General features: G+C 67.5%; 109 protein-coding genes and 1 pseudogene (2 of these 110 running past the window's edge). 63 read left to right on the top strand and 47 right to left on the bottom strand.

The features are described from left to right. The 3 genes in view from ACIQF0_RS01855 to ACIQF0_RS01845 are tightly spaced (at most 9 nt apart) and all read left to right on the top strand, a layout consistent with a single transcriptional unit that may run on beyond the window. A protein-coding gene (locus tag ACIQF0_RS01855; protein ID WP_401023465.1) for a hypothetical protein crosses the window boundary here: on the top strand, positions 1-164 show its 3' portion. Its footprint begins 103 nt before the window's first position; the window shows 164 of its 267 coding nt (coding positions 104-267); its start codon lies beyond the left edge, outside the window; it ends in the stop codon at positions 162-164. A 9-nt stretch (positions 165-173) separates the two neighbouring features. Next, positions 174-419, top strand: coding sequence for a hypothetical protein (locus ACIQF0_RS01850; protein WP_401023463.1), 246 nt, complete (start codon positions 174-176; stop codon positions 417-419). Beyond that, positions 416-1,495, top strand: a complete 1,080-nt coding sequence (locus ACIQF0_RS01845) for a hypothetical protein (protein ID WP_401023461.1) — start codon at positions 416-418, stop codon at positions 1,493-1,495. Before ACIQF0_RS01850 ends, ACIQF0_RS01845 begins: the two co-directional genes overlap by 4 nt. A 353-nt stretch (positions 1,496-1,848) precedes the next feature. On the opposite strand, the gene ACIQF0_RS01840 is transcribed toward ACIQF0_RS01845, so the two are convergent. The 17 genes and pseudogenes from ACIQF0_RS01840 to ACIQF0_RS01760 all read right to left on the bottom strand — a co-directional run bounded on the left by ACIQF0_RS01840 (position 1,849) and on the right by ACIQF0_RS01760 (position 45,517). After that, on the bottom strand, positions 1,849-2,217 hold the full coding sequence (locus ACIQF0_RS01840; RefSeq protein ID WP_401023460.1) for a DUF6355 family natural product biosynthesis protein: 369 nt from the start codon (positions 2,215-2,217) through the stop codon (positions 1,849-1,851). 273 nt (positions 2,218-2,490) lie between these two features. Further along, the gene (locus ACIQF0_RS01835; RefSeq protein WP_401023458.1) at positions 2,491-3,033 is read right to left on the bottom strand and encodes a helix-turn-helix domain-containing protein; all 543 of its coding nucleotides are present in this window, start codon (positions 3,031-3,033) and stop codon (positions 2,491-2,493) included. A gap of 92 nt (positions 3,034-3,125) precedes the next feature. Further along, on the bottom strand, positions 3,126-4,298 hold the full coding sequence (locus tag ACIQF0_RS01830; protein WP_401023457.1) for a hypothetical protein: 1,173 nt from the start codon (positions 4,296-4,298) through the stop codon (positions 3,126-3,128). 125 nt (positions 4,299-4,423) lie between these two features. After that, positions 4,424-5,491: an NlpC/P60 family protein gene (locus ACIQF0_RS01825; RefSeq protein ID WP_401023455.1), complete on the bottom strand. Its 1,068-nt coding sequence runs from the start codon at positions 5,489-5,491 to the stop codon at positions 4,424-4,426. Next, positions 5,488-6,042, bottom strand: coding sequence for a hypothetical protein (locus tag ACIQF0_RS01820; protein WP_401023453.1), 555 nt, complete (start codon positions 6,040-6,042; stop codon positions 5,488-5,490). Before ACIQF0_RS01820 ends, ACIQF0_RS01825 begins: the two co-directional genes overlap by 4 nt. Positions 6,043-6,113: 71 nt before the next feature. After that, on the bottom strand, positions 6,114-6,518 hold the full coding sequence (locus ACIQF0_RS01815) for a DUF6292 family protein (RefSeq protein WP_401023452.1): 405 nt from the start codon (positions 6,516-6,518) through the stop codon (positions 6,114-6,116). A gap of 54 nt (positions 6,519-6,572) precedes the next feature. Beyond that, a complete protein-coding gene (locus ACIQF0_RS01810) occupies positions 6,573-33,833 on the bottom strand; it encodes a UvrD-helicase domain-containing protein (RefSeq protein ID WP_401027649.1) in 27,261 nt (9,086 codons plus the stop codon). Positions 33,834-34,565: 732 nt separating this feature from the next. Then, positions 34,566-35,369: pseudogene (locus ACIQF0_RS01805) on the bottom strand (hypothetical protein); the annotation flags it as partial. Further along, complete coding sequence (locus tag ACIQF0_RS01800) at positions 35,366-36,088, bottom strand: DUF4913 domain-containing protein (RefSeq protein ID WP_401023450.1); 723 nt, start codon at positions 36,086-36,088, stop codon at positions 35,366-35,368. The gene ACIQF0_RS01800 and the pseudogene ACIQF0_RS01805, both read right to left, overlap by 4 nt. Then, positions 36,085-37,914 carry a TraM recognition domain-containing protein gene (locus ACIQF0_RS01795; RefSeq protein ID WP_401023448.1) on the bottom strand — a complete coding sequence of 610 codons (1,830 nt, stop codon included), beginning with the start codon at positions 37,912-37,914 and terminating at the stop codon, positions 36,085-36,087. The genes ACIQF0_RS01800 and ACIQF0_RS01795 overlap by 4 nt, the downstream gene beginning before the upstream one ends. 41 nt (positions 37,915-37,955) lie before the next feature. Then, entirely contained in the window at positions 37,956-39,500 is a 1,545-nt protein-coding gene (locus ACIQF0_RS01790) for a hypothetical protein (protein ID WP_401023447.1), read from the bottom strand. 76 nt (positions 39,501-39,576) lie between these two features. Further along, the gene (locus ACIQF0_RS01785) at positions 39,577-40,671 is read right to left on the bottom strand and encodes a hypothetical protein (protein ID WP_401023445.1); all 1,095 of its coding nucleotides are present in this window, start codon (positions 40,669-40,671) and stop codon (positions 39,577-39,579) included. An 82-nt stretch (positions 40,672-40,753) separates the two neighbouring features. Continuing rightward, positions 40,754-42,247, bottom strand: coding sequence for an SCO6880 family protein (locus tag ACIQF0_RS01780; protein WP_401023444.1), 1,494 nt, complete (start codon positions 42,245-42,247; stop codon positions 40,754-40,756). After that, complete coding sequence (locus tag ACIQF0_RS01775) at positions 42,247-43,617, bottom strand: hypothetical protein (RefSeq protein WP_401023442.1); 1,371 nt, start codon at positions 43,615-43,617, stop codon at positions 42,247-42,249. Before ACIQF0_RS01775 ends, ACIQF0_RS01780 begins: the two co-directional genes overlap by 1 nt. After that, on the bottom strand, positions 43,614-44,243 hold the full coding sequence (locus ACIQF0_RS01770; protein WP_401023440.1) for a hypothetical protein: 630 nt from the start codon (positions 44,241-44,243) through the stop codon (positions 43,614-43,616). The genes ACIQF0_RS01775 and ACIQF0_RS01770 overlap by 4 nt, the downstream gene beginning before the upstream one ends. 59 nt (positions 44,244-44,302) lie before the next feature. Then, positions 44,303-44,629 carry a hypothetical protein gene (locus ACIQF0_RS01765; protein WP_401023439.1) on the bottom strand — a complete coding sequence of 109 codons (327 nt, stop codon included), beginning with the start codon at positions 44,627-44,629 and terminating at the stop codon, positions 44,303-44,305. A gap of 39 nt (positions 44,630-44,668) precedes the next feature. Beyond that, positions 44,669-45,517 carry a hypothetical protein gene (locus ACIQF0_RS01760; protein WP_401023437.1) on the bottom strand — a complete coding sequence of 283 codons (849 nt, stop codon included), beginning with the start codon at positions 45,515-45,517 and terminating at the stop codon, positions 44,669-44,671. 635 nt (positions 45,518-46,152) lie between these two features. Between ACIQF0_RS01760 and ACIQF0_RS01755 the strand changes: the two genes are divergently transcribed. Continuing rightward, a complete protein-coding gene (locus ACIQF0_RS01755; protein ID WP_401023435.1) occupies positions 46,153-48,645 on the top strand; it encodes an ATP-binding protein in 2,493 nt (830 codons plus the stop codon). Here the strand turns inward: ACIQF0_RS01755 and ACIQF0_RS01750 are convergent. The 3 genes from ACIQF0_RS01750 to ACIQF0_RS01740 form a co-directional block, all read right to left on the bottom strand. Continuing rightward, on the bottom strand, positions 48,605-49,804 hold the full coding sequence (locus tag ACIQF0_RS01750) for a cytochrome P450 (protein WP_401023433.1): 1,200 nt from the start codon (positions 49,802-49,804) through the stop codon (positions 48,605-48,607). The two genes, ACIQF0_RS01755 and ACIQF0_RS01750, sit on opposite strands and share 41 nt — an antisense overlap. A 535-nt stretch (positions 49,805-50,339) precedes the next feature. Next, positions 50,340-51,830, bottom strand: a complete 1,491-nt coding sequence (locus ACIQF0_RS01745; RefSeq protein WP_401023431.1) for a diguanylate cyclase — start codon at positions 51,828-51,830, stop codon at positions 50,340-50,342. A 176-nt stretch (positions 51,831-52,006) separates the two neighbouring features. Next, complete coding sequence (locus ACIQF0_RS01740) at positions 52,007-53,224, bottom strand: MFS transporter (RefSeq protein ID WP_401023429.1); 1,218 nt, start codon at positions 53,222-53,224, stop codon at positions 52,007-52,009. Between the two features lie 317 nt (positions 53,225-53,541). Between ACIQF0_RS01740 and ACIQF0_RS01735 the strand changes: the two genes are divergently transcribed. From ACIQF0_RS01735 to ACIQF0_RS01720, 4 genes are all read left to right on the top strand, one after another. Beyond that, positions 53,542-54,315 carry a hypothetical protein gene (locus ACIQF0_RS01735; protein WP_401023428.1) on the top strand — a complete coding sequence of 258 codons (774 nt, stop codon included), beginning with the start codon at positions 53,542-53,544 and terminating at the stop codon, positions 54,313-54,315. 65 nt (positions 54,316-54,380) lie between these two features. After that, entirely contained in the window at positions 54,381-54,821 is a 441-nt protein-coding gene (locus ACIQF0_RS01730; RefSeq protein ID WP_401023426.1) for a hypothetical protein, read from the top strand. A gap of 83 nt (positions 54,822-54,904) precedes the next feature. Continuing rightward, positions 54,905-56,134 carry a DUF6545 domain-containing protein gene (locus tag ACIQF0_RS01725; RefSeq protein ID WP_401027646.1) on the top strand — a complete coding sequence of 410 codons (1,230 nt, stop codon included), beginning with the start codon at positions 54,905-54,907 and terminating at the stop codon, positions 56,132-56,134. Between the two features lie 26 nt (positions 56,135-56,160). Further along, on the top strand, positions 56,161-57,123 hold the full coding sequence (locus tag ACIQF0_RS01720) for an NAD-dependent epimerase/dehydratase family protein (protein ID WP_401023424.1): 963 nt from the start codon (positions 56,161-56,163) through the stop codon (positions 57,121-57,123). Positions 57,124-57,626: 503 nt separating this feature from the next. Here ACIQF0_RS01720 and ACIQF0_RS01715 read toward each other — a convergent pair. Together ACIQF0_RS01715 and ACIQF0_RS01710 are read right to left on the bottom strand one after the other, a co-directional pair. Beyond that, a complete protein-coding gene (locus ACIQF0_RS01715; protein WP_401023423.1) occupies positions 57,627-58,244 on the bottom strand; it encodes an HD family hydrolase in 618 nt (205 codons plus the stop codon). Further along, positions 58,241-59,341, bottom strand: coding sequence for a hypothetical protein (locus tag ACIQF0_RS01710; RefSeq protein WP_401023421.1), 1,101 nt, complete (start codon positions 59,339-59,341; stop codon positions 58,241-58,243). Before ACIQF0_RS01710 ends, ACIQF0_RS01715 begins: the two co-directional genes overlap by 4 nt. Positions 59,342-59,455: 114 nt before the next feature. Here ACIQF0_RS01710 and ACIQF0_RS01705 point away from each other — a divergent pair, with 114 nt between their 5' ends. From ACIQF0_RS01705 to ACIQF0_RS01665, 9 genes are all read left to right on the top strand, one after another. Beyond that, a complete protein-coding gene (locus ACIQF0_RS01705; RefSeq protein WP_401023419.1) occupies positions 59,456-59,578 on the top strand; it encodes a hypothetical protein in 123 nt (40 codons plus the stop codon). An 83-nt stretch (positions 59,579-59,661) separates the two neighbouring features. Beyond that, complete coding sequence (locus ACIQF0_RS01700; RefSeq protein ID WP_401023417.1) at positions 59,662-60,339, top strand: 6-pyruvoyl trahydropterin synthase family protein; 678 nt, start codon at positions 59,662-59,664, stop codon at positions 60,337-60,339. Continuing rightward, positions 60,336-61,037, top strand: coding sequence for a 7-carboxy-7-deazaguanine synthase QueE (locus tag ACIQF0_RS01695; protein ID WP_401023415.1), 702 nt, complete (start codon positions 60,336-60,338; stop codon positions 61,035-61,037). Before ACIQF0_RS01700 ends, ACIQF0_RS01695 begins: the two co-directional genes overlap by 4 nt. A 251-nt stretch (positions 61,038-61,288) precedes the next feature. Then, complete coding sequence (gene folE / locus ACIQF0_RS01690; RefSeq protein ID WP_401023413.1) at positions 61,289-61,891, top strand: GTP cyclohydrolase I; 603 nt, start codon at positions 61,289-61,291, stop codon at positions 61,889-61,891. Next, a complete protein-coding gene (locus tag ACIQF0_RS01685; RefSeq protein ID WP_401023411.1) occupies positions 61,891-62,706 on the top strand; it encodes a hypothetical protein in 816 nt (271 codons plus the stop codon). The genes folE and ACIQF0_RS01685 overlap by 1 nt, the downstream gene beginning before the upstream one ends. Continuing rightward, complete coding sequence (locus ACIQF0_RS01680) at positions 62,706-63,770, top strand: hypothetical protein (protein ID WP_401023409.1); 1,065 nt, start codon at positions 62,706-62,708, stop codon at positions 63,768-63,770. The genes ACIQF0_RS01685 and ACIQF0_RS01680 overlap by 1 nt, the downstream gene beginning before the upstream one ends. Before the next feature lie 25 nt (positions 63,771-63,795). Continuing rightward, a complete protein-coding gene (locus tag ACIQF0_RS01675; protein ID WP_401023407.1) occupies positions 63,796-64,491 on the top strand; it encodes a dTMP kinase in 696 nt (231 codons plus the stop codon). A gap of 144 nt (positions 64,492-64,635) precedes the next feature. Further along, positions 64,636-65,433 carry a DUF2797 domain-containing protein gene (locus ACIQF0_RS01670; RefSeq protein ID WP_401023405.1) on the top strand — a complete coding sequence of 266 codons (798 nt, stop codon included), beginning with the start codon at positions 64,636-64,638 and terminating at the stop codon, positions 65,431-65,433. A gap of 78 nt (positions 65,434-65,511) precedes the next feature. After that, complete coding sequence (locus ACIQF0_RS01665; RefSeq protein WP_401023403.1) at positions 65,512-66,342, top strand: class I SAM-dependent methyltransferase; 831 nt, start codon at positions 65,512-65,514, stop codon at positions 66,340-66,342. A 49-nt stretch (positions 66,343-66,391) separates the two neighbouring features. On the opposite strand, the gene ACIQF0_RS01660 is transcribed toward ACIQF0_RS01665, so the two are convergent. The 5 genes from ACIQF0_RS01660 to ACIQF0_RS01640 form a co-directional block, all read right to left on the bottom strand. Next, entirely contained in the window at positions 66,392-66,907 is a 516-nt protein-coding gene (locus ACIQF0_RS01660) for an NUDIX hydrolase (protein ID WP_401023401.1), read from the bottom strand. 61 nt (positions 66,908-66,968) lie between these two features. Then, a complete protein-coding gene (locus tag ACIQF0_RS01655; RefSeq protein ID WP_401023399.1) occupies positions 66,969-67,733 on the bottom strand; it encodes a hypothetical protein in 765 nt (254 codons plus the stop codon). 440 nt (positions 67,734-68,173) lie between these two features. After that, a complete protein-coding gene (locus tag ACIQF0_RS01650) occupies positions 68,174-68,551 on the bottom strand; it encodes a hypothetical protein (protein ID WP_401023397.1) in 378 nt (125 codons plus the stop codon). A 287-nt stretch (positions 68,552-68,838) separates the two neighbouring features. Beyond that, positions 68,839-69,153, bottom strand: coding sequence for a hypothetical protein (locus tag ACIQF0_RS01645; protein ID WP_401023395.1), 315 nt, complete (start codon positions 69,151-69,153; stop codon positions 68,839-68,841). Next, the gene (locus tag ACIQF0_RS01640) at positions 69,150-69,455 is read right to left on the bottom strand and encodes a hypothetical protein (RefSeq protein WP_401023393.1); all 306 of its coding nucleotides are present in this window, start codon (positions 69,453-69,455) and stop codon (positions 69,150-69,152) included. Before ACIQF0_RS01640 ends, ACIQF0_RS01645 begins: the two co-directional genes overlap by 4 nt. A gap of 494 nt (positions 69,456-69,949) precedes the next feature. Between ACIQF0_RS01640 and ACIQF0_RS01635 the strand changes: the two genes are divergently transcribed. The 5 genes from ACIQF0_RS01635 (at position 69,950) to ACIQF0_RS01615 (ending at position 73,526) form a co-directional block, all read left to right on the top strand. Then, entirely contained in the window at positions 69,950-71,506 is a 1,557-nt protein-coding gene (locus ACIQF0_RS01635) for a hypothetical protein (protein ID WP_401023391.1), read from the top strand. Between the two features lie 134 nt (positions 71,507-71,640). Continuing rightward, positions 71,641-71,787: a hypothetical protein gene (locus tag ACIQF0_RS01630; protein WP_401023389.1), complete on the top strand. Its 147-nt coding sequence runs from the start codon at positions 71,641-71,643 to the stop codon at positions 71,785-71,787. 357 nt (positions 71,788-72,144) lie between these two features. Then, entirely contained in the window at positions 72,145-72,423 is a 279-nt protein-coding gene (locus tag ACIQF0_RS01625; protein WP_401023387.1) for a hypothetical protein, read from the top strand. A gap of 76 nt (positions 72,424-72,499) precedes the next feature. Then, positions 72,500-73,111, top strand: a complete 612-nt coding sequence (locus ACIQF0_RS01620; RefSeq protein ID WP_401023385.1) for a hypothetical protein — start codon at positions 72,500-72,502, stop codon at positions 73,109-73,111. A 13-nt stretch (positions 73,112-73,124) separates the two neighbouring features. After that, positions 73,125-73,526, top strand: coding sequence for a hypothetical protein (locus tag ACIQF0_RS01615; protein WP_401023383.1), 402 nt, complete (start codon positions 73,125-73,127; stop codon positions 73,524-73,526). A gap of 31 nt (positions 73,527-73,557) precedes the next feature. On the opposite strand, the gene ACIQF0_RS01610 is transcribed toward ACIQF0_RS01615, so the two are convergent. The 6 genes from ACIQF0_RS01610 to ACIQF0_RS01585 all read right to left on the bottom strand — a co-directional run bounded on the left by ACIQF0_RS01610 (position 73,558) and on the right by ACIQF0_RS01585 (position 81,455). After that, positions 73,558-73,773, bottom strand: coding sequence for a hypothetical protein (locus tag ACIQF0_RS01610; protein ID WP_401023382.1), 216 nt, complete (start codon positions 73,771-73,773; stop codon positions 73,558-73,560). Between the two features lie 873 nt (positions 73,774-74,646). Further along, positions 74,647-77,946, bottom strand: coding sequence for an error-prone DNA polymerase (locus ACIQF0_RS01605; RefSeq protein WP_401023381.1), 3,300 nt, complete (start codon positions 77,944-77,946; stop codon positions 74,647-74,649). A 159-nt stretch (positions 77,947-78,105) separates the two neighbouring features. After that, positions 78,106-79,371 (bottom strand): helix-turn-helix domain-containing protein, encoded by a 1,266-nt coding sequence (locus ACIQF0_RS01600; RefSeq protein WP_401023380.1) that lies wholly within the window; start codon positions 79,369-79,371, stop codon positions 78,106-78,108. Between the two features lie 247 nt (positions 79,372-79,618). Further along, positions 79,619-80,866: a hypothetical protein gene (locus ACIQF0_RS01595; protein ID WP_401023379.1), complete on the bottom strand. Its 1,248-nt coding sequence runs from the start codon at positions 80,864-80,866 to the stop codon at positions 79,619-79,621. Between the two features lie 71 nt (positions 80,867-80,937). Next, positions 80,938-81,210: a hypothetical protein gene (locus ACIQF0_RS01590; RefSeq protein WP_401027643.1), complete on the bottom strand. Its 273-nt coding sequence runs from the start codon at positions 81,208-81,210 to the stop codon at positions 80,938-80,940. Positions 81,211-81,215: 5 nt separating this feature from the next. After that, complete coding sequence (locus tag ACIQF0_RS01585) at positions 81,216-81,455, bottom strand: hypothetical protein (protein ID WP_401023378.1); 240 nt, start codon at positions 81,453-81,455, stop codon at positions 81,216-81,218. A 270-nt stretch (positions 81,456-81,725) separates the two neighbouring features. Between ACIQF0_RS01585 and ligD the strand changes: the two genes are divergently transcribed. Then, complete coding sequence (gene ligD / locus ACIQF0_RS01580) at positions 81,726-82,739, top strand: non-homologous end-joining DNA ligase (RefSeq protein ID WP_401023377.1); 1,014 nt, start codon at positions 81,726-81,728, stop codon at positions 82,737-82,739. 383 nt (positions 82,740-83,122) lie between these two features. Here ligD and ACIQF0_RS01575 read toward each other — a convergent pair whose 3' ends face one another. The 9 genes from ACIQF0_RS01575 to ACIQF0_RS01535 form a co-directional block, all read right to left on the bottom strand. Then, entirely contained in the window at positions 83,123-83,773 is a 651-nt protein-coding gene (locus tag ACIQF0_RS01575; RefSeq protein WP_401023376.1) for a hypothetical protein, read from the bottom strand. Between the two features lie 58 nt (positions 83,774-83,831). Beyond that, complete coding sequence (locus ACIQF0_RS01570; RefSeq protein ID WP_401023375.1) at positions 83,832-84,572, bottom strand: hypothetical protein; 741 nt, start codon at positions 84,570-84,572, stop codon at positions 83,832-83,834. Next, the gene (locus ACIQF0_RS01565) at positions 84,569-85,285 is read right to left on the bottom strand and encodes a YitT family protein (RefSeq protein WP_401023374.1); all 717 of its coding nucleotides are present in this window, start codon (positions 85,283-85,285) and stop codon (positions 84,569-84,571) included. Before ACIQF0_RS01565 ends, ACIQF0_RS01570 begins: the two co-directional genes overlap by 4 nt. 252 nt (positions 85,286-85,537) lie before the next feature. Further along, positions 85,538-86,251, bottom strand: a complete 714-nt coding sequence (locus ACIQF0_RS01560) for a hypothetical protein (RefSeq protein WP_401023373.1) — start codon at positions 86,249-86,251, stop codon at positions 85,538-85,540. A gap of 53 nt (positions 86,252-86,304) precedes the next feature. Beyond that, positions 86,305-87,117, bottom strand: a complete 813-nt coding sequence (locus ACIQF0_RS01555; protein WP_401023372.1) for a L,D-transpeptidase — start codon at positions 87,115-87,117, stop codon at positions 86,305-86,307. A gap of 223 nt (positions 87,118-87,340) precedes the next feature. Next, positions 87,341-89,296: a protease pro-enzyme activation domain-containing protein gene (locus ACIQF0_RS01550; RefSeq protein WP_401023371.1), complete on the bottom strand. Its 1,956-nt coding sequence runs from the start codon at positions 89,294-89,296 to the stop codon at positions 87,341-87,343. 415 nt (positions 89,297-89,711) lie between these two features. Then, positions 89,712-89,876: a hypothetical protein gene (locus ACIQF0_RS01545; RefSeq protein WP_401023370.1), complete on the bottom strand. Its 165-nt coding sequence runs from the start codon at positions 89,874-89,876 to the stop codon at positions 89,712-89,714. A 168-nt stretch (positions 89,877-90,044) separates the two neighbouring features. Next, entirely contained in the window at positions 90,045-90,692 is a 648-nt protein-coding gene (locus tag ACIQF0_RS01540) for a hypothetical protein (RefSeq protein WP_401023369.1), read from the bottom strand. A gap of 500 nt (positions 90,693-91,192) precedes the next feature. Then, positions 91,193-91,423: a DNA-binding protein gene (locus ACIQF0_RS01535; protein WP_401023368.1), complete on the bottom strand. Its 231-nt coding sequence runs from the start codon at positions 91,421-91,423 to the stop codon at positions 91,193-91,195. A gap of 106 nt (positions 91,424-91,529) precedes the next feature. On the opposite strand from ACIQF0_RS01535, the gene ACIQF0_RS01530 reads away from it, so the two are divergent. The 3 genes from ACIQF0_RS01530 to ACIQF0_RS01520 all read left to right on the top strand — a co-directional run bounded on the left by ACIQF0_RS01530 (position 91,530) and on the right by ACIQF0_RS01520 (position 94,220). Further along, the gene (locus ACIQF0_RS01530) at positions 91,530-92,222 is read left to right on the top strand and encodes a hypothetical protein (RefSeq protein ID WP_401023367.1); all 693 of its coding nucleotides are present in this window, start codon (positions 91,530-91,532) and stop codon (positions 92,220-92,222) included. A gap of 2 nt (positions 92,223-92,224) precedes the next feature. Further along, complete coding sequence (locus ACIQF0_RS01525) at positions 92,225-93,499, top strand: tyrosine-type recombinase/integrase (RefSeq protein WP_401023366.1); 1,275 nt, start codon at positions 92,225-92,227, stop codon at positions 93,497-93,499. A 577-nt stretch (positions 93,500-94,076) separates the two neighbouring features. Next, complete coding sequence (locus ACIQF0_RS01520; protein ID WP_401023365.1) at positions 94,077-94,220, top strand: hypothetical protein; 144 nt, start codon at positions 94,077-94,079, stop codon at positions 94,218-94,220. Between the two features lie 87 nt (positions 94,221-94,307). Here the strand turns inward: ACIQF0_RS01520 and ACIQF0_RS01515 are convergent, their stop codons facing one another. Genes ACIQF0_RS01515 through ACIQF0_RS01495 form a run of 5 tightly spaced genes read right to left on the bottom strand, consistent with a single transcriptional unit; the run spans position 94,308 to position 96,428 of the window. Further along, entirely contained in the window at positions 94,308-94,688 is a 381-nt protein-coding gene (locus tag ACIQF0_RS01515) for a hypothetical protein (protein ID WP_401023364.1), read from the bottom strand. Then, the gene (locus tag ACIQF0_RS01510) at positions 94,685-94,846 is read right to left on the bottom strand and encodes a hypothetical protein (RefSeq protein ID WP_401023363.1); all 162 of its coding nucleotides are present in this window, start codon (positions 94,844-94,846) and stop codon (positions 94,685-94,687) included. Before ACIQF0_RS01510 ends, ACIQF0_RS01515 begins: the two co-directional genes overlap by 4 nt. A gap of 3 nt (positions 94,847-94,849) precedes the next feature. Next, complete coding sequence (locus ACIQF0_RS01505) at positions 94,850-95,788, bottom strand: hypothetical protein (RefSeq protein WP_401023362.1); 939 nt, start codon at positions 95,786-95,788, stop codon at positions 94,850-94,852. An 18-nt stretch (positions 95,789-95,806) separates the two neighbouring features. Further along, positions 95,807-96,070 (bottom strand): hypothetical protein, encoded by a 264-nt coding sequence (locus ACIQF0_RS01500; RefSeq protein WP_401023361.1) that lies wholly within the window; start codon positions 96,068-96,070, stop codon positions 95,807-95,809. Between the two features lie 13 nt (positions 96,071-96,083). After that, positions 96,084-96,428 (bottom strand): DUF6011 domain-containing protein, encoded by a 345-nt coding sequence (locus tag ACIQF0_RS01495; RefSeq protein ID WP_401023360.1) that lies wholly within the window; start codon positions 96,426-96,428, stop codon positions 96,084-96,086. 110 nt (positions 96,429-96,538) lie between these two features. On the opposite strand from ACIQF0_RS01495, the gene ACIQF0_RS01490 reads away from it, so the two are divergent. The 37 genes from ACIQF0_RS01490 to ACIQF0_RS01310 all read left to right on the top strand — a co-directional run. Next, on the top strand, positions 96,539-96,784 hold the full coding sequence (locus tag ACIQF0_RS01490; protein ID WP_401023359.1) for a hypothetical protein: 246 nt from the start codon (positions 96,539-96,541) through the stop codon (positions 96,782-96,784). 2 nt (positions 96,785-96,786) lie between these two features. Next, positions 96,787-97,284, top strand: coding sequence for a hypothetical protein (locus ACIQF0_RS01485; RefSeq protein ID WP_401023358.1), 498 nt, complete (start codon positions 96,787-96,789; stop codon positions 97,282-97,284). After that, positions 97,277-97,657 carry a hypothetical protein gene (locus tag ACIQF0_RS01480; RefSeq protein ID WP_401023357.1) on the top strand — a complete coding sequence of 127 codons (381 nt, stop codon included), beginning with the start codon at positions 97,277-97,279 and terminating at the stop codon, positions 97,655-97,657. The genes ACIQF0_RS01485 and ACIQF0_RS01480 overlap by 8 nt, the downstream gene beginning before the upstream one ends. Beyond that, positions 97,654-98,025, top strand: coding sequence for a DUF4262 domain-containing protein (locus ACIQF0_RS01475; protein ID WP_401023356.1), 372 nt, complete (start codon positions 97,654-97,656; stop codon positions 98,023-98,025). The genes ACIQF0_RS01480 and ACIQF0_RS01475 overlap by 4 nt, the downstream gene beginning before the upstream one ends. Beyond that, positions 98,022-99,827: a DNA polymerase beta superfamily protein gene (locus ACIQF0_RS01470; protein ID WP_401023355.1), complete on the top strand. Its 1,806-nt coding sequence runs from the start codon at positions 98,022-98,024 to the stop codon at positions 99,825-99,827. The genes ACIQF0_RS01475 and ACIQF0_RS01470 overlap by 4 nt, the downstream gene beginning before the upstream one ends. After that, entirely contained in the window at positions 99,824-100,027 is a 204-nt protein-coding gene (locus tag ACIQF0_RS01465) for a hypothetical protein (protein WP_401023354.1), read from the top strand. The genes ACIQF0_RS01470 and ACIQF0_RS01465 overlap by 4 nt, the downstream gene beginning before the upstream one ends. Continuing rightward, on the top strand, positions 100,014-100,301 hold the full coding sequence (locus ACIQF0_RS01460; protein WP_401023353.1) for a hypothetical protein: 288 nt from the start codon (positions 100,014-100,016) through the stop codon (positions 100,299-100,301). Before ACIQF0_RS01465 ends, ACIQF0_RS01460 begins: the two co-directional genes overlap by 14 nt. After that, positions 100,294-100,716, top strand: coding sequence for a DUF6221 family protein (locus tag ACIQF0_RS01455; protein ID WP_401023352.1), 423 nt, complete (start codon positions 100,294-100,296; stop codon positions 100,714-100,716). The genes ACIQF0_RS01460 and ACIQF0_RS01455 overlap by 8 nt, the downstream gene beginning before the upstream one ends. Next, positions 100,713-100,907 (top strand): hypothetical protein, encoded by a 195-nt coding sequence (locus tag ACIQF0_RS01450; RefSeq protein WP_401023351.1) that lies wholly within the window; start codon positions 100,713-100,715, stop codon positions 100,905-100,907. Before ACIQF0_RS01455 ends, ACIQF0_RS01450 begins: the two co-directional genes overlap by 4 nt. Then, complete coding sequence (locus ACIQF0_RS01445; RefSeq protein ID WP_401023350.1) at positions 100,907-101,311, top strand: DUF6221 family protein; 405 nt, start codon at positions 100,907-100,909, stop codon at positions 101,309-101,311. The genes ACIQF0_RS01450 and ACIQF0_RS01445 overlap by 1 nt, the downstream gene beginning before the upstream one ends. Further along, positions 101,304-101,642, top strand: coding sequence for a hypothetical protein (locus ACIQF0_RS01440; RefSeq protein ID WP_401023349.1), 339 nt, complete (start codon positions 101,304-101,306; stop codon positions 101,640-101,642). Before ACIQF0_RS01445 ends, ACIQF0_RS01440 begins: the two co-directional genes overlap by 8 nt. Before the next feature lie 79 nt (positions 101,643-101,721). Beyond that, entirely contained in the window at positions 101,722-102,078 is a 357-nt protein-coding gene (locus tag ACIQF0_RS01435; protein ID WP_401023348.1) for a hypothetical protein, read from the top strand. 85 nt (positions 102,079-102,163) lie between these two features. Continuing rightward, positions 102,164-102,811: a DUF6221 family protein gene (locus ACIQF0_RS01430; protein ID WP_401023347.1), complete on the top strand. Its 648-nt coding sequence runs from the start codon at positions 102,164-102,166 to the stop codon at positions 102,809-102,811. Further along, positions 102,811-103,050, top strand: a complete 240-nt coding sequence (locus tag ACIQF0_RS01425; RefSeq protein ID WP_401023346.1) for a hypothetical protein — start codon at positions 102,811-102,813, stop codon at positions 103,048-103,050. Before ACIQF0_RS01430 ends, ACIQF0_RS01425 begins: the two co-directional genes overlap by 1 nt. Further along, positions 103,047-103,379 carry a hypothetical protein gene (locus tag ACIQF0_RS01420; protein WP_401023345.1) on the top strand — a complete coding sequence of 111 codons (333 nt, stop codon included), beginning with the start codon at positions 103,047-103,049 and terminating at the stop codon, positions 103,377-103,379. The genes ACIQF0_RS01425 and ACIQF0_RS01420 overlap by 4 nt, the downstream gene beginning before the upstream one ends. Beyond that, positions 103,376-103,864, top strand: a complete 489-nt coding sequence (locus tag ACIQF0_RS01415) for an NUDIX hydrolase (RefSeq protein WP_401023344.1) — start codon at positions 103,376-103,378, stop codon at positions 103,862-103,864. Before ACIQF0_RS01420 ends, ACIQF0_RS01415 begins: the two co-directional genes overlap by 4 nt. 341 nt (positions 103,865-104,205) lie before the next feature. Continuing rightward, the gene (locus ACIQF0_RS01410; RefSeq protein ID WP_401023343.1) at positions 104,206-105,798 is read left to right on the top strand and encodes a TROVE domain-containing protein; all 1,593 of its coding nucleotides are present in this window, start codon (positions 104,206-104,208) and stop codon (positions 105,796-105,798) included. 266 nt (positions 105,799-106,064) lie between these two features. Further along, positions 106,065-106,364, top strand: coding sequence for a hypothetical protein (locus tag ACIQF0_RS01405; protein WP_401023342.1), 300 nt, complete (start codon positions 106,065-106,067; stop codon positions 106,362-106,364). 53 nt (positions 106,365-106,417) lie between these two features. Then, positions 106,418-106,618 (top strand): hypothetical protein, encoded by a 201-nt coding sequence (locus ACIQF0_RS01400; protein WP_401023341.1) that lies wholly within the window; start codon positions 106,418-106,420, stop codon positions 106,616-106,618. Next, positions 106,615-106,854 (top strand): hypothetical protein, encoded by a 240-nt coding sequence (locus ACIQF0_RS01395; RefSeq protein ID WP_401023340.1) that lies wholly within the window; start codon positions 106,615-106,617, stop codon positions 106,852-106,854. The genes ACIQF0_RS01400 and ACIQF0_RS01395 overlap by 4 nt, the downstream gene beginning before the upstream one ends. 246 nt (positions 106,855-107,100) lie before the next feature. Continuing rightward, entirely contained in the window at positions 107,101-107,442 is a 342-nt protein-coding gene (locus ACIQF0_RS01390; protein WP_401023339.1) for a hypothetical protein, read from the top strand. Continuing rightward, the gene (locus ACIQF0_RS01385) at positions 107,439-107,936 is read left to right on the top strand and encodes a hypothetical protein (RefSeq protein WP_401023338.1); all 498 of its coding nucleotides are present in this window, start codon (positions 107,439-107,441) and stop codon (positions 107,934-107,936) included. Before ACIQF0_RS01390 ends, ACIQF0_RS01385 begins: the two co-directional genes overlap by 4 nt. Position 107,937: 1 nt before the next feature. Next, positions 107,938-108,588 (top strand): DUF5565 family protein, encoded by a 651-nt coding sequence (locus tag ACIQF0_RS01380; protein ID WP_401023337.1) that lies wholly within the window; start codon positions 107,938-107,940, stop codon positions 108,586-108,588. Then, entirely contained in the window at positions 108,585-108,917 is a 333-nt protein-coding gene (locus tag ACIQF0_RS01375; RefSeq protein WP_401023336.1) for a hypothetical protein, read from the top strand. The genes ACIQF0_RS01380 and ACIQF0_RS01375 overlap by 4 nt, the downstream gene beginning before the upstream one ends. Then, positions 108,914-109,477, top strand: a complete 564-nt coding sequence (locus ACIQF0_RS01370; RefSeq protein ID WP_401023335.1) for a hypothetical protein — start codon at positions 108,914-108,916, stop codon at positions 109,475-109,477. The genes ACIQF0_RS01375 and ACIQF0_RS01370 overlap by 4 nt, the downstream gene beginning before the upstream one ends. Further along, a complete protein-coding gene (locus ACIQF0_RS01365; protein WP_401023334.1) occupies positions 109,474-109,896 on the top strand; it encodes a hypothetical protein in 423 nt (140 codons plus the stop codon). The genes ACIQF0_RS01370 and ACIQF0_RS01365 overlap by 4 nt, the downstream gene beginning before the upstream one ends. Beyond that, on the top strand, positions 109,893-110,441 hold the full coding sequence (locus tag ACIQF0_RS01360; RefSeq protein WP_401023333.1) for a hypothetical protein: 549 nt from the start codon (positions 109,893-109,895) through the stop codon (positions 110,439-110,441). The genes ACIQF0_RS01365 and ACIQF0_RS01360 overlap by 4 nt, the downstream gene beginning before the upstream one ends. An 86-nt stretch (positions 110,442-110,527) precedes the next feature. Continuing rightward, positions 110,528-111,160, top strand: coding sequence for a hypothetical protein (locus ACIQF0_RS01355; RefSeq protein WP_401023332.1), 633 nt, complete (start codon positions 110,528-110,530; stop codon positions 111,158-111,160). Continuing rightward, positions 111,154-111,483 carry a hypothetical protein gene (locus tag ACIQF0_RS01350; protein WP_401023331.1) on the top strand — a complete coding sequence of 110 codons (330 nt, stop codon included), beginning with the start codon at positions 111,154-111,156 and terminating at the stop codon, positions 111,481-111,483. The genes ACIQF0_RS01355 and ACIQF0_RS01350 overlap by 7 nt, the downstream gene beginning before the upstream one ends. Next, positions 111,480-111,899, top strand: coding sequence for a hypothetical protein (locus tag ACIQF0_RS01345; protein WP_401023330.1), 420 nt, complete (start codon positions 111,480-111,482; stop codon positions 111,897-111,899). The genes ACIQF0_RS01350 and ACIQF0_RS01345 overlap by 4 nt, the downstream gene beginning before the upstream one ends. Further along, positions 111,899-112,336 (top strand): hypothetical protein, encoded by a 438-nt coding sequence (locus tag ACIQF0_RS01340; RefSeq protein WP_401023329.1) that lies wholly within the window; start codon positions 111,899-111,901, stop codon positions 112,334-112,336. The genes ACIQF0_RS01345 and ACIQF0_RS01340 overlap by 1 nt, the downstream gene beginning before the upstream one ends. Beyond that, positions 112,333-113,367: a hypothetical protein gene (locus ACIQF0_RS01335; RefSeq protein WP_401023328.1), complete on the top strand. Its 1,035-nt coding sequence runs from the start codon at positions 112,333-112,335 to the stop codon at positions 113,365-113,367. The genes ACIQF0_RS01340 and ACIQF0_RS01335 overlap by 4 nt, the downstream gene beginning before the upstream one ends. Further along, the gene (locus ACIQF0_RS01330; protein WP_401023327.1) at positions 113,361-113,840 is read left to right on the top strand and encodes a hypothetical protein; all 480 of its coding nucleotides are present in this window, start codon (positions 113,361-113,363) and stop codon (positions 113,838-113,840) included. Before ACIQF0_RS01335 ends, ACIQF0_RS01330 begins: the two co-directional genes overlap by 7 nt. Positions 113,841-113,946: 106 nt before the next feature. Next, positions 113,947-114,267 (top strand): hypothetical protein, encoded by a 321-nt coding sequence (locus tag ACIQF0_RS01325; protein WP_401023326.1) that lies wholly within the window; start codon positions 113,947-113,949, stop codon positions 114,265-114,267. Continuing rightward, the gene (locus ACIQF0_RS01320) at positions 114,264-114,464 is read left to right on the top strand and encodes a hypothetical protein (protein WP_401023325.1); all 201 of its coding nucleotides are present in this window, start codon (positions 114,264-114,266) and stop codon (positions 114,462-114,464) included. The genes ACIQF0_RS01325 and ACIQF0_RS01320 overlap by 4 nt, the downstream gene beginning before the upstream one ends. Next, positions 114,461-114,709 carry a hypothetical protein gene (locus ACIQF0_RS01315; RefSeq protein ID WP_401023324.1) on the top strand — a complete coding sequence of 83 codons (249 nt, stop codon included), beginning with the start codon at positions 114,461-114,463 and terminating at the stop codon, positions 114,707-114,709. Before ACIQF0_RS01320 ends, ACIQF0_RS01315 begins: the two co-directional genes overlap by 4 nt. Positions 114,710-114,811: 102 nt before the next feature. Further along, positions 114,812-115,343 carry the 5' portion of a hypothetical protein gene (locus ACIQF0_RS01310; RefSeq protein ID WP_401023323.1) on the top strand. It continues 128 nt past the right edge of the window, so only the first 532 of its 660 coding nucleotides appear in the window; its start codon is at positions 114,812-114,814; the stop codon falls past the right edge of the window.

Here is a 115,343-nt window from a genome sequence, read left to right as displayed (position 1 = left end):
TCGACGGCACATGGTTCACGGTCAGCGAGGGAGAGGACGACTTTCAGGAGGCGTCTGCGGAGCTCGCCGCTGAGCTGACAACGGGACTGACCGCAGCCACGTCGTTCGACGCGCTCTTTGCTGCAGGCGACCTGGGCTCGGACCTGCCCACCCACCAGGCATGAGGAGGCACGATGGTCAGCAACGTTGAGATGATGAGCCGAGCGCAAATGACCGCGCTGGTAGACGAGGGACGCGGACAACGGCACCGTGTCGCCGAGGCGGTCCTGATTGAGGGCCGGTGGTGGGCTGTTCGCGTTGACGACGACGTGTACCGGCCGGTGTCGCAAGAGACCGGGGCCGAGCTGGACAGCATGCAGACGCTCATGATCGCGTCCGAGGAGAAGGTGGCGCGTGCACGGTCGGCGTTGTCGCCATGACCGGGCCCGTGATCGTCGCGAGTGCGGCGTGGTACGCCGAGCGGGCCATGCTAGGCGCCGTAATCAGACAACCGGAGCTGGTTACCGGCACGACCCCGTTGACGGTCGAGGAGTTCGGATCCCCTGAGCACGCGGCGGTGTGGGCTGCGGTGCTCGGCGTGCAGCGTGAGTCCGGGCAGGTTCGTGACCCTGCTGACGTCGCGCTGGCGCCGGCCGTTCCCGCGCGGGTTCTGCAGAACGCCACGGTCGTGGCCGAGGCCGTGGAGTCCAGGCGATTCAGTGAGACAGACGTCGTGCACCCGCGCCGGTTGATGCACGAGGTGCTCGCGGCCGCGCCGTCGAACATCTTCGATGTCGCGTCGTACGAGGTGGTCGTGCGCGAGGCAGCCGGTCGGCGTCGCCTCGACGGGCTAGGGCTGCGGCCGGCTGCTCCCAGCGACGGCATCACCGGCGATCTCGGCGCTGCGGGCATGACGTCGCAGGAGTTGGCGGACCGCAAGCGGGTCCTGAGCAACGTCTACCGGGAGGCACGTGAAGAGAGCCGCAGTCACGCCGGCCCAGGTTCCACTCCAGCGTCCAACCTGGCCGATCCGACCACGCCGCTTCCAAAACGGCTCGTCGACCGTCAGGAGGATGTGCTGATCCGTGCGATGCTGGCCGACCCCGCCGCGCGGGAGAGGAACCTCCTGGAGCTGTTCCAGCCTGAGGACTTTGGCTTGGCGAGGCACGGATCGGCTTGGCGTGCCATGCAGATCGCGTTCGAGCGTCACGGACAGCTCAGGCCGATTACCGTCGCCTGGGAGTCAGAGAAGCTCTCCACTCTCACCGCGTTGAGCGTCATGGAACTGACCGCCATGACCCGCGAACGTCCTACTGATCTCGCACTGGCTGTCGTTGTCGTCGCCCGTGCGGCGTGGACGCGATACAACGACATCCCTGGCCGCGCCCGTGCTGGTGACGACACAGCGCCGCACGCTCGCGCCGATCGGGTGCCGCACAACGTCGTCGGCCCGGTAGACCCAAGGAGACGAGCCGCGACCGAACATGGGTCCGCCGCGGCGGTCAGCCGCAGCTGACGACACACAGGTCCTGCTCCGATCCGGGAAGACCTCCGCAATCTCACACTCCGCAAGGGTGAAGACGCCGGTCCGGTGGGGCACACGGCGGTGCCTTAAGAGGAGCGCCCTGACCGGCGTCGCCGCGGAAGGCGCCGTACACAAGAAGCCGGGCGCGCGAAATTCGGATTCCACGTGAATTGAGAGGAACCCGACTTGCGCGCATTAGGCGACGGCCCACACTTCGACCGGCAGGTTTCGGAAGCGTGGGCCGCTGCGCCGTGAATTCACGTGAACATCCGGCAGAGTGGGTACTGACGGCCTAATTGCGCGAGATCCTCCCTTCTAGTCGGGTCATGAATGCCGGTGGCGAGTCAGCAGTAGCCGACCGCGCACGCATACGTGACCTTGCCTCGACCCTGCAGGTCCCAGTGGTCGGTCAGGTTCGTGACTCCGCCCATGACGCGGATCTCCTTGTAGCTGGCGAAGGGCCAGTACGAGAAACGCACCTTGATCCGACCGTCGTACGAGCTGCAGTGGTTGTAGTAGGCCTTCTCGTTCGTGTCCCAGCCCGAGAAGTAGAAGCCGCAGCTCGCGGTGCTGTAGCTGCTGCCTGAGCCGGGCCCCTGCTCCGCGTCAGTGCGCCCGTGGACCTGCGCGGACGCGGTCGACGCGAGTCCTGTCGCGAGAGTGGCGGCGACAGCGAGCGTGGCCGCACCGCGAGCAAGGAATGAGTTCTTCACGATTTCCCCCCGATTGCATCACTGACATCGCGGGTGGCGCGTGACTGTTGGTGATTCGCGCCGGATTCCCCGCGTGCTGACCTCAAGAAAAGTCGAGGGTCTTCGTCGTGGTCAAGACGTGGGGGAAAGTATCCGAATTACCACCTCGACGGGAGTCCGCCGGGTATCACTGTTGCGTACTGCGTTGACGTGAATACATCTTGTTACAACACCGGTTAGCGTCAGAAAGGCGGTTTGTCATTTATCCGCGCGGCGATCCGTCCCTCAGTCTCTTCACGCGGCCGCCGCGCGTTGCGTGCGATGAGCGTGGCGGGACGCGGCGAAGGCGGCCTGCACAAGTCGAGGTCGCACACGTAGGGCGAGGGCGAGCCTGGTTCGGATCGGCACGGGAAGAGCACCGGTGCGTTCGAACGTGGCGATCGACCCGGCGCCGATGCCGAGGTTGGCGGCGAGCAGTTCTCCTGTCTCCTCCTGCGCTCCCAGCGCGCCGGCTTCCCACCATTCGAGCCGCTGTGGAGTGATCCGCAGCCGCTGGGCGAGTTCTGCGCGGGTGAGCGCACGCAACTCGCGCAGGTTCGTCAGCGTCGGGGGTGCGGTCAGCGGGTGCTGCAGTTGCGCGGGAGTCACGCGCAAGACCTCGGCGACGCTGCGCAGAACGCGCGCGGTGATCGGCGTTACTCCGCGCTCCAACCGGGATACCGCGTCGTTGGCGGCATGTATCTGCTCTCCGAGTTCGGCTTGGGTGAGGCCGGCGCGCTGCCGGTGGTGGATCATCGCCTTGCGATCGAAGTTCGGGACCTCTCGGCGGGCAGGCATGAACGTGTTCCCCCTGGGTGGTGATGTGCTCGCGCAGACGGCCGCCTCGAACGTCCAGGGACGCTGGACAGACCGGCGCGCTGACGGGTTCTTCAGCCGCGCGGGCGACTTGAGCTGGGCGAGATGCTCGGGTCCGCGTCGACACGCGGACCCACGAGAGTCAGCTTCGCCCGGCCCGGTTGGGCGGCAGGTGGGGGCGCTTGGCTGACGGCGGCCACGACGGCGCGCACGAGTCCCGCATGTACCGGCGGCAGGGTGCGCACGACCTCCGGGTCCTGCGCGTGCAGCTTGGCGATTCGCCGGGATATCTCGTTGCGGGCGTTCTTCTCGGCCTCGGGGAGTTTGCCCCGTGGCGCGGTGGGATGGATTAGCCGGTTGAGGAACCGCTCTGCCGCGCGATGCAAGGGGCTCGGCGGATAGGTGGGGCCGTCGCCGCTTGAGCGTTGCTGGTCGTGCCACGAGGCGTCGGGCACGAGGTCCTTCAGAACGTGGGCCCGGCCGCTGTCGAGCAGGGCGATCGCGGACGGGGTCTCGGCCTGGATCCTGGCGATGCGGGCGGCGGCGCGCGAGGTGTCGCTGATCCCGCGCCCGTCCATCTGGCTGTGGTCGAACTGAGGCAGGGCGGTGCGAACCGCGAACTCGTCGATCAGCACTGCGAGCCTGTCGGCTGCTTCCTGCGTTCGTTGCCGCTCGGCGGCGGACTCGTCGTGAGCTCGCAGGGTCGGGACCACCAGCCCTTCGGTGGCTGCAAGGCCGCGCGCGACCTCTCGCATGTCCTCTGCGAGCGCCGAGACGTCCTGCAGTGGCAGCGTCGCGGTGGAGATCGAGCCTTCCATGTCGAGAGCCCGCAGGTCGCTGTGTCCGTTCGTCCGTGCGATCGCGACGGCTTCGTCATACCGCGTTGCCTGGACAGCCAGGTGCTCACACAGCCCCGCGACGTAGTGCTGCTGGTCGAGTCCTTCCTCGAAGCCTGGCGTCGGCCCCTGCCGCATGGCGCGCTCGTACGCATCCAGGGCGCCGCTGACGTCGAGCGGTCGTAGTGAGGAGGGCGCCAATCGAGCGTCGACGAGGCGCTGGGTGAGCAGTTCGGCGTGGTCCTCGCCGGCGTTGCGGTAGTGGTGATCGATCAGCGAGTCACGGGCGTCGCGGGCCAGCGTGCCGAGCATGCTCTCCACGCGCTGAGCCAGGGGCTCGGGCGGCGGCGGCTGGATCACCGGAAGCCCGGCGAACGGCACGACGGTGGATTCACCAGTGGGTGTGGTCATGAGGACTTCCTGTTCTGATCGGACGTAGTCCGGTTGGAATCAGGAAGCGGGGGCTGATCCTTTGCTCCTGCAAGGCGTTGCGCTGCACAGGAACGGTACTGCGATGGGCTGGCTTCCCAGCGGGTTCAGACTTTAGGTTGTTTCGGGTCGCGCGGTCCACCGAACACGCGGGTGGCGACCCATCGGCCTCCTTTCGCCTGCAGAGAGATCTGGCGGATCAGCTGGCCCGACTGGGGTGCCTCGATCATCTGCTGGTCGCCGATGTAGAGGGCGACGTGGTCTTTCTCGCCGTCCTCGTTCCAGTCCCAGAACAGAAGGTCGCCGGGCTGTAACTGGTCGGCGCGGACGGTCTGCGCGCGGGTGCTGTTGTACTGGTCGTCGGCCACGCGCGGAAGCTCGATCTGCCGCGAGGTGCCGACGTAGAACGCGTACCGCACGAGCGACGAGCAGTCGAAGCCGACGACGTGGGTGTCTGGGGGCGCGCCCAGGGTGGGCTTCTCAAGCCCGCCGCCACCCCAGGAGTACATGGTCTTGTTCACGTGCGTGGCGGCCGCTGCGATGACGTCCTTGGCCTCTCCCGAGCCGCGGAGCACCTGCGCGTACTTGGTGACCGCGAGTTGGCGGATCTCGCGGACGTAGTCCTGGGTTTCTGCGATCGGAGGGATTCCGCCACTGTCGAGAACCCGCCCTGGGCCCGCGTTGTAGCTGGCCAGCGCCAAGCTGATCGCATCGCCGTTTAGGCCCGGTCGCTTCTCCACGAACGACACCAGGTAGTCCATGTAGGCCGTTTGCGATGCGATGGCGTCCGCGCCGTTGCGAGTGTCGGCACGGCCGTCACCGTCACCGTCGCGGCCCCACTCTGTCCACGTCGTCGGGATGAACTGCGCGGGCCCGTCCGCGCCTGAGTCGTCGTTGTGCGCGTCGAGCCGCCATTCGCTCTCGACCTCGAGTTGTGCGGCCAGAATCGGTGCGGGCAGCTTGGGGTACTTCGCGGCGGCGGCCTGCAACGGCCCGCACGCCCACGCCGGAACCCCCGAACAGGTCAGGGAGATCCCGCTCCAGTCCAGGCCTCCCCTAGACGCCGTTGCGGTCGTCGAGTTCTCCTGCGCGCCGATCATCAGCGTCATAAGAACCACCACGATCATCCCGAGGGGCAGCAGTAGAGCCGCGAACCCGAGCCTGCCGGCGTTCACGGCGACTCCGCGCCGGATTCGGAGTCCGCGAGGCGCACGTCGGTGACACGCCAACCCGAGTCCTCACGCCCCAACGCGCAATAGATGACCACTGTGGACAGCGCCTGGCTCCAGCCCGCGTCCCCGACCGCAACCCGTGTCGCCACCGCACCGGCGCCGGCACTGCCCTCGCGCGGTGCCGGTGGGTCGTCGCGCACCGGCACCGTGGTGACCTCGACACGGCCGCGGCGTGCCGCCACCATGTTCCACGTCGTGGTGCTGCGCCCCTCTGCGCTGAGGCGCGACGCGAGCTCGGGCGTGCCGAACCGCTTAGCCGCCCGTTGGCGAGCCTGGCCCGGTCCTTGGTCGCGTGTCGTGTCGAAGGCCAGCGAGGCCGCCGCGAAGTCCGAGCAGACCTGCTGAATCTCCGGCGGAACCGCCGTTGGTGTCCCCGCGGGCACGGGTGCCTGCGCGTCCGGTGCCGTGCCGCTGGGATCGCGCGAGCATCCCGTGAGCGCACAGGCGGCGAATGTGACGAGCAGCGCAAAGCGGGTGAAGTCTGGTACAGCCATGATCGTCCCCCTCGATCATCAGGTGATTCTTGGTGGCGTGCGGTCGTCCCCCGACGTGCCGCACGCGGCGTTCACCTCACGGACACGGTGTAGGCGAGCAAGTCCTTGTCCAAGTTCGTGCGGTCGAGAGCACCGGCTTCACGAGTCGGCTCGACCCCCGGATGCCGCAGCGCGACGACCAGCCACGTGGCGACCTGCCGCGGTGGCGGAACGAGCGCGAGTCCGAAGTAGGTGGGGACGCGGGGTTGCTCGCCCTCGTAGCACACCTGCCAGGACCACCCCTGCCGCTCCGTCCACATCAGCCGTACCCATTCCGCCTCGGACTCGGTGCCTGCGGGCGCCGGTTCGGTGATGGTCATCTGGCCACGCCGAAGTGGCACCGACTCGACCACGACGTCAGCGACGGCAACGTCCAATCCGTGGAGTTCGGTCACGACCGCCTGCACGTACCGGGCGTGAGTCGACGCCTCGGGCATATCACGATCTTGGCTTGTCATACGGATTCTTCCTCTCGTGCGGTCAGCCCAAAGTCACCGGACACCACGGCTCGCGTACAGCGCTACCACATCCGTGACCGGGTCCCAGCCTGTGACGCTCTGGGGGCCACTCGTGCGACGTGACCAGCGCTCAGTCAACCTGGCTGGTCGGCGTGGGCGCGGCACGCTGGCGGCGGAGCCCTTGGACGCCTCACTGAGAACGCCTTGGTCGAGGACCGCTGGCTTCGTTGCCGTGCCGTGCCGTAGTGGGAGTATGGCGTCGTGAACCGGGGCAAGAAGTTCCGGCTCGCTGGGCGCGCCTGAAGTGTTTCGTTGCGGCTGCGGGAGTGCCGGTGGACGGCCGGGATCGCCGTAGGTCCTGAGCAGGTCGTCGTAGATCGGGTTGAGCGACGGCCTCGCCGTCGGCCGCGCCGGGACGGTGGGCTGCATCTCCAACTCCTTCAGGGCCTGGGTCAGCTCCGCCACGCGTTCTGCGGGAGGACTGGCTGCAGATATCTGGATAGTCGACGAGTGCAGGTCCACAGTGGACACTTTGCCGGTGTGTACCGCGTACCCCAGCTGTGCCGCTTCGTTGACTAGATCTATCCATTGCGCGACGGTCTGGTGCAGGTCCCTCGCACCGCTGTCACTGATGGCGCCTGTACGGGATGTGTCGCGTGAGAAGAGATCCGCGGGTTCTCGCGGAGGTAGCTGCACGCCGGGAGCGACTGGCTGATCCGCCGCAACGGCACGCGGTTCGTCACTGGCAGGGGCGTCGGTGCCGGGTGCCAAGGCAGCGCTGTCACCGCTGGATGGCCGGGTTTCGGCCTCCTGGGAAGAGGCAGGAGGGACTGAGACAACAGTGCCGTTGACGACGGCTTCTCCCAGTTCCCCGACCCAAAACTCCCACGGGTCAGGGTCCTCGTCATCGGCCGCCAGGTGATCACCGCTGTCGCCTGCGCTTTCGGGCGCTTCCTCCGCATCGTGGTCACCTTCCGCCTGGGGTTCTCCGCCTGACGCCTCGGGCTCGGGGTCAGCGGTGCGATCAGCCGCGCCGGTCGTGACGAGATCAGGTGCCGCCGGCGGATCGGGCATCGTGAGCGAGAGCGACGTGCCGGGATCTGCCGTGTCTAGCGGGAGCCCATCGACTGCCGCAGAGGTGAGGTCTTCTCCGTCAGCGAGGGCTGCTCGCCAGTCGTAGTCATCATCGGCACCCAGAGATGCCGGCGGCGCGGTGATGGTCTCGTGCTCGCCGAGTGCGTCGTCGGCGAACTCATGCAGCTCCGAGTCGGCGTCGTGCACGGCGATCGTGTGCGTGTCCTCAGGCTGCTCAAGGGCAGGCATGTTGCCGTGATAGTGCTCGCCCTGCTTGGCCTGCTCGGGCGCAACCTCGGCTGGTTCTCGCAGCGACCGTGGTGGCGGCAGAAACTCCTGCTGTGACTGCTCCCCGATCGGTTCGGGGCGCGGGTCGGCCGCTTCAGGAGCCTGGCCAGGTGGAGCGAGGATTGCCGCGAGCTGCTCGAACAGCATGGCCGTGGCCGTCTGGTCGTCAACCGCGAACGGGACTGTGATCACCTTCAGCTCTGGGTCGTAACGCGGGACCTGCGCGGACCTGGCCTTGACGACAGACAAGTTGTGCTGCTGTGCCCGTTCCTCGAGTTGCTTCCAGGACATACCCACGCGTAGGAGCGCGGGAGCGTTAGCCACTGGCGAGGCCTGTCCGGGCACGCTGGCAGTGGACGCGAGGTCGGACTGGGGTCCTGGACTCTCTGCCTGCGCACCCGCCCTGTCGGTCTGCGCCGTGTCGGTCTGCTTGCTGACTGTAGCGATCTGCTGCGCGTCGCTCTGCGCCTCGGCGGCCTCGATCGGGTCCGCCGACCGATCGGTGGACGCGGGGTCGTGGGTGATGCCGCTGAACGATCGCAACGAGCCTGGTGGCACGACGCGGGGTACGCGCGACTGGTCATCGCGCTCGATCTTCCAGAGCAGCTCGCGGGTGGGATCCGTCCCCCGCACCTCACCACCGAGGTCGACGTGGCTGATCATGTCGGCACGCGCCGTGATCCGCACCGCGTTGTCCGTGTCGGTGTGCGGATCAAGGATTAGGTCCCCAACACGGAGTTCCCGCCAGGGCACTTCGTGCGTCGCCGGATCGGGGAGAAGCGCGAGCAGCTCGTGGACCGCGGTGATTGTTGACCCGTAGGTACGAGCATCACGGCCGCCGGCCTCGTCGAACAACGACGCTGTTGCGCGTCGCGCTAGGGCACGGGTCGCCGAGCCCGGCCGTGTGGAGCCGAGCACGTCCAGTGCGTTGTCGACCACGGCCCGCTGCACCAGACGGATGATTCGCTCGAGGCCTTGCTCGACTTGGTCCCGCAGCTCGGCCTCGTCGAGCGCGCGATAGCCGATCTCGGCTTCTCGCAGCAGGGTCAGGGCTCTGTCGGTGTCGAGGATCAGCTCGCGCAGTGGATCGGACAAACCCGCCGCGACCCAGCTGCCGAAGTCCTCGTTGGTCAAGGTCCCGTCACGATGCGGGGGGCCACTGGTCGTGCGGATCGTCACGCTGCGGGGGCTCCACTCGAACCACATCCCCGAGCCGTCGTGGACGCTCTTCACGCCAGCTCCCCACCAGTCCGGGTGGTATGCCTGCCCGGACACGACGGCCCGAACCATGCGGGTGAACTCCCAATCGGCCATCCGCAGCACTACGGCCGCGACGTCGCCGTTGGTCAGCGGATCGCCCTTCGGACGCTGCTTTGGTGTGGTCTCGGCGGCGATGATGCGGAGCTTGGGTTCGAGCTTGTACAGCTCTACCGAGGCCGCCGAGAATGCGTGCTCCGCGGCAGCGAAACCGACTCCATGGGTCAGGACCACCGCCGGGAGCTTGATGCCCTCGGCGTCGATGCGATCCAGCGTCCACCACCACGGTCCTGCGCCCTTCCGCCGCGGCGCTTCTTGGCCGTCGCGGCCAATGACGAGCCGGAACCTGCCCCGTTCCTCACGAACGAAGGCCTCCACCGCAGAGCCCAGATGCTCGCCGGCCCCGTCGGGGACATGTGTGAGCTCGCGGCCGTCGTGCAGCCTGAGGACCATGCCCTGGTCGGCGGGGGCGCCGAGGTCTGGCACGACTGCCGCAGTGCCGTCCGCAGCATCGCTGGGAGCGACACTGATCGAAGGTGCGGCCTCCTTGTTGTCATTAACAGTGGCGGCCTCGGCGGGCACTGGGTGCGCAGGTGCGGTCTCGGCTGCCGCAGTGTCAGGGATCGCCTCCCTAGCCGCTTGTCCAGCAGGGTCAACGGCTACCAGAGCAGGAGTGGTGGGAGTCGGTGCGGCGCTGTCGTGTGCCTCGTCTGGTTCCAGGCCGAACATTGACATCTGGTCGCCACTCGCGGTGGCCATCCGCCGCTGTTCCCGGCCTGGGATGAGGAAACCGCCGTGCTCGGCCATGTGATCGCTCAGCGCGTTCAGGCTCTCAACGACGTCACCGGCCGGGACCCCGCGCAAGATGCCGCCGAGCAGGTCCACGCCCTGTGACCGATGTGTGAATTCGTCCGCGACCGCGGCGAGCATCGTCGCCATCGAGATGCCTCGGCCGTAGGAGATCTCGGCCCGTGCCCGCTCATCGGGGTTCATCTGCTGGTCGTGCGCGACGCCGTAGATCGCATCCCGGACCGTCCAAGAGACGACCTGTCCGAGCAGATCCTCTCCCCCAGGCTCAAGCGCGCGCCACAGCGCGCGCAGGGCCGCAGACGAGTCGGGCAGCTCCAGCAGCGCCGCACGGACCAGGTCTGGATCGGCGCCGGCGAACAGGTCGCGGGCCACCGTGCGAGCCGGAGAGGCCTCGTCATCGGCGGCGGGCAAGACCGCCGCAAGCGCCTCCGTGTCGATCGGGAATGGCAGGTCCAGGCCCGCGGTCTGGGCCATGGCCTGGCAAAGCTGGAGAAGATGCTCGCCGACATCGGTCAGGCGCACGTCGCGCAATGCCTGCCCGGCGTCGTCGGCAAGGCCGCCGCGCCTGCGGATCTCCCAGCCCAGTGCGAACAGAGTGAACACAAGCGGGCCAGCGTTGGTCGACGGATTCGCGGGTTCGGTGTCGAGCTGACCTTGACCATGAACCGCGCTGAACGTGTCCCGCAGGATCGCCACAGCCCGCGGATCGACGACCTGCCCCAGGTTGGCGGGCAGTCGCCTGACGAGACGCTGGCCGGGGCGCAGCCCGTCACCGCCGCTGCGCTGGAGGGTCTCGCGCAGACCTGCGGACTGCAGCGCGTCCAGCACGGCGGTCGCGCGAGCGTGAGCCAGCGGCCACGGCTGCGCCACGGTCCGCTCCAGGCGGCCGGCGACGAACCGCAACTGGTCGGACAAGCCACGGCCTTGCGGGTATCGGCCTAGCGGCGCGGGATCACCGGAGCGTTGTGCCGCCGCTGTGTCGATCGCGTCAGCGATCTGCCGCATACGGCCCGCCGTGTGCAGTGGCGCGCGGTCGTTGCCCGCTACCTTGCGCACCGTCGCGGCCGTGTCGAAACCGCGCTTGGTCTTCAGCAGGTGATCAGTTACGCGAAGAGCCAACCGCGTCGGCGCGTTCTCTGGCGCGGCAGGGAGCTCTCCCTCCCAGGTCGCGAGCCGGTTCCGCAACGTCACCGGGTCGGCAACGTCACCGGGGGTGACCTCGAACGGCAAGTCGCCAAGCAGTTCTGCAACCGACGGCATGCTCTCGGGCGGAGGTCCGAAAAGCTGCGCGGCGGGGACGGAGCCGTAGAGCTCGGCCAGCTCGTCGAACCGTCCTTCCACCTGATCCGCCTCAGCGACGAACCGTTCGGCCAGGTCCCACGCCGCGTCCTCGTGTGTCCTGGTGGCCACGCGCAGTGTCACCCAGTCCTTCCCGCGCAGGACCTGGTGGTGCACGCGGTACAGGCCGTTGGCTTGGCGGTAGGCGCCGATGTCGGCCTCGTCGGTCAATACGCCGCGCACCTGCGGCTGCGTCTGCGCGCCTGTCTGATCCTGTGGCCGCGTTCCGGCCAGCGCAGCAGGCAGTTCCTGTGCGGCGGCCGACAAGACGGCCCCCGTCAGCTCGGGCGCCCCAGCTTGCGCTTCGGCTTCCCTGGCGCGCAACTGGAAGACGACGTCCGTCAAGCCGAAGCCGTTGATGTGACTCAACGTGCGGCTGTTGACCAGCAGTATTCGCTGGTCATGAAGCGGCAGCAGCGGTGCCTTCGAGTGCTGGGTGGTGGGCCGGAAGTGCCGCACCGTGTAGCCATGCGTCTCGGCCTCGCGTACGAGGGCGACGAACCACGAGCGCGTCGTGGGCTCGAACCCGTCGGCGCCCGCGACGAAGACCTGGCCGGTGCCCGGTTCTTGCCGCAGGAGCCTCCGGATGCCCCGCTCGCCTTGCGGACCTCGCGCGCGCATCTTGAGCAGCTCGTCGATCTTCGAGGCGGGCACGCTGGTGACGGCCTGGGCGAGCGCGGCATCGGCACTGTGGTCCATGACGGTGCCCGCGGGCAGTCCGCGCAGCAGGTGCGAGTCGTCTGGGCGACCATCGCTGAACAACGCTCCCTGTCCCGCACCACCGGTCAAGTCAAGCGGTTCCAACCTCGGCGACGACTGAACGACGGAAGCAGCACCGGCGACAGGATTCCCTTGCGGTGCAGACACATGCTCGTCGTGTCGAGCCTCGTCAGTGGACTGGTTCGCGGCTGCTCGTGCCGGTGCAGGTTGCCGCGTAGCGTCCGATTCCCGAGCGACCTGGGCGCGTAGCTCTGCAAGCGCACCAGTGAGCTGGCTGGCGATGCCTGACAGAGGGATCTTGGCGTTGACCAGCACCACCTGGAGGTCTGCGTCCAGTGTGCGCTGGACGTAGGGCGGCTCCGAGACGGTCCGAAACAGCCGCACGGTGTAGTCGTGCTCGGTGATCTCGCGGCTCAGTGCGCGGACCCACTCGGCAGCCACCCGCTGACGCTCCGGGTCGTGGCCCGCGTAGCTGCGGCTGAGGTCGGCGGGGTCCGATGCAAGCAAGTCATGCATCGGCTTCCAGCTCTGCGGATCGAGATCGACGCCCAGCCCGTGCAGCGCCAGCAACTGATCCACCTGGGAGGCAGGCACCGACGAGTTGCCCCCAAGGACCGCCTCGGCGTCCGGGTCGAGATACGCCCCGTCAGGCAGCACCGCGAGGAGCGCTTCATCACTGGGCATCGGTTCAGGTTCAGGGACGTCGATTCCGAGCCCAAGACGGACCATCCGCGCGACGGCCCCAAGGTCACCCCTGTGGACGGCGTCAAGGACCTCAGGGCGCAGCATGATCTCGTCGTAGGTGGCTTCGGTGAACATCGCGCCCGAGGTGCCCGCCTGATCCGTGGCCTCAGATCCCGGGCTCGTGGCGACCTCGAACAGCGACCCCGCATCGGCCGCGGAGCCGACGCGCGCGTCCACCGGTGTCGGCGTGGCCGGTCGGTCCGCGGTCGAGTCGGCAGTTCCCGCTTGTGCCGCCAGTTCCGGCCTCTCGCCGGCCAGCGCTGCGGGTGCCGTGCGCGCCCGCACCTGGGCGAGCGCGCCGGCCAGCACGGGGATGGTGTCGAGGATCCTTGCCCTGCCGTTCACCAGTACCAGCTGCCGATCGTGATACACGTCAGCCCGTGGCGTTCCCGGGTGTTCCGCAGCCTGACGTGCCCGGCCACGCCCTGCTGGTGGTGCAAGTGGCGTATCCGCAGCGAAGTAGTGCCGCACGGTGTATCCGCGAGCCTCGATCTCGCGCGCCAGCGCGATATGCCACGCGCGTCGCACCGCGGTGAGAGCGGGATGCATTCCGTGGTAGCTGTGGGCCGGATTCTCCAGATCCGACTTCAGCAGGTTGTCCATCGGAATCCAGGTGTCGGGCTTCCCTTTGACGCCTTGAGAATGCAGCTCCAACAGGTGATCGAGTTGGCCGGTGCTCACTGACGTTGGCCCGCCAAGCCGCACATCTGCCATCACATCGAGCAGAGCGCCGGGCGGCAAGAGCGCGATCAATTCCGTGTCCGCGTCGCCCTCCGACGTCGACGAGCGGGCTCGCAGGTCCTTCAGCGCACCCACCAGCGCTGCCGTCAGGCTGATAACCGGGTACGTGTTGTTGACCAGTACCACCCGATGCTCGTCGAGCACCTGGACCGTGAGCGACGACGGAGTCGTCGCGGGGATGAAGTGCCGCACGATGTAGCCGGTGGCCGCGATGTCGCGCGCCAGCGCCGCTCGCCACGCCCACGTCACCCGCTCGTGCTCGGGATCTGCTGGCCGATACTTCCGGTGCGGTTCAGCGGGATCAGTAGCTAGGAGGTCCCACAACGCCGTTACCGACCAGCCCGCTTCGACCTGGTCGTGCAACTGCACGAGCTGGTCGATGTGCTTGGCGGTAACCGATGTCGATGTTGCGAGCATGGCATCGGCCGCCGCGTCCATTCGGGACCCCGCGGGCAGCATGGACAGAAGCTCGTGGTCCGGCTCGGCGACATCGTCAGGTGGTGATGTGGCCAGGTCATCTGTCTCCGCCGCACCTGGTGGGAGTTCGCCGGGCTGCTCCACGCCGGGCGCGGCGAGCGGGACGCCTGGCGCGGTGGTGGCTGCCGACGCGGATGCTCGCAGGGCGGCGAGCGCCTTGACCAGGTCCCAGAAATGGCTGTTGACGGGAAGTCTGCTGTTGATCAGCACCACTCGACTCGAGTGCAGCACGTCGGTCTGTGGTGCGCTGACGCCCAGCGCGGGCTGGAAGTGCCGCACCGCGTACCCGTGAGCCGCGATGTCCCGTGTGAGCGCCGCCAGCCACGCCCGCGTGATCGGCTCGTTGCCGCGCGACGCCGTGAGCGGCTTGCTGGGATCCGCCGGGTCCCGCCGGTAGAGGTCGTAGATCGCGCTGAATAGGGTCTGCCCGGCCTCGACCTGATTCCACGTCTGGACGAGGTCGTTGACCTGATCAGGCGTGATGGACGTGCGCACCGACAGAGCGGCATCGGCGCGACGATCCATCCGGGTGTCCGCCGGCAGGACCGCCAGCAGATCCGCGTCAGGGTCGAGGACGTCAAACAAGCCGTCAGCGGCCTCAGCGACGTCGAGATGCGCGTCCGCCACGGGCGGCGTCGCGGCCTCGGCGTTGACGGGATCGTGGTCGATGCGATCGGGGGCCTTCTGCGCGCTGCTCGGATCAAGCGCGCCTGACACGGTGCGCGCAAGGACGCTCACGAAGGCGTCGGTGAGGTTGTTTGCCTGAGTGGTTGTGTGCAGGCGTGTGTTCACCAGAACGGTCTTGAGGTCGTGGCTGATCACGTACGAGGGGTCGCCTTGTCGCGCTGGCGTGTAGTGCCGGACGGCGTACCCGCGGGACTCGATCTCGCGTGCGAGCGCGACGTACCAAGGCGCGAGTTGCTCGCCTGAACCCGGCCTGGCGTAGATCGTGGTCGACGTGTTGTCCTGCTCGACCACCCCGGCGGGATCTGTCTTGAGGTGGTCGCCCAGCGGCAGCCAGGTGATCGGCTGGCCCGTCACACCGTCGGCGTGCAGTTCGAGCAGTCGTTGCAGCTGCGCGGGTGATGCCGTGGCGTGGGATCCAGCGAGGTGTCGATCGGCGTCCCGGTCTAGCGCCGCCCGGCTGGGCAGGACCGCCAGCAGGTCGGCGTCAGGAATCGCGGCACGTGAGAACAGGACATTCGCGTCTTCCGTGCCAACCTGCGACGGCACTGTGCTCGGCGCCGTGCCGGGCACAGGCGGGGGTTCGGCATCGGCGGCCGGGCGCGGCAGCGTCTCGGCGTTGGCCTGGTCAGGCTGGTGCCGCTGTAGGCGGGCGGCAGGATCCGCCAGTGGGACTGTGCCGTCGATCGGGAGGTCGCGGTGCGTCTGGGTCGCGCCGTTTTCGTGGGGCACGTCGCGCTCGATGATCACCCGCATGCGGGCGCGTGGCTGCGGCGTTACGTCCATCACGACGCCGCGCACCGGGCGGACGGGCTCGACCCCGGTGCGCTTGAACTCGGTGAGGTCCGGGTCGGGCTCAGTCAGCTCCGCGTAGTGACCGATGCTGTTGATTGGCAAGGACGGGTCCCCGCCGGCCAGCCTCTCCAGCGCTGCCCGCGCCCGCTCTACATCGAACGGCCCCGATGTCGCGCGGCCCACTGCGGCCGTGACCGCCCGCCGGTACACCTGCTCGTCGAGCTGGGGAAGCGTGCGCAGCACATCGTCGAGGTAGACACCTTGCCAGCTCGTCTTGCCGGACAGGATGGTCGTGACCATCGCCTTGATCTTCTCGTCCGTGCCGCGCTCGCCCAGGACGTGCGTTACGACGTGCTCGCGTTTACGGAGATCCAGTTCCGGCATCGGCGTTGCGAGCACGACAGGCTCGCTCGTGTCGGCGAAGTGCCAGGTGTCCTCGACAGCGTCGGCGTGCCGGTGCACAAGCGTGGTGTCGTCGACGCGAGCCATGACGACGGCTGCTTCCGCTGTGACAGACGGTTCAACCAGCCACTGGCCAGGCACAGGGGCCTGGCGTGCTACTCCCGAGAGACCGCACTGCTCCACCAGCATGCGGATCTCCTCCGCGGAGGGGAAGTCAACTTCCCACCACCCCGCTGAGTCGAATGGTCCAAATCGGATCGACACCTGCGGCATAACCTCGCCGTCGTGCGTGACGCCGAGCGCGAGCGACGCGTCGAGCCGCCGCCAGTGCTCGGTCGTGATGCCGGCCAGTTCGGTCAGCTGGTCCTCTATCAGCGTCCAGTGCTGGTCGCGCAGCATGCCGCGGATGTCGTTGATGCCGTCGACGTAGCGGACCTCGTCGTCGTATTCGTACTCATCAGCGGCGCCCCCATCGCGGGGCTGCACCGCGTCAGGCGAACCGGGCGTGGAGGTGAGGCCGCCGTGCTGGTCTTCCGGTGGTACGTCAGCGGCACGATCGTGTTCCTGGGCGGAGTCGTCGCCGCGAGTCTCCGCTTCCTGCTCTCCAATGGCCTGTGCGCTGGGCGCCGCTGAGGCCGGTACAGCCTCCGACGCCTCCTGCGCTGTCGTGGCCGCCTCGATCATCTGCAGCGCCGGTCGAGAGATCTCCGCCGCGGATTGCGCGCGACCGCCGTGCTCAAGGATCCACGACAACGACCCGAGATCGAGCCGCCTCTTGCCGCGGGTCACCGCCACGTAACCGAGCCGCAGCGACTCAGCGTCCGGCATCGCCCACTTCTCGGCCTTGTCGTCCCACTCCGGACCGCGGAAATCGTCGGCGATCAGGACCCGATCCCACTCCCGGCCCTTGGCCTTGTGCGCGGTGCTCACGATCACGTCGGGCTTGATGTCCTCGGCGGTCTCGTCCTCGTCAGCCAAGGCCTTGGCCATGTCGATCACGGTGTCGGGGCCGTACTTGTCGATGAGGCGCACCAGGGTCAGCAGCGACTGGGCCTCCTCGTGTTCCTCGGCGTAGTCCTGCACTGCCTGCCAGTCCGGGAAATGCCGCAGGTCCTCGTGCCACGTCCGTTGCCCCCGTTTGAGGAGGATGGCCGCCTTGGCGATGTCCTCGATGGCCTTGCCGCCGCCGACGAGCGCGACCCGTTTGCCGTTGTCCATCGCATCCAGCACTGCCGCGACGGCGCCCGCGTTGGTGCGGCACAGGATCGCGTCCGGCTCCTCGACCGGTCCAAGCACGGTGGGAATCGCCGGTGTGCCTTCCAGCTGCAGATCGGCCTTGAGTAGCCGCAGGAACCGATTTCCGACGTTCTCCACGGCCGTGCCGAACCGCCACGACTGTGTGAGCGAGAGCCGCACTTCCGCCGGCCAGCGGGTCAGGTAGTCCTTGGCGCCGCGGAATCCGTAGATGGATTGGTAGCGGTCCCCGACGACCACGACCTGCGCTGTCTGCGCCTGCACGACCATCGCCTGGACCTCGTTGCAGTCCTGGACCTCGTCGAAAAAGATCACGTCCGCGGGCAGGCGCGGATTGCTCAACGCCCAGACCTTTTGGTAGTCGTCGTGGACCAGGTTCAGCAGACCGCCGTCCGCACTGGACTTGTCCGCCCAGATTCGCTGCGCGAGCGCCAGCACCGCCTCGTCGACCACGTTCAACGCCACAGTTGGTGGCTCGTGCCCCAGGTGCTTCACGCCCAGGTCGACATCCGCGCTCTGCCGGTAGCGTTCGACCACACGCAGCGCCAGGCGCACCAGGTGCTCCGCTTCGATCCACTCCTCGTCAAGGCCAAAGCCCACCGCCAGGTCTGTGACGCTGAGGATCTCCGCGATCTTGTTGGGGAACCCGTCGTTCTTGGAGATCGAGGACAGCCGGGTGCCGTAGGGGGTGTTGATCAGTGCCGCCCGCGCGAAGCCGTGCATCGTGTTGACCGTGACGTTGCTCTGGAACTTCTCCTCGGCCTCGTTTGCGATCGCCCGGTTGAACGCGACGTACACGATCTGCTTGTCCGCGGCCATCTCAGCCAGCATCAGCAGGGTCGTCGTTTTTCCCGTGCCCGCTAGTGCCTCGACGGCGATGTCCGCGCCTGTGGCGAAGGCGTCTCGGGTCGCTTGCTGCTGGGGGGTGGGCGGAAACGCCAGCACCTCCGCACGCTTCTTGGCCTGCACCTCGAGGTTGCGCGCCTTCACCTCGCGGCTCGCAACGATCTCGGCCACGTCGAGCGCCGCGATCTGGGCCAGCACGTCCTTAACGGCTTGGGCGGCATCGGCCAGGCTCGTGCCTCCCGAGCGCGGAACCTCGTAGCGCCACACGTTGCCGTTCTCGCGCCGGCGGAACGAGAACTTGTGCTGAGGGTCCTTGAGCACCTCGCGAAGGCGCTGCTCATGCTTGCCACCGGTCGTACCGCGCACGATCACGGCGTCGTACACGATCTTGACCTGGACTCGGCGTGTCCAGTGGTTGCTGGGCAGCGACACGCTGTCGTCGGCCGGGAGCGTGTCGACCGGCGAGTGCCCAGGGACCAGATCGGGCTGTACATCCGCCGTGTCGGCGTCGGCGGCGTCGTCGCGGCTGCCGTCGGCAACGAGCGTGCCCATCGGCGGTCCGGCGGCCAGCGCAGGGTTCCTGGGTCCGGCGTGCGGTGTGCCGGTGTCGCCGGCGTCGGTGACGCGGGCGGCCGCGATCCGCTCCGCCAGTTCCACGGGGTCGACGCCCAGCCTTGACGCGGCGCGTGCTCCGTGCACCGCTACCGGCCCTGCCTCATTGACGCGGTTGCCTGGCAGCAGAGTGAACAGTTCGACCACCAGGTCGACCACGGTGGGATCGCCCGTCCATGCCGAGTCCGGCCAGCTGTCGAGCATCGTGCCGAGCACAGCGTCGCTCAACGCACCGATCTCTAGCGGGTGCGCCTCACCCGCACGCCGCGTGCTCGCGCCGATGTGGCGCAGGGGCAGCGTGGCGATCAGGGCGGCGGCTTCGCGGACCGCGCTGAGGTGGCCTTCCACCTCGGTCAGCTTGTCGGCCCACCGTGCGGCGATCTCGTCGACGAGCACGTCTTGCGCGGGCCGGCTGTGCGGTGGTTGCAGGTAGGCCGCGACATGGTCCTCAGGTGTGGCGCTACCCGCGAACTCGGCAGGGTCCATCCCGTCCGGCAGGGTCGCGATGGCCAACTCCGGATAGACGCGCACGGCGTTCCTCGCGATCGCGAGTGCGGCCTTGTGTCCGGCGTTGTCCGGGTCGAAGGCGAGCACGCGGAGCCGGGCGAGAGGAACGACCGCGTCCAGCGCGGCAAGGTGCTCGGTCGTCAGCGCGGTTCCGCAGGTACCCACGGGCATCAGTTGCCGGTCGTCGCCGGTTCGCACGAGGATCGCCGCGGTGTCGAAGGGACCCTCGACGGGGACTGGAACCGCCGTGCGCGCCCGGTCGCGTTGCTCGTAGAGCCCGAACAACAGGGTGCGCTTGGAGAACAGCGGAGTCTCGGGGGTGTTGAGGTATTTCGCCCCTTCGTTTCCGGGCATGGCACGGCCGATGAATCCCGCGACGCGGCCTTGCAGGTCCCGGATGCCGAACATGATCCGGTCGTAGAAGAAGTCGAGCAGAGCACCATTTTTGACCCAGGCGACGCCGGCGTCGACCAGGTCCTGATCCTCAAATCCCTTGGATCGCAGGTGCGTGACGAGGCCGCGCCACCCGGCCGGTGCGTAGCCGATCAGCAGGCCAGCGTCGCGAGCTCGCTCCAGGGCCGCGGACGATCCGAGCCGGGTCGGTCGGGCCAGGTATTCGTTTGCCGGCAAGGAGTTACGCAGTTGCTCATCGAACCAGCGAGCCGTTTCCTCGTTGATCCTGGCGTAGGTGTCGACCTGGTACGTCGGGCCGATCAGTGCGGGCTCGGCCTCAGGCCGTGCCGTGGTCGTCAGGCCCTGCTCGTCACCGGCGTTCTCGACGGTGGGAGCGGCGGTGGCCTCGGACGTCATGTGACTGGCCTGTGCCTGTGCGACTGCGTGCCGCGCACGCTGCCAGAGGTCGTGGCGGTCGGGGTCGGCGAGCTCGGCCAGATCGAGCAGGTCCAGCGCCATGTCGAAGTCACGGTTGCGGTTCGCGACCGAGGCCTTGCTGTAGTGGCTGTTCGCTGTGCGTTCTGCTTCGGCCTTCTCGGTGTCGCGTCGCTGCGCGATCGCGGCGTGGTTGGGCAGTCCTCGTACCACCTCGGGGTGCTGACGGACCCACTCGGTGATCCACTCCCATTCCTGCCAGCTGCCGTTGAGGTGGCCCTCGGCGGTCAGGTAGCGGCCGACATCGGCATCGAGCTTGTGATAGCCGGAGGCGTGCTCTCGGATCTCTCGCAGGACCAGGGCTTCCCGTTCCGGCGTGAGCGTCAGCGGCCCGGCGAGGTTCTCGGCTCCTCGCACAGCGTTTTCGGCCGACTGGGCGTCGTGGATCGCCTCCAGGGCCTCGTGGACCAGAGTCGCGATCTCGAACTCGTGCGGTGATCCAGCCAGCATGTGCGGGGCGAGTTGTGCCAGCCTGCGCGGCCAGTCCCGCACCATGGTGTCCGCGGTGAAATGGGCCGCGTTGAGAACCAACCGGTGAGCGGCGAGATGCTCGGCGGCGGAACTCTGAAGTTGCCGTCCGGCACCGTCGAAAATCTCGTCGGTACCGGCTTTGTATGAAAGCACCGGAGGGTTCGGGGCCGAGGGTTCGTGGACGGTGACGAACGCCGCGTCGCCGACGCGCACGACGGTCGCGTGCAGCCCGTACTCGGCTGCCAGGGCGCGCCAGGCGCGCAAGGTCTCCGGCAGCCGTGGGGCGGAGTCGTGCTGCCCTGGACCGGGCGCGGGCTCGCGCCCGGTGTTGCCGGGGTCGAGCGTGCCGGGAACGCCCGTGGTCTGCAGATGCGCAGGCAGATCGAGGACAAACGGCAGTGCGGCCCGTGCCGGCCGCACCTGCGGTTGCGCCTGAGCGCCGGTGAGCAGGGCGACGTCGGCGGGTTCCGCGGCGATCCGCCGTGACAGCCACAGGACCCGGTCGCGCACCGGCAGCGTCGCGGCGAGCCTCCACTGCTGGCCCTGCACCACGATGGCGTCGGGACCGGTGTTGTCGAGCAGTACCCCGTCGCCGTCGGAGAGTGCAACCAGGTCGCGCTTGGCAGCCACCTCGACCAGGTGCCGCCACCGGTTCTCCAGCCGCTGCGGGTCATGGGTGCCACCGCTGATGAGCGCGTCGCGGCGGGCCCGCAGGGACTCAGCGATCGCTTCCGCCATCGCGACGATGTTGAGGGCGAGCTGTTCGCGAGGCTGTGAGCCGCGCACCCGAGCGTGAGGAACCGAGACGAGTGCGCGGGCGTGGTCAACCTCAACCGTGCCCGTCGTCGACTCCACCACGGTGAATCCGGCCTGGAACAGACGCGTCTCCAGGACGTGTGCGATCTGACCGGCCATCTCGAACACAGGCTCACGTGGCTCACCCGCACGGAGAGCCCAGGCGACCAACGCGTCGGGGTCGGACGCGGGCGGCGGGTCCAGTGGTGTGGCGGTGATGCACTCCTCGACGGTGGGCAGCTTTCCCTCTGCCATCAACCTGAGCAGGTTCGCGTCGTCGCCAGACGCGCTGCCTGTCGCGCCGGCGATCACCTGAGCCAGCGCTTCTTCCAGCATCGACACCGAGTACAACGCGCCGTGCCCGTGCTTGACGTCGATCGCACCGTTCTCATCGAAGTGCGAGCCGCCGTAAGCGCTGGTGCGAACCACCTGGGTGTTCAGCGCGTGCGCCTCTGCCAGCAGCAACCTCCAACGCTGCTCAAGCTCGGGGCCGGTCATCACCATCAAGTCGGCCCGATGCCCGCGCAGCACCCGCTCACCCAAGGGAGCGTCAGCGAGCAGTTTCAGCGGCTCGCGGTCGAGATCCGACACCGCGAACAACTGCTCATTGCCCACCTGGACAGGCTCGATCTGATCGCTGGACCCGGCCTGCTGCTCGTCGAGCAGAGCAATCACCCTGTGCCGCAACACGTCCGCTCTGCGGCCTGCATCCGCGCAGGCGTGCACCAGCGTCGTGCGGATCTGGTTGCCGCCCTCCGCGGTAGCTAGCCAGGTCTCGTCCAGGACGATGCGTTCGACCCCGGGATGCCCAGCGACCGCCAGCTCCGCGAGGACGTGCCCGCGGCGACCAACGAAATTGATCCCGACCGATCCCCAAGTCAAGTCCACGTCGCCGCCGAGTTCTGGCTGGATGCCATCACGGGCGCAACGCGCAAGGTAGGCGAGCAACTCCCCGAGCGTGTCCGGGTCAGCCCACCGCGGATCAGGCTCTGGTGCGAGGCCAAACCGTGCGTCCTCACTGACGCTGTGTGGTGCGGCCGCAGCGGCAATTAGGTCCAGTGTCGCGGCCTGGGCGGACATCGCTCGGACCTGCGTGGCCTGTGGAGCATCGCCCGCCACGGCACCGAGCAGTGCCTGTTCCTGCTCGGCGAGCCGGTCACGCAGCGCGCGAACCTCGCGCACCTGGTCCAGCAGCACGCCCTTCACCTCGAAGAACGGCAGGTCCCTGTTGGTGTAGATGACGCGCCTACTGTCTTGGCGCACCACGTCCTCGGATTGCGTCGCGCGCATCCACGCGTAGCTGGCCTGTTCGAGTTCGATGAGCAGCGCCCGGTGCAGCTCCTGCAGGCCGTGTTCGCGTTGCTCTCGCCGCGCCAGCACTTCTTGCACGACCTCGTCCTGCTCAGTCACGGAACCAGGCGCCGCGGCCAGGCGACGCGTCAGATCCACATCGCTGTTGTCGGTGGCGGACAGGTCGTGCAGATCGAGGTCGACCGCGATACCCGCGAGCCGCAGTGCCGCCACGACGCCCTGGACGCGGTAGACGATCCGGTCCTCGGGATCGTCGTGGACCGACTGGACAGGCGCGGTCCCCGTGGAGCGCGGCAGCGTCCACGCCAGCGTCCTGCCGACCGGAGTGTCGACGGTGCGTGGCTGCCAGCCAGCGCGCTCCCCGCGGATCGCCTCGGCTGCCTCGCTACCTCCACCGCCGTACACCAACGCGCCGAACTCGCGGGAGTAGTGGACGGTCACCGCGGGCCCATCCCCCGCATTCACGAAGTCGGTCCTCGCGGCGCCGGCCGTCGAGGTGCTGGCCGGGGGCGGCCAGATCAGCTCCCCGGAGTTCATAAATTCCATCAGCTGCGCGCTCGTCAGCGTGACACCGTCGACCTTGTAGACTAGGCGCGCATCGCGCCGCCCTACGGACTCGGTGCTCACCTCGACGTTGTGCCCGTTGTCCCGGCCCCAGGCATGAAGCAGATTGGGCAAGGCGCTGCGGGTGGTCTCCACGGTCACCGATGGCGCCGGATTCTCCGCTGCGGTCTGGTCACCGCTCTTGGCGTGACCACCGGCCCCGGTCCCGGCGTGCTCCGATCGGGCTTGTCGGGCTCGGACGCCGGCTGAGTCCGCCAGTTCTGTCAGCTTCTCCCGCAACGTGGGAGACGCCGTCTGGGAGATCCACGCTGGGTCGATGATGAGGGTGTCGAGCACACTGCCGGTGGGTGAACACAGCTCGACCGCGGTGTCGCTGAACCGCAACCGCAGACCTCGCCACCGAACGACATCCGTGTCTTGCCCGATAGCGAGGTTCGGGGGCGCCGTACCGTCACGTGCTGCCCGCGCGTATCCGACAAGTGCCCGATCTGCTTCCTGCACATGCAGGATGTGCGGCATCAGACCGTCGACCACGAAGCGATCCGCGTGCGAGTCACCAGCCAGCGCGCGCTCACTTGTCGCCACGAGTTCTTCCAACGCCTCGGCACGCTCAACCGACGTAGCAACCAGGGCCGGTTGAGCCTCGACCGGGCCGACCTCGGGCCCTGTCTGCGGAGAGAACCCGACCTCGGGCTGGCTGCCGCCCGCCTCAGCGCTGCGTGGTTCGCCCAAGACGCCGTCGCCCTGTGCCGCGGTCTCGTGCCGCGGTTCGGTGGCGGGGGCGAAGGCGTGTGCCGCTCGCATCGAGTGCTGGCGGAGGTCTTCCGCCGTGTTCGGAAGGTCGGCGGCGTTCTCGAACATCGCCCACCCGCCCCCTGCTGCGATCCAGTCCAGGCGTGTCCGGACCAGTGGGCCGGGCTCGGCGTCTGGATAGGACACTTCCACGAAACGGCTCATCCGGTCGTCGTGCCAGCTGGTCGGCACGCGCAGTACGGCTCGGCCAGGATCATCAGCCTGGCCGGTGTCCTCGACTCGATCGGCGGAAATGTCGATCCACTTGCGACTCGGCGCGATGGCAGAGACCCGCCACGCCACAGGCTGTTGCTTGCCACCGGACCAACTCGTCCAGGCGACGTGGTCATCGGCCTGCGCACGCGAGAGCCGTTCGATCTCGGTCGGTTCCGGTGAGTGCAGCTCCGCGATCACGTTCGCGGCGCGGCGCAGCACCGCCGCCCTTGGCTCCTTCGGATGGAACCGATCATCGTCCGCGACCGCGTCCGCGCGCTCACGCAGGAGGCCGACCGCCTCTTGGGGATCCCCGCCGAACCCCAGCACCGTGGCGACGCGCAGGAGCCGCATCGACTCCTCATCGGCCGCCTGCAAGGCGCTGGCACGCTCGAACGGCACGTCGTGCGGGCGGACCACCCGCACGAGGCGGGCCAGCGTCTGCAGTTCACGCCATGAGGGCTCCGACAATCGGCCGCCGATCGTGTCGGGTGTGCGTTGTGCCAAGCGATCCGCCGCGTGCGCGAACTCGTCGGTGCCGGTGACCGAGGGCAAGGTTGCCGCGAGGTGCATGATCGCGGCCGAGTGCAGCGCGGCGGCGCCGCTGTTGCGGCCCGCTCCAGCGGCAGGCGTCGATCCGTCGTCGTTGAGGTCGGTCCACTGGCGCAGCGCGCGCCGCACGTCGCCGGCGCTCTGTGTCCAGTCGATCTGGCGGCCGGTGATGTCGGTCAGGCACTCCAGCGCCTCGAGGTAGCCGGGAATGGCCTCGTCCGGCAGGGTGAAGCTCGCTTGGGTGCGGTCGTGGTCGGTCTCTCGGGCGCTGACCTCGTCGATCTGGTGCGGAGCGTGGTGGACGCCGCGCACCAGGGTGCCGACCTGCATGCCGGAGGCCACGTGCACCACGAACCACCGTGTGGGTCCGCCGTGGAGCTTCGCCCGCCAGGCCCACAAGGCCCCGGACGGTGACGGGACCGCGCGGGACTTGGAGAACGAGCTGACCGTCGGCTGCCCGATGCCCAGGGTCTTTACGTGCGAGACAGCGGCGTCCTTTGTGGAGAAGGGCGACATCGTGACCGGGCCGGGGTTTGCCGGACGGGACACGATTTGACGCAGCCGCCCGCCGTGCCCGGTCTGCAAGGCTCGTGCCGGGGCTGGGGCAGCAGTCAGGGGCGTCGCATCGTCCGGCCGTGCCAGGGCGTCCCTTGCCGTGGCAGACGCCTCCGCACGGGCAGCGGGAGCGGCCTCGTTTTGCGCGCCATGTGTTGCCGCAGCGTCCACGACCGGCTCATCTCGCGGCGAGGGGGGCGGCTCCGCCGCTGAGGGCGCGGGCAGGCCCCACACCGCGCGGGCTGCTCGGACAGGCTCCTCGCCGGGGTCGAGAATGAGGTTCGGGTCGTTGCGGTCCAGGAAGAACACGTCGAACGTGCCGTCGTCGAATCGCACGACCTGCGCCGGGGCCCGATGCCTGGGGTCGTTCGGCCGCACCACCGCGTCACCGGTGACGCGACCCACGCGAGGGCGACCATCGAAGCCGTCAGTGACGGGCCCGGCGAACAGCACCACCGTGCCCGCCGGGAAGTGCCGCTCGTCGTCAGCAGGCTGCACGAGTTCCCTGTCCGCTCCCCACGTTCCGTGCGAGGTCGGAGCGGACAGTCTCCGCCCCATGCCCGGATCGAGCCCGGCACGCTCGTGATCAGGCCCGCCGAGGAAACGGACGTCCACCTTGGGACTTCCGGCGGTGTCGAACTGGTGGAACCCGCCGTCGGCGAACTCGATGCGGTAGGCCTCGGTCATCGGCGTGTGCCCGCGGTTCATGCCCTGTGCACGCCGTCTCTTGCCCTGCAGCCACGCTTTGCCCACGCTGGCCACGACGGCGACGTGGTTGTCGATGCGGACCTCGTCGCCAGGCGCGACTTCGGTGATGTCGCGGCGAAGACGGAAGCCCTCGACGTCGACCGCGCCTCCCACCGGGCCCGGCACTGCGACCAGACCGCGCCGGGGCAGATGAACGACTCCGCGTCGCTCACCCCATGCGCTGGCGATCTCGGCGCGCACTTCGTCGAAGCGGCGACCGGTGCTGTCACGCCAGCCCGCCACCCACGCGTTGCCCTTGGCGGTGAAGGGAATCAGGGTGCCGCTGCGGCCCCGCAGGTCGGCAAGCTCCTGCGCGAGCTCGGCCACCGCCTCGCGACTGACCTTCGGCGGCTGTCGGCGGTCGGCGCGGTGGAAGTCCTTGCCCTCCAGCACAGTCCAGCCGTTGGCGAGCAGACTCCATTTCGAGGTGTCCGGGGACGTGATGTACAGGCAGCCCTCGGCGGCGCGGTACGACTTCGGTGGTTGCTCGAACGTGAGCGGCGCGGCCTCGGCGATCTCCTCACTGTCGATGATCTGCTGCTGGCTGCGCTCGAACTCGCGTCGTTCGGCACGGACGTGGTTCGCGCGCGTGCGGCGCGCTTGTGCTCGCGTCCACCGCGCGCGGTAGGCCTGATCGTCGTTCTCCAGGGGCGCGACGCCATCCGTGTCGTGCCGTGGGATGACCAGCCGCTCGGGTAGTTCCCGCTCGTCGGGCCACTGACCGCGCGCGGCGGTCACCAGCGCTTGCGGCGTCGGCGGCCGCTCCTCACTGTCGACCACCAGGAGGTCGATCATGCCGTGGTCGGCCGCGACGAGCGTGAGCCGCTGTTCGCCGCGGTACCACTGCGACGACCGCGACCCAGCCGACGTCTCAGGCCGATCGTCACGAACCCACGCGTGCGCGGTGAGGATTCCTTCCCACAGCCGGGTACCCGTGGCCGCATTGGGCGCGGCGGCGCCGGGCAGGGCGCTGCCCGCTCGGGCGATCTGCGCGATGACAGCGTGACGCCACCGCTGTGCGGCGCCGGCCGCGCTCTCCACGGTGTCCACCACCGTGGCGCGAATCGAGTCGCTTTCGCTACTACGCGAGTCCGGCAACCGCACCTCGTAGTTCAAGCGCGGTTCCTCCGCAGTCGCGATCCGCGCCCGAAGCCCATCTTTGTGCTGGACCATCGTGATATTGAGGCCCGCCCACTTCCACGGATCGCTGGTAACTCCCAGCCAGCGGAACACCGCCTCATCGTGAGTGATCTCCATGCCGCCGCCCGGCGTGTACCAGGGCGTGGCGTCGATGGAGGCCGCGTGTACCGAGAGTCGTGTCAACGCGGCGACCTCGGCCAAGCGATCCCGGGTCCACGACAGGGTGCGCCCGCGCAGACCGGTCGCAGCCAACGCGGCGATCTGCCCCGGCCGAGCCTGTGGATCGGCGAAGTCAACCTCGCCGAAAAGCGAGTCGACCAACTGGGCGGCGGACAGGTAGTTGCGGTGCTCGCGTACCTCACCCACCTGTGAGGCGAGTTCGAGGACCTCGTCCTCGAGTCGCGAACGACGCGCGGTGGCCACGGTCCGGTTGCGGTGGTCGACTCGGCTACCTCCTGCCCCGGTGCCGGAGGTGTGCTCATAGCCGCTCGCCCCGAGTTCCGCGAGCAACACCGACACCCTGGCCAAGGACGGATCACTGCCCTCGTCGATGTCGAGGGTGTCGAGAACGTCCTGCCCGCGCCGTGCGACCTCGGACTCCGCCACGTCGATCGCGGAAGCCTCGTGTGCCGCGCCGCTGCTGTCGGAGTTGGGTGTGACCGCCGCCGCCCGCGGAGAGGGCTCGGTCGTCGTAGCCGCGACGTCGCGGGAGGAGACCTCGTCGGTCTGGACGCGTGAACCGGGCAGCGCCGTGGCTCCGACTGGGAGCGGTGGCAGTCGCATGCTGCGTGCCAGTTCGCCGACGACCTGTGCTCGCAACCGATCCGAGGACTGTTGAGCGGTCCTGACCGCGGTGGTGATCGCGTCGAGCATGCTCGTGCCGGTGCTGTCAGCCGAGCTGGGCAATCGAATCCACACCGAGGCCGCTTGCCCGGTGGCTGGCGTGATCTGAGCCTGCCGACCCGCCGTGTCGCCGTGAACGGCGACGGTCAACGCGCCGAACTTCACTAGCGTCCCGCGCACGGAGTTGACCCAGACGCTGAGGTCGGCGTCGGTCTGCAGCTCGCCCTTGCCCGGAGACGACAACGTCGCCGTGGGCGCGAGCGCCGCAGCTTCCGCGACACCGAGCCAGGCGGCGGCCTCCAGGAGCCGGTCGGTGCCGAACCTCGCCGCCCCGCCGGCGAGGCCGATGCCCCTGATCCTGCGGGCGAGCGCAAGGCGGTCGTCGATGCCGCTGAACTCGGTGAGAATGTCCCCGATGGCGCGGTCGGCGGCGTCCGCGTTGATCTGCTGGCGTAGTTCGCGAACGCGCTCGTCGAGCACGCGTGCCTCGTTGGCGGGTGACTCCGCATGGCTGGTCACCACGTGCCGCTGCTGGACATCGAGCACCACCGGGCCAGCCTCACTGGTGCGTGTGTGCGTGAAGCCGGCGTCGCTCAACTCGCGCAGCAGGTCGTCGCGCGCCCAAACTGCGTCGAGGTCGGAAACTTCGGCATCATTGCGCGCGCCGTGCCCACCGTCCGGGTCCGAGTCGCCGCCGTCTGAACGCTGCCGAGTCCGCTGGTCGGTGCTTGCTGCCGCAGCGCTTGATGCCACGGCCGTGCCGCTGGTTTGCGGGACGCGGGCGTCCGGTTCGGACACGGCGGCTGTTTGCGGTGACTGAGGAGCGGTACCAGAGCGTGGTGCGGGTCGTGTTGTGCGCGCGGAGGGCGTTGTTCGCGGCTCGCCGCTCGTGGTGCCGGGTGAGATCGCACCAATAGTGCGAGATACGGTCTGATCAGCGGGTGGCTCGGTGTGCTCCGAGGCGCTGCGGACGTAGACGTTCAACTGACCTGTGGCGTTGTTGATCAGGTCGGCGAGCTCGGCGAAGCGCCCGGAGGCCCATGGCTGCCCGAGCAGGGTCGCGCCGTCGTCACTACGGCGGCTGAGCTGGTAGTCCCAAGGCTGTTGGTGCGGTGCGCCATCCTTGCCGACGTGCTGGCTGACCGTGATGTCCACACCGAACAGGTGCCGTCCCGACCAGACCCGCGTGCGGCTGTCTGGGCCGCGTACCTCCGAGAGAACAGTCTGGTCGGACAGAGTGATCGTTCGTCCTGGAGCCGCAGGCCTGAGTTCAGTTTTCTTGCCGGCGGACTGCGCCGCCGCACTGTCAACGAGTTCGCTGCCGCTGCCTGCTGGCACAGCTGGGCCATCCGGTGTGGCCGGGAGCTCATCGTGCAGGACGACGTAGTCGCCATCGATCACAGGGGCGGTCGGAGCCAGAACGCCAGGGGGCAGCCGTGGACGGTCAGAGACGTCGACATCCGTTTCGCCGATCTCGCGCAAGTAGGCGACGAGAGCCCGCCGCTGCACGTGCACCTCGTGCGCCTGGCAAGCGAGTGTGAAGAGCTGCTCGTTCTGTTTCGAACGCTCCTTGGCCCGTTCAACGGCGTCGACGTCGGCGGACGCTCGGACTTCCAGGACCTCGAGTGTGAGCCGATCGCGCTCGGCGCGCGCGTCATCCAGTTCCGACTGCTTGAGGAAGGGCTTGTCGAGCTGACGACGGGCCGCCTGCGAACGGTCCTTCAGTTCGGTGCTGACAGCGCGGCGTGCGGCGGCGTCGTCGCGAGCCGACGCCAGCAGGTCGGTCAGCGCCTGGCGGATCCGGAAGTGCTGCCCCTTGTTCAGATACTGCAGATTGAGCTCAAGCCGGTACTGGTCGACCGTCGAGACCAGGCCGTGAGGCCGAATTACGGCGTACAGCGCGTCGTGGCGCCACCCGAACGACCGCACCTCGAACGTCAGGCCGCAGTCGTTCCAGCGCAACGTCATGCCAGCCTGGCCGATCGGTTCGACACCACGCTGAACCTCGGCGGCGCTGCGCTTACTTCTGGCCGCGGTACGGGCGTCGAACGCCTTCTCCGCCAGGCCGGCGAGCACGGTGTCGATGTGCTTAGCGGCGATGGGTTGCTCGTCGTCGGTGAAGAACCCGCCCCGTTCCTGCGGCGCATTCAACGCGGTGTCGGCCAGCGCCTCCAGAGCGCTGGCCTCCGAGTCGTTGACGGCGGCGAGCCGGTCGTTGCTCTTGATCTGGTTGTCCAGCCGCCGTTGATCCCGGTGGTGCTCGGCCGCGAGGTCGCTGAGGGTCTTGACGTTCTGCTCGGCGGTGGCCAGCTCCATCAGCATGGTGTTTCCGGACGCCAAGGCCTTGACTTCGGCGTAGTTCATCGACAGGTCGCCAATGTCCTCGACCTCACGCAGGCTGGGATCCAGCTTGCTTCCGAACAACTCTCGGATGAACGTCGCCTTGTAATCGAGCTTGCCGAACATGAACGCGTCGAAGGTCTCTTCGGCGACGTAGGTGGTGATCTCGATGGCCTCCGGCCACTCCTTTGGGATCGGTTCTCCGCGCTCGCGCATCTGCGCGATGAGGTCCGCTAGGGCGACCATGCGCGAGCCAGGCCGAACGCCGCGGCCTTCGCGCTGTTTCATGTCCGAAGGCCGCCACGGCGCGTCGATGTGGTGGATGCGCACCAGCCGGTCCTGGACGTTGACGCCGACGCCGCCCTTTTCCGTTGAGGCAAGCAGCACGGAGACCTTGCCGTTGCGGCAGTCCGAGAACAACTGCGCGCGCTGCTGGTCGTTGCGCGCCTCATGGATGAAACGCACCCTGTCGCGAGGAACGCCTTCAGCGACCAGACCCTCGCGAATCTTCGAGTAGATCTGGCCCGGTGTGCTGTTGGCATCGCGTTTGTCTTTGCCCCCAGGCGTGCCGAGGTCGCAGAACACCAACTGGAAGCCGCCACGCTGACCAGTGACCGCATCGGCCTCGTGTTTGGAGTCCGCGGGGAACTGTAGGTGCTGCGTGCGTCGGTAGGTGGCGACGATGTTGTCGATCGCCTTGTCGTACTTACCCGGAAGCGGGTCGTAGACCTTGACCATCTCTGGGTCGCTGGCGAGCTTGCGGGCGTCGGTGGCGATCCAGAGGATGTTGTCCGCGCCCGGTTCGGGGCGCTGTCCCTTCACCTGCTCGGCGCGCCGGGCGATCCAGCCCATCGCGGCTTCCTGGACACGCGTGCGCGGAACCACCTCGTTGACGCGGTCGACGGGTGGCAGCACCAGGCCGAGCTGTTCCTGCGACTTGATGTCCGAGCGCTCCCCGAGCAGCATCAGCAGCTCGTAGACGTTCTTGAACCGGGTGGGTCGGCGCTTCATGCGCGGTGTCTGCCCGTCCGGTGAGATTTCCTGGACGTCCTCGAACAACACGCACCAGCGGGCCCACGCGTCGGGGCTGTGCATGGACAGCTGCTCAAGCCGCTCCGGCATGAGGTAGTGCTGGACGACGTAGAGCTCCAGCATCGTGTTCGACACCGGGGTACCAGAGAAGAACGTCGCGACCCGGTCACGCTGGTTGCGCAACCAGTTCAGCTTCATGTCCAAATCGGACGCACGCTTGGACGCCGACATCGAGAAGCCCTCGGTGTGGCACGGCACCTGAAGGTTCTTGAAGTAGTGGAACTCGTCGACTAGCAGGTAATCGACGCCGAGCTGTTCGAAGTAGATGGACTTGTCCGAGCCGGCGTAGTCCAGCAACGCCCGGGAACGTTCCTCCAGGCTGGCGATGAGCTTTTCGACTTGCTTGACGCGCCGGTCGGACGCGCCTGTCTCATTGTCCTCGGCGTCGACGGAGCCCATCGCAGCGGTCAGTGACGCCCGGTAGTGCGCGGCGAGGTCCGCCAGATACTGGGACTGGAACTGCTCGTGCATAGAGATTCTGGTGAACGCCGGGTGGGTGATGATGACCGCGTCCCAGTCCTCGCTCACACAGCGGCGAGCCCACAGCTGGCGGCTGCGCCAGTCCGACATGCTGTACTCGTCGGCCACGAGCAGCTTGATCCCGGGAACGCGTTGCTTGATCTCGCGGGCGATGTCCTCCAGCGTCGCCTTCAACACAACGATCATCGGCTTGTTCGCGAGCCCGAGCTGCCGCAGCTTCACCGCGGTCATCGCCATGATCGTGGTCTTGCCGCCGCCCACGTCGTGCCCGCACAGGGCCGCCTTGTTGGAGATGGCCCGATAGACCATGTCGCGCTGCGACTGGTAGGGCACGAAATCGGCGGCCATGCCGGGGACGGTCAGGTGGGAACCGTCGTAGTTGCGCAGCACGGTCGCGTTGAAGGTGCGGTTGTACTTGTCGCACAGCCGGTCCGCGCGGTCGGGGTCCTCCCACAGCCACTCGCTGAACCGGGCCGCGATCAGTTGCTGCTTGGCTTTGGCCTGCAGGGTCGCGGCGCGGTCGACGACCGGGACCTTCTTGCCGTTCTCCTCGATGGTCGTCGTGACTTCGGCGACGCCACCGTTGAGCTCGGTCTCGATCAAGGAGTAGGCGTCGCGCTTGTCGGTGCCCCACTCGGCGGAGGCCTCTGGCCGCGACCGATCGTATTTGCGTCCTACCAACAGCGACCAGGTCGAGGTCAGTGGCTCCCGGCGCACCGCGAGCTTGCCCTTGGGCTTGAGCAGTTCCCGGATGAACGCCTCGACGTCGCTCTCCGGGATCCAGGAGGCTCCGAGCTGGCCGTAGATCTCACCCGGCACGAGATCGCGCGGCTGCCGCTCCTGCAGGGAGACGACGTTGCGGGAGTAGACGTGCGGCTCGCGCTCCGCTGCGGCGACCGCGTGGTCGAGTTTGACCCGCACGTCCCCGGACAGGTACTCGCCGGCCTCGGTCCACTCGCGTGTGATCGGATCCAGGTACGCCAGATCGCCGAGAACTGGTGGTACCTGCTCGACGGTGAGATCGAGCAGATCCGCGATCATGGGCAGATCGAGCCGGTTGTGCTCGTCCAGGCTCAACGCGACCGCGTCGGCCGCGGAGTTGACCTGTGTGAGGCGGACCGGGGCCTTGTTGACCCTGGTGGTGAAGATCGCGTACTTGGTGGCGGTCTGGTTGTCGCGGTCCCAATCCTCCAGCGCCAGCACCGTCGTGTAGTCCGGGTCGGTGCGGAACCGGTACATGATCTGCGGGAGCCGCTTGGTGACGGTGGGCAGCCCGGTCTCTTCATCCGGCTTTCCGGTACTGATCGTGACCCGGTTGACGAAGCCGAACCGCGCGACGTAGTCGTCGTAGCAATTGTTGAGGTGCTGCCTCAGCTCCGTGAGCTCGGCGTCTATCTCGCCCACTGCCCGTGTCGCGGTCTCGTGCTCGGCACGCGCTCGCTGCTCGTCATCGCGGGCCGTCTCGAGTGCGATGTCCGCCTGACGAATCGCGTCGAGGGCCAAGGCGCGGGTCGTCGCACCAGGAAGGGGGCTGTTGTTCCGTGCTGGTGGGTCGGTGAGGGCTGTGAGCAGTACGACCTTCGCGGCCGCGAAGCCGCGCTGGCGACGTGCGGCGGCGTCGGCGCGTTGCTCGGCGCGCTGCGCCGCGCGCTCCTGGTTGAGTGCCTCCTGCTCACGCTCCTGGACGGCCAGCGTCGCATCGCGCAGCGCCACCAACGCGGTCAGTTCGGCGAGCTGTTTGCCCTTGAGGTCCTCGAACTTGTACTCGTCGTTCGCTTGGCCTGCGGAGACATGGTCCGCGGGCTCGTGCGCCGCGGCGTCGTGGTCGAGGGTGGGATCTATGTCCTCTTCGGACGTGTCAGTGGGCTCGCCGGGACGGTGAGCAAGTCCTTTCGCGTAGTCCCTCAGGCGATCGGGGATGTCGGCGTGCTCGCCGAGGTTGACGCGGGCGCCCTTGAGCATGTGCGCGATCTGCTCAGCCAGATCCGCCCGCCCGTCGCGCTCTGCCCGCAGGTCCGGGTCGGTGGCCTCCTGCGCGAAGATCCAGCCGGCGTCTTCGGCATCGGGGCCCGTGGCCTGCTCAAGCCAGCCCAGGTCGCCGGTGTAGACCAGCAGGCGGCACGCCTCCTGAACGGCGAGGTCACCGCGGTGGCGGATGCCGGGGTCATCAGGACTCGGCTGCCAGTCGGGCCCCTCGATGCGGGCCCTGAGCGCCTTGGCGAACGGTCCGGTCAGCCGATCACGTGGCCTGGGCACGCGGATCGCTCGCAGCTCGCCGTCCTGCACGACCATGGCCCGGCCGTCGACAATGTGGAACGACCCTTCCTTGCGGCCGTGCGCGTCCAGCAGTGTGTTTCCCGTCGTGACCAGCGTTGCGGCCGGGTCCACCTTCCACGTGCGGTGCTGCTGCTCGGGCTGCGCGGTGGTCAGCGACGCTACGGCTTGGGCGAGACCCTGCTCCCACGTGCTCATGGACGCCGACGGGGAGAACTGCACGGACAGCGTGTGGCCGAAGCGGCCGCGCTGGGCGCGCATGTCGCCGATGACGAGATCGGGGCGGGTGACGAACAGGCGGTTGACCTGGGTGTCCAGTTCCGGCACGTACTCGGTGTCCAGCCACGTGCGGTCGTGGGTGCGCACGTCCTCGTCGCTGCGGCGGCGCCTCAGTACCAGGATGTCCGCGGTGACCTTGGTGGTCTGCCACACGGCGCTGGGCAGCCGGATCGCCCCGAGCAGGTCTGCCATCTCGAACAGCCGTTGCCGTGCGGCGGCGTTGTCCTTCGCGCCGTCGAGCGTGTATCGGCTGGTGATCAGCACCGCGATGCCGCCGGGGCGCATCGTCGCGAGGCTGCGCCAGATGCAGTAGTTGTGCAGGTTTGTGCGTACCTCGGTGGGTGCGCTGGGGTCGTACACGAGGTGCTCGGCGAACGGCACGTTGCCCAGTACGGCGTCGACGGAGGTGACCGGGATCGGGGCGCGCTGGATCGCGCCGGTCATGATCTGCGCGTCCGGATGCATCGCGGCTGCGATCGCCGCGGTGGTCGGATCCCGCTCCACGCCGAGCCAGCTCACGTCGTCGCGCAGTCCGGCCGGGGTGTGCTCCATGAACACGCCGGCGCCGCACCCAGGCTCGAGGATTCGACCGCCGCCGAAGCCCAAGCCCTGCAACAACTGCCAGCACGCCTGCGTGATGTGGGGCGGGGTGTAGAACGCGCTGTAGGTCGCCTGGCGGGCTTCGATCTGATCGGCGGGCGGCAGCAGCCACTCGATCCGCTCACCGATCTCCGCCCAGGTCCCGGCACGGTCGGACTCGAACGCGTTGGACAGCGATCCCCAGCCGGACCAGCCTTGCAGGACAGCGCGGTCGCTGGCGGAGGCAGAGTTGCCGGTGTCCCGCAGTTCGTTGAGGACCTCCAGCGCGGCGAGGCTGGCTCGGGCGCGGGCAATCGGCCCGGACAGGCCGGCGGCCTCTGCGGTGTGCTCTTCCGGTTCGGTCATGGCTGCTCCCCCGAGGACTGCAGTGGAAGCTCGGCGTGGCCGAGTTCCTGGGATCCGGTGCTGTGCCTTTGGGGGGTGCAGGCGTTGAACGGGCCGATCGGGCTGGTCAGGACGGACAGGTGCGGGTCGAGGTGATCGCGCAGGAAGACGCTGAGCCAGGTCGCCGACTCCTCGGCCGACAGTTCGCGGAACGCCAGGTACAGCGCCATGAACCGCTCCACCGCGTCGATGTGCTCCCACCACTGTCGGCACCAGCGGATCCCGCCGCCCTCGCCGGTGGTGGTCGTCTTGCGGGTCAGCGGCGCGATATGGGTGTCGACCCACGCGTAGACCTCGGCCAACTGGGGGAAGTCGTCGGCGGGCGGCGGGGGCGTCGGGCTGCCAGGGAGGGCGGACGCGGCCAGGCCCAGGGTGGCGAGCACCGCGGAGGTGTCGGCGGGACCAGTGTCCAGGTGGGCTTGACGTTGCTGCAGCGCGGCGTTCATCGCGTCGGTGCTTTCCGCGGCGGTCATCGAGACCTCGGTTAGCACGGCCTCGAGTTCGTCCAGCCCGCGACCTGTGGCCTCGGACTTGTCAGCTGTGACGCGGACTTGCTCAGTGAGGAAGAACTGGTCGCGCTCGACGGCTCGGAGACGGCGCCGATCGGCCTGCTGTGCATCCTCCAGAACGATCAGCCGCTCGGCGAGTTGCTCCAAACTGTTGCTCGGCGGCGAGGTCATGGTGGCCCGCCCGCCCGTAGGCGTTCGGCTTGAAGCGCAACTGCCACCGGATTATCGGGACCAAGGTGCTCGACCGCAGCTTGCTGGATCTGGGCCGTAGCGTTCTTAGATGCAGCTGAGATCTCCTCGCGCTCGCCGTCCTTCTCTGCGTACCAAGGACGCAGCGTGAGCATCGCGGGGCGCCGTCCAGAGGTGAACAAAACTGCGTTGGTGCGGGCTAGAGCGGCGATGTCAGCTGCGCTGAGGATTCGTTCGGTGCGCAGGCTTCGAGAAACCGATGCTCCTCCGGACGAGTGGCTAGTCGATGTCTCTTCGACCTTGTGGTCACCGATCAGCCGAGAGAGGTCCTCGCAGAAGTCAGGATCAGCAACACCTGCACCGATAGTTTTGATGGTGGCCGCCGACCACAACGCATCGAAACCGTCCTTCCCCCATACGGCCCGACCTTGTTCACGTGACTGGAGGATGGTCGTGACCATGACTCCCAGAGAACCGAGGAACGAGTACCACGACGGCAACTGGTCCAGACCGCGCACGATGTTCGCCGCCTCGTCGAGCGGTACGGTCAGAGGTGGGTCCAGGCGACCGCCACGAGCGCTGGCAGCTCGGATGGCTATGTCGATCAACTCGCCGACAATTGCCGCGACAATTGGCCGTGCGGAACCCGCACCTTCGCGACAGAGCAGGTACAGCGTGGGGTGTTGGGCCGCACCTGGATCCGTGATCAGATTCCAGAGGTCCAACTGAGGGATGGACGTGGGCTCAGCAGGTGGCTTCTTCCACGTGTTTGGCGGTGTGACCCAGCGGAGCACGGTCTCCGATTGCAGGCAGGACAGCGCGGTAGCGACGCCCTGGTAGATGCCGCCGCGTGTCTCCCAAGGCAGTTCGGTGGTTGCTCGCAGTGCGACAGCCTGTTCCAGATAACCAGCGCGTTCCAGGTGCATCGCGGGCTCGTCAGATCGCGTCGCAACCCAGGACACGACATCCCGCAAGGTAAGGCCTGCACTTGCAGAGGCCAAGAGCAGCTGCTCCAGAAGCGTCGCAGAGGCAGGTGTGAAGAACGGATCTGCACGTTCTGTCCGGCCAGACCCTCCGCCCACCTCGGACATGAAGTAGGCAGCCATGCGAGCAGATGACTCGTAGTCGGTAACTGAGGCCAGCAAGTCGAGCCACCACTGTTGGGGTTGAAAGGTGATCCGCGCAGGATCAAACAAGTAGACCGGACCAACCTTTGCTCGCAGCTCGGCGGTCAACGCCCATACGTCGCTCTTGTTACTGGTGGCGATCACCGCGCCTGGGGCACCAAGGATCTCTGGCACTACCCGAGCCGAAGTCTTGTTGGACCGAGGTCCACAGATGACCAGCTCGACATCCTCCGGACTCTTGTAGACAGTCCTGCCGCCCACACCACCGAGCGCAGCCCCAATCTCCCTAGGCACCAACGACTTCGGGTCCTTCCCAACAAGAGAGGGGCGCAAGCCAAGGGCGCGTTGCGCCATCGCGGTTTGTTGCATGTCCCGAACCGAAGCAGGCGAGTTCATCGCACGCAGTCCGTCGTTCGGTCGCCTGCGCGCCATACCCAAGACGCAAGCCGCTGTTGTTAGTCCGACAGCGAGAATGCCTTGCCCGATCAGCGCTGCGTAGAACACCGTCGACGATCCATTGTGGCCAATGACGCCCTGAACTCCTTTGTTCTTAACAGCAACGGCGAGGTCTTCGAACGGCGGGACCGAGCTTGAGTCACCTGCAACGTGAGCAGCAACCCACACCATGCCAAGCACAACAAAGACGAGCCCGACTCCTCCGGCGACCAGCCAAGGAGCCATGGGCATGGCTCCGCTAGCATGCCTACGCTCGTTCGGATTGCTCATGCGACTGTCCTTGCAACGGGCTGGAACGCCGAATCGGTGTTGTAGAGCGCGAGTTCGCTTGGCGTCAGCCGCATCCGCACCGGCAGTCCCGCACGCTCACCAGACTTGACCAGGTACAGGCCTCTTCCTGGATGGCGGTGGCCAGGTACCCAGGTGCCCGCAGACTGCCAACCGGCGAGCATTTCCGCTTCGCGGTTGGACAGGTGCACCGCGAGCGAGCCGAGTTCACTGGCGGGCAGGCCGCCGTAGACGTGGATGGCGCAGCGGGCGGCGATGCCGCGTGCTTTCGCGACGTCTTCGGCGCTGGGCAGGGCTTGCAGGTCGTCCATCGAGTGCGTCAGGAACAGCGATGCGACGCCCTTGTGCCGGTTGAGCCGGGTCATCCGGTCGCTGCGCTCGACCAGGCCCGGCCCCGCGCGCAACGCGCGCCACGCCTCGTCCTGGACCCACAGGACCGGCCGTCCCGCGCCAGCTTGCCGGGCCTCGATCATGCCGCTGCCCCACGCCCAGGAGCACAGCATCGCGGCCGCGACGATCTGGTCGGTCTCCTCATCGAGCACCGACAGGTCCAGGCTCACGGCGGGCGAGCCGGGATCGAGGTGGGCGGTGGTACGACGGTCGAACAAGCCCCGCAGAGGCCCGTCGACGAGCAGGTCGAGTGAGGCCAAGACCTCGCGCATCAGCTCGAAATAGCGGTCAATGTCCCCGCCCACCCGCGCCGCATCCAGCATCGCCTGCGGCGGGTGGTCGAGAACCTCGCGGACCTCAGGGATCGTGGGCTCGCCGTCGAGGCGCGCGTCGGTAGCGAGGTCGAGGGCGCGGCTGATCAGGTTGCGTTCGGTCGGAGTGGGCGGCCGTTCCAGTTCCAGCAGCAGCAGGCCTTCCAGCAGCGCCGTCTGCCGGGCCCGGATGTTCTCCCGCAAGGCCGCACGGTCGCGGCCGCTGATGGTCGTGGCCAGCAAATGCCGCAGCGGGCCGGGATCGAGCGGGTTGATCGAGTCGTGGCCGCGGCCGAGTTTGATGACATTGCCACCGAGTCTGCGGATCAGCGGCGAGTACTCGCCCTTGATGTCGGCGGGGACGAACGTCAGCCATCCGAACGCCGCCAGGCCCAGTCCGAGCCGTTTCGCGAACGCGCTCTTGCCGACCCCGGGTTGTGCCTGGATCCAGACGCCGGTGTTGCTGATGAGGCCGTCGCGTAACCACTCCCCGGGATGCAGCCCGACCGGCTCGTGGGTGTGCAGGTCGTGCCCAATGGGCACGCCGCGCACGCGGGCACCGCTGCCGCCGACAAACGGGAACAGCCCGGCCAGTTGAGTCGTGGTGCCCTGCCACAAGGTCGCGCTACCCACATGGTGGTCGCGCCCACCCCCAGGCACCGCCCAGCCTCGTGCCGGCGGAACCGGCATGGCGCGTAGGTCAGCGAGCGGATCGGCAGACGCCGCAGCACGTTGCGCCGCAGCGTCGGCCACGGATCGAGCGATTTCGTGCGCAGGCTCCGATGCATTGTTGTTGCGGCGCCGGAACAATCGGATCGTCATAGGTGTCGTCCCCCGGTTGACAGACGGTGTTGCGTGAATCCGCGCCAGATCCCCCGGACAGCGCGGATGGACCTGGCTAGCCGCTGCTCACCGCATCGAGCCCCCACATGACGGCGATGTCGCGGGCGACAACGGTGTTGGCGATGGCGGCGTCGGCCGGGCGTCGGCCCAGGCCACATGCGGCGGCGATCGCGGTGACGGGCCCGCCGAGCAGCGCCTCAACGAGACTCAGCACCGCGACGGTCTCCTCGCGGTGGTGTTCGGCGACCAGACCAGCGATCACCCCCACGTCGCGGTGCAGCCGGCGCAGCGGCCGATAGAACTCCACGTCCTGCGACGGCGGATCCTCACCAACCGCCATCGGGAAGTGGATCAGCGGTACCCGCACCTCACGGCGGTCGCACCAGTCGGCCAGCGCGTTGGCGAACAGCACCACTGGCGCAAGATTCCGAGGCTGGAACAGAGGTTTGTGGTCCAGGTCGCCATAGCACAGGTGCACCACCCACCGGATGGAGTGCGGTGCCTCGGCAAGGAGATCGACGACCTGCCGCGCGAGCCTGCGCGCCAATGCCGGCCGTGCCCATGCGGGCGCGCGATGCAGCAGGGCCAGAATCGCCGGGGACTCCAGCTGTACCTCGAAGTCCGTGCCCCACTTGTAGGCACACGCGGAAACCTCGCGCGCCACCACCGTCTGGAAGACCCGCATCCAATGCACCACCGCGGCCGGATTGCCCAACGTGAACAGCGCCAGATCCAGCGCGTGCGGCACGCCGACCTGCTGCGGCGGCAGCAGGTCAGGCGTGTACTCGAACAGAAGCTGCTCGCGCACCGCCATCGCCTCGGCCAGCGCATGCTCCCGACCCAGCGCGAGCTCCTGCGCATCGAGCTCGAAGCCCCGCCGCACCCGGTAGTAGCGGGGGTCGGTGTAGTCGGCGTAGTTGCCGCCCCGCCGGACCTGCAGACACCGTGCCGAGGTCAGGCCGAGCACGTAGTCGCGGATCCAGTTCGGGTCAGGTTCCCAGACCAGCGAACGCAGACTGGCCGCGCCGACGGTGTCGAGCTGCCAGCGCAGCGCGGTCGTAGGGTCCGCGCACAGCGGCTGGGGCAGCGACCCGACCAGATGAACCCGACGAGCTGGCACGAACGTCGACGGCTGACTGGATGTGCCCATGGTGTCCCCTTGGAAGTGATGCGCGAAAGCGCGGCAGAAACGCGAGAACGGCGACGGTCAGGCCGCGGTAGACGGTGGTGGTTCACCGCGCCCACCTGCCTCGGCGAGCGAGTTCGGTCGGATAGACCCCGACCCCGAGCGAGGCCGCGAAAGCCACGTGTTGCCAGCCCCACGCTCTGCGCAGCCGCAGCTTCGCGTTGCGGGCGCGGGACTCGAGGTCCGCGATCGCGTCAGGCAGCTCACGCGGATCGGTCACTGTGGTTGTGACGTACATGGCCCAGAGGCCGACGCCGGCGCCGTGGGCCTCTTCCTCGGTCGCCTGGACCGCGCGTTGTTCGTCGGCGCGGTCGCGGGCGGTCTCGTCGACGCCGCGGCGGCGGCGCAGCTGACGCCGGAAACCCGCGCCGGAGGCCTCCTTCGTGACGACCTCGGCGGCGGCGTCGGCGGGGTAGGGCTGATAGGTGATAGCGACGCGGCGGTGGTAGCGGCCGGGCGTGACCAGCGGCGCGAGCACCGTCGAGGTGACCTGCTGGTTAGGCAGGTCGGCCATCGCCCAGCTCACCGACCAGCCGGACCCATGCCAGAAGTGGTCGTGCAGCGATTCGCACTCCACCGGACCGGCGTCAGCCCAGGCGAGCAGGTGGTCCGTCTCGGCGAGCCGAGCGAGCTCTCCGCGCGAGTCAGGGTCGTAGGCGCTGCGCAGCCAACGCGTCCAGTGCGCGGCCGTGGAACGACCGAGCGTGGCGACCCCGCACAGCGGCAGATCACCTTCCACACCGGACAGTGCCCGGCTGACCTCGGCGACACGTTCCGCGTCATCGCGCGGCTGGGGCCGGGCCCGCATCGGCGAGAACGTGAAGTTCACGCGCACACTGATGTCGGCGGTGGCTCCCCGGTGTGCGTCGGCGATCTCGGTCATGGTCGTGCGCGCGATCGCCGGAGCGGCAGGGTCAAGCTTGTCCGCGACGTAGTCGGCGAGTTCGGTGCCGGACGAGGGTGCGGACTCCACGACGATCGTGACCCAGTCGATCGTGGGTTCGTAGCCCAGCGAGGCCTGCCACGCGGCGAAGTTCCCGATCCACAGGTCGGTGCGGTCTTGATCAGCCAGGACCGTGCCGATCGGCGCGACCCGCACGCCTGCCGTCAGCCGTCCGGTGCGGCGGTCCCACAGCACGCCGAACGGCTGACCCAGACCGTCGCGTGTGGACAGTGGCATGATCGGCGCGAGCACTCCGGGCAGCTCATGGCGCCGAGGGTGCTTGGTGAGGACCCCGCTTTCCCAGGTGTTCCAGCCCTTGCGGCGAGCGGTGTACGTGCGGGCGGTGATGACCAAGGCGCCGCCGAGTGAGGTGCCATGGCCACGGTGCGGGATTAAGGTGAGCACCGCGCAGACGAGTGCCACCCCCAGCGCGATCGGAAGCAACAGCAGCGGAAGGTGGAACGTCGCGATCGCGACCCAGCACCCCAGGGGAACGAAGACGCAGCCTGCGACGACCGCGGTCTGTATCTCGCTCAACCGACCGATGCCGAAACCGCGGCGCGGTCGCCAGCCTCCATAGGTTCTGATCTGTGTCATCAGTTCGAGTCCCCTGACGTGCTGGAGCCGCTGGTCAATGAGTTCGATGCGGCGCCGGTGACAGCGCCACCGGCGTCTTTCGCTGCCTGCGCCGCCAGAACCGCCGCGCCCGCCGGTGTAGCGCCTGCTGCGGCGGTGCCCGCACCGGCGGTGCCCACTGCGGCGGAGCCGCCGGTTCCCGCTGTCTCAGCCGATCCGCTGGCCGAGCCGCTGCCGACCGCCGAGGTGACCGCGCTGCCGGTCGGAGCGCTGGTACCGGCACTGCCCTGGTTGGCGCTTCGGACGCCGGGCTCGCTCGGCGCGCCGGTCTGGCCTTGGGGGTTCGGGGCGGGACCCGAGGAGCCGTCGCCCTGGTGGGCGGACTCCACCGAGGGCGGTGCGCCGCTGTTGCCACCGGTGCTGCTGGCCGGGCCGTTCTGATCCATGTAGCGGGTCATCGCGTTGCCGCCGGAGCCGAGGCCCTGTGCGAGCTGGGACATACCGCCGGCCATCGCCGCGCCGACGCCGCTGCCGGAGCCGCCGCCGGAGACCAGCGACATCCCGCCCCAGGAGAAGAACCGGTACATCGCTGGCATTGCGATGGTGGCGAGTCCCACCGTGGTCACCCCGGTGAACGCCGTGCCCAAGGACTGGCCGTCACTGGTGAACTTGAAGCCCACTGCGTAGACCACGGTGCCGACTGGCTGGTAGCAGACGATCACCAGACTCCATGAGAGCGTCTTGGGTAGCCAGGGTTTGGTGGACTCGGTGAGCTGCCCGGCGGCCGCCGTGGGCAGCAGCGCCAGCAGGATCACCAGCGCGCCTACCTTGAGGTAGCCCAGCACCCACTGCACCAGCCCGAGCACCCACAGCAGTCCCGCGATGAAGAAGATCGTCCATGGGCCGCTGGTCGGATTGGCCATCATGTAGGCGGTCATCGCACCGGAGAGCTTTTCCGGGAAACCGTCCAAACTGGACTTCAGAACCTGCGTCGACAGCACGACACCGCACTGGTAGAGCAACAGCGCGATAGTCGTGCCGAGCGAGGACCAGCCCAGGAACTTCAATAGCCCCATGGCGGTGGTCACCAGCGGATCGGCCTTGCGTTTGATCATCATCTGGACGCCCTGCCACATGACTCCGCCAGTCAGCAGGACCATGCCGACGAACAGAAGCAGGCCGCGGATCTCGTCGATCGCGGGCTCCTGCAACATCGACGAGCGGTCCTCGTCGGTCCACCAGGTCAAGGCGTAGGTCAAGGTCTCCACCGCGCTGGCCGCGAGATTGTTGACCTGCTCGGTGAACCAGTTGCCGACGGCGCCGCCGACGTTGCAGCCGATGTCAAGCGCGCCGCACTCGTCGTCGGCCTGCGCGAGGATCGCGGGCGTCACGACACTGCTCCTGGGATCGCCCCCAGAGAGGTGAAGCCGTTGGTGTTGGACGCCGCGTGTGCGCGGCGGCGCGGCAACTGGACCTTCCAGTCGCCGCCGTTCCAGCGCAGCACAACGGTGAGCTGTGCGAACTGCCCGCTAGCCGTCGCTTGCGCGGTCGCGGCGAGCAATTCGATCTCCACCAGGTCGCCGGCCGGATCCCCGGCACTGACCCGCGACCACCACTGGGTCGGCCGAACCTCGGCCGGGCGGGCGGTCGTCGACTCTCCTGCGAGCTCGGCGATCGCGGACCGCCCGTCCCCCACGGTCTGCTCGGCGAATGTTGGGCCGTAGACCGCAGGGCCGGCCGCCGCCGACAGCCGCATGGAGAGGTTGATCGCGGCGAACACCGCGCCGCGCTCGTCGCGGGAGAAGCCCTTGGCTCGCCCGCCGCCCGTGTCGCGCGGGCCATGACAGGCCGAGCGCGGCACCTTGGTCAGGTCAGGCGCGTTGAACCACTCGACCGCACAACGATCCACTGAGGACGGTGCAGTCGACGGCGGTGGTGGCACCAGTTCCACTGGACCCGACGACGCGGCCTGTGGCTTGTCCCGAAGCAGCCACACACCGCTGACAGTCGTGAGCACCAGCAGCACCGCGAGCACAAGCCATCGTGCGCGAGGTCGACGTGGGCGAGACTCGGTGATCATTGCGACGGCACGAAGAACGAGACCAGGGACGCCGAACCGAGGATCAACGCGATGCCGCCGATGATCCACGGAATGCTGATCGCGCCGTCGATCGCCATGGTGTTCCTGTTGCGACGGCCGATCGCCATCATGATCCCGGCGGCGACCCCCGCCCCGACCGCGCCGAACAGGCCGCCCCACTTGACCCAGGACAACAGCGTCTCCGCGCCCTCTTTCAACGGCCCTGGCGGTGCTGACGGAGCCGGGTCGAGACCGTCGAGCGGGTCACCGGGCTGCATGGCCAAGAGATCGAGTGCCTGTGCGAACAGATGCAAGGTCGACATGTGGACGTTCCCCCCGGAACCTCGCTGCGGAACCCACGATCAGCCAAGTCGGCCGCGGGGCATTGCGACGTGGTGAGCGCCATAGACCGACGCTTGAGAGGGCGGCGGACCGGCCCGGATCGCCGGGTGCCCACCAGTTGGGCCGAGTCGGTGCGCGGGGAGCTGGTGCCGCATTCCACGCATCTGTACGGGCTGGGGCGCCGCTGGTGATGGCGACAGAGAGGTGGTGGGCCCGCCGAGGTACATCGCCACGATCGCGTCGCGCATCCCGTCGAGGGCCTCGACGATGTCCTTGTGCTGCGGGTACGAGTCGCCTGGCGGCTGCGCCATCCCGAGCCAGTCCTGCTTGTGCCGCACACGCAGGATCGCGGTGAGATGTGGCGCGACGGTGATCAGGTCGGCCTTGAGCGTGGACACCACACCGGGAACCGTGTGCATGACGACGAGCACCGGCGGCGGCTGGTGGTAGCCATGGTGGCGGGCCAGCTGGTGCAACGTGTGCAGCGTCGGGCCGATCCGGCTGGTCGAGGCCGCGGTGTTCGAACTGACCAGGACCTCAACGCGTCCATTGGCGGAATGCTCGTGCTCGGCGTTGACGCGCCCGTTGGTGTAGTGGCCTGTATCGGCGATCGTGATCCCGTACGCGGGGCCGTGCGCCGCGCCCCAGAGGCGGACCCAGGTGGATGTGCCCACACCACCGGCCACGCCGGCGACCACCAGCGGATCGAAAGCCGACTGCCCATCCGTCACCGTGCCCCCCGACACCGGTTGCCCGACGCTGTCACCGGCGTCGAGGTCACCGCCGCCCGGATGGGCCGATACGACGGACTGCTTATTGGGTACCGCTTCGTCCGAAGCAGCACTCGCCTGGTCAGAACCCTGCGGCACGCGCTGTCACCCGTGAGGCGTCGCAGGGCCCAGACGGGTCCGAGACTGGCGCTTGATCGCGAACCGGTCCGGACCCGCCTGGGGTCAGCGCCCCGATCACGGGAACGCAATGCTCGAAGGGCTTGACCCGCCCGCGGACCGCCTCAGCCCCCCGCCCAGGCTGCCCGCGCACTAGATCGTTTGGTCACTCACCGTTGCCAAACTCAGTTCGACCTCGACAGCGACCATCCTTCGACAGTAGACCGTTCGGCCGTAGCGTCGCCGCCCGATCGCCAGTCAACTACACTGCGTTACCGCCATCCCCCCTGGATGGGGGCCTGTTGATGTCTACATCGTCGCTCTCGGTGAGCGCTAGCCGCGATGCCGACTTCAGTTAGATTATCACTCGAATGGAGTATTCAGCCAGTTAGACAGTGCATTTTGTTCACGGAACGTGTACGAAGAGCAGAAGTCGTCGCGGCGGGGACTGTGGGGGGCCCGACGTCTTGGTCCAAACGAGGGGGCGACTGGACATGTCCACCACGAGACGTGATCACGATGGCCAGGCCTGCGAGGCAGGCGGATCGCTGCGCACAGCGCCGAATGTCAGCAACTGTGCGGGCTAACGGGTCATGGCGTCGCCGACACGAGGACTCGTGACCACCGCGCCTACGCGCGGACTGCCTGCTGACACAACGTCGTTCGTGGGCCGCACCGGCTTGGTGGAGCACGCCTGTGAACTGGTGGCCTGCGAACGGTTGGTGAGCCTCACCGGACCTGGGGGTGTGGGCAAGACACGCCTGGCCGTGCGGGTCGCGTCCACGATGAAGCGGGCGTTCACCCACGGCGTGTATCTCGCCGATCTACGGGTGCTGGCCGGGGACACCGGCACGGACGTGGCCGGCACGGACGCTTCAGCGGGCGCCCGCGAAGCCGTCGACCCGATCGGCGCATTGTCCTGGGTAGTCGCGGACGCCTTGAACCTGCGCGACCACTCGGATGAGCCGGTCATCGCAAGGCTGCTCGAACATGTACGCGACCGACAACTGCTGCTGGTGCTCGACAACTGTGAGCACGTTGTGCATCTTGTGCGCCGCTTGGTCGCCATGCTTCTCCGCGAAGCGCCGGGGCTGAAGATCCTCACCACCAGCCAGCACCGCCTGGGAGGCCCCGACGAGCACGCGGTGCCCGTGGAGCCACTGTCCTGTCCCGATCCGGGCTCGCCGTCATGGTCGCCGGAAGCCGCTCACCGCAGCGAGGCCATCACCCTGTTCCGTGAGCGTTCCGCCGCCGCAGGGCATCGGATCGCCGAAGACGAACTCAAGGACGTCGCCCGGTTGTGCGCGGCGTTCGGCTGTCTGCCGCTGAATATCGAACTCATCGCCGGGACGATGAGTACCTACTCCCCCGCCACGCTGCTCGCGCGTCGCAAGGAACTGATCCGGCAGGGACGCTTCCTGCAGCCGGTCGAATGGAGCTACGACAACTGCGACTCCGACGCGGAACGCCTGCTGTGGCGACGGCTGTCGGTCTTCTCCGGCGCCTTCGACCTGGACGCCGCGGAAGCCGTCGCGTGTACCGATGTCATCGCCGATGAGCGGGTCCTCGAACTGGTCGGTGGCGATGGTGCTCCGGGCCCCAACGCTGTCACCTTGTGCGAGCCGCTGGCCAGTGGGCAGGTGTTCGACCTCATCGAGAACCTGGTGCACCACTCCGTGCTGTCGATCGACCGCAGCTCAGGGAAAGTTCGCTACCGGCTCCTCGAGACCTTGCAGGCCTTCGGCGCTCGTCGCCTGGCTGAGTCCGATGAGGACACAGCGGTGCGACTCCGGCACCTGCTGCACTGCCGTGACCGGGTCGTCGAGGTAGCGCAGAACTGGTTGTCCCCCAACGAGACGGTCCTGCTGGACCGGCTCAGGCTTGACATGCCCGAAGTGCGTGCGGCGATGGCGTTCGCACTGTCCGCGCCGCCCGCGGCCGCGCTGCGCGGCCTGGAGGTCGCGACCATGCTCACCGTCGGACGCGGCTGGTTCTTCCTCGGCACCCTTTCCGAGGGCCGCGACTGGTTGCTGCGTTACCTGGTCGCGCTGCCAAACGTGCCGCCGGGCTTGCGTGCGATCGCCTTGACACAGCTCTACTGGATCGGCATCTGCCAGGGCCGCGCGGAGCTGACCGAAGAGCGCTTCCAGGAAGTATTCGACCTCGCCGAGGCCAGCGCAGACCCGTTCGCTCTGGCCAGCTACAGCTTCCTGCGCGGAACGCACCTGTTGCTGGGGACGGGGGAACCTGAGGCACTGCGGTGGCTCGAGCTAGCGGCCGCCGAGTTCGACGCGGCGGGCGATCCGACCGAGGCCTTCATGCCGAGGATGTTCGCCGCGGTTGCGGCATCGCTGATGCACGACGATCCCGACCTGTCGGTGCGACTGGCGACCGAGGTGACGGCTCTCGCTGAGCGGTCTCAGTCGGCGCAATCAGTAGGATGGGCGCGCTTCAGTCTCGCGATGGCCTGCTTGCAGCGCGGCGAACGTGAGCGAGCCCGGCTGCTCGCGAAGGAGGGCCTGCGGATTCAGCGCGACATCGGAGACCTCTGGGGACCGTCGTGGTCGCTGGATGCCCTGAGCTGGGCCACGGCGGCTGACCGACCTGAGCTCGCCGCCGAGCTCGCCGGTGCGGCCGACAGCGTCCGCCGTGACACCGGCGCGCAGATTGAACGCTTGCCCGCCCTCGCGGCCCAACGCGCAACAGCCATGACGACGATTGGTGCCACGCTGAGCGAGTCGGCCTGCGCAGCCGCCTACGCACGAGGTGCCGCCCTTCCGCCGAATGAGGCCATTGAGTTCGGGATCTCCGTGTTCACCGCCGACGAACAGGATCTCCGGCCCCTGGATCAGGCGATGGTCGAACTTGCGCGCAAGGGCGTCACAGATCGCGAGCGGGAGGTGGCGTTGCTGGTCGAGCAGGGCCTGACCAACCCTCAGATCGGTGCACGACTGCACGTGGGCACCCGAACCGTTGAGTCCCACGTGCGCAGCCTGCTCAAGAAACTGAGCCTGTCCGGCCGGGCGCAGGTCGCGGCGTGGATGGCAGGCAGACGTCTCCCCGTGGCCATCACTGCAACCACACCGGGAGCCGCTGAAGACCGCTCATGATGGAGCTGGCCCGCCGGCGTACATCCTCAAGCCCGATCGCCAGCCTGGCACCGGGAAACCGGGTCACCAGCTCGGTGAACGCGACATGGCCGACCATGCGTGCCTGAGCGGCACCCAGGCAGTAGTGCACGCCGTGCCCGAACGCCAGATGGGCGCTCATCTCGCGCGGGAGTTGCATGTCGTCAGCGTTGGGGAACTGCTCGTCGTCGCGGTTGGCCGAGCCGAGGCAGATCAGCACAATGTCCCCAGCAGGGATGGTCGTGCCGGCGATGTCGATGTCCTCGCGCGCGAAGCGCGGTGAGGCGGCACGCACCGGACTGTCCAGCCGAAGCAGTTCCTCCACCGCACGCGGCACCAGCGCCGGCGTTCGCGCCAGCTGCTGCCATCGATGAGGATGCCGCAGCAACCAGAAAGCCCCGTTGCCGATCAGGTTCACGGTGGTGTCGTGCCCTGCCACGAGTAGCAGGAAAGAAGTGCCGAGCAGCTCCTCGGTGCTGAGTTGGTCAGAGTCGACCGATGCCGACACCAGCGCTGACAACAAGTCCTCGCCTGGACTGTCCCGTTTGGACGGGATCAGGCGGGTGAAGTAGTCCTCTATCGCCTTCGAGGCGGGCTCGGTGTACTCCGGCTCGTCGCGCATCAGGTGCTCAGTCCACATTCTGAACTGCAGCCGATCGCTGTGCGGCACACCCAACAGCTCGCACATCACCATCACCGGCAAGGCGATCGCGAACTCCTCCATGAGCTCCATCGGCCTGCCAGTGTCCTGATGCCGTGCTTGCGCCGCGTCCAGAAGAGACTGTGCCATTTCCACTACGCCGGGCCGCAACGCCTCCACCCGTTTCGGGGTGAACGCTGACGACACCAGCTTGCGCAGGCGCCGATGCTCGGGTGCGTCGGAGTTGAGCATGTTGCGCATGTACATGCCGCTGAACGAGACGTGGCGCTGCTCGCTGGCCATGACCGTGCTGATCGCCTCGCGCAACTCGTCGGCGTCTTTGCCCAGCCTAGGGTTCAGCAAAGCCGCCTGCGCCTCGCGGTGCCGCACGATCAGCGTCACCGGTACCCCGTTCGCCAGACGCGTCCGATGCACCGCACCCAGCTCGCGCAGATCCGCGAAGATCTCCTCGGAGCGGCTCCACACGTCGTCCGCGAACATGCTCGCGGCAACGTCTCTGACCTCCGTCATGCATCCCCCTTGGAACCGGCCGGCCCCCTGTGCCGGCCGGGTCACGTTCTGCCGTGGCCGTTGCCCATCGGCGCACGAGCAGCAGTGAACAAAAGGGAAGTTCCGTCGCGGTGGCTCGTGCCTCGCCACGAGGAGGCCTGTGCAGGTGAGTGATCCCTCGGAGCCTGCACAGGCCCGCACCTCCCCCGATCGGCCTGACGGTTCCGCGATTGCCCGATCGCGGCACCTGGCCCATCTCCGGTGTCCCCCCATGTGGATCACGATGCTCGCGATGCATTGCCACGCCTCGCTGACGCTCACCGTGATCCGCCCCTAGGGACTCGCACAGCCTGACTCGGACCCCGCCGTGCGCGCCATCCGTCATCTGCCGGATATGGACCCCGCCAACCACTGATTTCTCGTAGTCGAACGCCCGCAGGCCTACGTGCCCCGACCCGCGTCCGCCGACGACGACTCGGGGCCCGGCAGCAGCGCTACCGGGCCCCGAACCGAACCAGCGTGCGAATCAGCGCTCCGCGGCCTCCAGAAGCGACGCCGTCGGTGTCGCGGCCAGCCCAGCCTGCGGAGGCACCGCGGGGCCTGAGTCCGCCGCGACGACGACGCGATCGCGGCCGAGTTCTTTGGCGCGCAGGACCGCATGGCTACCGCGATCCGCGAGAACATCCAGCGTCGATCCGTGCACGGGCGCCAGCGCCACGCCGATCGAAACGGTACGACCCTGACCAGCGAGACCGTCCGGATTGATCGTGTGCGTCTGGCCACCGGCGGGCTTGCGTACCTCGATCGTCAACCTCGCCACGTCAAGACGGATGCGCTCAGCCAGCGCGAGCGCGTCCTGTCTGCCGGTGGCAGGCAAGAGGACGATGAACTCCTCACCACCGAACCGGCCGACCACGTCCTTGTCCCGGACACTCGCGCGGATTCTGCGCGCCACCGCGGCGAGCACCTCATCGCCGCCGACATGGCCGAACTCTTCGTTGACCCGTTTGAACCAGTCGATGTCGATGAACAGCAAGGCGGTGTCGTTGCCCAGCGCCTGATCGGTCGTGAGCGCGAGAGCCACCAGCGGTTCGAAGCCGTGCCGGTTGCGTAGGCCGGTCAGCCGGTCGGTGAACGCATCGTTGGTGCGCTGCTCCAAGTCGCTGCTCAGCTGCTGAACGCGCTGGTGAGTGCGGGTGGAGTGCACGGCGACCACGACCATGATCACCGCCAGTGCCCAGCTGACCGAGACCAGAGCACTCGCCATCGCGGCCATGAACAGCGTGACCAGGATGAACAGATTCGTCCCGCTGTCACCGACGAGGTCTACCAAAGTCTTACGACCACTGATCACCAGCGCGCGGGCGACACCCACGATCACCGCCTGGGCCAGGAAGTACACCGCGAGCGCGGCCGCCATCGCTGCAGCGGCGGTGACCTGCTCCCCAGCGGTCATCGGCAGCGCTCGCACACCGGTCATCCACGCGTGCAGAGGCGTCCACCGCGCCACCGCGTACACGCCAAGCACGCTTGCCGCAATCGCCGCCGTGGTGAACACGAACCTGTGAAGGCCCTTACGCGCGTACCGGTAGCGGTCCATGCGCAGGGCGAACAGCAGCGCAAGCACCAGTGGCGCCGGCGACACGATCGCGGCGGTGAACAACCAGATGCTGGTCTGGTCGACGTGTTCGCCCCTTCGGGCGGCGTCACGACGTCGCTCTTCCGGCTCGCGCGTCGCGATGACGTGCGCCAGCGCGAACGCCGCCAGCGGAATAAACCGCAGCAGATCCTCGACGCGGACGACCGCGAAAGCACTGGTCACCGCGGCCCACACGCCGATGACGACGTCAACGGCGAGCAGCCACACGACCAACGCCGACGGGTTCTTCCACAGTGCCCACTGCATCGACTGCAGATCGATCACCCATCGGATGTACCGCTTCAGCCGCGCACACGAGAGACTGATCGCGCCTGAAGACGATGTGATCCCTCGTGCGAGCGGCGGCCGGTTGCCCACCGGTTTGTCAGCGCTGTCGCGCGCCCTGGGACGCCCACCCGGTGGAGGTGACGACTGTGCCCGCTCTTGGTGACCGTGAGTTCTGACCATCTCTTGTTGCCCCCCATTTCCAGCCCCCCAGCAGGAGGTGCCGCCATGCCTTTCGGCGACCGCGAATTCTGAGCTTCGAGCTCCTCTCACCTCACCTGGCTTGAGCACACCTCCCGGCGGAGAAGCAGGACACTCAGTCCTGCGATTCCCAAGCCGACGGCTCCTGCTAGAGCGACCGCCGACGAGGCGGACTTCACCCACTGGGCTACGGCGGCGCCCGCGAGCACCGCGACGCCTTGCCCCGCGGACAAGGCTGTGTTGAGCAGGCCGTTGGCGCCGCCCGTGAACCCAGAGGGAACTCGTTCAGTGATCTCGCCGCCCGCTGCGCTGTAGTAGGCAGACCCGGCGCCGGACACGACCAACAGCCCTGCCGCGATCAGCGGTGGCGGCTGGAAGGCGAACGCGACCAGGGGCGCCTGGCACAGCAGCGCCAGCGGAACTACGAGGCGGCGCTGTCGCTCCGAGGACTGCCTCTCCAGCCAGTGCCCCATCACGATCACGCCCACGCAGTCGGCCGCTAGGAGCACCGCGACCATGCTTTCCGGTCCATGTGCCTGCGCGACCAAGGGGGCCGCGAGGCCGTCGGGCACCGCCGTGAAACCGATCAAGACGAAGAGGATCGCCATAAGCCGCGCTTGCCGATCTTCGCGCAGCACCCGCCACAACGTCCCCGACGACGACGCGCGCTTGCCCGTGGGCGCGCCTGCGGGGATCGTGCGCGCCGCTGTGCGCGAGCGCAGCCCGCACCGCAGCAGCACGGCGGCGACAAGGAAGCTCACCGCGTCCAGCACCAGCGCGACCGTCGGACCAATCACGCCGATCACCGCCGCCGTCGCCGCCAAACCGAGCAACTGTCCCCATTCCCGCACGAGCATCAGCCGGGTGCGTCCGGACTTGTGGTACTCCGCGCCGACCACATCGAGCACGACCGCCCCCCGCGCGGCCGCGTAGAGCGCCTGCACACCCGCGACCGCCGCTGCCGCGGCAGCCAGCACGATCACCGACACGCCAGGCAGCGCCATCACGGTCACCAGGCCGGCTTGCACGACGCAGCTCGCGATCATCACCTCGCGGCGTGGAAGGCGATCCGCGAGCGGAGTCAGCACCGGCCCAGCGACCAGCGGCGCGAGCAGCATCAGGCCGTAGATCGCACCACTCCACGCCACGGATCCCGTGCGGTCGAGCACCAAGAGCGCGATGGCCACCTTCGCGAGCTGATTCCCAACGACCGAAGTGGCCTCGGCGTACCACAGCGCGCGGAACTCCGGCCCCAGGTTCGGGCGCGCAGCTCTGCCCCGTCCCACCCGGCCCCCCGTAACGTCTAACTGACTTCGCCCGACAACCCAGCCGAGGCTAGATCAGTTAGACATTGCCACGTAAAGCCTGAGCCGGATGAAACACCAATGGACTAATCGTGTGACTGTGTGTGAAACTGGCTGAAGCCACGCACGACAACGCTGACGCACTGTAGTCATCCGTATCGCGAGGTCACTGGGGTTAGTTAGACTGCGACATCCAGCGATGCGGGGACGGGGGATTGCCCATGCCCGCCAGAAGAACGCCCGAGCCGGAACCTGGCACCTTCGCCGATCGGTTAAACCGCGTGTGGAGCGCGTGTCAGGTGCCGAGGAACAAGGCTGCCAGAGATCGACTCCGTGAGGATCGCCATGCCGTCGTGCCGATGGGTGAGCCGTCGTACCAGGAGGTGTCGGACTTCATCGTCCGCACGACCGGGAAGACCTGCAGCTCGGAGTATCTCGGGATGCTCAGGCGTGGAGAGCGCGACAACCCGACCATCTCCCTCGTGCTGGGACTCACGGAATTCTTCCGTGTCCACCGGGACGAGTTGTTGGGGCCGAGCGACGTCCCCGCTCCGGCCAACGGCCCGGAGAACGGGGTGCTCGACCGGGCCGCTCCGCTGGCCGAGCGACTCGAACGGCTCTATGAACAGCGATCCGCCTTCACCACCCAGCCGGTGACCGACGCTGATGTCGCGGCGGCCATCGAGGAGAACGAGTACCTCCTGTTCGGCATCCGGACCGGGAAGATGCCGGACGTTCAGATCAGCGTGCTCAGAAAGCTCGCCCTGTACTTTGGCGTTCCTGTCGAGTACTTCGTCGCGGACGATGGGGAGGTGAGCGAGACCGTGACTCTCGCTGCTGTGCTCCGCAAGGAGGGACCGATCGCGTTCGCGCAGCGCGCGCTGGAGTCATCAGACAGCGACAGTGACGTTCCCCAGACTGTGCGCAGTGCCTTGGCGACGTTGCTCGCCGCCGCGCGCGGCTACGACGCGCAGGTGGTGACGGCCGAACCGCCCGAGGCGCCGGTGAACTCCCGCCACTCAGGAGATTCCCTCGGCCCCGCGGACGATGGTCCCGATGAGCAGAGCCGGTGAGACAAATGGGATCAGGTGCGGGGGGCCACCACGATCGCCAGGGCATAGCCCGGCTTGTTCGATCCTTGCTTTCCGAGGTCGAGGTTCCTCAGCCGTGGGATCTGACTGAGTTCGTCCGACGACTGACCGGTCCGCTGGGCAAACACGTGGACCTTCGACCGCTGAGTTCCGAGCTCACACCCGATCAGCGTGTGGAGGCCGGCATCACGGGGTTGATCGTCAACCTGCCGCGTTCCTTGCAGATCTTCTATGACGACACCACTACACCGGTGCACCAGTTCGCCGTCGTCATGCACGAGTTGGGCCACTACTGCCTCGGACATACCGACACTGGCAAGGTCCAGTGCCGCGTCGACCTCCAGACGACTGAGGAGTCCGACGCGGAGGATTTCGGCCGCGAGATGGTGCTAGCCGTGCGAGGCGGGGGCACGCTGCATCGGCCACCGCACTCGGATGATCCAGAAGGCGTGCAGTCGCTTGGGGAAGCGCTGGCCGACATCGACTAACCGCGGTACATCGACATCTGGGGGGATCAGCGATGCTGTTTGTAGGTGTGACTGGGTTCGCGCTCATATTTTCCGCGTTGGCCGTGTTCGCGCACCTTCGCCGCTGGAAACGACGCATCGACGAGCCATGGGCGGTGTCCTCAGCCAAGAAGTCGCTGCTCGCGGCCGCCGTGGTGGCCACGGTGTCGTACATCGTGGTCATTCCCCCCTTCACGACGCTGCTGGAGATCGACGGCATGCGGCTCTACTGGCCGATTGCCATGTCGCTGGGCAACAGCACCGTGATCTTCGTGTACATGTTCTACCTGTTCTCAGTGCAACGGGAGACAGCGGTGCGGACCGCGCGGCGAGTATGGCTGATCTACATCGCCGTGACGCTCGCGATGATCGTCGTGTTCGCAATGAACCCGACATCGCGTGACTACGACATCGGCCCAGATGGGAGATATCAGGCCGGTGGCCCCGGCGATTCTTTCGCGCCGCTCGCATACATGCTCTCCATGACATTCGCGGCAGTCATGAACGTTGTGGTGTGCCGCCTGGGCTGGCGCTGGGTCAGGAAATCCCGAGGAACGCGCTGGTTGGCGATGGGCCTTAACACCAACGCGCTGGGCCAGATCGGAGGTCTGTGCATGGCCTCCCATCAAGTGCTCTACAACGGGGCACTGCTACTGGGTGTGGTTCCGCCGTGGACACAGAACATCGTCGAGACGCCGGTCAAGGGTATCGCCGGCCTGTTGACGATGTTCGGGCTCAGCGCGACCGCCGTGATTCTGTGGATCAGGAACGCCAAGGTCGTGGTGTGGGCTCACGCAAACAGGGCTCGGCGAAGGCTCTATCCTTTATGGAGCGAGTTGCACAAGCTCTCCCCCAGGTTCGCGGTCGACCCGCCATCGTCCAACTTTCGGGACATGCTGAGAATTCGCGACCCCTACAAAGGACTGATCAACCGAAGCATCGAGATAGGTGACGGTCGCCTACACCTGCGTGTTCCTCCCGGCACCAGTGAACTCGCGCGACGGTTCGGGCACGACGCAGGCCTTCAAGACGGCCCCGAACTCGACGCGGTAATCGAGGCCGCGCGACTCGAAGTGGGCTTCGTGGTCGCTCGCGCGGGAGCCAACATCCGCGTCGAGGTCGTGCCAGTCGTCGAGGCCTCGCGACTCGTCCAGGAGGGCGATTTCGCCACCGAGGTTCGATGGTGGACCGAGGTGCAGACGGCCCGTTCGTCCCCGGTCGTTGCACAGGTCCTCACCCACGTTCCCGCACTCATCAAGAACTCGACCATTGACAGCGCGTCAGCATCGCGCTGACACGTGTGACCTGGGGAGGAACCAGCTTGAAGACGATCGTCGTCGGCGGATCCGGATACATCGGGCGCCACGTCGTCGACGCGCTACTGCGCGACGGCCACGAAGTCAGCATCCTCGGTCGTAACCGACCCGACGACCTGCCAGACGGTGTCACCTTCCACCAGGGCGACGCGAGCACCATGCTCCGTTCACATTGGGCCCCGGTTCTCGAGGGGCTAAAGGCGCTCGTGTTCGCGGCCGGAGTGGACAGCCGCGCTCAGGCACCGCGACCGAGCGCCCCCTTCTTCCACCGCCACAACGTGGAAGCGGTCAGCCGCATGATGGATGCCGCGCGGTACGCCGGCATCACGAGCGCCGTGATCCACGGCTCCTACAACGTCACCCTCAACCGCCAGCAACCCGCGCTCAAGCTCCCCGAGCGCCATCCCTACATCGCCAGCCGGGTGAACCAGGCGATCGAGGCACACGACGCCGCCGGACCAGACTGCTCAGTGGCAGTGCTGGAGATTCCCTATGTCTTCGGCGCCACCCCAAACCGGCCGAGCCAGTTCGCCTACATGGTGCCGTGGCTCAGCGGCAATACCCGCTTACCGCTGATGGCACCCCCCGGCGGCACCGCGGTCGTCTCCGCATCCGCGATCGGCGTCGCCACCCGCACCGCCCTCACAACGCGGCTCGTGGGGAAGTTCCCTGTGGCACAAGCGAACCTGACCTGGGTCGAGCTGGTGTCACGTCTGGCTCGATTTGCCGGCCACCCCGACCCGGACAATGTCCGCCACCTGCCCGCTCCCGCCATACGTGCCCTGATGCGCTACAACGGGTTTCTGGACTGCCTCCGGGGTGTCGATACAGGCTTGAACTACAAGTACTACGCACGGCTGTACACCAGCGAGATGTTCGTCCAGGCCTGTGTGCCTGAGCTCAAGATCGATGATACGGATCTTGATAGCGCGCTGGCCGAGACCGTCAGCCAGAAGGCACAAGCCTGATCTTCGTATCTGCGACCATTGCGTGTGTGCGGCTGTCAATCTACGAGTGATGTTCTGGCGCCGCTCAGGTGTCAGAACATCGCGTCGTAACTGCGCAGAAGACAACCGTGGCAACGGAGTCTGCAGTCGCGGTCAGTCTGTTATGGATAGAGGAAGTGCGGCGTGCAGAGCCTGGACTGCGTCGCGTCAGCTGGGTGGATCACCGCCAAGTCTGAGCCGTCTCGCACAGTGCCGGGGCGAGGAGCGGCGAGCGGCGCAGGCCATGGCATCCTGGAGTCAGTTCTCGCCTGCGATTTCGCTCGGCTGGCTGCCGAGGGCACGGACCGGTGAAGTTGGCGGGCGAACTCGTGAGTTCCGCGGTCGCGATGCTTCCAGCCAGGCCTCAAGGACGGGCTATTTGTCGGAGTCACTTTGGCGAGCCTCGCGTAAATCGGCCAGCAGTTCGTCAGGAGTGGCCTTGTGGGGTACCGGCGGTGAACGTCGACCAATCTGAGCGCGAGACGTCATCGTCCAGTAGCTTTGGGCGCGCCGTACGACTTAGCGAACTGTTCCCACCACACGTTGGGCGGTACTTCCTGTGCGGCCGCAGCCAGGCGTTTTCCGGTTTCGGTTGTGACGGCGGCAACCATGGTGTCGATCCAGGGCTGCGTTTGGGTGTTTCCAGCGGCTTGGTATTCACGCGCTTGAAGCAGGCATTCGAGTTTGTCGGCGTCGCGGCTGCACCGGGCTTCGAGCGTAGCTCCCTCGATCTTGGCGTTCTCGTGCTCGTTGATCAGGGCGGCGATGTGATGTGCGAGCTCAGGCGGGAGGCTCGCGATCTGGTCAGCAGCAACGTTCCGTGGGTCTGCGATGGTGACGTAAGGCCTGCCGACGCTGGGAACGTCTCCGGTTCGAACTTCAGGCACGTCATGGAAGAGCCCGAGAGCCGCGGCGCGGTCGGGATTGGCACCCTCCTGCACCGCGATCATGTAGGCGAGGATGCCGACCCGATAGGAATGCTCGGCAACCGATTCCGGGTTTCGGACACCGGCTTGGAGCCAGCCGGCTCGGGGCACGTGCTTGAGGTGTCCCGCCTCGTAGGCGAAGCCAACAATCGCGGCGTCCTGCGAGTCGGCGTTCATGTTGCGCTCCTTGCGAAGAAGGCGACCTGTCCTAGTCGATCGCGAGTGGTGGCTGTCAGGGCGTCTCGTGTACTCAACACCATGTCGAGGGTGGTGATCAGATGAGCCCTACGAGTGGCGCTGGCGCGGATCAGGTGGGGCTTGGCTTGGATCAACGCCCACAGGGAGTGCGCACAGAGGTCCTGATAGGGCGAATCGGCCAGTGAGTCGGTCAGCGAGTCGAGGAGTTGCTCTCCTGACCAGGCGTCGAGGCTCGTACTGATCATCTGGCTGTCTGAGATCCAGCCGTTGCGGAGCTCGCCGGTCCAGTACGCCCAGTAGGTGAGGTTCGCTGCGATGCCCTGGTCACTGTTCAGGCCTTGCTCGATGAATCTGATCAGTGCTGTCGGGTCGCCTTGGATCGACGACGTGACGGCGTGGGATCGCTGAAGTGACCAGTCCGGTGTCCAGAGCGTCAAGTCGGAGCGTCCGCGTCGTTCGTGTGCGGCTGCGTCGTGGAGCCAGTCGCGGGATCCCGAGTGGTGGGTGAGTAGGTAGTGGGTCTGTCGTCGCAGCATCGCGCCGGCTTCGCTGTTGGGGGCTTGGTCGGCCGCCGCCCGCAAGTGCAAGGCCAGTTCTTCCTGCTCGGCGAATGTCAGCAGCGGTGTGGTTGGGCTGCCGGGCTCCCATAGTTGGCGCGGCGGACGGCCGGTCAGCAGCCAGGCGAGAAGTTCGGTGATGGTGCGGTCGGGCACGCTGGTCGCGAGCGGGTGCAGCACGGTCGGGGTGGTCGGCTCGGTGATCTCAGCCAGGATGACGTCGACCTCGACCGCTTGATCGAGAAGTGCGAGTCGTTCCTGGTCTGCGCCCATGCGGAGCATGGTTCGCCGGTGTAGGTAAAAGTCGCCGGCGCGCGTGTTGGTCAACGGCCGTCGGCCCACTTCCCACGCGGCGACGATGTCGATGCTGACGCCGAGTTCGTCGGCCAACTGGCGTTGGGTGACGTCGAGGACGAGCTTGCGGATCAGGCGCAACACGGCGCCGGTGACGATGCCGTAGCCGTGCCGGGAGAGGCCACCCTGACTGCTGGTCAGGGTCCATCGTGGGTCGACGCTCACCGGCGGCACCTCCCTTCCCGAAACCTGTACTGCCAGCCACTCCCTGTGTAGCACTGATCAACCTACTGTCACGAGTGGGCTGATGGCAGCCCTGGATCGAGAAGAGGTGACTCGGTGAGCAAGCTCCCATGCCCGATGCTGGCCGAGACAGCCTCGGCCGTCGAGAGCACCGATCCGCGCTCGGCGCTGTCGACGGCCTCCCGCGCCTCACCACCCTGTGGCACACAACCGCAGTGAGAGCTCGGCCCCGCTTTATGGGGCGACCACGTCCTTCGAGGACGCATCCTGTCCATTGTGGATGAACTGCCGAGACGGGAAACATGACTACCCAACGAAATCCCGGGCTGACGGATGACATCACGGTGTCTGGGTCGTTCACGTTCAGCGCAAGCCACGAACTGAGAATGCTGCCTGAAGGCCACAAGTGCCGCCGCAACCACGGACACAACTACACGGTGACCGTGGAAGCGCGCGTGCACAGCGGCGTCTCGGGCGACCTATCCCCCCTCGGTGCCTACCTGGACGCCAACTTCGACCACTACCTGCTCAACGAGCGGATCCCGTTCCATCCCACCTGTGAGCTGCTCGCCCGTCACCTCGCAGAATGGTTCGAGGGGCACATCGAGTCAGCCAGGCTGATCTCGATGGTGGTATCCGAGACGCCGCGCACCGCGGCTCGTTGCGACGGCCTGACGCGTGAGATCACGATCTCGAAGACATTCGCCAGCGATCTCGGTGACGTCACGCTGGTTCTGGGGTCCGATGACCTCGACGAGGTTGGGTTCGTTACCGACTTCGGGGATCTGTCGCCGTTCGCAGAGCACCTTCGCGATCCCGCGGCCGCTGAGAGGTTGCGCCGCGCTGGGCCCGCCGTGGCCTCCGACTTGGCGGGATGGTTCGTCGACGTCGTGGAGCCGAAGATCCGCGCACGACTTCGGTCGGTGCGCGTCGACTCGCGAACCGCAGTCGGTTCATGGGAACGGGGTGAAGCCGCGTGAACGCCGAAGTGCTTCGTGGGCTTGGCGCGGAGGCCCTGATCCTGGCGGAGAAGTTCGTGTCGTTCCAGGGTGAGGGGCCGTGGGCGGGACAGCGGTGTGCGTTCATCCGCTGCTCTCTGTGCAACCTCAAGTGCGGCTGGTGCGATACCCCGGAGACCTGGGACTGGAACAGGTTCACACGGGCCGAGGTCAGCGAGAAGGTCGCGGTCAGCGAGCTGGCGGCGTGGGTTCGCGAGTGCGAGGTGGACATGGTGGTGTTCACGGGCGGCGAGCCGATGCTGCAGCAGGAAGCCCTGGCTGCCATTGCTCGCGCGCTGCCGGAAGTACGGGTGCAAGTGGAAACGAACGGGACGAGGTCACCGATTCCCGAGCTGGAGCCTGTGGTCGATCTGTTCGTGGTTAGTCCGAAGCTCGCGAACTCTGGCATGGGTTACGCCACGCGGATCAAGCCCAAAGCGCTGGAGGCACTCACGGGCACGGGCCGCGCCGCGTTCAAATTCGTGGTCACTGACCCACGCCGGGATCTCGATGAGATCGCCCAGCTTGTTGACGACTACAAGTTGGAATCCATCTGGGTCATGCCAGAGGGCACCACTGCGGGTGCGGTCCTGGAAGGCATGGCGGCGCTTGCTGGCCCGGCCACCGAGCGTGGATGGAATATCTCCAGCCGTTTGCACATCCTGACCGGCTCACGGTAGCCCGGTTCGCGTTGCAGGACTGCGCCCGGTTCTTTCTGTGCGCCAGGCATTTCAGTAACACGCTCATGAGTGAAGTCCTGGCTTGACGACGACCACACGACCGGCATGCAGGCGTGCCGGGAGCGCGCGTCGTCTGCCTTCCCCGTGCCCAGATGACGTCCGTGATCGTCATAGAGCCTGAGGGCAATCCCGTTGAAAGCGAGGCAACATCCATGACCGGAACCTTGTCCCCTCCCGTCACCGGAGGGAGCGTGAGTCTGTCGCCACAGCACTCTCCCGCTTCGCCACCCGTCGATGGCGCACGCGTCGCTGCCCTGGTTCGCGAACTCTTGGTCGAGCTCGGTGAGGATCCGGACCGCGAGGGATTGGTCGACACGCCCAGCAGAGTCGCCCAATGGTGGAAGTCGTTCCTGTTCCCCGATCAGTCAGCGACACCGAGGTGCTTCTCCGAGGACAGCATCGCCGGGCAGTTGGTCCTGGTCGGCGGCATGAGTGTGTGGTCGTTGTGCGAGCACCACCTACTGCCGATGCACCTCGACGTCGTGGCGGGCTACGTGCCTGGCGATGAAGTCGTTGGCCTGTCGAAGTTCGGCCGTATCGCCGAGCGGCACGCGGGCCGGCTGCAGGTGCAGGAGCGTTTCACACGGCAGGTCGCGGACGAGATCAAGGCGTTGATCGGCAGCCCCGACGTGGTCGTCTCGGTCCGTGGCACGCACCTGTGCATGAGCATGCGCGGCGTGCGGATGGAAGCCGCCCGGACCACCACTCTGCAGGCCGGCGGCCGGTTCGAGAGCGACCCGGTGCTGTCCCAGCAGTTCCTGACACTTTCCACCAGCACGTGGAGGAACAGCTGATGGCCAAGCACATCGACGTCTCCGTGATCGCTCCACCGGCCTATTTGGAGGCGTTCGTCGCCCAGGAGCCGGCCCGTGTACACCACGTCGCCGCGCAGCGCGTCCTGACCAATGCCACCTACAGGGACTTCTTCTACCGCGAGGCTCTGCGCGGCGCGGAGATCATCGTCGACAACGGCGTGTTCGACCTCGGTCACGCACTCCCCGCGGACGACCTCGTGGAGGCGGCTCGAGCTGTGGACGCCAGCGAGATCATCCTCCCGGACGTGATGCGTGACGGGGCCGCCACCATCAAGGCCAGCGATGAGGCAGCTCTGCAGATCCGTCGCCTGACAGACGAGTTCCGGCTCTGCGTTGTGCTGCACGCGGCCGACGACGACGAATGGCTACGTAGCTACGACCACTTCGTCTCCCGCGACTACGTCGGAGCGATCGCGCTGCCCGCCTCCCGCAAGCCCGCCCCCGAGGACCAACTGTGCCGGACCCGCTGGTCGGCGACCCGGTTTCTGGAAGACCGCGGAATGGTTGACCACCGGCTGGTCTACCGGCTGCTGGGGTTGGGGCGCACCGGGCATCTGGAACTGGTTGAGCAGCGCGAGCACGAGTGGATCTCCTCGGTCGACGGGGCCGCGCCGGTCATCCTCGGTGCGATGGGCATCGAGATGCTCCCCGACGGCCCGTATGCAAAGCCGCCGACCCCTCGGATCGATGAGCTCGGCCCGATCGTAGAGGAGCGGTTCGAGCTGATCCGGCACAACATCGCTGTCGTCCGCCAGGCGGCGGGCAGCACTGTCCGCATCCTGGAGGCGGCCTGATGAGCCTGGTTGCCAGCGCGGTTCTGCCGCCCAGCTCTGCCATGGCCTTGCCCGCGTCACCGATCCCGGTAGCCGGGCACACAATGGGCACGGACAGCCTGCTGCGCTACCTGCAGATCAAGGTCCATCACCTCATCCAACGCGACTCCTGGAAGCGGATCTACGTCGTCGGCGGCTACGACCGCCAGGCCGTCATCTCCGAGCACGAGAAGACCGGCAAGCTGTTCAACGTCGAGCGTCCCACCGCCGAGATCCGCGGCCGCGATCTGGTCATCAAGGCGTTCCCCGGCGAGGACTACGTGCACCACTACGCGTTGATCATCGCCACCTATCTGGCAATGACCGGCAAGCCGGCCGACGTGCGCTACGAGTTTCCTGACCCGGCCGTGTGCCGGGCCGCGGTCGAGCAGCTTGATCTCGATCTCGACGGTGATTTGGTGATCGTCGGTTGGGGTCTGGCGCACCTCGCGCCGGAGGCCAACGGCTGGACCTTCGGGGCGGGTTACGCCTGGCAGCGCACCCGCCTGCACGGCCGTCGCGTGGTCTACCTCGGGTTCCTGCACAGTATCTGGGGCGATGTCGCCGGGCGGATCGTCACGCGCCTTGCCGCGCTCGGTGCTCGCGACGTCGTCTACGTCGGCAAGGTCGGCGCACTACAACCCGACATCGAGCCCAACACGCTGCTCGCCACCGGAAACACCAGCCTCATCGGCGGCGCGACAGTCACCTGGCACGATTTCTTCGGTGACTTCGCGACCGCCCAACCGGGCGTGCACACCGGCATCCACGTCACCTCGCCCTCGATCCTGCTGGAGAACCAGAGCTGGCTGACCGAGCACGCCGAGCACGCCTTCGTCGACCCCGAGATCGGCCCGATGGGAGCGGCCGCGCACCGCGCCGGCATCGGCTACGGCTATCTGCACGTCATCTCCAACAACCTCGCCCGCCACTACCCCGCGGACCTGTCCAACGAACGTCACCACGACGTCGTCCGGCGGCGCTCAGTCCTCGTCGAACACATCCGCGACATCATCAGCAACCGCCTGGCCACGCTGCCGACCTGACCCCTCCAGAGGACGTACAAACCCTATGACGAACGCAGGATCCGACCAGTCCCCGCGCGGGCGTGAGATCACCGTCGTCGGCATCGACGGCGCGGGCAAGTCCACCCTCGCCGCCCGCCTGTGCGAGGCCCTCAACAACGCCGGCCACAAGACGATCCTGGTCGGCAAGACCACCACCGACGTCCCGATGGACCCGGAGATGTCCGCCTACGTCGACAGCCTCAACGCCGTGGTCTACCGCCGTAACACACGCGTCGCGCAGGCCTGCGGCGACCACTACTGGCTGCTGGCACTGGCGACCTGGTACACGCTGCAGGACAAGCTCGTCGTCCAGCCCGCGCTCGCGGCCGGCACCCACGTCATCCTCGACAACGCCCACCACAAGATCCTCGCGCGGTACGCGGTCAACCCCGACGTGCCCACCGAGCTCGCCGAGCAGGTCTTCGCCCACCTCACCACGCCAGACCTGGTGTTCTTCCTACGCATCAGTGGCGAAGAGGCACTGGCCCGCAAGCAGGGCGAGTTCAGCTCCCTGGAAACCGGTCACAGCGGTGGTGCCGGTGACGACTTCATCCGCTACCAGGACACTGTTCTCACGCAGCTACGCAAGGACGAGCAGCGCGACGACTGGCTGTCGATGGACGTGACCGACATGGACCGCGATGCGGTGTTCAAGACCGCCGCGGCCGCGCTCGCTGACCGCCTTCAGCTGTCCGTCTGACCACCGAACCCGAGGAACGGTCTCATGCCAGTGAACCCGCCGACCGACGGCGAATATGTGTGCCATGGTGTCACCTGGGCAACCGGAGACCCTCGGCTGCTACTCGCCCCAGTGCCCGGCGGGTCACTGGTCTATTCCGAGATCATGAAGCAGCGACTCGGCTTCGCAACCGGCGCTGGCCGCTGGTGCACAGGGCGCTACCAGTTCGCCGACACCGTGCGAGTCGAGGCAGTCGCTTGCCCAGACCGCGCCGAGACCGGGCAGAGCGCCCAATGTGGACGGTGCTTCCGCCAGGACGAGTTCCGTGCCGCACACAGGATCCACCAGGGTGGCCCCATCTCCGACGCCCTGCGCCGGTACATGGACCAACCACACGGGCTGTACCTAGCCACCTTCGCCAACGGCGCCACCAAGGTCGGGACAGCGGCCGAGCCACGCAAGCAATCCCGCCTCGACGAACAAGGCGCGATCGTCGCCACCTACCTGACCACAAGCCCCAACGGCGAAGTCGTGCGCCGCCTCGAGGAAGCCATCACCGCGCGATTGGCGATCTCCCAGTCTGTCCGGGCCGCAACCAAACTCAAGACTCTCGCCGCCCTCAGCGATCTGTCCGCCGCAACGACTTCCCACGAGCAGGCCGTTACCCGCGCCGCAGGCGAACTCGCCGCCATGGATGTCGCGGTGACGTTCGAGCAGTGGACCCCTCCAACCGAAGGAGACCTTCTTCGTGCCCCGGGCGGTACGCGAATGCTGTACCCGCACGATCTTCGCGAGGGCGCGCACGGGTTCACCGTGCTGTCTTGCGTTGGCACTCAGGTGCTAGTTCGACTGGGCGAAAGCGATGTCGACTACGTGCTCGACCTCGGTTCGCTCAAAGGTCGCCGCGTCACGCTCGGCTCCTTCGCCTCGGCTGCCGAAGCGTTCCAGGACTCACTGTTCTAACCATGTCGAGCGGCATTGACCGGCGCTCACCGAGCCTCCCAGGCTGCTCTGCTACCCGGTAGATCGAGGTACTTCGTGATGGCACCGCACGACGCCCTTCTCGGTTGGGACGAGGACACCACAGCCGAGGCCTACGCCGAGTTCACCCGCAAATTCCCGATGTACGGCGCGACCAGCTCCGACCTCGCCCACCGCGCAGAGCTCACCAGTAGCCGCCTCGTGGTCGACCTATGTGGTGGTGCTGGCGCGACCGCACAGGCGATCCTCGAACTCGTCCCGGCGAGCGCGCAGGTCATCTCTGTCGACAACGCGGCCGCCATGCAGCGGGTCGGCCGACGCATCGTGAGCGACCCACGCTTGACCTGGGTCACCGCCGCAGCAGAAGACCTGGCCGACCACGTGCCCAGCGGTGCGGACGCGGTGGTGTGCAACTCGGCAGTCTGGAAGACCCAAGTGCCGCAGGTGCTCGCCGCCGTCCACCGTGTGCTGCGCCCAGGCGGCCGATTCGTGTTCAACATCGGCGGCGGCTTCGCCGGCGTTCGCCACCCCGACGAGGTCAACACGCGGACGGGGCCGTCCCTGAACGCGCTGATCTTGCAGGTAGCGGCCGATGACTACGGCTATATCCCGCCAGCGGTTCCTCAGTCGAGCCCCAAGCTGTCGCTGGACGTGATCACCAAGCAGCTCGCGAATGCCGGACTGACTCTGCTCTCCACCGAAGTCACCGCCCAGCACAGCACCATGGCCGAGAAGAAGGCATGGCTGTCGATTCCTGTCTTCGCTCGACCCGCTGGCGGGTTCACCCACACCCAGCGCATGGACATCCTGAACAAGGCGTATGTCGCAACTACACCCGACACACCGACCGTCACGAGCTGGCTCGTGGTCCTCGCACAACGCCCCTGGTAGCGGCTATATCTTCCTCACTGCCAAGTCCGAACAACGGGCGTGCGGCGCCTCAACGTGTTGCGGATATTGCCTGAAGTGCAAGGCGACGCGCGTAGGCGCGGATCCGACCACGGTCCTCCGGGAACACGCTGTCCCACGATTCGTCTAGGCTGACCCAACTCGGCGGCTGTCCGCTCTCCCCACTGAGCGGCAGTTCGCGATCTATGACAGCGGCATAGAACAGGCACAGTGTCGGCGCCCAGTCAGCACGGTACGAACGAACGCCAACAGCAGCCGGCATGGGCAGCAGTTCCGCTCGCACACCTGTTTCTTCTCGGAGTTCACGAACTGCAGCGTCCCGTGGCGTCTCACCGTCCTCAACGGTGCCGCCAGGCGAAACCAACCCCCGCAGAGGGTGTAGAACGAGCAGCACATCGCTGAAAGCCGGGTCGAACACCCAGACCTCTGCGGCGAGCGGGTCCACCAAGGTAGGACGGGCAGAGAGCCACTCACACGCGTCATCGAACTCTGAGGTTGCCAGCCGCGCCTCCGCGACTGCCGCCTCCCTGGTCAACTGGTCGATCACCTGTCCACCCTATGCCGGTACCAAGCTCCCACTGCCGAGTGACCTGGGCGTGTCAGTGTTCTCAATCTCGTCCGCGACGCCTGGGCCCCTTCGGACCATTACCTCTTCCCTTCCGCTTCAACAGCGCGTCAACGTCGACCTGGCGCGAATCGAGGCTGCTCGCCAGGCCAGTCGGCCTCGCGCTGAACCTGGACCGGAATGTGGAATCGGTGAAAATCCGGCCCGCAGCCTCGACCAGGGGCCGCAGGGAGGGCTCCAACACATCCGTCACGAAGTCTGTTGCGAACGACAACTCGGGTAGCGGCCGATAACGCACGAATGCCTCACATGCCTCAATCCCGCTATCGCATACAGCCAAGGCAAGGAAGAACGCCTGATCCCATTCGAACACACGCTTACAACCGGCGCCGACGCTGAGAAAGTCGACGACGTGCCCCAGGTAACGCCGGAGTTCCTGGTGCTCAATCAAGCCGGCCAGATGGCGGAGCGAGTCGATCGCCTCTGCCCACGGCCTGATCGGGTCGTCCTGGCCTAGCGTCTGCGACGCCCTTCCTAGCAGGAGCGGCAGCCTGTTGGGAGCTGGCCAGTCCACGTAGAATCTCCGAGCCGCGCGCAACAGCACGGCCGCCGAGGCCGCCGCTTTGTGGTCGCCCAAGCGCCGGTCGCCATCGCGGCACCGCTGATCACACAGTGACTCACCACTGCCGCTGGCTCCATGGATGTTGATGTCGCCGTACAACGAGCCGACCTGTATCAGCGGCCCGTCAACGTTCCCATGGTGGCTATTGGACACCAGATGGCCTGAATACCTGTGCTCATCCGCCATGTGTTGAGGGTGTCCCTGATCCGGCAATCCTTATGAAGCGAAGCCAGTATGACTCACCACATTGGCGATATCGACGGGCTTTCCCTGCTCATCACCCGGTCGTGGCCGTCGCGCTGTGGCATGACTGCACCGGCTCAGCGGTAGTGGCGCGGATCTACCGATTGGACACACCCCAGAGGCCGCGGCACCAGAAGCTCGCAGGGAGACCCCGGCGGCGAGCATCAGGCTGCGGATAATCCCCCAGTTCGAGCCAGCATCGGCGGCGATCTGCCGGAGACTGCAGAAGTTCTTGGAACGCCACAAGAGCAGGGCGAGGTCGTGCGCGCACGGCGTGGGATAGAAGAAGGCCCGGCGCGCCTGGGGGTGCGCGCCGGACCTTGTCCCGAGTATCGCACCGCCGAGCCGGGCGTTACGCGCGTCCGCGAACGCGTGGGTGCTGATCAGGGGTGCGAGTGCTCGGGTTCTGCTCCGCTGGTGGCGGTCGTGGATCGCGAGCGGGAGACGCCCAGCAGACCGGACAGCACCAGCGGACCCGCGCTGAACGACATGGCGAGAGCGACGTACATGGTCGGGATGTCGCTGAAATGCTGGTCTGCGACGAGCAGGCCGAGGAGCGCCATCACTGTGGCGATGATGCTGATGATGCGGCGCAGGAACAGCAGCGTCCGCTCGTCGTCGGTCCGGATGCCCTCCCACGTCGCGAACACCGCACCGCCGTGAAACACGAGCGGTAGCGCGATGGCGAGGAACACCGGCACCCCGAGTGGGGGGAACGTGCCGGCCAGCAGCACGGTCGACACCAGGGCGGAACAGGGCACGGCCACTATAGAGAACACCAGCAGGGACCACGGCAGCGAGGTTTTGGGGTGGGACAACCCAATCGCATGTGAGGGGTTGGTATCTGGACTGGTCTGCATGCCGCCACATGCTAGGAGCGCAGGTTCACCCGACACGATCGAGCGACTCACAACACGCAGGGTGGCGGCGATGGGTTGAGAACCTGTCTTCAAACCTCGGTTCGCGCTGGTCACTGCGCTATGCAGAGCAACAGCTCGCAAGCGCGACGTGTTCGTGCAGACGTCACCGTGACGTCTGCACGAACGTTTTACTCGGTTGGGCCGGTGTTGGTGGTCGCGTCGCGTCGGCGTCGGGAGCGTCGGGCAAGTTGGCCCGGTCGCGTCGGGCTCAGGTTGAGCCGGATGGCGACATCGCGTTCGGTGGAACTGGCCACCATCTCGGCTACGAGGTCGTCACGCAGGGCGGAGACCTGCTCGGCCGCGGCTTGGAACAGCGCCTGCGTGCTGGACAGGCGGATGAACCAGACCTCGTCTTCCTCGTCTTGGGTACGTTCGCCGATCAGTCCCTGCACGAGCAGCGCAACTTCGGCGGGTTCAGTGCCGTATCCGTCGATGATGGTCATCGATCGAGTCCGAGGTAGCTTGCACCGCCGGCTCCAGCCACCGGGTTGTCGTGGTGGTCGTGTTCGATGACCATCCCGCCGGGGTGCCAGGTGGCGATGTGCTCCAGTCCGGTCAGGTCGGCGCGGACCTGACCGTCGTGTTCGTTGGGCTCCCAGTCGTTGTTGGCCCACCCCTGCGCGTCGTCAGCGGCACGAGCCTTCATGTCGATCGTCACCGGCCCCAAACCCCATGTTTCGCTACCGCGGGTGAGGTAGACGGCGCCGGAGTTGTCCTCATGGATCTCGATTTGGCCATTCTGCATAGACCCAGTATGCACGGTCATCGAACTTCTGCATATGCCCTATATGCAGGCGTGGGCGCCAACGCTGAAGTGTTGGTCAACTACGTAAGCCGGTTTCAAGACAGCCTCTGAGGCGCTGTCAGGGGCGTCCAGGGATTGGAGAACGGGTCGCCCAGCACGTGCGGCGGACCTCGGCGAGCCCGTCGACCGCGAGGCCTCGACGTCCTGCTCGTGGCGAGGCGCTGTGTGGTCGGTGCGCCCGAGGCGTAACACACAGCCGCGTGGTCTCGATCTCCAGTCACCGACCCGGTCCAGGGCACCCCGACGTCCCCTTGGAGTACGCCCTGGACCGGGTCTTCCGCTCGATGCCATGCGAGGACACGCAAGGCGTGGCGCGATGATGGGTCATGGCCACTCATCGGGAGACCAATGTGCGGCTGTTGCCGTGCGTGCTAGAAGCCTTGGCGCGTATCGCGGTGCGCCGTGGGCTCTCCCGGGACGAGACTGTGCGGCAGGTGCTCGCTGAGCACATCGCGGCCCAGGAGGCGCGCGAACCGGAGGAGCGGCTCACGCACATCTCCACCGTGCTGCGGTACCCGCCGCCACAACCCACCGGCGAGCGGGTGGACAAGCAGCTGCGGCTGAGGTTGCCGCCGGGGACGGTGGAGCGGGCGCGGGCGGTGTCGTTGAAGCTGCCCGGACAGCACCAGCGGGCCTACAAGGACTACCAGGCCCGATTGCTGACCGACGCCGTGGTGACCGCGATCGCGGTGCAGGAACCTTTTACCGACGAGGTGCTCGACGGCCTGCTGCCGGTGCTGCGCCACCAGGCCGCCCTGGGCCTGTGGCAGCTGGTGATCGCGGCGACGAGCAGCTACCAGGAGCTCAGGCTTCAGGACGCTGCGGACCACATCCGGGCTCGGCCGGGACCGCATCCCGCCGAGGACGAACGGGCGCTGCTGATCGTCGAGGCGCTCGACACGGACGTGGCGTGGCACAGCCGGGTCCGCTTCGACGTCGCGCTGCGCCTCGCTACGGAGAACCTGCGCGGCGAGAGCGCGGAGGCCTTCGAGGAGATGTTGTTCTCCCAGCGCACGGACTGGGCCGAGGAACGTCTGGAACGCCGGTTCTCCCGGGAGGCGGGAGAGTGGTTCGACGGCGTGGCCCACGCCAGCATCAACGGCCGTGGCGCCACCGCGGTGTGGCGGGCGCAGCGCAAGGTCGAGTTGCCGGACTTCGAGCTGTGGCTGCGGAAGCTGCCCGTCGATCACCCCGGGGGGCGCCGAGTGATACGCCCGCCCGGCTGGTCGATCGGTGTGCCCGCCGAGTGGTCCGCGAAGACGCTGTTGCGCGGCGGCCCGCTGCCCGAGCCGTTCTCGCAGTGGGCCGCGGCCGGCCAGGTCCTGGTGCTCCCGCTGGACGGCCGCAGATGCGTGTGGCCGTTGCACGGCGAGAACCAGCTCCCGGTCGCCGGCGCCGAACCGCTCGTCGCCGCGGCGGCCGCGGCGGCGCGCAAGACCGGCGGGCTGGTGCCGTTCGTGGAGTCCATGCTCATCGAGTGGGGCACAACCCTGACCTCCGACGACTTCCTCGACGGTGAGCAGGACTTCGACGGCGACGATCCTCGCGACGAGGTGGGGGACGAGGCCGAGATGACCGAGGCCCGACGCCGGTGGGCCGAGTTCGACGCCCGCTACGACGCGCCTCAGCTGTGGCTGCCGGTCGACCAAGCCTTCGACGCCGGCCTGGTCGACAACGACCTGCGGCACCGCGCCAAGGAGCTGGCGTGGCGGGAAAACCTCGACCGGCCCCACCGGCGCCGCACCGGCGAGGCCCTCCTGGTCGCACCCGTCGTCACCCCGGACCCGCGGATCTGCCTGTTCGTCCCTCGTACGGGCAAAGAGCGCCTCACGAAAGCCATGTGGCAGTGGGAGGGCGGATCGGTCGCGGCGGCGATCGCCGCGCAGGCACCGGCCGATGTCGTGCGGTGCCTGGTTGACGCAGCGGTCTGGACGACCGGCTGGACGCTGCAGCGCACGATGCACCAGGTCTGGCGCGCGGTCTTCCGCTGACCCCGTCCGGAGCTGGCCACCCGACCGCGACGCCGAGCCCGACTGCGTGTGACACCCACCAATACTCCAACGCTCCCTCGTGCCTTGAAATGGATTCCAGCAAGGAAAACGGTGTCGACAACGCAGGAGACGACATGACGGAGTTCGGCAAGCACCACCAGCGCGACCAGCCCGCTCACGGAGGCTGGCAGTGGTCGACGCTGTGGCCGAAGGTGAAGGTCGCGGTACAGGTGATCGCCGGTCAGCTCATCGGCTGGGCGCTGCGAAAGTGGCTCGGATAGATGCCCCGTCTCGGCACACGGCTGGACACACCTCAGCCGCGCGACGGGACACGGCACCGCGGTAGCGCGGCGCGCCGATCAAACCGGACAGTCATCACGGTGGTCGAGGGCAGTGGGGGTGCCGCACGTGCGGCGCCCCCATCACGAACTCGGCGGCCGCGATCGTCAGCGCGGGCTGATGGCCCAGTTGGAGAACGCGATCGCGGCCGCCGTGGATCCGGCGCTCAGCCTGCCAGTACCCCTGGGGTCGATGATCAGCAGGGCGGCGGGCTTAGAATCCGTTGGGACTTCGCCGTTTTCCTCGCTCTCGCGAGGGTGGGCCGCCAGACGGCGGCCGCCATCACGCAGAGGAGAACCATGTCCATCGACGCCTGGAAGTCCGAGATCGACTGGCCCGAGGAGGGCTACCGCGCACGCGGCAGCGACGAGGCGCACGCCTGGACCGACCTCGTGCCCGACGAGGACGGCGAGGTCCACCCGGACCAGCCCTACACCTACCAGGACCTCGTCGGCGACCAGGCCGAGGCCGCGCACATGACCGTGGAGGAGTTCCTCGGGTCGCTGCGGTACAACCTCACGCCAGCGGCCGACGAGCTCGACGAGCTCCTGGTCGACGACGAAGACCTGTACGAGTAAGGAAAGTAGTCCACTAACGGGTTACCGGGACGCGGCGTAGGTGTGTGGGCGCCGCTCGCCTGCCTACGCTTTCCGCATGCGTCCTTGGGACCACATTCGCGTCGGCTTCGACGCCGACTACGAGACCGTCTGCGACCAGTTCGGCGGCGGCTGGCAGCTGCTCGACCGTTGGCGGGAGCTGGGCACCCTGCTCTCAGGCCGCCACGGGTGGCACTTCGACCTCCACGGCGGCGGACCGACGTGGAGCTTCGGGTTGTTCAGCGAAGGCCTGCTCGTTCTGCACGTGAACGCGCAGGGTCAGATCCACTGCTACGACCACACCACCGACTCCGACCACATCACGGGCGACCTCGCTCAGGTCGAGGCGTGGATCGACAGCCGAACCGTCAGCGCCGAACGTCCCAGCGCGACAGCGGTGGAGATGGCCCAGTCCTTCAACTGGAAGACGCTGACCACCGTCGGGTTCCGGCTGCTGGTCAGCTGGTCGGACGGCTCGTTCGCGGGCAGCTGGCCGAGCCACGCCGACGCCGTGATCGCCCCGACGTTGCAGGAGGTGCTCGACGGCGCGGCCGCCCAGGTGTGCTCGTTGTACGGCGCACCGCCGGAGCTCGCGGCCGACCTGACGATCCGCGTTGAGTTGGACCCGTCCGCGGTCACCCACCTCCGGCAACACGACTCCGAATCCTGACGGGAGAACGACGATGGGGAAGTCACGGGGCAAGAGGGGCCACACCGGTACCTCGATGGGCGGGTCGATCGTGCGGATCCCGCGCAGGCTCCCCTTGCAGCGCAACAACAAGTCGTGCCCGGTGTGCTACGTGGGCGGCGGTCAGCCGTGTCGCCGGGTGGAATCCGAGCCCGGCGCGGCAAAGCTCAAGCTGGGCAGGTCGATCGCGACGATGCACAGCGCCCGCTCCGGCAAGCCCAAGTCGGACACGCCCCGGCCCCCCGCTCGCAGGCGCGCACCGGAACCGGTGCCGATCGAGCGGCTGTTCCCCGAGCGCGCAGGGTTCGTACCGGCGAACCAGCGCGAGGGCGGGCCGCTGGCGAGAGGATGGAACCGCAACAACTCCGACGCCGTTCCGCGAGCGAACAAGCCCTGACGAGCAGTGCGATGTCGGGCGGGCGTTACGGCTACAGCTCGACAGACTCGCCGCGGTCGAGCTCGGCCAAGCCCCGCACCACGGCCTCACTCTGCGCGAGCTGGCGGTCATCAGGCACCCAGCGCAGGTGCTGGGTGAAGGCCGGGCGCTTTTCGCCCTTGGCGCGCACAGTCCGCACCAGGTGCACCACCGAGGAATCTCCCACGTCGACCTGGACGAGCAGGCCGGCTTTCGTCCACCGGCTCACGGTCGACTGCGCCAGGCACAGCAAGCCAGCGGCGATCTGCACTCGAACCGGAGGAATCCAGCCGAGCGGGTGTCGATGAACCCCTGCAGCTCGGCCAACCGCTCGCCGGACAAATCATCGGCGAGTTCGACGGCGACGGTCCTCGCGACGAAGATGCCACGCCCGCTCGGCGGGTTCGTCCTCGTCTCGCCACGGCAAGCAGCTACTCTCGGTCACCTGGAATTACGATTCCATCTCGCGTGGAACTGGCCGCAGAACCTGGTTTTAGTTGCGCGACAAGGTGTTTGGGCAGCTCAAAGCAGGTGTGCTACCTGGCGGCGCTGAGCTGTCGGGCTGACGTTTTCGCAGGTCAACGGGTTGTGACGTGGCAGAAAACACCCCCCTTTCTTGGGGGGATGACTTTGACGCACCGAGTTGTCTCGGGGAGACTAGCTAGTGCGTGTACACGGCTTGGAAGAGCCGAAACGCGGAACAGGGCCGCACCGGAGGCTCCACCCTCCAAGCACGACCCTGTCCCTAGGGGATCACCTGTGGGTTAGACGTGGTTGATCAGGAACCACAGGGCGATCCGGATTGCGACGCTGAGAAGCGTCCGAGCCGCCTTCTCGTAGGGGTTCGGGCGCCTCAGCGGCGTCCCGCTCCCGCAGTTGGGGCAGCAGTGGAACTTACTCATGTCGCTTGCGTTGTCGCTCACGTTCGCACCTCCCGGTGACCCGGCAGTTAGCGGACGCCCGGAACTTCCCGGCGGTCCCTGCCGGTACGTACGCGGCAGAAACCCGTAGAGCTAGACACCTGCCATCATTCCCTGCGAGGCCCCTGCTGGTCGATCCGCGCAAGCGTGGGCCTACTCACGTCAGATATTCGGACATAGCTTTATCGGTAGTCCCGGGACCGTAGATCGACATCATTGAGATCCAGCTTCTCCAGCCGGTCTGCCACCAAGTTCGTCGCGCCGTCGGAGCGCTCGACGATGCCGCGGACGATGAGGGCGGCGCTGCCCTTGGCGACCAGCCCGTACCGGTTCCAGGTGCCAGGGTGCACCACGATGTTCACGAGGCCGGTCTCGTCTTCGAGGCTGATGAAGGTGATGCCGCCCGCGCCGGGCGGGCGTTGCCGGTGGGTGACCGCGCCGCCGATGGATACGCGGGTGCCGTGCTCGACGGTGCCGATGGCGGCCGCGGGCAGGGCGCCGCGGTCGTGCAGGTAGGCGCGCATCAGCTCAACGGGGTGGCCGTCGGGAGTGATGCGGGTGGCCCACAGGTCCGCGGCCGCGAGTTCCCAGGTGGTCATGCCGGGCAGGGTGGGCGCAGTGCTGGTCATGCTGGTGCCAGGCAGCAGGTACGCGCGGTCGCGCGCGGCCGCGCCCGCCATCCACAGGGTGTCGCGGCGGGACGCGCCGAACGTCGTGAGCGCGCCCGCGGTGGCGAGCGCTTCGAGCTGGTCGGTGGCGAGCTCGGCGCGGCGGGCCAGATCGGCGAGGTCGGCGAACGGGCCGTCGGCGCGGGCGTCGACGACGCGCTGGGCGGTGTCGGTGGTGATCGTGCGCACGACGTCGAGGCCCAGGCGCACGGCGACGCCGCCGGTGCTGCCAGGGTCGGGCTCGAGGGTGGTGTGAGCGAGGCTGGTGGTGACGTCGGCGCGATGGGTGCGCACGCCATGGCGTCGGGCGTCCGCAACGAGGGTCTGCGGGCTGTAAAAGCCCATCGGCTGGGCCCGCAACAGCGCCGCGCAGAACGCGGCCGGGTGGTAGCGCTTGAACCACGCGGACACGAACACGATGTGCGCGAACGACAGCGCGTGGGACATCGGGAACCCGTAGGTCGCGAACGCCGCGACCCGGCCGAAGATCGAGTCGGCGAGCAGCCCGGTGATCTCGTTGGCCGCCATGCCGGCGTAGAAGCGTTCCTTCAGGCGTTCCATCTTGGCGGCGGAGCGCTTCGAGCCCATCGCGCGACGCAGCTCGTCGGCCTCGCCGGGCGTGAACCCCGCGACGTCGACGGCGATCTGCATGATCTGCTCCTGAAAAATCGGCACGCCCAAAGTGCGATCGAGCGCGCTGGCGAGCAGCGGATGGTCGTGGCGCCAAGGCTTTCCGTTGCGGCGCGCGATGAAGGGGTGGACACTGCCGCCCTGGATCGGGCCGGGCCGGATCAGCCCGACCTCGATCGCCAAGTCCCAGAAGTTGCGGGGCTTCAAGCGCGGCAACGTGGACATCTGCGCGCGCGACTCGACCTGGAAGACGCCGACGGTGTCCGCCTCGCACAACATGTCGTAGACGTTCTTGTCCGCGAGGTCGAGGTGCGCGATGTCGACGCGCTGGTGCTCGTGCTCGGCGACGAGGTCGACCGCGAAGTGCACGGCGGAGAGCATGCCGAGGCCCAGCAGGTCGAACTTCACCAAGCCGGTCGTCGCGCAGTCGTCCTTGTCCCACTGCAGGACGGTGCGGTTGTCCATGCGGGCCCGCTCGACCGGGACGACCTCGCTCACGGGCCGGTCGCAGATGACCATGCCGCCGGAGTGGATCCCGAGGTGGCGGGGGAAGCCGTCGATCTCGATCGCGAGCTCCCGCACCGGGTCGGGGATCGGCTCCTGGTCGGCGCGCTGTTCCTGCAGTGGGGTCCAGGCGTCGATCTGCTTGCTCCAGGCGTCCTGCTGCCCGGCGGTGAAGCCGAGCGCGCGAGCCATGTCCCGCACCGCCGACTTGGGCCGGTAGGTGATGACGTTGCAGACCTGGGCGGCGTGGCGGCGACCGTGCTTGCCGAAGACGTACTGGATGACCTCCTCGCGGCGGCCAGACTCGATGTCCACGTCGATGTCAGGCGGCCCGTCGCGGTCCGGGTGCAAAAACCGCTCGAACAACAACTCCCAACGGACCGGGTCGACCGCGGTGATCCCGAGCGCGTAGCAGACCGCGGAATTCGCGGCGCTGCCCCGGCCCTGGCACAGGATGTCGTTGTCCCGGCAGAACTTCACGATGTCATGCACGACCAGGAAGTAGCCGGGGAAGCCGAGTGCCTCGATGACGTCGAGCTCACGGTCGATCTGCGCCCACGCACGCGGCGAGTCCTGCCGGGAGCCGTAGCGGCCGTGCGCGCCGCGCTCGGTCAGCACCCGCAGCCAGGAGTCCTCGGTGTGCCCGTCCGGCACGTCGAACGGAGGAAGCCGCGGCGCGATCACCTTCAGGTCGAACAAGCACTCGCCGCCCAGCAGCGCGGCGTTGCTGACCGCGCCGGGGTAGCGGCGGAACCGGTGCGCCATCTCGGCGCCGCTGCGCAGGAACGCAGCCGGCGCGGGCGGCAGCCACCCGGCCATCTCGTCGAGCGAGCGGTGCGCGCGCACGGCGGCCATCGCCGCGGCGAGCCGCCCGCGCGCCGGTGCCGCGTAGTGCACCGCGCCGGTCGCCACGATCGGCACCCGCGCCTCGCGCGCCAGGGCCGTGAGCACGTCGTTGCGGGCGCTGTCGTCGGGGTAGCCGTGGTCGACGAGCTCGACGGCGACGTGGTCGCGGCCGTACCGGTCGACCAGCCGCAGCAACTCCGCCATCGCGGCCTCGGCCCGCGCGGTCTTACTGCCCGCGCCGGCGAGGGCCTGGCGCACGGTCCCCTTGCGGCACCCGCCGGTCAGCACCAGCACCCGGCCGCGGAGCTCGTCGACGAGCTCGTCCTCGTCGTAGACCGGCTTGCCCTTCTCGGCGTCTGCGCGCAGGTGCGCCGAGGAGATCACCCGGCACAGCGCCGCGTAACCCTCCGGGCCGCGCGCGACCGCCAGCAGGTGCGTGCCCTCCGGGTCCGCCTCGCCGTTCTGCGGCGCGGACAGCCCCAGACTGAGCTCGGAACCGAACGCCGTGCCCACGCCGACGTCGCGGGCGGCGCTCGACAGGCGCACCACCCCGTACATGCCGTCATGGTCGGTCAGCGCGAGGCCGGTCAGCCCCAGGCGCGCGGCCTCCACAGCGAGCTCCTCCGGGTGGCTCGCGCCGTCGAGGAAGCTGAAGTTGCTGTGGCAGTGCAACTCCACGAACGGCGTCTGGTCGACGTCACCGCCGACGGAACGTCTCGCCGGCGCCTCGGCGGGCCGGGCGGGTCGTACCCGGCCGGTGACGGTCGCGGACGACGTCGACCCGAGCTGGTCGGCCAGTCGCCGCCAGCTGGTCTCCGGTGCGTTGAACGACACCTCGCCTTCCCCTTTCCAGCGTCGATCGCCGGCGCTGAGGGGAAGTCAGCTCGAACAAGCGTGCGAAAGTGTGCGGCCCGCCGGACGACAAGTCAATTCGACAGCGAATACAACCCGCCCGCGCGTGGATGCGAACGACGCGGGCACCTGCGGCGATAGCTACTGCCCGACGGGCCTCGTGGCTCGCTCGCCCGGCGCTCCGAGGTAGTCGGCGTTCTCGAACCACTTGAGCACGTCGAGCGCGCGGGCGAACCGCATCATCAGCCTGTGGGTCACCGCGGCAGGCTCCGCCCCGAGCTCGATAGTGCTGGCCATCGTGGCGGCCACGTAGCGTTCTTCGCTGAAGGTGCTGAGCTCCTCAGGGTCGGTGAACGCTCGCCGCCGTTCCGGCACCTCGGAACGAAGGCCTGCCAGGCCAGTCACCCCGACAGCGAACTGCCACTGCCCGGTGTAGCCGAACTCGGCGCCGATCGCGCCGGCGAGCTGCACCACGCTGCGGACCAGCCCCAGCACCGTCTCCGTCCGCGCGACATAGAGCTCCTCGTCCAGCAGGTTCATCTTGGTCGACATGGCGTTGGCGAGCAGGGTGAGCGTGCCGTCGTCCCACACCTCCAGGTCCGTCCCAGTACGCGACTCGCCTGTCCACTGACGGCCGGTCAGGTTCGGCGTGCACCAGCCAAATCCTTTGGCCCTCGGTTCGGCCGACACCGCCCGCGGCCACCTCCTGCTCGCGCCGGGTGCTTCCGCCTCGGAGATCAGCGGGGCGACACCAAAGGCACTCACGTTCTCGGTGAGCAGTTCCGGCGGGCTGGCCAGCGGCCGCGCCACCACGTACAGGCGGGCGTCTAGAAGATCGGAGGGAAACGGGTCCCGGGCGATCTCGCGGTCGATCAGCTCCTGTGCAAGGACCTGACGTGCGCGGCGCACCATGTGCAGGCGCTCAACCTCGGCATCGGACAGAACGTGCTTCACCGTGTCGCCACGGCCGTGGTACTGGCCCTTGACCATGTGCGGCGCGAGCGGACTAGGCGGCACCTCCACGACCAGCACACCCTGGATCGCTCCGCCTGGACCGCCGGGGGCGGCGATCCGGTGGCACTGCACGAACAGCGGCGGGTCGCAGTGGTAGCGCACCAGCTGCTCCACCGTCTCAGACAGCCCGTCAAGCGGCTGTGGCGCCAAGGAGAAGGTGCCGGCCGCCTTGTCTTCGGCGATGCCGATCAGCAGCGCTCCGCCGTCGTTAGCGAAGGAGGCGAGATCGCGCACCAGCTCCACCTTCTTCTGCGGGCTGGAACCGATCTCCCGCTTGGCGTCGAGCCAGTGCCGCTCGACCAGTAGGCCAGCAGCGAGTACGACCTGGACATCGGCCAGAGTGCGTGGTTGCCAGCGGGGCTGCGCGGGCCCCAGATACAGCACGGGCGGCATGGGCTCGGTCATACCCCTCATCATCACGGCCCGAGCCCGGGAAGCCGTAACGCCGCTGATCGTGTCGAGCGATCCATCCCGCTGTCGGTACCGCGGCGGACGTTACTGAACAGCACGAACAGCTGGCAATCGCGAACGATCACCCTCCGGCAGACGGAGCCGGAACGTTAGCGCCCTCGGCGGTGGCCTGATCGCGTCGTAATCGCGGATGTCGAAGCAGCTCTATGGCGAGGGGTCCCAGGCCCTGCTATTCCGGCAGGCCGAAGTCTGGCGATGCAGCGACACGACTGGTTCTCAGGGCCTGGGCGAGCGTCGAGAGCGCTTCGAAGACGCCGAAGGTCTCGCCGAGGAACTCGAGGTACGTCATCCCGGCGGGGTCCTTGTCGCTGACCACGCGACCCGTCTGAAGATCGTGGTGCGCTGTAGCGTGCCCGATCGCGTTGCGCCGACGGTTGTTGAGCAGCACCGCGAACGACTCCCAGCCGGGAACCTGAGCCACGTACGCGATCTTCTGCGCGTTGGACAGGCCGTCGAACTTCTTGAGGGTCGTGGGGCGCTTGTTCACGGGCACGATCGTGATCTCGGGATGGACGTCCCCGAAGTCATCGGGGCTGCCTCGCTCCACGGTGTTCTGGGCGGCCACCAACAGCCACAGGCACTTGCAGGCGAGCTCGAATCCCTGCTGGTAGAGGCCACTCACCGTCGAGAACTCGTCGCGGAAGAGCACCAGCTCCTCGAAGGCCGCCTTCTTCTCCTCGTCGACGAACCTGCCGAGCAGGCCCATCTCCCACGACTCGTGCTGCTGCACGAAGCGGTCGAGCTCGGTGAACAGATCTCGCTCCAGGTCGGCGGACGTCTGCCCCCGTTCCCGGAAGACCCGCAGGTGCTCCATGGTCCGATCTATAGCTGCGGTGTGCTTGGTCGCGAAAAGGCTGAATGCTTGTCGGCCGCGCGTCCCGGTGCTCCCCATGATCCTCGTCGTGGCGATCGCCAGCGCCTGATACGCGATGCTGGTCCGCTGGTGGCTCGTGCTCGGCTCCTGCTTCAGCTCGAAAAGCTTCTTCGCGGTGCGCGTGAACATCTCGGCATTGCCCTGCAGGTAGTACTGGAACAGCATCCGGACCGGGGGCCATAGGTCCCGACCGTCGTCGAGAGCCTGGTCCCGCGCCGACTTGAACTCGAGGAAGGTGTCGTCACCGAGGATCTGCACGAGGGTCATCGTGGGGAAGGCCCCTGTGGGAGCGAACGAGTCCGCTTCGTAGAGCGACGGCACGAACGGGTTGATGGTCACCACCGGCACGCCGTCGAGCTCGGCGTCCTGGCCGCTCAGCATCTCGGCGTCGATGGTGATCTGGTTCGACATCGATCCGTGAATCGGCAGGCGGCACAGCGGGCACGGGAGGTAGAACCTCGTTCCGCGGGTGGGCTCCACCCCGAGCCGCGCGACGAAAACCTGCTCACAGCCGGGACATTTGAGGTGGTGCCGGGAGATCACGGGCTCAGACTATCGACGGCGTGTGCCCGCTACTCGAAGCCCTCGGCGATTCGGAGAAGCTGATTCTTCAGCTACTCCGGCGCAATCACGCGCACGTCGTTGGCCTGGCGATCCAGGCGCAGTCCCCGCCAGACCGGCTGCCGGAGTCGTTGGCCGACGCTGATGGAGGTCCAGCCGTGGTGCTGGACCTCGCCCACCAGAACAGACACGACCCGCTGGATCCCGCGGGCGTGGCCGCGAGACAGCATGCGGTCGAACGGCGGCCGGTCCTGCCGAAGGTCGTCGAGACGACGACGCAGGGTGACGCGCTCGTGGTCCTTGAAGCCGCTGCCGACGCGGCCGATGTAGGTCAGGCCGGCATCGCGCGGTCGATGGCCACGATCTCACCGTCGAGCACCATGTCACGACCGGCGGCAACCTCCGTGAGCGCACCGAGATCGGGGAAGCGCTCCAACAGCGGCTGGCCGTTGCGTGACCATATCCGCTGGTCACGGCCAGCGACAGAGGCACAGGCCCGCCTGCCACTGGAGTTCGTGCGGGTTGCCGGCAGCCGTGGCTGATGTTGAACATGCGTCCATTCAGGTGACAACGTCTTTAGGCGGCTTCACTCGACCCCGTCTTGCTGATGCGGGTGTTTGGGCTCGGCGTCGGCGCCGCCGTGCGCTACGTCCGCGCGGCATATCCGGAGAAGTTCCGCCGCGACCCCACCAGCCCGTGAACACCGTCCACGCCGGAATCACATCGCTGTAACCTGGCGAAATGTCGCAGCCGCCCCCCATTCGGCCTAGCATGGGCGCGTCCTGAGGCAGCTCGTCGCGGAACAGCCCGTCCTCGTCGACCACCAGGACCGGAGGTCGACATGGCACGCACACCAGAGACCGACCCGCCAGGCCTGCCCGCCTACATCGAACCGATGAAGGCCGCCGCAGACGACGGCAACCTCGTCGACGACCCGCGCTTCGCCTACGAATTCAAACTCGACGGCTACCGCGCGATCATGCGAGTCGCCCCGAACAGCAAGACCGTCCTCACCAGCCGCAACAACACTGAATTCACGTCGTCGTTCCCCGAGCTGACCGGCGAACTGGGCGACGCGCTCGCGGGCCGCGCTGCGGTGCTCGACGGCGAGATCGTGGCACTCAACGCCCACGGTGTTCCGGACTTCAGCCTGCTGCAGAACCGCCGCGGCAAACCCACCAGCTCAGTCAAGGTCAACTACTACGTCTTCGACCTGCTCCAGCTCGGCGACCAGCCCCTGCTCACCGAGCCCTACTCCCGCCGCCGCGAGCTCCTCGCCGAACTCGAGTTCCCGACCGGCGGGCGCGTCTCGCTCACTCCTGCCTACACCCACGCCGAGCTCGCCGACGGTGGCCTGCGCCCGTCTGACCTGCTGACCGTCGCACGCAACCGAGGCCTGGAAGGCCTCGTAGCCAAGGCACTCGACTCCCGCTACGAACCCGGCCGCCGCAGCCCCGCTTGGCTCAAGCACGCCCTGATCCAAGGACTCGAAGTCATCATCGGCGGGTGGCAACCCGGCGAAGGCCGACGCGCCAACACCATCGGCTCCCTACTACTCGGCGCGCTCAACCCCACCGGCAACCTCGTCTACATCGGCAACGTCGGCACCGGCTTCACCGCCGGCATGCTCGACGATCTGCTCAGCCGGCTCACGCCGTTACGAACGCCGTCCAACCCGTTTACCGAGGTCCCGCGCGACCGCGCTCGCCGAGCCCAGTGGGTCCGTCCCGAACTTGTCGGCGAGATCGTCTACCGGCAGTTCACCCCTGACGGCCGCGTCCGCCACACTGCGTGGAGAGGCCTCCGCCCCGACCGACGGCCCTTCGAAGTCGTGCTCCCCGACCTAAGGCGCTGACCAGCCGCAGCTAGCCGTCGACGTCGACCGGATGCCCGACCCTCACCGGCAGTACCTCACGGGCAGTACCTCACGGGCAAGGTCGGTGACCCCGCTAAGAGATGGGCCAACCGAGAGGTCACACCCGCGCGTTTCAACATCAACAATGACGCGTTGACCCGGCTGGCGCTCGACGTCATCGACCAGGTGCTCCGCGACCCGACCCCGGAGGACGAACATCGGCGCGCGACTGGTCAGGACTCGCCTGGGCTGAACCGAGCACGAACACGCCGCTGCCTCCGCGCGCGCATCCCGATGAGAACTCCCCGCGCGACCGCAACCGGTCCCGCGCAACGTCGTCACACTGCGGGACCAAGGGCAAGGAAGACGGCCACCTCGTGGCGTCATGACATCACCTCGTAATGCGCGGCCACCGCAGGCAGCACTCCACACGCTGCGACCGGGATCGAGACCATCCCCTCCAGCTCACCCGCCCAGGACCCCGCCAGGATCGAACACGCCAGGCACACCGCGGCCGGGTTCGGGCCGTAGCAGTCGACGGCGTCCTCGTGTGCGCAGACACCCTCCGCGCAGTCCTCGTAGCTAAGCACCACCGGCGCGTGCCGGGTGAGGTGTCCGAGGACGCCAGCCGCGGTGTGGTGTTCGACCTCGTTCTCGTCGCCGAGCTGCAGGAGCCGTTCGATGACGCGCTGGTAGAGCAGCGGGTCCGGAAGCGCGCGTCCCAACGCCTCCAAGTAGGCGTCCCTCGGCCGTCGATGAGCGAGCTCGATGGCGGCGGTGCCATGTTCCAACGCCACCTCCCACGAGCATTCCGGGCACAGCTCACGGCGGGCGATGTGGTCGTTGCTGCGTGAGAACTCGCCCCAGGTCGGCACGGTCGTGGCGATGCTCCCGCACAACGCGGACACCCACGTTTCCGGGTTCTCCCGGGGCTTGACGGCATGCAGCGGCCGAGATGCGGAGCTGATCCCGATGGAGAACTTGGGGGCGCCCGGCTTCTCCAGCGTCAGGTCGAACAGGAACCCGGTGGTCATGGTTGTGTCCTCCGTGGACGATCGAGGGTCCGCAGGACCGGGCACGCGGAGCCCGGACTCACACCGGACCTCGCCGCAGATCTCTGGCCACGTCGGCACCGTCGCGGGGCGGGGGGATCGTGGCGAGGAGTGTGGCCGCAAGGTCAACGGTGTTGTCGAAGCTGGAAACTTCCGGGCTCCCCAGACTTGGCCGATGGCCGATCTCGACGAGCCACAGGGCGATTGCGCCCGGTGAGGGGGCATGGCGGCGCGAATACCAGCGGCGCCCGCTCGGGGTGCGTGCCGACCAGCCGTGGTCCGCTGTCCACCGGGCGTCGATCCCAGGCGCAGTCAGGTCCATCCACAACGCCGCGGGATCGTCGGCGTGCTCCTCGGTGACCACGGCATCGACCTGGGTGCCGGTGAGCTCGTGCACCGCGGTCGCGACGGCGCCGGCATAGGCCTCGGCGGCGGCCAGCGCGGGATGCGGTGCAGTGTGCCGGGCGCGGTGCAACGCCGCCGCGACCGCGATGACGGTGAGCGTCGCGGCGATAACTGCACCGCAGACGAGCAAGGCGAGATACAGCAGCACCAGCGCCGCGAGCAGCACGGCGGAGACGCCGGACGGCAGTGACCGCGTCGTGCTCTCGGCGATGTTGAGAACGACGTCGCCGTCAAGTCCGCCGAGCCAGCCTGCCGCGCCAAGAACAGCGCTGCCCGCGATCGCGCCCAGGACGATGTCCCGGCGCTGCTCGGCACCGCGCCAGGCGACGTACTCGCCGAGGAGCATGCCGAGGCTGACGAAGACGAAGATGATCACCGTGGTGCCTCGCTGGGGAATTCGCCGTCCGGACGGGGTTTCTCAACCGGATCGCTGCGAGTTGTCCGTGAGCGCAATGGCCTGTACTGCAAAGGATTTGGTGCGCGCAGGAACCCGACGAGCGGTCCGACGACCAGTGCGAGCCCGATACTTGCGACCCCGACGAGTCCCGTGTGGACGGCCAGGGTCGGGCCGATCGCCAGCCAACCCGCAGTCAGGCTCAGCAGGTCTGTGAGCACTCGCAGCAGAACGGGTGAGTAGCCGCGTCGCCGGGCGAGCGCCTCGATGATGCCGTCGCGCGGCAGCACTCCAAGGCTGGCGTCGAGGTAGAGCGCGACACCCAGGCTGAACCCGCACGTGCCCGCCACAAGCAACGCGATCCGGTTGGCTGTGCCGGTGACCGCGGGCAGCAGGAACAAGGTGATGTCGGCTCCGATGCCGGGGACGACGAACGCCGTGACGGTGCCGAGCCCGGGCTTGATCCTCAGCGGGATGTACAGGGCCAGCAGCAGAGCCTGCGTCACGATGATCGCGACTCCGAGTGTCCAGCCGGTTCGCGCGGCGACGGCGCTGTGCAGCACGTCGAGCGGAAGCAGGCCGGACTGTGCCCGCACCAGCAGGCCGATCGAGGCACCCATCAACGTGGTTCCGCCGAGCAGCAGCAGAACCCGGCGGGTCGTAGACCTCGGCGCCCCGGCCTCATCGGTGCTCATGGGCACCGCCGGACCGCACCGAGGGCCTCTTGAGCCGCAACCTGGTGCGACGAGTTTGCCGCCGCGGCGAGACGAGGAGGCCGCTGAGGGCAGGTGTCCTGGCTCGCGAAGGTGAGAAGCGCCGTCACCGTGCCGACGGTGCCGATTCGCTGCCAACGCGTGATCAGGGACATCTCACCTCCTCGAGTGGGGTGCGCGGCCCGCCCTGGTAAGGCCGTGGCGGGCCGCGCGGGTGAAGCGGACGGCGTCCCGTCAGCCGGTGACCACCGCGTTGCCTGGGCGCGATTCGGGCTGGGGTGCCGGCCGCTCGGGCTTGGGCTGCTGGGTGCCGGTCGGCGGAACGGTCGGCTTGGTCGACGTCGCCGGCGGCTGGCTGGGCTGCGTCGTGGGCGGGACGGTCGTCGGCGGCGTGGAAGGCGGCGTGGTGGTGGGCGGCACGGCCGCCTTGCCACAGCTGACCTGGGCGACCGTGATCGTCTGCACTGGCCCGGAGGCGCCGTTGATCGTGATGACCGCGCCGGTCGCCTGGTTACCGGACGCCGGAGGGAACTTCACAGTGCCCTTCTCGCCGAGCTTCTGGTCGGCCTTGTTCAGCGACTTGGCGACTCCGTTGCTGCAACTAGCCGACACGGGGCCGATGGACTGCCCGGCAACCACGACGTTGGCCGCCGACGCCTCGGCGAGACCCGCACCGGCTTTGACTGACACACCGGTGGCGGTGAACGTGCCCGCCTTGCCGGCGACGGTCCCCGCCGATCCGGACTTGATCTCCCCGGCCGAGCTCACCGCCGGAGTTGCCCCGACCGGGTCGACGCCGGTCGCGCTGATGCCGACCGCGGACGACGCTTCGGATTGCTGCGCGGCTGCGGTGCTGGAAGCGCCCAAGCCCAGGCTGGTGAGCGCGAGCGCGCCGATCGCGACCGATGCGAGTGTCGCGCGAGCCGACACGATGTCCTTGCTGACCACGAAAATCCCCCTCGTGTGTGGCACACCCCGCAGGCGCGGGACGTGTTGGTGCGTCACCGGATCAGCACAGGGCTGCCCAGCGGCACCCGTGTACTGAGAAGCTGCAGTGCGTCCGGCGGCACGCGGATGCAGCCGTCACTGGAGCGCTGCCCGAACACATCGCCCGTAGGCCAGCCGTGGACGCCCACCGTTCCTGGGCCTCCGCCGAAGCTGGTATGCGTCGGGCTGTGGGTGCCCAGCGGCAGCACGACCGGGCTGTAGCGCGGCTCGTCGGGCACGAGGTTGTCCAGCAGGAACGTCCGGCCCGCCGGAGTGGGTGCCTCGGGCTTGCCGACGCCCACCGTCCAGCGGCCGAGCTGCTGCTCGCCGTCGAAGACCGCGAGCGTGAACGCCTCGCGGTCGACCTCGATGCGGACGGTGGTGCGCTCCAGCTCGACCCGCGGGTCCTCGAGATAGATCCAGCCGGTCGCGCCCTGCGGGCGTACCGGCAGCAGAACCTGAGCCCACCCCGGCTGTTCTGCGATCACCGGAAGCCGGGTCTCCCCTGCCCACTGCCGTGCCGGCGCGGCCGCAATCGCCCGCTCCCCCGGTGCGAGATAGACCGGCAGCACGGCGGTCGGCTTCACCAGACGACCAGACGGAACGACGTCTGGGGCCGAGTCGCGCGGAGCGTCGGGCACCGTGCCATGTGTCGTGGCCGGAGGCAACGCCGCCAGGCCCGCCGCGTCCACCGGCAGGGGTGCGACGACCTGCTCCCCTGCCGCCGGTGCTGCGATCTGCGGTTGCGCGGCGAGCGTGCGCGGCGTCACCGCTGGTGTCGTTGACGGGCCCGTGGATGCCAGCACGACCGCGGTCGTCACAGACACGAGCAACGCGATCCCCAGCATCAACGTCGTCCAGCGCCCACCCTCAGGCGGGCCGACCAGATGCGCGCGACGCTGGGAAGCTGTTCTCGAAGGCTGTCTGGCAGGTACGCCGACCTGCAATTCAGAGTGGATATGGTCTGTCACGTCGGTGCCTCACCGGAATGCGGAAGGTGAGGCGGCACCAGTGCGCGGGCGTGCGGGCACCCTGATGCCGCCTCACGGCTCACTTGCCCAGCTGGGTCAAGAACTGGCCGTTGGCGGCGGGCGTGCCGACACCGGTCACGGTGTCCCACCCCGCAGCGGACTGCAGGGTCTGCGGCTTGTCGTCGAGGTTGACCAGGTAGTTGTTCGGATCCGTGGGCACGTCGACGTTGCGCCACTGGATCATGATCGGCGTCCACATCGCGGCCTTGACGGGCGCGACGTCGGCGATCGCCGAGCTGCCCTTGAGCTTGTAAATCGCCGAGTTGAGGAACCCGAAACGGCTGACCTGCTGGGTCTGCTGGGCATTTGCGACCAGCGCCGCGATCACCGGCGTGCCGAGCGACGTGCCACCACCAGGGAACAGCTCGAACACACCGGACTTGTTCGTGTAACCCATGCCCATGCCCGTGAACGCGTCGGAGATCGCGGAGATGTCCGGCACCGCACGCTTGCCGCGCGCGATCCAGTCCGGCACGACGCCCTTCTGGTAGTCGGGCATGTCGTAGCGCAGCGACACGCCGCCGCCCGCGCCGCCCGCGAAACGGCCGTCACGATCCTGCTGCGCCACCCACTGGCCACCGGACAGCGTGAAGCCCGAGGTCTGCCAGCCGGCGGTGAACTTCACCTTGTTCGCCGAGTCCAGCGCCACCGACGTACCGCCGATGCCGGTGATCCACGGATGCACCGCGGGCCAGCTGGCCTCCGGACGGCCGTTGAGCAGGCTGTTGTCGCCCTGGTCGCCGGAGCAGAACAGCAGCGCCTGTCCCTGGATCGCCGCCTGCAGCGCGATGGCGTCGACCTGCTCCCGCTCCGCGGCCGAAACAGCGGTCTCGCCCTCGAACAGCCAGCTGTTGCTGACGATCGACACCTTGTTCTCCGCGACCGCCTGGTTCAGCGCCTCGTAGAGCGCGAAGCACGAGCTCGCCGCGTAGTAGGTGATCTTCGCGGCCGGAGCCAGGGAGTGCACGGCCTGTACGTCCATCGTCTGCTCGGATGCCCAGACATCAGGGGCGTCGCCGAGACACTCCTCCTCGAACTCGAACTTCGAGGGCAGCACGGCGTTGTACTGGCCCTCGGTCAGCGCGGGCCAGGCGTATGTGCGGCCTGCCCGGTTGGTGTCGGCCACCACGGTGGGTGAGTTGTAGGCCGCGGTGATGCCGATGTGCTGACCGGCTCCGGTGTTGGCCGCGGTCAGCCCGTAGATCGCGCGCAGCTGCGTGGTGTTGTAACCGCAGATGTCATTGCTCTGCATTCCGTTGCCGTGCATCTGCGGCACGTCGGTGTTGTTGACCGCTCCCCAGTAGGGCGCGCAGTCGGTGCCAGCCGCCTGAGCCCCCGCAGCGGCCTGCGCACCGGGGCGCGGCGCTCGCTTGCCGGTGATGTTCTGCGGGACAACGGTCTTGGCGCTGTCGTCGATGCCCACCACCGCGGTCACCACACCCGCGAGCTCACGCGGAAGCGCGAGCGGCTTCTCCGGCGCGACCAGGATCTGCTCGCGGCCGTCGCGCGCCTTCCGCTTGTAGGTCGACAGCGCCGTGGAGAACGCCGACTCCAGCTGACCGTTGGTCCCCTCGACTGAGATGAAGTGCCGGTTCGACGCGACCGAGGTCACCGTCAAACCCTTGCCGCGCAACCAGTTGCTGACCTTGTCCACACTGGCCTGCGTCGGCGCGAACCGCTCGGTGAACTCCGCGGACGACAGGAACTTTCCGTGCTGTGGCGAACCGGACGTCGACACCGCCTTCGCCAAGGCCTGCGCCCCACGCTTGTCGCGCAACTGCAGGGCCACCTGCACCTGACGTCGCTGCCCGTCGTCTGCCTGGCCCACCTTGCTCTGCGGTGACGCCCAGCCTGGCGTCGCCGCCAGGTTCAACTCGGAGTCGATCACCTGCGCTGACACCGTCGGTGTGACGAGTCCCGCCAGCGCGGCCGCCGCGACCATCACTCCCGCGATGCGGGACGGTCGAAATAACATTGATAGTTCCCCCGTTATCGGATTGATCCACCGCATCGGCATTACGCGACGAGAACACAACGCTGCACCTGACACAGTCACGTCAGGTCCGCGCAAACAAACGATTGCTCGCCTCGGCGGCCAGTTCTCGGCGCTGCTCGATGCGGACCAGCGTCCCCTACTGACATTCTGATCAGCGAATATGTCGCCGATTGCTGCACACCCTGCCTCACGATCAGCTCGGCGGTCAACCGTTTCTCGACGATATCCGCAGAGGCAATCAGTATTGCTGGGATCGTGTTTTGCGCACGTTGATCTGCTCGCGCATTGCTGATGCGAGAAGATTGTTAAGTTGGCTAGAAGATTCGTTGTTTCCGTGCCCGCTTCTGAACGAGCTCCAGACCTGCGTTGCGCCCAGGTGTGCGAGCGCAGGGAGCTACTGGGCGACGATCGTGTCCGGGAGGATGACCGCCACGGCGGGCGGGATCGCCGGTGGGCGGTCCCGCCATGATCGGAAGCCCATCTTCCGATGCATGGCGGGACCGCGGCGGCCGCGGCCCGCGAGGCGCGTGGAGCTGGGGGCATCCACAACGCTCGTCACGGCGGCGACCTGTCAGGGAAAACAGGGAGGAGATAGCCGCCGGAACGCGGGCCGCGACCACGCGCACCCTCCGGCTCGACCGCGGACGCGGTCGAGCGCCAGAAGGGACGAAGCTGGGCAGCAGATGTAGTCCAGTTGGGATCACGACCCGCATACCGACGAGGCTCATCAACTAGCCCGGTTCTTCGGGCCGATGTGCACGGCCTGAGCCGCGGGAGTGTGCGCGGTACACACGCATCCTTCGCGCAGCGTGCCGAACACTTCATAGGACCACCACGTGTGCGTGACGTCGTCGAGCTCGTAGACCGCTGGTCGAATCGCGGCCGGAATCACTCTGCGGCCCCGGGTTATCGCCGGACGCCTGGGAGTCAACGACCCGGCGAGCAGGTCGATATCCGGACGCGGCTCTCGCACCATGGAGCAGCATGTGGTCAGCAATGGTGAGATCTCGGTCCACAGCTTGTCCGTGAGCCGTCCGGCGACGCCAGCGCCGTACACCGCGAGCGCCAGCTGATCGCCGATCTTCTCGAACTGGACCTCGAGTTGCAGAACCAGCCCGACCTCGGCAAGGACACGTCTCGCCTCCCACAACGCTTCCCGCGCCGGAGCGCCGACGTGCTCGCGCCGGTCGAAGAGCTCGGGATGGTTGACCGCGATCAGCTCATAGTCGATGTGGCCGCAAACCGTCCGAGCCACGCCGGTCCAGCGCGGAGGACGGAGGTGCCAGTCGACCACAGTCGCCACGTCATCGGGCACCAAGGCCTGCGTGGGATCCAGCCTGCCGCCACAGCTTCCAGGCTCGGGCAGAAAGATCACCCTCGCTCCGCCACCACCGGCGTCACTATCGGATGGTGTGCGATGTGCATCTGTGTTCACCCCGACATCCCCCAATGTCGCTCACGACGCCGCAGGCTGGCCGCGGCGGCCATCTTCGCTCGCACAGGCGGCGACCCCTTCCGGGACACCGCGCCACTTGAGTCGTCCAGCGCCCTGTCAGCCAGCCGCTAGGAGCCCGACCGGCTCTCAAAGACATCTAACTGAGTCGGCCCCAGTCCCATGTGGACCACCGAACGACCTGGAGCCACCCTACGCACAATATTGACGCAGAGTCACTGGATGCCAGGATGAGTCCCCATTTATACACTCGAATGGAGTAGTAGTCGAGTCAAACTCACGCGCGAACTAGCCCTGAGAACCACAGTTCGATCACTCTCCGTGCCTGCCTGTATCAGTTAGACAACGCTCGACATCGACAGCCAGGCCGTGATTTTGGTACACACTGAAGCAATCGTGTCGACCGACCGACGCGTAGACCGTCAGCAAGACAGCACGTTGACGAGCGATGCCGTGATCACGCGACGGCTGGCGCCTGCCGCGATGACCCGTGCAGGAAACTCGCCCTGCGCAACAAGTTCGTATGCCTTGCTTCTGGAAATGCCGAACGCCGTAGCCGCTCTCGCTACGCTCACAGTCGCCGGCCAAGACCTGACCTCTTCCAGGGTCGGGCCGTCATCCAGCTGCTCTACGTCAAGTTCTTCGTCCTTCACCGAGCCCCCCAAGTGTTCGTCTGTTCGTACTGCGAACAGACGACTTAGTCTTTGTCGCTCGTCGCCTGGTTGTCAAGCGAACACCAAAACTGGCAGACTCCGCGCCGTGACAGACAGGACCGGGGCCGCGACGGTCGGCGAGGTCGTTGGCGAGAACGTTGAGCGCCTGCGCCAAGTGATGCGCCCAGGAGGACTGACCCAGCACGAGTTAGCCCGCTTGTTCGCCAGTCGTGGCGCACCGCTAAGCCGCAGCAAAGTCGCCGCGATCGAGGCCGGCAAACGCCCCAACCTGTCTTTCGCAGACGTCCTACTCGTCGCGCACACGCTGAACGTCGAGCTGGCTGAGCTCTTCGAGGGCATCGGTCAGGTGTCTTTGACGGACAAGGTGGCCCTCAGCCGAGCACAGGTTCGCGATCTCATCCGCGGTCTAAGTGTGCTCGACGGGGTGGAGTCATGGGATCCGTCCACTCGCGAGGCAGACCTACATGGACTCGCCGAGACTCGTCGCGAAGGAGAGGAGAGGCTACAAGCAGTTCAACGAGGAGGAGTCGAAGCGGATGCGGCGCTCGCCGAGCGCTTGCGCGTCTCGCTGGACGATGTCGTCGAGTGCGCAGTCGCCCTCTGGGACCGCACACTCACCGCTGAGCGTGACGCGCGCGTGCAAATGTTCGGCTCCATGGACAGAACCGAACGCCAAGCCCACCGCGGGCACATCACACGGGAGCTTGGACTCAAAATCCAGGCTGCGCTGATCGAGCGCGGGCTGGTGGACAAAACACAGCTACAGACCGAGGAGTAGAGGTGGCCGACGACGACGATCCCATTAAGGAGATCGTTATAGCCAGCGGCGCGACGCGGTTCGAGTATGTGGTCGATCTCGGAAACGATCCCGAGACTGGAAAACGACGGCAGCACCGACGCCGCTTTCCAACCCGACCCGAGGCAGTCAAGGCGTACGGCAAGCTCATGCAGGAGCTTGAGGATGAGACGTACATCATGCCGAACGACATCGAACTGACGCCGTTCCTAGCGAGGTACGAGAGGCATGCGATCCGCAGCGTGGAGAAGGGCACTGCTGCGAACATCAAATACGCACTCAAGGCGGTTAACCGCTGGGTCGAGACTCGAACCGAGCGCCGAGTGCAGAAGTTGCGACAGAGAGACATCGAGGACTTCGTTGACTGGATGCTCACCAAGGGGCGCGTCCGCGGTGGCCCAACCGGGACAGGCCTGAGCGCACGCACCACGAACCTATCGTTGGTTTACCTGATCGCAGCACTCAACTGGGCCATCGACGAAGACCTTGTCAGGAAGAACGTGGCACTACGTGTTGAGATCCCCAGATGGGCACGAACAGCCCAGAAGGTGGCAAGAAGAGAGAAGAAGGCAAAGATCTACAACCCAAAACAGGTTCAGATCTTTCTCGCGAAAAACACGCACAGTCGGCTTGACTCGACCGCACGTCTGGCACTGATGGGACTGAGGCCGGCCGAAAACTGTGGCGTCCGATGGGAGGAGGACATTGACTGGGGTTCGTTTGCAGAGTTCTGCGACGAACACCTCAAACGATGGTGCCGAGATTGCTACGGCGCCGACGACGACTACAGACTGGCCACAATCGATGTAGGCAACACGCGAACACTGGTCGACGGCGAGATCGAAGAAAAAGATGCGAAGTCAGAAATGGGCAATCGAACTCTGCCCATGCCTGCATTTGTTGTCTTTCCGCTTCGCGACTTCTATCTCAGACAACAGAAGGAACGTCTTAAAGCCGGAGAAGCCTACGAGTACTCGGGTTATGTTCTCGTAGACGCACTCGGCCGACCGTACACGCCGGCCCAGCTACGCGATGAAATCTACGTGATGATGGATCATGCAGGGCTGCACCGCACCGTGCTGTACAACTGCCGACACGTCTGCCTAACGTTTTTGGCAATGAACGGAGCGGCAGCATCCGTGATTGCAAAATGGGCCGGCCACGCCGACGGCGGGGAGTTGGCCATGAGGGTCTACATCGAGCCTGACGACACCGACATGGTCAAGGCCTCGAAGGTGCTCGGCCGCATGTTCGCCTAGCTGCGAGACGGCACCTGTGACACGTTGTGACACGGAACCTGGTCAGGGCCCCGAGTCACGTAAGCAACCCAAGGCCCTGACCTGGACAAACGGCCTCCGACTCTCGTCGGGACGACAGGATTTGAACCTGCGACCCCTTGACCCCCAGCACAGTCCCCACGTCGCCCCTGACCTGCATCGCCAGAATATCCGCTGGTCAGCCCCTTGGCCTGAGTTGGTCTGACGTGGTTTCGCTTGGTCCTCCAGCGGACCTCGTCTCCCAGGTTTCTCCCAGCGGCTCCCACCCATCGCAGCGTCGAGGACCGTGGACGGCGTCGGGCAAGCAGCACTCGTGCGGTCTGGGTACATCCGCCGTTTATGGACAATTCGTGGACATTGTCCGTCTCACCCGGTCAGCCCAGTAACGCGAACACCGCTCACTTCGTTAGTCACAGACATGGAGTTCGCGGCGGGGCGCGGATCCGCCACGCTCCCACGCGGACACCTGCGATGGGGAGTGAGAGCCATGCCGACCGGACCCGAGATTCCGCATCGCGAGTTCGTCGACTGTCGAGACACCCGAGGGAACCTGATCCGGGTGGGGGCTGGGTCCACCCAGGACGGCCGAATCGTCCTCCTCAACCCCTCCGGGCACATCCCCATCCTCAACGCGCAGCAGGCCACCGAGCTCGTCGACAAACTCCGCCGCGTGATCCAGGACGCCGCCACCCGAGACAGCTAGACCTCACCTCAGCGCATCTCTGCTGCGCTGAGGTGAGGTAAGAGATCAACCAATGCGCTCGGCGGCTGAAGAGCGGACGGGGCGTGGTCAGCTGCCCTTGATGTGCGCGGGAAGCTCAGCCAGCGCGACGGCGACAGGCACCCACTGGTCAGGCTGCATGTCGAGACGGCTGATGCTCGGCAGGTACCGCATCGACCTCGGGTGCACCCACAGCCCGAGGCCGGACGACGTCCAGCAGACAATCGCGCCGGGGTTGGCGTCCGCCTCCGGGGGAAGGTTGAACGTGGGCACCGCGTCCCCGTTCGCCCACAGGTAGCCCAGCTCGTCAACGGCCACCGCCACGATCTCTGAGTGCACCGAGACAGGGACGTGTCCCCAGCTGTCTTCGTGGCTCGAGATGTCGCGGACTCGGGGCGGGCAGGGCCAGCCGGGCAGGTCGAATGCTCGGGCGTGTGGCGGGGTGGTCACCGGTTCTCCTTAGTGTTCTGTGCGTTGAGTGTGATGGCTGCGATGAAGCCGGGCAGTTCCGGCAGGATGTCCACGTCCGCGACGTCGATGCTGTAGTCGCCACGCTGGAGCAGGTCGGCGATGTCGTAGGCCAACATCGCCAGGTCGGCTTCGGACACCGCTCAGCCCTCCATCAGCCCACAGGACACGGCCGTGCTGGTGGCCTCGTCGTCGCTCATCGCCGACACTTCGCTGGCCGAGTACGACTCGGACCGCTCGGTGACGAGCTTGCGGCGGGCGATCTGGGCGGCGCTAGCGGCCAGCAGGTGCGGCGCCAGCTGGTCCAGCCACCCGATGCAGTCCTCGCAGAACCGCGTCGGGTGCGGGTCGCCGGGCAGCCGCACCTCGTAGAACGGCACCCACTCCTGGGTGATGTGGTCGGCGCCGTGGGTGTCGGAGTACTCGTGCTCCCGCCAGCCGACGATGCCGTCGTACTCGCTGTTGTGGCGCAGCCCGCACTGGTACGACACGGTCGGATCCCACACCTCGTCAGGCCCCAGGTCGTCGTCGACCACGGTCTTGAGGGCGGGCTCTTCCCAAAACACGAGCACCGCGGCCGCCGTGTTCACGGGCGCGGGCCGCAGCGGAGAGTCCTGACGCACGCGCGTCTCGGTCGCGTTCCACGCGGCCTGGAGCCCGCCCTCCAGCACGAGATCAGCGATCTCGCGGGCCTTGTACTTGCGACCGTCCACGACGAACTTCGGGACGGGGTTCTGCCAGCCGTCCTCCAACACGATCCCGAGCTGCGAACACGCTTCGGCGATCTGCTGCACGACACTGGGCCGGGTGCGTGGGGTGCGGCGGCCGGCGTGCTCGACCGACGCGGGCGGCTCGAACTGGGCGAAGAACTCCGTGATGGCCGCAGCCTTCCGGCAGCCGGGGTCGTCGCAGCCGCTCGGGCTGGGGCACTCGTCGCCGTTCAGGTGGTGGTCGCGGGCGTACTCGTCGGCGTTCTTCCAGACGGTGTGGCCGTCGTAGGACGCCTCGCTGCTGCCCGCGCAGTAGCGGTCTCCGCAGAGGCCGCCGGTGCGGTGCGGGAAGCCGTTGGTGGTGGTCTGCATGATGACTCCTGAGACTCGTCAGACGCTCATCACGACGCTGACGGGGACGGCGCGGGTGGACTCGTCGCGGCCGAGCAGGCAGCCGTAGGCGACGCTGTGCCACAGCTGGTACTCGCGCACGCCGCCCTGGCTGCGAACGTGGAGCTTGCAGCCGTGGTCGCACTCGTTCATCGACTGCACCTCGGACCAGTTCTGGCCCGGCTTCACGTAGACGGTGACGTGCGAGTTGATCTCGCGCGCCTCGGCGCCGACGATGCGCATCTTCGCGGTGGTGGTCTGCATGGACTCTCCTTGATCAGGCTGCGGTGAGGATCTGCGCGGCAGCGAGGTGGTAGCAGCGGACACCGCGCTCCCCCGCCTTGCAGGTGCAGGTGCGGCGGTACTGGTCGATCTCGTAGACGTTGGCGCCGTTGGACGACACGGCCGCGAAGGTGGCGGGCGTCGTGCGGACGATCGCCTTGAGCTCGATGAGCTCGGCGGCCTTGACGATCTGCTCGGGCTTGTAGTCGAACGCGGCGACCTTGATGGCCTCGCGGACCTTGGCGGCGCAGCGGCGGCCACGACCAGCAGCGATGGACTTGGCGGCACGCAGGACGCGACCGCAGCCGAGGCACTTGGCGGTGGTCTGCGTGGCGGTCATCTGGGGCTCCTCGACTTCGTTTATGTCTTGCAGTGAGACACTAACTCTGCGAGACTCGCCGAGTCAATAGCTGTTTCAGCACGAGACAGAAACGAGGTAGGGTCTTGGAGGTGGGACGCCCCAAGTGGAAACCGGAAACCATCGCGCAGCAGCACGCGATCAAGGAAGCCAAGGCCGCCGCGGACCATGCCGACAACGCGGACAACCTGATGTGGCAGAAGGTCCAGACCGCGCTTGACGCTGGCGTGCCAGCCGCGTACATGGCCGAGACGGTGCGTCGGGGTCGAGCAACGCTGTACCGACACACCACGCCGCCAGGCAACACACACGCCGCCGAGACCAACGAGGAGAACTGACCATGGACCCCGACGACATGTCCAAGCTCGGCATCGCGTCTCTCGCGGGCCTGGGTACCGGGCACGGCGCGATGCTGGCGGCGGAGATGCAACGCGGCCTCGACCGCCGGCACAGCCGCGAGACGCCGCATCCCGACGAGGTCGAAATTCCGGAGAACGTGACGTTCCAGGCGGACCTGTGGCAGTACATCGAGTGGCTGCGCGGCTACACCGCCAAGGGCGGCAGGCCGACGCACTCCTACGACTACGAGTTCAAGGCCGAGCGCTGGCGGTACGCGCCGCGAGAGTTCGCGGTGAACGGCGAGTGTGGCTCGCGGTCCACTCAGGTGATCCTGGGTCCCGGTGCGCAGGCGTTGAACCCGAACCCGTGGAAGCCCTTCGGCGGGTTCGGCCACAACAACCTGTACTGGCTGGACGACTTCAAGGTGATCGGACGCTGGGTGCCGATCTACTCGAACCCGGAGTTCGACGAGTTCCGAGGGCTGGTGGACCGTGCCTGAGTCTCCTTCTGCCCTGCTGGAGAGAGCAGCGGCCCGGCTGGACGAGCTGGCGAACGCTGCGCCGCAGGGCCCATGGAAGGTCGCGCACGACGGCGACGTCCACGGGTACGGCCCGGTCCCGATCATCTACTCGGAGCACGGCGACGTTGAGGTGCAGCACGCGCCCGGCGTACACGACTGGCTGCGCGTGATGAACCCGGTCATCGCCGAACCGCTGGCGAAGTGGCTGCGTAACTCCGCCCGCTACCTGCACTTCGAACGCGGCGCAGTCAGCAGCCCGGAGAACGGCCGCGCCTTCTTCGAGGGCAAGTACGGCGGCGCGCTGGAGTTCGCGCGCCGCATCCTGGGCGAGCACATCGAGGAGGGCGCGTGAGCATCGAGGTAATCCGCCGCACGATGGACACGATCGACCGCTGCGGCTGGGCGATCATCGTGCACCCCGACGAGAACGGCCTGCTGCACGGCTACACCGTCGGCCTCACGTTCTTCCGCGTGCCTGAACTGCACGCGTCAGGCTTGCGACCGGAGAAACTGCACGAGATGCTCGACGCCCTTGCACGGCAGCAGTCGACACTCGGTGCATTCACCGCCGGCCAGATCAGCACGGCCGTTGGCGTCGACGTCCGCTTGGACCCGCGAACGGACCTCCAGTGCATGAACCTGGTCCTCGCGCTGTTCGGCGACAACAACCCCGTCCCACCCACCGCGCTCGATGTCTCCGTACTGAAGGAGGCGACGTGAGCCACTCCAACACCGAGTTCGCAGCCATCGCCAAGCACGGCACCATCCTCCAAACCGAGGTCGGCTCCGGCGTGCACGGCCTCTCCATCGACGGTGCCGGTGACCGCGACGAGATGGGCATCTGCCTGGAGCCGCCTGAGTTCGTCATCGGTCTGCGCACGTTCGAGCAGTACGAGTACCGCACCGCGGCCGAGCGCACCGGCATCAAGGACGCCCGCTCCGAACCAGGCGACCTCGACCTGGTCGTCTACTCCCTCAGGAAGTGGATGCGCCTTGCCCTGCAGGGCAACCCGACCGTCATCACCCCGCTGTTCGCGCCGGACGAGGCGATCGTGCACATCACGCCTGCGGGCAAGGAGCTGCGCGCGAACGCCGACATGATCGTGTCCCGGCAGGCCGGCCACCGGTTCATCGGCTACCTGCGCGGGCAGCGTGAGCGAATGCTCAACGGCAACGTCGCGGCGCGCGTCAACCGCCCTGAACTCGTTGAGCAGTACGGCTTCGACTGCTACCTCGACGACACCGAGTTCCTCACGCGTCGGGGCTGGCTGCGGTACGACGAGATCGCAGACGACGAAGCCGTAGGCACGGTCAATCAGGTTTCCGGTGCGATCGAGTTTCAGGTGCCGAGCGAACGCGTCGCCAAGCCCTACAGCGGGCCGATCCACTTCTTCCGTCACCGCTACAGCTCATGCGCGGTGACTCCGAACCATCGCATGTGGACCTCGCCCGTTAACCGCGGGCCGAGCGGCCGTATCGGCAATGTCTACCGACCAGAAATTGCCGACTGGGGTTTCCGTCGCGCTGACGAACTCGGCAAGAACCACCATGTGCGAGTGGTCGGCACACCCCGCGAGGACGAGTACCCAATGCCGGACAGCATGTTGGCGCTGGTCGGCGCGTTCGTCTCCGAAGGGAGTGTCGCCAAGCGTCGCAAAGACGGAACCGCGTCGGTGATGGTGTTCACGCAGAAGACCGGCAACCGGCTGGAGCCGGTGTTGGCCGCCATCGGTCAGGACCACGCGATACGGCAGTTCACCTACACGCGTGAGCCAGATGCGTTCCGGTCCACCTCCTGCGAGTACAGCGTCTACACGTTGGCGAACCGCAAGCTGGCCAATCAGATCGACACGGAGTGTGGCTCAGGTGCCCTCAACAAGCGCCTGCCAAGCTGGGCCCTCGACCTGTCAGCACGGCAGGCGGAGGTGCTACTCCATGCGCTCCTGGCGGGTGACGGCACGCGTTGTCGCGGTGGCTGGCAGGTGTACTACACGATCTCACCTGGGCTCGCGGGAGATGTTCAGGCCTTGGCGGTGATCGCAGGTCGGCGCAGCAACATGTGGGGGCCGTACAACACGGGCATGTACCAAGTGATGATCCAGGAGCCTGGACGCGAGTTCGAGACGCTGAAGCTCAGCGCCAATCGCAGGGTCGAGGATGTCACCGATCGGCGGATCGTGTGCTTCACCGTGCCGAACGAAACGCTCGTGACGCGGCGGGAGGGCCGCGTAGCGATGCACGGCAACACGAAGTTCGCCGGCCACATGGTCCGGCTCGGCGTGCAGGGCGTCGAACTGCTGGAGACGGGCCGGATGACGCTGCCGATGCCCGAGCCGTGGCGCACCTGGATCCGAGATCTCAGGCAGGGCAAGCACACGGAGCAGGACGCCATCGACGCGGCCGCTGACCTCGAGGCCCGACTCATCGACCTGACGGACAACGCGGATCTCCCCAAGCAGCCAGACACGGCGCGGGCCGACCGGTGGCTGATCGAGACCTATCAGGCGAAGTGGGTGTCATGACGCGCGCGTTCGAGGACGTCGTGACCGAGTTCATGGCCAAGCAGACCAGGATCAACGAGGCCAGGCAGCGCACCGTCGACGCGCAACAGCGATCGATCGGCCTGCAACGGCGGACGATCGACCTCCTCACGCAGCGACTAGACCTGCTGTCGCAGCGCGTCGAACGGCTGGTTGAGGAACGGAAGGGTGCTCGTGGGTAACCAGATCATCAAGCAGCCGGACGGCAAGTACGCCGTCTTTTCGAGCATCACCGACACGATCATCTTCTGGGACGCCACCCATGACGAGGTCGTGCAGTTCTTCGTCGACCGCGCCGCCGAGGACACGCGTCGGAGCGTCGAGAAGGTCTTGGCGCACGTCGCCGCAGACAATCCCCGCGAGGCCTACTACCAGTTCACGATGACCTGGCAAGAGGCGTTGAAGGACGACCGCGCCGGCGGCGGCACGGTGTGGAAGGAGTACGGCCGTGGATGACCTCGTCAAGTGGCTGCGCGAGCAGATCGCCGAGGACCGGTCAGCCGCACTGCTGGCGACAGCAGGCCCTTGGCGGCACAACCCCGAGAAGCACTGGCGCAAGCCGGGAACCGTCTGGTGCGAAGAGGCCGTGTTCGCTGGTGCTGCCGGTGCCGACGCGATGTGCATCGCAGGTACCGGAAACAGCGATGACCCGCAGTCGACGGCGGACGCAAGACACATCGCCCGTCACGACCCCCGCGCTGTGCTGACCCAGTGCGACGCGCACGAGGCGATCCTCAACGAGTGCGTACGGGTGCGAGAGAACCACTTCTCGGACGACTTCACGGCCGACCATCTCGCTGAGCTTGTGGTGCGACAGCTCGCCCTGGCCTACCAACACCACCCTGGATACCGAGAGGAATGGAGACCATGAGCGACCACGACAAGCCGTGGCACGGCACCGCGAGCATCGAGGAGAACGCTTCCGCGCTGCGGAGCGAGGGCGACAACGCCAGCCCTCCCGTGTACATCGAGCCTCTTCTGCGGCAGGCGCTCGACACCGGGCTCGCCTACTGCGCCCGCGAGATTGCCGATCGCACGCCCGTGGTCGAGCGGAAGCCGTGATGTGGCCGTTCGACGACCTCGTGCCATGGCTGCGGGCCCGCATCGCCGAGGACCGACTGCGAGCAGATCACCTAGCTGAGGACTTCACCGTCACCACCGCGCCGGAGGACGTCGTCGAGGCTGTCTACGAGGTGGCCGACCAGCGCGCGCTGCTCGCGGCGTGCGACGCGTACACCGCGGTCCTCGACGCCCACGACAGGATCGCCGCGACCGCCGAGCACGAGGCGAGAGAGTTCGTCCGCAACATGAACGGCCCTCACCGTCCTAGCCCGGAGTACGAGCGCAAGCGGGAGTCAGGCTGGCACCGCGAGGGCCAGGTGCGCGGCGCCCAGATCGCGGTCCTCGGCGTCGCCCTCGCCTTCCGACACCGACCCGACTTCCGAGAGGAGTGGCGCGGTGCCTGACCGCTACACCGACCTGTCCCGCCGCGTGCACCAGCGCTACGCCGGCACCGCCGACGACCGGCACGCGTTCAACAACGACCCGACGTTCCGCGCCAGCATCGAGATGATCCGCAAGATGGTCACCGCGACCGACGCGGCGCTCGCCGCCGAGGGCGTCGACGAGGTCATCCGCGACCGCGTTGCCCACCGGGTGCTGTTCGGCGAACCGCCCTACGCGTACCCGGTGCCGGACTTCCGCGAGGCGCTCGCTCGGCTCCGCACCCGCGACGAGCGACTGCACGAGCTGGCCACGCTCGACCTGCCCCGGATCCAACTCGACTGGCTTCCATGACTGAGCCTGACGCAGACCAGCTGAACGACCACGCTCGACAGGTCGATCCCCGACGGCAACCACCTAGGAAGGCAGCCTGATGATCCAGTTCTTCGGTGCCCGCTGGGACGCCCCGCAGGTCGATCCGCCTGCCGTTCAGGTGGCAACGCCGATCGGCGAGCCGTGCCTGCACTGTGGTGAAGCAGTCGAAGCCGGTGACCGAGGGCTCCTCCGTATGGCGATCCGAGCCGGAGGAGCAGGCGTCGAGCCAGTGCACATGGAATGCGATCTACGCATGACGCTCGGCGGAATAGACCACCTCGCGGGCCAGTGCTCGTGCTCAGGACACCATGCTGGCGGCCAGGCTGCGATCTACAACAGCGCCCGGGAGGAGGCGACGGCGGTGCTGGCGTGGTGGAACCAGCGCAGGGCAACAACAGGTCAGCCGCCCTTATGAGACTGCGCCACGGCCCAGCCCGGACAGAGCCGACCCCATGCACCAGCCCCAGCTACCGGAACCCCACGCATCGAAGGGCCCGCCCATGACCTCGGATGATCTCGTTCCCCGGATCCTCGCCGCCATCGAAGCCGTGGAGGCCTTGGTCGAACAGGTGGCCGAGGAGGTTGGCGCAGAGTGGTCAGATGGCGGTGAACTCGGCAATTCGGTGTGGACGAAGGACGGCTCCGGCTACGTTGCGGCCGGCCCGTACGACTACATGTCGCGTGAGCTGCGTCAACACATCGCCCACCACGACCCGGCCTCGGTGCTCCGTCGCTGCGAAGTGGACAGGCGGACTGTGGAGCGTCACTCGACCATCACGGATGCCGTCTTCTCAACGTCCCCCGGCAAGCCGGGCGTGTGGCTGCCGAAGTGCTTCTACTGCAACAGGCGAGCCCCGTGCGATGACCTGAGGGACATGGCGGATCGCTACGGCATCACCGAGGAGGAGCACGACGAGGACATCGTGCCCGCGATCCTTTCGGCGGGCCAGTTCAGCAACGGGCAGGGCACCGTCGAGCTCGACGCGGACGGCCGACTGTTCCTGCTGGTCTGCCGCGAGTGCGACGTTGACGAACCAATCCCGTTCAGCAGCGCCGAGGAGCGCGGAAAGTGGGCAGCCGGGCACCGTGACGCCACCGGACACGACTCCTGGTGGAGCCACGACCACACGTCGAAGGAGACGACCTGATGGCCAAACACACCTCGCTCTACTGGCAGCCGTTCCAGTCGACGACACCGCTGGCCGAGGACATCGCGCGCGATCTGCCTGTGCCCGAGCTTCAACCTCGCTGGCACACGATCGTCGCCTGCGCCGCAGGGTTCCCGCTCGGCTACGCCGTCGGGTTCGGCATTGCGTGCCTCGGACTCCTGGTCATCGGGTTCCTCATCGCGGCGTACATCGAGGACGAGCTGCGGTTCCGCACGTGACCACCGCCGACCTGTTCATGGCCAAGGTCCTCGCCGACGTCGCCCGCATGAACGAGGTCACCCGTACGGAGCCGTGGCGGACAGTCGGGCGCGCCGTCATCCTGCTCACGGCCGAGCAGGTCGAGGTGGTCGCCGACGTGAACTGCCCTGATCCCGACAACCTGCCTGCATGGGAGGTCGGTGTGGGTCGGCTCGCCGGGATGTCCATCCGGCGCGTTGACACGTTTGAGGAGTCGACTCCGTTCCTCCTTGGCTGGGTGCGCGACCGCGATCGCCACCTCGCCCACCCCGAACTGCCTGACCACACCACCGAGGAACTGGAGTCGTGAACATCCAGCCACAAGGCCCCCGCATCGGCGCCCGAGTCCTACTGCTCGACGCCAACGACCGCGTTCTGCTCATGCACGCCCGCGACCCACACGACCACGCACACCACTGGTGGGAGCTGCCCGGCGGCGGGGTCGACCCTGGCGAGAAGCTGGTCGACGCCGCGGTGCGCGAGGTCGCCGAGGAGACGGGCATCGTGCTGACCACGCTCGATCGGGAGTTGTGGGTGCGCGAATCCCGCTTCCAGTACATGGGCGCCGACCACCACCGCGTCGACCACGTGTTCCTCGCCCGCGTCACAAGCACAGCCCCGCAGGCCGCGCCCCGGCCGACTGAGACCGAGCGGGCAGGCCTGATCGAGCAGCGCTGGTGGACAGCAGCAGAACTGCACGGGTGCACTGACAAGGTCCTGCCGGCGCGCCTCGCCTGCCTGCTCGACGACGTCTTTGCCGGCGCGCTGACCGCGGCGCCGCTGTTCATCGACTGAGCAAGGCCACCCACTCCGCGTCCGGTTTTCATTTAGCTTGACAGGACGCATACTCTGAGCGAGCACTCCCGGTGCGAAGCCGACGGTTACTTCGACTGCTTATCGAACCCGTTCCGTCAGCGACCTTGATCTCGGGAGCGCGACAACTCCACACGTGCCCGGTGCGCAGGTCGCGGATACTTCACCGGAACCATGGGTCGCCGGTTCGAGTCCGGCCATCCGGCCCTTGTGGCTGGGTGTAGCTCAGACGGCAGAGCAATGGATATAAGACCGCTGCCGACTTTGATCTCGGGCCACGTGTGGGGCTGGAACGCTCCCCTTCCGCCGAAGGGTTGAGCCCCTTGTCGAAGTTCAACATCACCCGGCCGCGTCCGGCCGTCACGAGCCCGATCGTCACCGAGCCGAGCCCGTCTGCCCGCACCCACGAGGGCGGCGACGGCTACGCCCGCGACACGAAGTCCGAGCTGTTCCTGCTCGCCGTGTCGAACATGGGCGGCGAGGACACCTTCTACGAGTCCGGTGGCAAGCGCGACGACCGCTACACCCGGCTCGTCCACGCGGCCGCTCTCGCGGATCCTGAGTGGACCGCGCGCCTGCTGAACTGGCTGCGCAGCGAGGCCAACATGCGCACCGCATCGCTCGTCGGCGCGGCCGAGTTCGTCAAGGCCCGCCTCGCCGACGGCGCGGACACCGGCGTCTCCAACCGCGCCGTCATCGACTCCGTGCTGCAGCGCGCCGACGAGCCGGGCGAGCTGCTGGCCTACTGGACCAGCACTCACGGCCGGAGGATCCCCAAGCCAGTCAAGCGCGGCATCGCCGACGCCGCGAAGCGGCTCTACGACGAACGAGCGATCGTGAAGTGGGACTCCGACGCGCGCGGCTTCAGGGTGGCCGACGTGCTGAACCTCGTGCACCCCACGCCGCGGGCCGACTGGCAGGGCGCGCTCTTCCAGCACGTCCTCGACCGGCGCCGGTCGAGCGACGCCCCGATCCCGGAGTCGTTGGCGACGCTGGTCGCGCGCGCCGAGCTGATGCAGTGGCCGCTCGAGGAGCGTCGCGCGCTGTTCGACGACCGCATCCACGCGACGAACGTGCTGCGCCGGGCGGGCATGACGTGGGAGTCGGTCGCCGGCTGGCTGCAGGGTCCGATGACGAAGCAGGTGTGGGAGGCGCTCGCACCGACCATGGGCTACATGGCGCTGCTCCGCCAGCTCAGGAACTTCGACGAGGCCAGCGTCTCCGACGAGGTCGCCGCCATCGTGGCCGCCAAGCTGGCCGACCCCGGCCAGGTCGCGCGCTCGCGGCAGTTTCCGTTCCGCTTCCTGTCCGCGTACGAGGCGGCACCGAGCCTGCGCTGGGGCCATGCCCTGGACCAGGCGCTGCAGGCGTCGCTGTCGAACCTGCCCGCCCTGCCGGGCAGGTCGCTGATCCTCGTCGACACCTCGGCGTCGATGACCAACACGTCCATCTCGGCGCGCTCGAAGGTCACCCCGGCCAAGGCCGCGGCGGTGTTCGGCGTCGCCTTGGGCGCGAAGGGCGAGCAGGTCGACGTCCGAGGCTTCGCTGACGGCGTCTTCGCTCACGACGTCGCGCGCGGCGCGTCGGTGATTCGCGAGGTCGACCGGTTCCTCAGGCGGATCGGCGAGGTCGGGCACGGCACCAACATCGTTGGCTCCCTCGCCCGCACCTACAGCGGCCACGACCGGGTCTTCATCATCTCCGACATGCAGACCATGGCCGGCCCCTACGGGCAGGGCGTCAACGACGTCGTGCCGAAGAACATCCCGGTCTACGGCTTCAACCTCGGCGGCTACCAGCACGCGGCCTACGCCACCGGCAGCGGCAACCGCCACGAATTCGGCGGCCTCACCGACGCCACCTTCAAGACCATCCCCATGCTCGAAGCAGGCAAGAACGCCACCTGGCCGTTCTGAACGCGCTAGCCTCAGTTCTGCCGACCCACGCCCCCCGAGGTCGGCACCCCTCCACACAGGCCTGAACCGCATCCCCCGCGGTTCAGGCCTGTGTCGTCCGGTTTGAATCTCGCTAAAACGGGACGTCCTGACTTACAGTCACCACAGTGGACGCCACCGCCTGGTGTCCCCGAAGGCACCGGAGTGGTGGGCATGAGCTGCAGCAGCATCGGAAGCATCCACGGAAACCCGGCCTGCTGCGGCCGCGCGACCGTCGAGGCGCGGGCGTGACCGGGGCGCAGTGGCGGGTGGTCGCGCTGATCATGGCGTTCGGCAACTCGGTGCGGTACCTCGTGGTCGCCGACGGCTGGGAAGACCTCCTGAAGGCCGCAATCTGGGCGGTTGTCTTCGTCGTGCTGGGCTTCTGCCGGGTGCGGGAGCGGTGTGGGCTGCGACTGCCGGTGGTCATGCCATTCGGCAGGTTCCAGCACCACGTCCACCACTGCGCGAGCGACCACGGGCATACGTCACGAACGCACAAGTGCCGCTGCAGTCTCGCCTACACGCCACTGGAAGTGGCGTCATGAGGCCCGCTCCGATCCCAGACGAAGCTGTGTGGCCTGGCGCCAAGCGGATCGTCATGTCAGCTCCGGACGGCGACCTCACCAGCGAGATCGCGCCGGTCGAGGCTCTGGTCGATGACTCGCGGAGCGGGTGGCGGCGGCTGTCCGTGCGGTGTGTTCTCGATCCCGGCGACCTGGAGCGGCTCGCTGCGGGCGAGTGCGTGTGGGTGTCGTTCTACGGCGGAATGCCGCCGTTTTCAGTGGACGTGAACCCGTGAACGCCTACACGAAGCTGCCGGGTCTGCTGCGTCGGATCGACGCGCTGGAGTCCGGTGAGCAGCTGTGCCGGACACGTGACTGCTACAGCCGGTTGTGGCTGTTCTCCGACGGCCCGGTCTGCAGGTTCTGCACGTACCGGGCTCGGGCGGCATTCATGGCCAGCATCCGGCTCTCCATGACCCTCGCGCCGCACACGAGAGGCCTCAGCCCCTTCGTCCATGTCAGCGCGTGCTGAGGGGGCGGCCGTGGCCTTGTGGTTCTCCGCCCTCTGCACCGCGAGCGCCGAGCCGATGGTCGCACCGTGCCCAACGTCGGTCGACGGCCGGCACTGGTGCACCGACCTGCCCGCGCACGAAGACCTGCACCGCTGCCTGTGCAAGGCCTGGTTCTCCGAAAAGGGCCTGCTAGTCCGCGATCAAGATCGTCCGAGTATCGAGTCTTTGCAGGCCGTACTCGATTCAGACACCCCTAGGAGACTGTGATGTTCGAGAGCGGAGTCTGGCGCGCAGGCGTGCTGCACGAGAACCCCATGGCGATGACGCTCGGTCTGGCCATCGGACGGGTCGCGGACGGCCGGATCCACGCCGCGACCGGCATCGGATCGATGGGGCTCGAACTTCAGGTCGTCGACGAGGCGCAGTTGCTGCCGCCGGCCTTGCACATCCCCGTCGACGCCGCCCGCGCCCTGTGCGACGCGCTCGTCCAGCACTTCGGCGGCACCAGCAACTCGAAGCAGTTGCGCGCGGACTACGACGCCGAGCGCGCCCGCACCGACAAGCTCATGGACGCCGTGCTCTCCATTGCAGCGGGACGCACGTCGTGACCGAGGAGACCCGACCCGACCAGATCGTTGCCGCGCTGGCCGCCGAGAGCCAAGGCATGCCGGCTGGCGACTTCTCGTGCCCGGTGGTGATGACGGGCGGCTGCACGTACTTCACCGATGGCGTGCACCGCTGCTGCACCGCTCCACTCGGCGAACCCAGGCACGGCATGCCCGCGCACCCGCACAGCTGCATGTGCCGCGCCACCTGGTCTGTCGTCGTACGCACCGTGCCACCGCCGGGAGACGAGGAGTTGGAGAACGCGCTCACTGGAGAGGTCGGCGCGCCGCGTGTCCGCGAGAAGCGCCCGACCTTGTTTGAGCGGTACGCCGTCAGCACCTACGTGTGGTCCGAGTGGAACCGGATCAACGACCAGATCAAGAACATCCCCTGGTGGCGCTTCCACCTCCGCCACCGCGCGCGCCGCAAGTACAAGGCGTTCGGCACCGCCCTCAACGTGCTTCAGAACTACGTGCCCACCAGCGAGGAGAGCTGACGTGCGCAAGATCCCGACCCTGTTCCGACGCAACCCGGACCAGCCCGCGCTCATCACCCGCGAGGTCCACCCCGACTGCCAGTGGGTGCTCGACGGCGAAGGCACGCCGACGCGGAAGCTGGATGGCACGTGCATGGGCTACTTCCCCGCCCTGCACGGCGAGGTTCGCGTGCACGGCGCCGTCCGCTCCGACGAGGTCAGCGAGCCCGGCGACCTGACCGGTGTGTGGCTGGCCCGCCGCGAGGTCAAGCGCGGCCAGACCGCACCGGGCGGGTTCGTGCTGGAGGAAGCCGATCCAGTCACGGGCAAGGCCGTGGGCTGGGTGCCGGCCGAGCAATCGCCGTTCCACCGGTACTTCGCCGAGGCGCTGCCCCGAATCGGCTGCTCCCCGTACTTCGGCACGTACGAGCTGTGCGGGCCAAAGGTCAACGGCAACCCCGAGCACTTCGCGATCCACTGCCTCATCCGGCACCAGGACGCCGAGCGGCTCAAGAGCGTCCCCCGTGACTTCGATGGGCTGCTGGACTGGCTGCTCACGAGCTGCAACTGGGAAGGCGTCGTCTGGCACCACCCGGACGGCCGGATGGCGAAGCTGAAGGTCCGCGACGCCCTCGCCTACGTCAAGGCGCAGGACGAGGTGGCCACGGCATGACCGACACGCAGAAGCCCAGCGTCGGCCGCATCGTCCACTACGTCAGCCACGGCACCCCGGTCCGAGAGGACGGCACGCAGGTCTTCCCGTCGGAGTGCCGCGCCGCGATCGTCTCCGAGGCCGGTGCGTGGATCCCGGTCGCCACGATCGAGGCCGAGAGCTTCAGCCGCAGCGAGGGCCGACCCATCCGGCACGTCGAGCAGTGGTTCTACGACGACGCCGTCACGCTCACCGTGCTGCACCCGACCGGATCTTCTCGGCACGCCTGCAAGCACGACGAGACCAACCACGCGGGCGGCACCTGGCACTGGCCGGAGCGTGTCTCGTGAGCGCGCTCGTGCACATCGTCGGCACGGTCATTACCGTCGGCCAGCGCATTCGGCAGTGCTGCGCGTGGTGCGGCACCACGCTGCTCGACTACGACCTGACCCGCATCGCCGTGCCCGTCGGCCAGGACGCGACCTCGCCCGCGACGTTCCCGCCCGGCGCGCTCCTCGAGATCGACGGCAACTGCAAGGCCGTGCTGGCGACCGAAGGCGACATGCTGCTGCCCGACAACGCCTGCGCGCTCACCAACCTGACCGCGGCCACCGAACAGCAGGCTCTCGACATCGCCGACCGCGTCGCCGCCGAGGAACCGACCGCGGGCGCCGGACGCGTCACCCGCAGGCTGCTCGCGGCGTTTCTCGACAGCGGGCTGATCGCTCACCAGGTCAACAAGTCAGTCGACCTCGCGCTGCTGCTGGAGCAGCTGGGGTTCTCGCTAGAAGGACGAACGATCACGAACGTCCGCACGTCGACCAGCGACTCCTGGGAGTGCTTCTCCCAGGACAAGCTTCGGTTCCGCATCGAGGGTGACCTCGTGCCCACCGAGCAGGCGCCCCGATGACCGCGCACGCCGTTTGGAACGACGGTCGCGAGGTCACCGTGCCGAGCGACGTGCTGGCCACGTTCGAGGTCGCCTATGGAGCTGTCCAGATCTGGAGCATCGCCCGGCAGTACCCAGATCCGCTGCACAACGACCCCGGATTCCTCGACCACGTCGAGCAGGCGCTCGCGGAGGAAGTGGTGCGCGGCGCGGTCAAGGCTGGGCGCGCACTCCTCACGAACAGCGGCCCGGCCTGGAGCGTGCGGCCAGCGAGCTACGCCGACTTTGCCCAGCACGTCGACTTTTCGGTAGCGACCGAGAGCCGCGAGTGGCAGCGCGGCACACGTCTGCCGTACCTGCGGGGACACGGGCCGACGTGGCTGATGTGCCGCATGTCCGGGCTGTCCATTCCCCTGCTCCCTCACGAGGTAAAGCCGTGACTGATCAGAGCGTGCATCCCGAGGCCAGCGCACCACCGTTCAGGTTCGGCCCCTGGTCGTGGCGGGAACCGGTCCGCGGCGAGCACTTCCGCCGCTGTTCCTACTGCGGCAGCGTCAACCCCGACGACCTCGCCGCCGAGCCCGTCTGGTGCGCCGAGTGGGCCGACCGCAAGTACGGGTGGCCGCACAAGTTCTACGTGGACATCCCGAACCGTGACCCCGCCCGGCTCTACGTCCTCGGAAGCTCCAGCGGCCCCAACCCGCCCACCGAGTCTCGGGACTGGATCGCCCGCAGCGACGTCTCCGCTGAGCAGAGGGAAGCGCTGGAGCGCGACGACTACTTCGAGAACGACTCGCGCACGCACTTCCTCTTCGGCCCGCGGCCCCTGCACCACGCCAAGTTCTACTCGATCCACCTCCGCGACGCCGAGCTCGATCCTGCGGTGAAGGCGGCGATCGAGCCGCGCTGCGGACTCACCTTCGTCTTCGACGGCACCAGCGTCGCGTGGCACCCCGCCGCGACTGAGCCGGTCCAGGGAACGTGATGCACGACTCCGAAACCACTGCCTTCGAGATCTGGAGCCCTCTCCCGAAGCGTGCCGACAGGTCCTACGACGCAAAGTCTGCGCGCATGGGCACACGGCTGAGGACGCGCTGGGCATGGAAGCCACCGCTCTTCACGGTCGCGGGCTGCAGCTGGTACTTCCCGACCCTGATCACGGTGTGGCACCGCGAACCCCGCGGCCACGAGACGGGCGCGGTATGCAAGCGGACGCGGCGCAAGAAGCTCACGAACGGCCGGGAGCGCCACGTCGTCCGGTGGGCGTGGCTGCTGCACGTCCACCACTGGCACCTGCAGATCCACCCGTGGCAGAAGTTCCGGCGGTGGGCGCTCACCCGCTGCGAGTGGTGTGGCGGCCGATCCCGCGGGCGCGACCAGGTCGACGTCAACCACGGCAACTACCGCGAGAACACGCCGTGGTGGCGCGGCGAGGAAGGCCTCTATCACTCCGGCTGTTCGGCTGTCGAAAGCGCGCACGGACTCTGCCTGTGCACCGACCCACTATTCGAGCATGCCACCTACGGAAAGTGCTTCACCTGCGGGAAAAGCCGCTGCTTCGGCATGGAGGTCGACGACGGCCACCGCGCGCTCGCAACGCTTCCAGTCGGCTCCCGCATCACGCCTGAGATGCAGGCGTTCCTCGAACCCATCTACGCCGAGCGGCGCGTCCGCATCGCAGAGGAGGCCAAGCGTCCATGGTGATCCCGACGGCATCGTCCATGCCCACCGAACCCGCCCTGCCGCCGAGCACACCGAAGCGTGCCCCTGACATCGTCGAGCGCGTCGCGATCGTGGGAGTGCAGCCCGGCGACGTCATCGTGTTCGAGTCCCGTGAGGACGCCACCGACCAACAGATCGACCAGTTGGCGCGGCGCATCCAGGAAGTGCTCGGTGACCAGACGCTGTCGGTCGTCATCAACGGCAAGCTCGGCGGTGTGCTTCGCCGCGAAGGCAGCGAGCTGGTCGAGACGACACCGTTCAACACTGCGCGCCGCAGGTACCTGATCGGCGGCAAGCCGTCATGACCCGCTACGGCGACTACACCGTCGATCCAACGTTCAACGTTCCGGTTGTGGCCACGCCGCCAACGGAGCCGTCCACGCCGCCCACGCAGCAGATGGGCAATTCTGACAACCCGCTCTCTCGCTTCCTCGACGACGCCTACCAGCAGGCCAGGCGACTGTTCTCGGACGAGACGCCCGCCAACCCCGAGCCAGCGTTGGTGAACGTCCGCAAGCTCAACGGATTCATCCCAGTCTCGTGCTGCTACCTCACCGACTCGACCGGCACCAACCACTGCAAGCACCCGCCCCGCGTGGTGACCCCAACACCGTGGACGTGGCGTCGCGCACGCGACCGCGCCCTGGGCCGCTGGTGGGACCTGCGCGAGTGGCTAGCCCGCAAGATCGCCGGACGCATTTGGCCGGACGAGGAGGAGTGATGGGCTGCCTGTCCGACGCAGACGAGCACGTGCTGGACCACCTGTACCTGCTCGTGTACGGCAAGGGCTTCCTCGGATTCTGCGCGTGCAACGACCCGCAGGCTGGCATCGAGGTCGCGCACGCGATCCTCCAGATCTACGCCAAGAAGGACTGGAAGCACGCGGAGATCGAGGCGGCGATCGGCGGCACCGCGGGCACACACCACCTGGTGATGTCCGCGCTCGACCGGGCCGGGTTCGCCGACCACGGCAGCAGCCTCTGGGCAGCGTGGCCAACGCCCATCGGAGCGTGGTTCTTGTGGGCCGTCGACCACCTAGGAATCGACGGTCTGGACGATCGGCTCGGGCTGCCGAACAACGTCGGCTTCCCAGACCACGACGACGCGGATTGCACCGACGCGTGCTGGGCCATCCCCGCGGGGAGCGCGAAGCGATGACCCAAGGCCTCTTCCTGCTCGCAGCGCTGCTGCGGTACCTCGGCTGTGGCAACAGCACGCCGCCGCCCGCGCTGCGGGGCTCGTCATCCTCGGTTCCTCCTAACGGGAACACGATCGAGGATGACCGCATCGCCCGCGAGCTTGTGCCGCTTGTCCGCGCAGCTGCCGACGAGGTGTACGTGGGAGACGTCCCCCGGCTCGATCTCGACCTGGCACGCCTGGGGTTCTACAGCAGCTGCTCCCTGCCGAACTACGCGGCATTGGCGGAGCAGTCGCGTCGGACGGCCATGGACGACTGGGTCGCCGGCCAACTCGGATCTCCGCACGGGTTCCTCACTCCTGGCGACCTGCGTGCCTCCGTCGGCCCTGCCCGCGAGCCTGCACGCCGCCATGAGGGCGGCACGGACTGCTGGTGCAACCCGGTGCTGGTCGGGCGATTCCCGTTCCACGTCGACCCGTCCGTCCCTCGCGGCGAACTGCTGGTCGAGCCCGCGCTCGACGCGCTCGCCGCCGACAACCAGACCGTCACCACCGTTCCGACGACCAGCTCGATCACGTGGGAGGAGATCGTGGCGGTGTACGACAAGATGCTCGCCCCGCCGCGCCCGCCTCGTCGTGTCGAGCCGTTCAAGCTGACTCGCGAGCAGATCGACCAGCTCCCGAAGGCAGGCACGCAAGAGCAGCCGTTCGCGGGGATCGTGTCCCGGCTCGACGGCTTCCCCGTGGTCGAGGTTCTTACGGTCGAGGAGTCGACCCCGCACGCCGAGGGATGGTGTCTCACGTTCGAGCAGGCGTTCCGGGGCATCACAAAACTCGACCACCGCGGCGCCATCCGCACGGACCCGCTGTACCTGACGCGCCAGCAGATCGAGCGCATGTCGCGTGTTCTCTGGTTCAACCTGCCGGACAACTGGGAGCAGTTGCTTGAGCAGGGCGGCGGGATCAGCCAGATCATGTGCCGCCCCGTGCACCTCGTGCACCACCCGGCCTCGTCGACCCCATGCCTCGAAAGGTGGATGGACCAGTGCTAACCGAGCAAGCGGGAATGGTCAACGCGTACGTGTGCCCCGGTGGCCACACGACGTGGACCCGCAACGCCGACGACGGAACCACGCCGCACGTCACGCCATGCCCTGAGCTCGGCTGCGAAGACGAAGCCGCCTCGCAGTTCTACAAGGTGCCGCAGGAGACGCCCACGACGCACGAGTGGTACCAGCCGCTATTCCCGGCGAACCTCGACGGTCCGGCACGCCTCTACGCCGAGCAAGGCGGGCTCATACTGCGACGCACCGTGCCGTTGCCGTGGACGCATCTCACCAACCCGACAGAGCTGCGTCTCGCGCCGGACGGCCGCGTCGCGTTCCGAGCCCACATCGCGATCAGCGTGTGGGACAACGAAAGCGAACTGCGCTGGTACGTCGTGACCACTCCGGATGGTCAGTTCACGGTCACCCTCCTCACCGACGAGGACGTAGCCGACTGGACCCCGCTGGAGATGCCATGAGCCGCAGCAAGTTCCAGGCCTGGTGCACGGTCCTCGCCTACACACTGGGTGCGCTCGCCGTGCTGGGCATCATCACGATCGTCATCAGCTCGGCGGTGATGAGCCCGTGAGCTACGGCAACCACACCGACTGCGGCCTGTGTCGCGGGCACTCGATCAACTGCTGGTGCGCCCTGTGGCCCGCCGGCATCGCGGGCGACCGGTCCGACTTGTGCCACGAGCCGGATGCCCACGCGCGACTCGTCCGGCCTGGCCGAATCCTCGCGGTGCCCCGGGCTCTCTCAGAGGCGGAGTACGAGAGCATCGCCCGCCGCTGGCGCGCCGAGCACGCAGGCACCCGCAATGCCCACCGCGTCAAGCTCCTCGGCCGCCACCCGTGGCCGTGGTGGAAGCGCGCGTACTTCCACGTTCGGAGGTGGTTGGCGTGAGCCCCGATCTGTGGCCAGCGCTTGGTCTGCCGCCCGCGGTTCTTGGCTTGATCGGAATGGCGGTCGGGCTGCAACTGAAGGACCAGGAGGCCGTGGACCGGGTTTTCCGGGTGTGCAGGGTCTTGGTCGTAGCTGGGCTGCTGGTGTGGTCGCATGCCCTCACGGCAGCCATCGCGGTTGATGGTGTCCAGTGGTGAGCCCGACAGAACCTGGAACCGCCGAGATCCAACGTCTCAGCGACGGCACTCGCGTGGTCCTCCGGGCCAGCACGGTGATCCGCGTTGCCACCGACCTCTTGTTCGCCGTCGACCTGGACGCCGACGTCATCGAGCCGGACGGGACGCTGCGCTTGGACACCGAGGGCCTCTACCGCTACAGGTTCCTGCGCAGTGACGGCGAGCGCTGGCGGATCTACGAGCGCATCACAGAGGTGCCGGAATGACTGTGACGGCGCTGCGCTACAAGCAATCCCGCGACGCGTTCTATCGTGGGATCTGCCACGAGCTAGGAGTCCACCCCCGTTCCTCGGAGGGTGGAATCGCGCATGAGCACGGTCGAGACCTGTTGCCCCACAAGCGTTGCACATCTCGAAGACGTTCCCTGGTACAGCGCACCGATCCCGCCCGCCGGGCACGAGTGCTGGCGACAGTCCTGGCACACCAACGAGAACGGCCTGCTCTGGCTGGAGCGCTGCCCCTGCGGCGGTGCCCGCGTCCTTCACCCCACGGCCGGCTCATGGTTCGGCCACAACACGCGCGCCACCGGCAGGGCGCTCTCGCCCTCGGTGATCAGACTCGCCGCCGCGCAGGCGCACCGCCGCGCGAGCAGGCACGAAAGGCAGGTTGTCGTGACCGGTGACAGGCAGGTCATCCAGTGCACCTACCTTGCGTCCACGGCCGTCGCCGACTGCGGTGCCCGCGCCTGGGTCGTGACCATCAACCCCGCCAGCAACCACGACCGGATCGCCGTCCTGGTCCGCGCACGGGATGGCCGGTGGGCCCAGAGGTGGGAGAGCATCCAGCGGCTCGGCGACTTCCGCGTCGCACTTCTCCCGGTGGGTCACCCGCACCACGGCG

Source organism: Lentzea sp. NPDC092896 (assembly GCF_044754905.1).
In the GTDB taxonomy this organism is placed as follows: domain Bacteria; phylum Actinomycetota; class Actinomycetes; order Mycobacteriales; family Pseudonocardiaceae; genus Lentzea.
This window is presented reverse-complemented; position numbering and strand designations above follow the sequence as displayed.

Coding starts and splice junctions, on each gene's coding strand:
- ACIQF0_RS01850 (WP_401023463.1), top strand. CDS start 174: ATGGTCAGCAACGTTGAGATGATGAGCCGAGCGCAAATGACCGCGCTG.
- ACIQF0_RS01845 (WP_401023461.1), top strand. CDS start 416: ATGACCGGGCCCGTGATCGTCGCGAGTGCGGCGTGGTACGCCGAGCGG.
- ACIQF0_RS01835 (WP_401023458.1), bottom strand. CDS start 3,033: ATGCCTGCCCGCCGAGAGGTCCCGAACTTCGATCGCAAGGCGATGATC.
- ACIQF0_RS01830 (WP_401023457.1), bottom strand. CDS start 4,298: ATGACCACACCCACTGGTGAATCCACCGTCGTGCCGTTCGCCGGGCTT.
- ACIQF0_RS01820 (WP_401023453.1), bottom strand. CDS start 6,042: ATGGCTGTACCAGACTTCACCCGCTTTGCGCTGCTCGTCACATTCGCC.
- ACIQF0_RS01815 (WP_401023452.1), bottom strand. CDS start 6,518: ATGCCCGAGGCGTCGACTCACGCCCGGTACGTGCAGGCGGTCGTGACC.
- ACIQF0_RS01810 (WP_401027649.1), bottom strand. CDS start 33,833: ATGCTCAAGGGCGCCCGCGTCAACCTCGGCGAGCACGCCGACATCCCC.
- ACIQF0_RS01800 (WP_401023450.1), bottom strand. CDS start 36,088: ATGACCTCGCCGCCGAGCAACAGTTTGGAGCAACTCGCCGAGCGGCTG.
- ACIQF0_RS01795 (WP_401023448.1), bottom strand. CDS start 37,914: ATGGCTCCTTGGCTGGTCGCCGGAGGAGTCGGGCTCGTCTTTGTTGTG.
- ACIQF0_RS01790 (WP_401023447.1), bottom strand. CDS start 39,500: ATGACGATCCGATTGTTCCGGCGCCGCAACAACAATGCATCGGAGCCT.
- ACIQF0_RS01785 (WP_401023445.1), bottom strand. CDS start 40,671: ATGGGCACATCCAGTCAGCCGTCGACGTTCGTGCCAGCTCGTCGGGTT.
- ACIQF0_RS01780 (WP_401023444.1), bottom strand. CDS start 42,247: ATGACACAGATCAGAACCTATGGAGGCTGGCGACCGCGCCGCGGTTTC.
- ACIQF0_RS01765 (WP_401023439.1), bottom strand. CDS start 44,629: ATGTCGACCTTGCATCTGTTCGCACAGGCACTCGATCTCTTGGCCATG.
- ACIQF0_RS01750 (WP_401023433.1), bottom strand. CDS start 49,804: ATGTTCGCGGACGACGTGTGGAGCCGCTCCGAGGAGATCTTCGCGGAT.
- ACIQF0_RS01715 (WP_401023423.1), bottom strand. CDS start 58,244: ATGAACGCCGACTCGCAGGACGCCGCGATTGTTGGCTTCGCCTACGAG.
- ACIQF0_RS01700 (WP_401023417.1), top strand. CDS start 59,662: ATGACTACCCAACGAAATCCCGGGCTGACGGATGACATCACGGTGTCT.
- ACIQF0_RS01685 (WP_401023411.1), top strand. CDS start 61,891: ATGGCCAAGCACATCGACGTCTCCGTGATCGCTCCACCGGCCTATTTG.
- ACIQF0_RS01680 (WP_401023409.1), top strand. CDS start 62,706: ATGAGCCTGGTTGCCAGCGCGGTTCTGCCGCCCAGCTCTGCCATGGCC.
- ACIQF0_RS01675 (WP_401023407.1), top strand. CDS start 63,796: ATGACGAACGCAGGATCCGACCAGTCCCCGCGCGGGCGTGAGATCACC.
- ACIQF0_RS01670 (WP_401023405.1), top strand. CDS start 64,636: ATGAAGCAGCGACTCGGCTTCGCAACCGGCGCTGGCCGCTGGTGCACA.
- ACIQF0_RS01665 (WP_401023403.1), top strand. CDS start 65,512: ATGGCACCGCACGACGCCCTTCTCGGTTGGGACGAGGACACCACAGCC.
- ACIQF0_RS01655 (WP_401023399.1), bottom strand. CDS start 67,733: ATGGCGGATGAGCACAGGTATTCAGGCCATCTGGTGTCCAATAGCCAC.
- ACIQF0_RS01645 (WP_401023395.1), bottom strand. CDS start 69,153: ATGACCATCATCGACGGATACGGCACTGAACCCGCCGAAGTTGCGCTG.
- ACIQF0_RS01640 (WP_401023393.1), bottom strand. CDS start 69,455: ATGCAGAATGGCCAAATCGAGATCCATGAGGACAACTCCGGCGCCGTC.
- ACIQF0_RS01630 (WP_401023389.1), top strand. CDS start 71,641: ATGACGGAGTTCGGCAAGCACCACCAGCGCGACCAGCCCGCTCACGGA.
- ACIQF0_RS01625 (WP_401023387.1), top strand. CDS start 72,145: ATGTCCATCGACGCCTGGAAGTCCGAGATCGACTGGCCCGAGGAGGGC.
- ACIQF0_RS01620 (WP_401023385.1), top strand. CDS start 72,500: ATGCGTCCTTGGGACCACATTCGCGTCGGCTTCGACGCCGACTACGAG.
- ACIQF0_RS01615 (WP_401023383.1), top strand. CDS start 73,125: ATGGGGAAGTCACGGGGCAAGAGGGGCCACACCGGTACCTCGATGGGC.
- ACIQF0_RS01600 (WP_401023380.1), bottom strand. CDS start 79,371: ATGCCGCCCGTGCTGTATCTGGGGCCCGCGCAGCCCCGCTGGCAACCA.
- ligD (WP_401023377.1), top strand. CDS start 81,726: ATGGCACGCACACCAGAGACCGACCCGCCAGGCCTGCCCGCCTACATC.
- ACIQF0_RS01575 (WP_401023376.1), bottom strand. CDS start 83,773: ATGACCACCGGGTTCCTGTTCGACCTGACGCTGGAGAAGCCGGGCGCC.
- ACIQF0_RS01565 (WP_401023374.1), bottom strand. CDS start 85,285: ATGAGCACCGATGAGGCCGGGGCGCCGAGGTCTACGACCCGCCGGGTT.
- ACIQF0_RS01550 (WP_401023371.1), bottom strand. CDS start 89,296: ATGTTATTTCGACCGTCCCGCATCGCGGGAGTGATGGTCGCGGCGGCC.
- ACIQF0_RS01505 (WP_401023362.1), bottom strand. CDS start 95,788: ATGCAGACCACCACCAACGGCTTCCCGCACCGCACCGGCGGCCTCTGC.
- ACIQF0_RS01500 (WP_401023361.1), bottom strand. CDS start 96,070: ATGCAGACCACCACCGCGAAGATGCGCATCGTCGGCGCCGAGGCGCGC.
- ACIQF0_RS01495 (WP_401023360.1), bottom strand. CDS start 96,428: ATGACCGCCACGCAGACCACCGCCAAGTGCCTCGGCTGCGGTCGCGTC.
- ACIQF0_RS01485 (WP_401023358.1), top strand. CDS start 96,787: ATGGACCCCGACGACATGTCCAAGCTCGGCATCGCGTCTCTCGCGGGC.
- ACIQF0_RS01465 (WP_401023354.1), top strand. CDS start 99,824: ATGACGCGCGCGTTCGAGGACGTCGTGACCGAGTTCATGGCCAAGCAG.
- ACIQF0_RS01450 (WP_401023351.1), top strand. CDS start 100,713: ATGAGCGACCACGACAAGCCGTGGCACGGCACCGCGAGCATCGAGGAG.
- ACIQF0_RS01445 (WP_401023350.1), top strand. CDS start 100,907: ATGTGGCCGTTCGACGACCTCGTGCCATGGCTGCGGGCCCGCATCGCC.
- ACIQF0_RS01435 (WP_401023348.1), top strand. CDS start 101,722: ATGATCCAGTTCTTCGGTGCCCGCTGGGACGCCCCGCAGGTCGATCCG.
- ACIQF0_RS01430 (WP_401023347.1), top strand. CDS start 102,164: ATGACCTCGGATGATCTCGTTCCCCGGATCCTCGCCGCCATCGAAGCC.
- ACIQF0_RS01425 (WP_401023346.1), top strand. CDS start 102,811: ATGGCCAAACACACCTCGCTCTACTGGCAGCCGTTCCAGTCGACGACA.
- ACIQF0_RS01400 (WP_401023341.1), top strand. CDS start 106,418: ATGTCAGCTCCGGACGGCGACCTCACCAGCGAGATCGCGCCGGTCGAG.
- ACIQF0_RS01390 (WP_401023339.1), top strand. CDS start 107,101: ATGTTCGAGAGCGGAGTCTGGCGCGCAGGCGTGCTGCACGAGAACCCC.
- ACIQF0_RS01375 (WP_401023336.1), top strand. CDS start 108,585: ATGACCGACACGCAGAAGCCCAGCGTCGGCCGCATCGTCCACTACGTC.
- ACIQF0_RS01365 (WP_401023334.1), top strand. CDS start 109,474: ATGACCGCGCACGCCGTTTGGAACGACGGTCGCGAGGTCACCGTGCCG.
- ACIQF0_RS01355 (WP_401023332.1), top strand. CDS start 110,528: ATGGGCACACGGCTGAGGACGCGCTGGGCATGGAAGCCACCGCTCTTC.
- ACIQF0_RS01350 (WP_401023331.1), top strand. CDS start 111,154: ATGGTGATCCCGACGGCATCGTCCATGCCCACCGAACCCGCCCTGCCG.
- ACIQF0_RS01345 (WP_401023330.1), top strand. CDS start 111,480: ATGACCCGCTACGGCGACTACACCGTCGATCCAACGTTCAACGTTCCG.
- ACIQF0_RS01340 (WP_401023329.1), top strand. CDS start 111,899: ATGGGCTGCCTGTCCGACGCAGACGAGCACGTGCTGGACCACCTGTAC.
- ACIQF0_RS01335 (WP_401023328.1), top strand. CDS start 112,333: ATGACCCAAGGCCTCTTCCTGCTCGCAGCGCTGCTGCGGTACCTCGGC.